Source organism: Pseudomonas sp. FG86 (assembly GCF_057808775.1).
In genome coordinates, this window is sequence record NZ_JBMDIS010000013.1 from 1 (window position 1) to 108,673 (window position 108,673).

Annotated in this window: 116 protein-coding genes and 1 pseudogene (1 of these 117 cut by a window edge); 29 read left to right on the plus strand and 88 right to left on the minus strand. The window is 64.8% G+C overall.

The genetic code is table 11. The features are described 5' to 3' along the window. Positions 1–266 precede the first annotated feature (266 nt). The gene (locus ACODSV_RS11230; RefSeq protein WP_197676677.1) at positions 267–2,201 is read left to right on the plus strand and encodes a tyrosine-type recombinase/integrase; all 1,935 of its coding nucleotides are present in this window, start codon (positions 267–269) and stop codon (positions 2,199–2,201) included. A gap of 62 nt (positions 2,202–2,263) precedes the next feature. Here the strand turns inward: ACODSV_RS11230 and ACODSV_RS11235 are convergent, their stop codons facing one another. After that, a complete protein-coding gene (locus ACODSV_RS11235; protein WP_034137588.1) occupies positions 2,264–2,857 on the minus strand; it encodes a cysteine hydrolase family protein in 594 nt (197 codons plus the stop codon). Between the two features lie 146 nt (positions 2,858–3,003). On the opposite strand from ACODSV_RS11235, the gene ACODSV_RS11240 reads away from it, so the two are divergent. Then, positions 3,004–3,993 (plus strand): GlxA family transcriptional regulator, encoded by a 990-nt coding sequence (locus ACODSV_RS11240; protein ID WP_034137589.1) that lies wholly within the window; start codon positions 3,004–3,006, stop codon positions 3,991–3,993. 24 nt (positions 3,994–4,017) lie between these two features. Here ACODSV_RS11240 and ACODSV_RS11245 read toward each other — a convergent pair whose 3' ends face one another. Next, positions 4,018–4,656 carry a substrate-binding domain-containing protein gene (locus ACODSV_RS11245; RefSeq protein WP_034137590.1) on the minus strand — a complete coding sequence of 213 codons (639 nt, stop codon included), beginning with the start codon at positions 4,654–4,656 and terminating at the stop codon, positions 4,018–4,020. Positions 4,657–4,760: 104 nt separating this feature from the next. Here ACODSV_RS11245 and ACODSV_RS11250 point away from each other — a divergent pair, with 104 nt between their 5' ends. Next, entirely contained in the window at positions 4,761–5,069 is a 309-nt protein-coding gene (locus tag ACODSV_RS11250) for a helix-turn-helix domain-containing protein (RefSeq protein WP_462687296.1), read from the plus strand. A gap of 25 nt (positions 5,070–5,094) precedes the next feature. Here the strand turns inward: ACODSV_RS11250 and ACODSV_RS11255 are convergent, their stop codons facing one another. The 8 genes from ACODSV_RS11255 to ACODSV_RS11290 form a co-directional block, all read right to left on the minus strand. After that, a complete protein-coding gene (locus tag ACODSV_RS11255) occupies positions 5,095–5,985 on the minus strand; it encodes a LysR family transcriptional regulator (RefSeq protein WP_034137592.1) in 891 nt (296 codons plus the stop codon). A gap of 90 nt (positions 5,986–6,075) precedes the next feature. Continuing rightward, on the minus strand, positions 6,076–6,987 hold the full coding sequence (copD, locus tag ACODSV_RS11260; protein ID WP_438826939.1) for a copper homeostasis membrane protein CopD: 912 nt from the start codon (positions 6,985–6,987) through the stop codon (positions 6,076–6,078). A gap of 19 nt (positions 6,988–7,006) precedes the next feature. Continuing rightward, positions 7,007–7,393, minus strand: a complete 387-nt coding sequence (gene copC / locus ACODSV_RS11265; RefSeq protein ID WP_008063308.1) for a copper homeostasis periplasmic binding protein CopC — start codon at positions 7,391–7,393, stop codon at positions 7,007–7,009. Positions 7,394–7,533: 140 nt separating this feature from the next. Then, positions 7,534–9,972 carry a heavy metal translocating P-type ATPase gene (locus ACODSV_RS11270; RefSeq protein WP_209166811.1) on the minus strand — a complete coding sequence of 813 codons (2,439 nt, stop codon included), beginning with the start codon at positions 9,970–9,972 and terminating at the stop codon, positions 7,534–7,536. Between the two features lie 155 nt (positions 9,973–10,127). Further along, a complete protein-coding gene (locus ACODSV_RS11275) occupies positions 10,128–10,400 on the minus strand; it encodes a DUF2933 domain-containing protein (RefSeq protein WP_006226242.1) in 273 nt (90 codons plus the stop codon). Between the two features lie 33 nt (positions 10,401–10,433). Next, positions 10,434–10,919 (minus strand): DUF411 domain-containing protein, encoded by a 486-nt coding sequence (locus ACODSV_RS11280; protein ID WP_034137595.1) that lies wholly within the window; start codon positions 10,917–10,919, stop codon positions 10,434–10,436. A 37-nt stretch (positions 10,920–10,956) separates the two neighbouring features. Beyond that, positions 10,957–11,940 (minus strand): copper resistance protein B, encoded by a 984-nt coding sequence (locus tag ACODSV_RS11285; protein ID WP_173668942.1) that lies wholly within the window; start codon positions 11,938–11,940, stop codon positions 10,957–10,959. A 25-nt stretch (positions 11,941–11,965) separates the two neighbouring features. Next, on the minus strand, positions 11,966–13,858 hold the full coding sequence (locus ACODSV_RS11290) for a copper resistance system multicopper oxidase (RefSeq protein ID WP_098089175.1): 1,893 nt from the start codon (positions 13,856–13,858) through the stop codon (positions 11,966–11,968). A 251-nt stretch (positions 13,859–14,109) separates the two neighbouring features. Between ACODSV_RS11290 and ACODSV_RS11295 the strand changes: the two genes are divergently transcribed. The 10 genes from ACODSV_RS11295 to ACODSV_RS11340 all read left to right on the plus strand — a co-directional run bounded on the left by ACODSV_RS11295 (position 14,110) and on the right by ACODSV_RS11340 (position 25,170). Beyond that, positions 14,110–14,802 (plus strand): heavy metal response regulator transcription factor, encoded by a 693-nt coding sequence (locus ACODSV_RS11295; protein ID WP_034137596.1) that lies wholly within the window; start codon positions 14,110–14,112, stop codon positions 14,800–14,802. Further along, positions 14,774–16,210 carry a heavy metal sensor histidine kinase gene (locus tag ACODSV_RS11300; protein ID WP_052198941.1) on the plus strand — a complete coding sequence of 479 codons (1,437 nt, stop codon included), beginning with the start codon at positions 14,774–14,776 and terminating at the stop codon, positions 16,208–16,210. Before ACODSV_RS11295 ends, ACODSV_RS11300 begins: the two co-directional genes overlap by 29 nt. Before the next feature lie 637 nt (positions 16,211–16,847). Then, positions 16,848–17,174 carry a DUF2933 domain-containing protein gene (locus ACODSV_RS11305; RefSeq protein ID WP_034137597.1) on the plus strand — a complete coding sequence of 109 codons (327 nt, stop codon included), beginning with the start codon at positions 16,848–16,850 and terminating at the stop codon, positions 17,172–17,174. An 18-nt stretch (positions 17,175–17,192) separates the two neighbouring features. Then, positions 17,193–17,492: a heavy-metal-associated domain-containing protein gene (locus ACODSV_RS11310; protein WP_034137598.1), complete on the plus strand. Its 300-nt coding sequence runs from the start codon at positions 17,193–17,195 to the stop codon at positions 17,490–17,492. An 8-nt stretch (positions 17,493–17,500) separates the two neighbouring features. Further along, positions 17,501–19,168, plus strand: coding sequence for a DUF3141 domain-containing protein (locus ACODSV_RS11315; RefSeq protein WP_034137599.1), 1,668 nt, complete (start codon positions 17,501–17,503; stop codon positions 19,166–19,168). Beyond that, positions 19,158–19,346: a hypothetical protein gene (locus tag ACODSV_RS11320; RefSeq protein WP_150053930.1), complete on the plus strand. Its 189-nt coding sequence runs from the start codon at positions 19,158–19,160 to the stop codon at positions 19,344–19,346. The genes ACODSV_RS11315 and ACODSV_RS11320 overlap by 11 nt, the downstream gene beginning before the upstream one ends. 1 nt (position 19,347) lies before the next feature. After that, positions 19,348–20,481, plus strand: a complete 1,134-nt coding sequence (locus ACODSV_RS11325; RefSeq protein WP_034137661.1) for an acetate/propionate family kinase — start codon at positions 19,348–19,350, stop codon at positions 20,479–20,481. Between the two features lie 217 nt (positions 20,482–20,698). Continuing rightward, positions 20,699–21,151, plus strand: coding sequence for a MerR family transcriptional regulator (locus ACODSV_RS11330; RefSeq protein ID WP_009516039.1), 453 nt, complete (start codon positions 20,699–20,701; stop codon positions 21,149–21,151). A 154-nt stretch (positions 21,152–21,305) separates the two neighbouring features. After that, positions 21,306–22,634 (plus strand): SAM-dependent methyltransferase, encoded by a 1,329-nt coding sequence (locus ACODSV_RS11335; RefSeq protein WP_034137600.1) that lies wholly within the window; start codon positions 21,306–21,308, stop codon positions 22,632–22,634. 106 nt (positions 22,635–22,740) lie between these two features. Then, positions 22,741–25,170 carry a phosphoketolase family protein gene (locus tag ACODSV_RS11340; RefSeq protein ID WP_034137601.1) on the plus strand — a complete coding sequence of 810 codons (2,430 nt, stop codon included), beginning with the start codon at positions 22,741–22,743 and terminating at the stop codon, positions 25,168–25,170. Positions 25,171–25,345: 175 nt separating this feature from the next. On the opposite strand, the gene ACODSV_RS11345 is transcribed toward ACODSV_RS11340, so the two are convergent. Further along, positions 25,346–25,948: a TetR/AcrR family transcriptional regulator gene (locus ACODSV_RS11345; protein WP_034137602.1), complete on the minus strand. Its 603-nt coding sequence runs from the start codon at positions 25,946–25,948 to the stop codon at positions 25,346–25,348. Between the two features lie 105 nt (positions 25,949–26,053). On the opposite strand from ACODSV_RS11345, the gene ACODSV_RS11350 reads away from it, so the two are divergent. Further along, the gene (locus ACODSV_RS11350) at positions 26,054–26,884 is read left to right on the plus strand and encodes an SDR family oxidoreductase (protein WP_003090276.1); all 831 of its coding nucleotides are present in this window, start codon (positions 26,054–26,056) and stop codon (positions 26,882–26,884) included. Between the two features lie 8 nt (positions 26,885–26,892). Here the strand turns inward: ACODSV_RS11350 and ACODSV_RS11355 are convergent, their stop codons facing one another. The 20 genes from ACODSV_RS11355 to ACODSV_RS11450 form a co-directional block, all read right to left on the minus strand. Next, positions 26,893–28,155 (minus strand): MgtC/SapB family protein, encoded by a 1,263-nt coding sequence (locus tag ACODSV_RS11355; RefSeq protein WP_023098523.1) that lies wholly within the window; start codon positions 28,153–28,155, stop codon positions 26,893–26,895. Further along, entirely contained in the window at positions 28,152–29,207 is a 1,056-nt protein-coding gene (locus ACODSV_RS11360; protein WP_023098524.1) for a type II glyceraldehyde-3-phosphate dehydrogenase, read from the minus strand. The genes ACODSV_RS11355 and ACODSV_RS11360 overlap by 4 nt, the downstream gene beginning before the upstream one ends. Positions 29,208–29,234: 27 nt before the next feature. After that, a complete protein-coding gene (locus ACODSV_RS11365; RefSeq protein ID WP_034137603.1) occupies positions 29,235–30,857 on the minus strand; it encodes an ABC1 kinase family protein in 1,623 nt (540 codons plus the stop codon). Beyond that, positions 30,854–31,885, minus strand: coding sequence for a hydroxyacid dehydrogenase (locus ACODSV_RS11370; RefSeq protein ID WP_034137604.1), 1,032 nt, complete (start codon positions 31,883–31,885; stop codon positions 30,854–30,856). The genes ACODSV_RS11365 and ACODSV_RS11370 overlap by 4 nt, the downstream gene beginning before the upstream one ends. Further along, positions 31,882–32,136: a hypothetical protein gene (locus ACODSV_RS11375; RefSeq protein ID WP_009516033.1), complete on the minus strand. Its 255-nt coding sequence runs from the start codon at positions 32,134–32,136 to the stop codon at positions 31,882–31,884. The genes ACODSV_RS11370 and ACODSV_RS11375 overlap by 4 nt, the downstream gene beginning before the upstream one ends. Next, positions 32,133–32,777 (minus strand): DUF6629 family protein, encoded by a 645-nt coding sequence (locus ACODSV_RS11380; protein WP_034137605.1) that lies wholly within the window; start codon positions 32,775–32,777, stop codon positions 32,133–32,135. The genes ACODSV_RS11375 and ACODSV_RS11380 overlap by 4 nt, the downstream gene beginning before the upstream one ends. A 53-nt stretch (positions 32,778–32,830) precedes the next feature. Continuing rightward, positions 32,831–33,730: a ribose-phosphate pyrophosphokinase gene (locus ACODSV_RS11385; protein ID WP_003090267.1), complete on the minus strand. Its 900-nt coding sequence runs from the start codon at positions 33,728–33,730 to the stop codon at positions 32,831–32,833. Then, positions 33,727–35,268: a thymidine phosphorylase family protein gene (locus ACODSV_RS11390; protein ID WP_034137607.1), complete on the minus strand. Its 1,542-nt coding sequence runs from the start codon at positions 35,266–35,268 to the stop codon at positions 33,727–33,729. Before ACODSV_RS11390 ends, ACODSV_RS11385 begins: the two co-directional genes overlap by 4 nt. After that, positions 35,265–36,626, minus strand: a complete 1,362-nt coding sequence (locus ACODSV_RS11395; protein ID WP_034137608.1) for an MBL fold metallo-hydrolase — start codon at positions 36,624–36,626, stop codon at positions 35,265–35,267. The genes ACODSV_RS11390 and ACODSV_RS11395 overlap by 4 nt, the downstream gene beginning before the upstream one ends. 25 nt (positions 36,627–36,651) lie before the next feature. Beyond that, on the minus strand, positions 36,652–37,149 hold the full coding sequence (locus ACODSV_RS11400; RefSeq protein ID WP_034137662.1) for a TPM domain-containing protein: 498 nt from the start codon (positions 37,147–37,149) through the stop codon (positions 36,652–36,654). A gap of 1 nt (position 37,150) precedes the next feature. Then, entirely contained in the window at positions 37,151–38,056 is a 906-nt protein-coding gene (locus ACODSV_RS11405) for a TPM domain-containing protein (protein ID WP_034137609.1), read from the minus strand. 1 nt (position 38,057) lies between these two features. Then, positions 38,058–38,669 (minus strand): LemA family protein, encoded by a 612-nt coding sequence (locus tag ACODSV_RS11410; protein ID WP_023087277.1) that lies wholly within the window; start codon positions 38,667–38,669, stop codon positions 38,058–38,060. Then, positions 38,666–39,973: an MFS transporter gene (locus tag ACODSV_RS11415; RefSeq protein ID WP_080761414.1), complete on the minus strand. Its 1,308-nt coding sequence runs from the start codon at positions 39,971–39,973 to the stop codon at positions 38,666–38,668. Before ACODSV_RS11415 ends, ACODSV_RS11410 begins: the two co-directional genes overlap by 4 nt. Before the next feature lie 31 nt (positions 39,974–40,004). Beyond that, positions 40,005–42,470 carry a heavy metal translocating P-type ATPase gene (locus ACODSV_RS11420; protein ID WP_023098532.1) on the minus strand — a complete coding sequence of 822 codons (2,466 nt, stop codon included), beginning with the start codon at positions 42,468–42,470 and terminating at the stop codon, positions 40,005–40,007. Positions 42,471–42,502: 32 nt separating this feature from the next. Continuing rightward, complete coding sequence (gene ppk2, locus ACODSV_RS11425; RefSeq protein WP_003090242.1) at positions 42,503–43,366, minus strand: polyphosphate kinase 2; 864 nt, start codon at positions 43,364–43,366, stop codon at positions 42,503–42,505. 10 nt (positions 43,367–43,376) lie between these two features. After that, positions 43,377–43,535, minus strand: a complete 159-nt coding sequence (locus ACODSV_RS11430) for a hypothetical protein (protein ID WP_170245403.1) — start codon at positions 43,533–43,535, stop codon at positions 43,377–43,379. Position 43,536: 1 nt separating this feature from the next. Next, positions 43,537–44,187 carry a methyltransferase family protein gene (locus tag ACODSV_RS11435; RefSeq protein WP_003090238.1) on the minus strand — a complete coding sequence of 217 codons (651 nt, stop codon included), beginning with the start codon at positions 44,185–44,187 and terminating at the stop codon, positions 43,537–43,539. Then, entirely contained in the window at positions 44,184–44,423 is a 240-nt protein-coding gene (locus ACODSV_RS11440; protein WP_034137611.1) for a DUF2933 domain-containing protein, read from the minus strand. Before ACODSV_RS11440 ends, ACODSV_RS11435 begins: the two co-directional genes overlap by 4 nt. 11 nt (positions 44,424–44,434) lie before the next feature. Then, entirely contained in the window at positions 44,435–44,836 is a 402-nt protein-coding gene (locus ACODSV_RS11445) for a hypothetical protein (RefSeq protein WP_034137612.1), read from the minus strand. Positions 44,837–44,991: 155 nt separating this feature from the next. Continuing rightward, entirely contained in the window at positions 44,992–45,426 is a 435-nt protein-coding gene (locus tag ACODSV_RS11450) for a hypothetical protein (RefSeq protein ID WP_182363203.1), read from the minus strand. A 143-nt stretch (positions 45,427–45,569) separates the two neighbouring features. Between ACODSV_RS11450 and ACODSV_RS11455 the strand changes: the two genes are divergently transcribed. Beyond that, a complete protein-coding gene (locus tag ACODSV_RS11455) occupies positions 45,570–45,992 on the plus strand; it encodes a MerR family transcriptional regulator (RefSeq protein ID WP_034137613.1) in 423 nt (140 codons plus the stop codon). Between the two features lie 55 nt (positions 45,993–46,047). On the opposite strand, the gene mobH is transcribed toward ACODSV_RS11455, so the two are convergent. After that, positions 46,048–47,910, minus strand: a complete 1,863-nt coding sequence (gene mobH / locus ACODSV_RS11460; protein ID WP_034137614.1) for a MobH family relaxase — start codon at positions 47,908–47,910, stop codon at positions 46,048–46,050. A gap of 315 nt (positions 47,911–48,225) precedes the next feature. Between mobH and ACODSV_RS11465 the strand changes: the two genes are divergently transcribed. From ACODSV_RS11465 to ACODSV_RS11475, 3 genes are all read left to right on the plus strand, one after another. After that, the gene (locus ACODSV_RS11465) at positions 48,226–48,852 is read left to right on the plus strand and encodes a hypothetical protein (protein WP_003109769.1); all 627 of its coding nucleotides are present in this window, start codon (positions 48,226–48,228) and stop codon (positions 48,850–48,852) included. Positions 48,853–48,864: 12 nt separating this feature from the next. Further along, complete coding sequence (locus ACODSV_RS11470) at positions 48,865–49,497, plus strand: RES family NAD+ phosphorylase (RefSeq protein WP_003090219.1); 633 nt, start codon at positions 48,865–48,867, stop codon at positions 49,495–49,497. Between the two features lie 84 nt (positions 49,498–49,581). Next, entirely contained in the window at positions 49,582–49,947 is a 366-nt protein-coding gene (locus ACODSV_RS11475) for a DUF3742 family protein (protein WP_003090216.1), read from the plus strand. Between the two features lie 11 nt (positions 49,948–49,958). Here the strand turns inward: ACODSV_RS11475 and ACODSV_RS11480 are convergent, their stop codons facing one another. The 16 genes from ACODSV_RS11480 to ACODSV_RS11555 all read right to left on the minus strand — a co-directional run bounded on the left by ACODSV_RS11480 (position 49,959) and on the right by ACODSV_RS11555 (position 63,998). Then, positions 49,959–51,479, minus strand: a complete 1,521-nt coding sequence (locus ACODSV_RS11480; protein ID WP_003090214.1) for a conjugal transfer protein TraG N-terminal domain-containing protein — start codon at positions 51,477–51,479, stop codon at positions 49,959–49,961. A gap of 13 nt (positions 51,480–51,492) precedes the next feature. After that, entirely contained in the window at positions 51,493–51,852 is a 360-nt protein-coding gene (locus ACODSV_RS11485) for a hypothetical protein (RefSeq protein WP_003090212.1), read from the minus strand. Beyond that, positions 51,849–53,243: an integrating conjugative element protein gene (locus tag ACODSV_RS11490; RefSeq protein WP_003109770.1), complete on the minus strand. Its 1,395-nt coding sequence runs from the start codon at positions 53,241–53,243 to the stop codon at positions 51,849–51,851. The genes ACODSV_RS11485 and ACODSV_RS11490 overlap by 4 nt, the downstream gene beginning before the upstream one ends. Before the next feature lie 9 nt (positions 53,244–53,252). After that, positions 53,253–54,203, minus strand: coding sequence for a TIGR03756 family integrating conjugative element protein (locus tag ACODSV_RS11495; RefSeq protein ID WP_034137615.1), 951 nt, complete (start codon positions 54,201–54,203; stop codon positions 53,253–53,255). Next, positions 54,200–54,646: a TIGR03757 family integrating conjugative element protein gene (locus ACODSV_RS11500; RefSeq protein ID WP_003109772.1), complete on the minus strand. Its 447-nt coding sequence runs from the start codon at positions 54,644–54,646 to the stop codon at positions 54,200–54,202. Before ACODSV_RS11500 ends, ACODSV_RS11495 begins: the two co-directional genes overlap by 4 nt. A 164-nt stretch (positions 54,647–54,810) precedes the next feature. After that, complete coding sequence (locus ACODSV_RS11505) at positions 54,811–55,305, minus strand: JAB domain-containing protein (protein ID WP_003090203.1); 495 nt, start codon at positions 55,303–55,305, stop codon at positions 54,811–54,813. A 175-nt stretch (positions 55,306–55,480) separates the two neighbouring features. After that, positions 55,481–56,248: a DsbA family protein gene (locus tag ACODSV_RS11510; protein ID WP_003090202.1), complete on the minus strand. Its 768-nt coding sequence runs from the start codon at positions 56,246–56,248 to the stop codon at positions 55,481–55,483. Positions 56,249–56,272: 24 nt separating this feature from the next. Next, positions 56,273–59,164 (minus strand): conjugative transfer ATPase, encoded by a 2,892-nt coding sequence (locus tag ACODSV_RS11515; protein WP_003105079.1) that lies wholly within the window; start codon positions 59,162–59,164, stop codon positions 56,273–56,275. After that, positions 59,164–59,613, minus strand: a complete 450-nt coding sequence (locus ACODSV_RS11520) for a TIGR03751 family conjugal transfer lipoprotein (RefSeq protein ID WP_003109775.1) — start codon at positions 59,611–59,613, stop codon at positions 59,164–59,166. Before ACODSV_RS11520 ends, ACODSV_RS11515 begins: the two co-directional genes overlap by 1 nt. Beyond that, positions 59,594–61,012 (minus strand): TIGR03752 family integrating conjugative element protein, encoded by a 1,419-nt coding sequence (locus ACODSV_RS11525; RefSeq protein ID WP_003109776.1) that lies wholly within the window; start codon positions 61,010–61,012, stop codon positions 59,594–59,596. The genes ACODSV_RS11520 and ACODSV_RS11525 overlap by 20 nt, the downstream gene beginning before the upstream one ends. Beyond that, entirely contained in the window at positions 61,002–61,913 is a 912-nt protein-coding gene (locus ACODSV_RS11530; RefSeq protein ID WP_003105643.1) for a TIGR03749 family integrating conjugative element protein, read from the minus strand. The genes ACODSV_RS11525 and ACODSV_RS11530 overlap by 11 nt, the downstream gene beginning before the upstream one ends. Beyond that, complete coding sequence (locus tag ACODSV_RS11535) at positions 61,910–62,602, minus strand: PFL_4703 family integrating conjugative element protein (protein ID WP_003105641.1); 693 nt, start codon at positions 62,600–62,602, stop codon at positions 61,910–61,912. The genes ACODSV_RS11530 and ACODSV_RS11535 overlap by 4 nt, the downstream gene beginning before the upstream one ends. Further along, positions 62,599–62,997 (minus strand): TIGR03750 family conjugal transfer protein, encoded by a 399-nt coding sequence (locus tag ACODSV_RS11540; RefSeq protein WP_003105639.1) that lies wholly within the window; start codon positions 62,995–62,997, stop codon positions 62,599–62,601. The genes ACODSV_RS11535 and ACODSV_RS11540 overlap by 4 nt, the downstream gene beginning before the upstream one ends. A gap of 11 nt (positions 62,998–63,008) precedes the next feature. Beyond that, entirely contained in the window at positions 63,009–63,368 is a 360-nt protein-coding gene (locus tag ACODSV_RS11545; protein WP_003090173.1) for a TIGR03745 family integrating conjugative element membrane protein, read from the minus strand. A 16-nt stretch (positions 63,369–63,384) separates the two neighbouring features. Next, positions 63,385–63,618 carry a TIGR03758 family integrating conjugative element protein gene (locus ACODSV_RS11550; protein ID WP_003050225.1) on the minus strand — a complete coding sequence of 78 codons (234 nt, stop codon included), beginning with the start codon at positions 63,616–63,618 and terminating at the stop codon, positions 63,385–63,387. After that, the gene (locus ACODSV_RS11555) at positions 63,615–63,998 is read right to left on the minus strand and encodes an integrative conjugative element protein, RAQPRD family (RefSeq protein WP_003120001.1); all 384 of its coding nucleotides are present in this window, start codon (positions 63,996–63,998) and stop codon (positions 63,615–63,617) included. The genes ACODSV_RS11550 and ACODSV_RS11555 overlap by 4 nt, the downstream gene beginning before the upstream one ends. A 203-nt stretch (positions 63,999–64,201) precedes the next feature. On the opposite strand from ACODSV_RS11555, the gene ACODSV_RS11560 reads away from it, so the two are divergent. The 8 genes from ACODSV_RS11560 to ACODSV_RS11595 are packed head-to-tail and all read left to right on the plus strand — an operon-like array spanning position 64,202 to position 71,440. Further along, the gene (locus tag ACODSV_RS11560; RefSeq protein WP_003050245.1) at positions 64,202–64,672 is read left to right on the plus strand and encodes a helix-turn-helix domain-containing protein; all 471 of its coding nucleotides are present in this window, start codon (positions 64,202–64,204) and stop codon (positions 64,670–64,672) included. Beyond that, positions 64,669–65,244 carry a PIN domain-containing protein gene (locus ACODSV_RS11565; RefSeq protein ID WP_003109777.1) on the plus strand — a complete coding sequence of 192 codons (576 nt, stop codon included), beginning with the start codon at positions 64,669–64,671 and terminating at the stop codon, positions 65,242–65,244. Before ACODSV_RS11560 ends, ACODSV_RS11565 begins: the two co-directional genes overlap by 4 nt. Positions 65,245–65,261: 17 nt before the next feature. Then, positions 65,262–66,176 carry a CBASS system CD-NTase-associated protein Cap6 gene (cap6, locus tag ACODSV_RS11570; RefSeq protein WP_003105629.1) on the plus strand — a complete coding sequence of 305 codons (915 nt, stop codon included), beginning with the start codon at positions 65,262–65,264 and terminating at the stop codon, positions 66,174–66,176. Continuing rightward, positions 66,173–66,643: a type III CBASS phage resistance system CD-NTase-associated protein Cap8 gene (cap8, locus tag ACODSV_RS11575; RefSeq protein WP_003105626.1), complete on the plus strand. Its 471-nt coding sequence runs from the start codon at positions 66,173–66,175 to the stop codon at positions 66,641–66,643. The genes cap6 and cap8 overlap by 4 nt, the downstream gene beginning before the upstream one ends. After that, positions 66,640–67,140, plus strand: coding sequence for a type III CBASS phage resistance system CD-NTase-associated protein Cap7 (gene cap7, locus ACODSV_RS11580; protein WP_003090159.1), 501 nt, complete (start codon positions 66,640–66,642; stop codon positions 67,138–67,140). Before cap8 ends, cap7 begins: the two co-directional genes overlap by 4 nt. Next, positions 67,140–68,042: a CBASS oligonucleotide cyclase gene (locus tag ACODSV_RS11585; RefSeq protein ID WP_003105624.1), complete on the plus strand. Its 903-nt coding sequence runs from the start codon at positions 67,140–67,142 to the stop codon at positions 68,040–68,042. The genes cap7 and ACODSV_RS11585 overlap by 1 nt, the downstream gene beginning before the upstream one ends. Positions 68,043–68,080: 38 nt before the next feature. Continuing rightward, a complete protein-coding gene (gene nucC / locus ACODSV_RS11590; protein WP_003050273.1) occupies positions 68,081–68,806 on the plus strand; it encodes a CBASS effector endonuclease NucC in 726 nt (241 codons plus the stop codon). Positions 68,807–68,815: 9 nt separating this feature from the next. Beyond that, positions 68,816–71,440: an AAA family ATPase gene (locus ACODSV_RS11595; RefSeq protein WP_003116812.1), complete on the plus strand. Its 2,625-nt coding sequence runs from the start codon at positions 68,816–68,818 to the stop codon at positions 71,438–71,440. Positions 71,441–71,480: 40 nt separating this feature from the next. Here ACODSV_RS11595 and ACODSV_RS11600 read toward each other — a convergent pair whose 3' ends face one another. The 26 genes and pseudogenes from ACODSV_RS11600 to ACODSV_RS11725 all read right to left on the minus strand — a co-directional run. Then, positions 71,481–72,230, minus strand: a complete 750-nt coding sequence (locus tag ACODSV_RS11600) for a TIGR03747 family integrating conjugative element membrane protein (protein ID WP_003109778.1) — start codon at positions 72,228–72,230, stop codon at positions 71,481–71,483. Next, positions 72,227–74,419 carry a type IV conjugative transfer system coupling protein TraD gene (gene traD / locus ACODSV_RS11605; protein ID WP_003116813.1) on the minus strand — a complete coding sequence of 731 codons (2,193 nt, stop codon included), beginning with the start codon at positions 74,417–74,419 and terminating at the stop codon, positions 72,227–72,229. Before traD ends, ACODSV_RS11600 begins: the two co-directional genes overlap by 4 nt. Positions 74,420–74,423: 4 nt before the next feature. After that, complete coding sequence (locus ACODSV_RS11610; RefSeq protein ID WP_003109779.1) at positions 74,424–74,972, minus strand: integrating conjugative element protein; 549 nt, start codon at positions 74,970–74,972, stop codon at positions 74,424–74,426. Continuing rightward, complete coding sequence (locus ACODSV_RS11615; RefSeq protein WP_003109780.1) at positions 74,969–75,559, minus strand: transglycosylase SLT domain-containing protein; 591 nt, start codon at positions 75,557–75,559, stop codon at positions 74,969–74,971. The genes ACODSV_RS11610 and ACODSV_RS11615 overlap by 4 nt, the downstream gene beginning before the upstream one ends. Continuing rightward, positions 75,541–76,278, minus strand: coding sequence for a TIGR03759 family integrating conjugative element protein (locus tag ACODSV_RS11620; protein WP_003098886.1), 738 nt, complete (start codon positions 76,276–76,278; stop codon positions 75,541–75,543). The genes ACODSV_RS11615 and ACODSV_RS11620 overlap by 19 nt, the downstream gene beginning before the upstream one ends. Before the next feature lie 12 nt (positions 76,279–76,290). Then, positions 76,291–76,935: a hypothetical protein gene (locus ACODSV_RS11625; RefSeq protein WP_003098888.1), complete on the minus strand. Its 645-nt coding sequence runs from the start codon at positions 76,933–76,935 to the stop codon at positions 76,291–76,293. Then, positions 76,932–77,531 carry a PFGI-1 class ICE element type IV pilus protein PilL2 gene (gene pilL2 / locus ACODSV_RS11630; protein ID WP_003098890.1) on the minus strand — a complete coding sequence of 200 codons (600 nt, stop codon included), beginning with the start codon at positions 77,529–77,531 and terminating at the stop codon, positions 76,932–76,934. Before pilL2 ends, ACODSV_RS11625 begins: the two co-directional genes overlap by 4 nt. A 138-nt stretch (positions 77,532–77,669) precedes the next feature. Continuing rightward, entirely contained in the window at positions 77,670–79,949 is a 2,280-nt protein-coding gene (locus tag ACODSV_RS11635; RefSeq protein ID WP_003098893.1) for a helicase-related protein, read from the minus strand. A gap of 136 nt (positions 79,950–80,085) precedes the next feature. Further along, positions 80,086–80,391, minus strand: coding sequence for a hypothetical protein (locus ACODSV_RS11640; protein WP_003098895.1), 306 nt, complete (start codon positions 80,389–80,391; stop codon positions 80,086–80,088). A gap of 89 nt (positions 80,392–80,480) precedes the next feature. Beyond that, positions 80,481–80,801, minus strand: a complete 321-nt coding sequence (locus ACODSV_RS11645; protein WP_003098896.1) for a hypothetical protein — start codon at positions 80,799–80,801, stop codon at positions 80,481–80,483. Between the two features lie 50 nt (positions 80,802–80,851). Beyond that, positions 80,852–81,961, minus strand: a complete 1,110-nt coding sequence (locus tag ACODSV_RS11650) for a DUF6094 domain-containing protein (RefSeq protein ID WP_003124464.1) — start codon at positions 81,959–81,961, stop codon at positions 80,852–80,854. A 64-nt stretch (positions 81,962–82,025) separates the two neighbouring features. Then, positions 82,026–82,676, minus strand: coding sequence for a hypothetical protein (locus ACODSV_RS11655; RefSeq protein WP_008266552.1), 651 nt, complete (start codon positions 82,674–82,676; stop codon positions 82,026–82,028). Positions 82,677–82,780: 104 nt separating this feature from the next. After that, on the minus strand, positions 82,781–83,122 hold the full coding sequence (locus ACODSV_RS11660; protein WP_006226014.1) for a hypothetical protein: 342 nt from the start codon (positions 83,120–83,122) through the stop codon (positions 82,781–82,783). A gap of 102 nt (positions 83,123–83,224) precedes the next feature. After that, a complete protein-coding gene (locus ACODSV_RS11665; protein ID WP_006226013.1) occupies positions 83,225–83,551 on the minus strand; it encodes a hypothetical protein in 327 nt (108 codons plus the stop codon). Positions 83,552–83,645: 94 nt separating this feature from the next. Beyond that, positions 83,646–84,335 (minus strand): DUF3275 family protein, encoded by a 690-nt coding sequence (locus tag ACODSV_RS11670; RefSeq protein ID WP_006226012.1) that lies wholly within the window; start codon positions 84,333–84,335, stop codon positions 83,646–83,648. A gap of 58 nt (positions 84,336–84,393) precedes the next feature. After that, positions 84,394–85,323, minus strand: a complete 930-nt coding sequence (locus ACODSV_RS11675; protein WP_006226011.1) for a DUF3577 domain-containing protein — start codon at positions 85,321–85,323, stop codon at positions 84,394–84,396. A gap of 366 nt (positions 85,324–85,689) precedes the next feature. Continuing rightward, positions 85,690–86,043 carry a DUF3085 domain-containing protein gene (locus ACODSV_RS11680; protein WP_006226010.1) on the minus strand — a complete coding sequence of 118 codons (354 nt, stop codon included), beginning with the start codon at positions 86,041–86,043 and terminating at the stop codon, positions 85,690–85,692. Between the two features lie 141 nt (positions 86,044–86,184). Then, positions 86,185–86,997, minus strand: coding sequence for a hypothetical protein (locus ACODSV_RS11685; RefSeq protein ID WP_006226009.1), 813 nt, complete (start codon positions 86,995–86,997; stop codon positions 86,185–86,187). Between the two features lie 287 nt (positions 86,998–87,284). Beyond that, a complete protein-coding gene (locus tag ACODSV_RS11690) occupies positions 87,285–87,563 on the minus strand; it encodes a hypothetical protein (RefSeq protein ID WP_003108989.1) in 279 nt (92 codons plus the stop codon). A 96-nt stretch (positions 87,564–87,659) separates the two neighbouring features. Continuing rightward, the gene (locus ACODSV_RS11695) at positions 87,660–88,397 is read right to left on the minus strand and encodes a DUF5983 family protein (RefSeq protein WP_003098947.1); all 738 of its coding nucleotides are present in this window, start codon (positions 88,395–88,397) and stop codon (positions 87,660–87,662) included. 213 nt (positions 88,398–88,610) lie between these two features. Next, complete coding sequence (locus ACODSV_RS11700; protein ID WP_003098949.1) at positions 88,611–89,003, minus strand: hypothetical protein; 393 nt, start codon at positions 89,001–89,003, stop codon at positions 88,611–88,613. 21 nt (positions 89,004–89,024) lie between these two features. Then, on the minus strand, positions 89,025–89,237 hold the full coding sequence (locus ACODSV_RS11705) for a hypothetical protein (protein ID WP_003116833.1): 213 nt from the start codon (positions 89,235–89,237) through the stop codon (positions 89,025–89,027). Between the two features lie 337 nt (positions 89,238–89,574). Next, positions 89,575–89,880 (minus strand): hypothetical protein, encoded by a 306-nt coding sequence (locus tag ACODSV_RS11710; RefSeq protein WP_223656317.1) that lies wholly within the window; start codon positions 89,878–89,880, stop codon positions 89,575–89,577. A gap of 342 nt (positions 89,881–90,222) precedes the next feature. Continuing rightward, on the minus strand, positions 90,223–90,723 hold the full coding sequence (gene lspA / locus ACODSV_RS11715; protein ID WP_034137618.1) for a signal peptidase II: 501 nt from the start codon (positions 90,721–90,723) through the stop codon (positions 90,223–90,225). A 3-nt stretch (positions 90,724–90,726) separates the two neighbouring features. Next, on the minus strand, positions 90,727–93,372 hold the full coding sequence (locus ACODSV_RS11720) for a heavy metal translocating P-type ATPase (RefSeq protein WP_425311436.1): 2,646 nt from the start codon (positions 93,370–93,372) through the stop codon (positions 90,727–90,729). 33 nt (positions 93,373–93,405) lie between these two features. Further along, positions 93,406–93,732 (minus strand): annotated as a pseudogene (locus tag ACODSV_RS11725) (heavy-metal-associated domain-containing protein); the annotation flags it as partial. Between ACODSV_RS11725 and cadR the strand changes: the two are divergent. Beyond that, complete coding sequence (gene cadR / locus ACODSV_RS11730) at positions 93,731–94,129, plus strand: Cd(II)/Pb(II)-responsive transcriptional regulator (protein ID WP_003098965.1); 399 nt, start codon at positions 93,731–93,733, stop codon at positions 94,127–94,129. The pseudogene ACODSV_RS11725 and the gene cadR sit on opposite strands and share 2 nt — an antisense overlap. A gap of 67 nt (positions 94,130–94,196) precedes the next feature. Here the strand turns inward: cadR and ACODSV_RS11735 are convergent, their stop codons facing one another. Both ACODSV_RS11735 and ACODSV_RS11740 read right to left on the minus strand, forming a co-directional pair. Then, entirely contained in the window at positions 94,197–94,571 is a 375-nt protein-coding gene (locus ACODSV_RS11735) for a DUF3703 domain-containing protein (RefSeq protein ID WP_055312603.1), read from the minus strand. Positions 94,572–94,583: 12 nt separating this feature from the next. Continuing rightward, positions 94,584–94,793: a sterol desaturase family protein gene (locus ACODSV_RS11740; RefSeq protein ID WP_014747696.1), complete on the minus strand. Its 210-nt coding sequence runs from the start codon at positions 94,791–94,793 to the stop codon at positions 94,584–94,586. A gap of 411 nt (positions 94,794–95,204) precedes the next feature. On the opposite strand from ACODSV_RS11740, the gene ACODSV_RS11745 reads away from it, so the two are divergent. Beyond that, positions 95,205–95,840 carry a cation efflux transmembrane domain-containing protein gene (locus tag ACODSV_RS11745; protein ID WP_003098972.1) on the plus strand — a complete coding sequence of 212 codons (636 nt, stop codon included), beginning with the start codon at positions 95,205–95,207 and terminating at the stop codon, positions 95,838–95,840. Between the two features lie 723 nt (positions 95,841–96,563). Here the strand turns inward: ACODSV_RS11745 and ACODSV_RS11750 are convergent. The 11 genes from ACODSV_RS11750 to ACODSV_RS11800 form a co-directional block, all read right to left on the minus strand. Beyond that, positions 96,564–98,594 carry a DNA topoisomerase III gene (locus ACODSV_RS11750; RefSeq protein WP_003116834.1) on the minus strand — a complete coding sequence of 677 codons (2,031 nt, stop codon included), beginning with the start codon at positions 98,592–98,594 and terminating at the stop codon, positions 96,564–96,566. A gap of 283 nt (positions 98,595–98,877) precedes the next feature. Then, positions 98,878–99,318 carry a single-stranded DNA-binding protein gene (locus ACODSV_RS11755; RefSeq protein WP_003098976.1) on the minus strand — a complete coding sequence of 147 codons (441 nt, stop codon included), beginning with the start codon at positions 99,316–99,318 and terminating at the stop codon, positions 98,878–98,880. 73 nt (positions 99,319–99,391) lie between these two features. Beyond that, entirely contained in the window at positions 99,392–99,919 is a 528-nt protein-coding gene (locus ACODSV_RS11760; RefSeq protein ID WP_003098978.1) for a DUF3158 family protein, read from the minus strand. Beyond that, positions 99,916–100,707: a PFL_4669 family integrating conjugative element protein gene (locus ACODSV_RS11765; RefSeq protein WP_003098981.1), complete on the minus strand. Its 792-nt coding sequence runs from the start codon at positions 100,705–100,707 to the stop codon at positions 99,916–99,918. Before ACODSV_RS11765 ends, ACODSV_RS11760 begins: the two co-directional genes overlap by 4 nt. A 429-nt stretch (positions 100,708–101,136) precedes the next feature. After that, entirely contained in the window at positions 101,137–102,375 is a 1,239-nt protein-coding gene (locus ACODSV_RS11770; protein ID WP_003116837.1) for an STY4528 family pathogenicity island replication protein, read from the minus strand. Positions 102,376–102,378: 3 nt separating this feature from the next. Further along, positions 102,379–102,939 (minus strand): DUF2857 domain-containing protein, encoded by a 561-nt coding sequence (locus ACODSV_RS11775; protein ID WP_003090097.1) that lies wholly within the window; start codon positions 102,937–102,939, stop codon positions 102,379–102,381. A 14-nt stretch (positions 102,940–102,953) separates the two neighbouring features. Further along, the gene (locus ACODSV_RS11780; protein ID WP_004350508.1) at positions 102,954–104,633 is read right to left on the minus strand and encodes a ParB family protein; all 1,680 of its coding nucleotides are present in this window, start codon (positions 104,631–104,633) and stop codon (positions 102,954–102,956) included. Continuing rightward, positions 104,626–104,895, minus strand: coding sequence for a hypothetical protein (locus ACODSV_RS11785; RefSeq protein ID WP_003050422.1), 270 nt, complete (start codon positions 104,893–104,895; stop codon positions 104,626–104,628). The genes ACODSV_RS11780 and ACODSV_RS11785 overlap by 8 nt, the downstream gene beginning before the upstream one ends. Continuing rightward, complete coding sequence (locus tag ACODSV_RS11790) at positions 104,879–105,754, minus strand: ParA family protein (protein ID WP_003098988.1); 876 nt, start codon at positions 105,752–105,754, stop codon at positions 104,879–104,881. Before ACODSV_RS11790 ends, ACODSV_RS11785 begins: the two co-directional genes overlap by 17 nt. A gap of 42 nt (positions 105,755–105,796) precedes the next feature. After that, on the minus strand, positions 105,797–106,009 hold the full coding sequence (locus tag ACODSV_RS11795; protein ID WP_003090093.1) for an AlpA family transcriptional regulator: 213 nt from the start codon (positions 106,007–106,009) through the stop codon (positions 105,797–105,799). Between the two features lie 118 nt (positions 106,010–106,127). Next, entirely contained in the window at positions 106,128–106,874 is a 747-nt protein-coding gene (locus tag ACODSV_RS11800; RefSeq protein WP_003098991.1) for a hypothetical protein, read from the minus strand. Between the two features lie 450 nt (positions 106,875–107,324). Between ACODSV_RS11800 and ACODSV_RS11805 the strand changes: the two genes are divergently transcribed. Further along, on the plus strand, positions 107,325–107,825 hold the full coding sequence (locus ACODSV_RS11805; protein WP_003098996.1) for a DUF305 domain-containing protein: 501 nt from the start codon (positions 107,325–107,327) through the stop codon (positions 107,823–107,825). Between the two features lie 486 nt (positions 107,826–108,311). Here ACODSV_RS11805 and ACODSV_RS11810 read toward each other — a convergent pair whose 3' ends face one another. Beyond that, positions 108,312–108,673, minus strand: the 3' end of a protein-coding gene (locus ACODSV_RS11810; protein ID WP_150053939.1) for a response regulator transcription factor. It continues 430 nt past the right edge of the window; only the last 362 of its 792 coding nucleotides appear in the window; its start codon lies beyond the right edge, outside the window; the stop codon is at positions 108,312–108,314.

Sequence of the window (108,673 nt, forward strand, 5' to 3'; positions counted from 1 at the left end):
GGTCGGGGTCGCGAGTTCGAGTCTCGTTTCCCGCTCCAATTTATGATCTACAGACTTCCACTGGCGTCTGTAAGTCGTTGAAAAGAGGAGCTTCGGCTCCTTTTTTCATTCCAGCAAAAGCCACGGAAATCCACCGACAGCCAGCGTTTTTGAGGCCAAAAACAAGGCCAAAGAATGCGGGTGGTGCCGGTTCCGGGTTGTTGCTGGGGTTGGATCGGGATGACCAGCAGCATTGAGCCTAAGTCTCACGACTTAGGAGTTTGATGATGGCACTCTCTGATCTGACCGTGCGGCAAGCCAAGGCCGCCAAGAAAACCTACAGCATCCCCGACACCGATGGCCTCGGCCTGGTGGTCGCCCCGACCGGCGGCAAGTCGTGGCACCTGCGCTACTACTGGCTCGGCAAGCAAAAACGCATCTCCTTGGGCAACTACCCCGAGATCGGCCTGCGCGAAGCCCGTACCCTGCGCGACGAAGCTCGGGCACTTCTGGCCCAAGGCATCAACCCTCACACCGATCGCAAGCAGAAGCGACACGCGGTCAAGCTGGCTTCGGACTACACGTTCAAGGCCGTCTTCGATGCCTGGGTCGAGCACCGCGCCAAGGAACTCAAGGAAGGCAGGAACAGCACGCTGTCGCAGATCAAGCGGATCTTCGGCAAAGACGTGCTGCCCAGCCTCAAGCAGATGTCGATCTACGACATTCGCAGGCCGCAGCTCCTCGGCGTCCTGGCGAGGATTGAAAAGCGCGAAGCCTTCACCACCGCCGAAAAGGTCCGTACCTGGCTGGGGCAGTTGTTCCGCTACGCGCTGGTTATCGTCGAGGGAATGGAGGCCAATCCGGCCACAGACCTGGACGTGGTGGCCGAGCCCAAGCCCGCGGTGACCCATAACCCCTACCTGCATCTGCCTGAGCTTCCCGAGTTCCTCCAAAAGCTCAGGCTCTACAACCCGCGCGGCTGGCAAACCCAGCTCGGTATCCGCCTGCTGTTCTTGACCGGCGTGCGCACCGGCGAACTGCGGCTGGCGACCCCGGATCAGTTCGACCTCGACCGCGGCCTGTGGATCATTCCTCCGCAGATCGTCAAGCAGCTTCAGGACGAAATGCGTAAGGCCGGCAAGCGCCCGCAGGACGTACCACCCTACATCGTGCCGCTGTCCCTTCAGGCCATCGAGATCGTGCGCTACCTGCTAGGGGTGATGCGGCCCGCCCAGTGCCACCTGCTGACGCACCGCAGCGAACTCAAGAAGCGCATCAGCGAGAACACCCTCAACGCCGCCTTGAAACGGATAGGCTACGAGGACCAACTGACCGGCCACGGTATTCGCGGAACCATCTCGACGGCGCTAAACGAGATCGGCTACCCGAAGATTTGGGTGGACGCCCAGCTTTCGCACTCCGATCCGAACAAGGTGAGTTCGGCCTACAACCACGCCAAGTACGTGGAGCCGCGCCGCCGAATGATGCAGGACTGGGCCGACCGTCTCGACCTGCTCGAACAGGGCCAAGTCGAAGCGGCCAGCGCACACCTCACTATCCACATCGGAGGCGTGCCGGCGATGGCGGAGGAGGACAAGTCTGACGCCATCGTTGCAGCTTCCTCTACGACACCCGTTCCGCCGGTGGTGGCTACCCCCATCGTCGTGACGCCGAACGACGGGGGCATCACCTTCCAACGGTTGTCGCAGGTGCCGCCACCTCCGACGCACGCGCCGGAGCCCGAAGTGTCCGCCATCCAGCGCGAGCGCGAGGAAATGCTGGCCATCTACGAGTCGCCGAGCAGCCTGCCGGTGCCCCTGTTCGGCAAGCTGGCCGGAAAGTCCAAGGACCAGATCAACCGCGAATTGAAGGCCGGCAAGCTGCTCTCCATCAGTCTGGGTAACCGGGGGCAGCGTGTCCCCGACTGGCAACTGGTGCCGCTCAAGCACAAGCTGGCCCAGGTGCTCATGAACCAACGTCCGCAGGCAGATTCGTGGGAGCTGTATCGCATGCTGACCCAGCCACACCCGGACCTGGGGGATCGCGCCGCCATCGACATCGTGACCCCGGGCAATCTGGGCATGGTCGTCCGCGTTATCGCAGGGGCCCGCCAGCAGACAGGTGTGCCGGAGGCTGGCCTGCCGCCGAGGCCCATCCCCGAGGAGGTGCAGCAGAGCGTTCGTCGGCTGGTGGACAGCGCTGCGGTGTTTGAGACGGTGTAATCCGAGGTTCGACGGTGCGGCGGCCAGCGGCATGCTCCCTGTCGCTGGCCGCTGCATTCGCCTTACTGCAACGACGCGCCCGAGCGCACCACGATCGCATAGAGGTCGGCAATTGTTGCCAGCGCGGCCTCGTGCAGCGTTTCGGCTGTCACATCCACTGCGTCCGTGCGGATCGGCCGCGTCGCGCAAGCATCGGCCACGACGGTCGGCTCATTGCCGCGCAGGAATGCACCCTCGGCGGTGAAGGTGACGCACATGTGGGTCATGAACCCGATGACGATGACCTGCTTGTTTCCGGCCGCATCCAGGCGTTCGCCCAAGTCGGTGTTGACGAAGGCATTGGGCGCCGTCTTAACGACAACGGGCTCATCCGCCAACGGTGCGACGGCGGGATGGATCTGCCCGATCTCGGTGGCGAGGTCGTAGGGTGAGCCCTTGCCGCCATCGTGGACGACGTGAATGATCTTGGCACCGGCTGCGCGCGCCCGGACGAGCAGGTCGGACGCTGTTGCCAGTGCTGCCAGCCAGCCGGCCAGTTCCATGACGCCGCGCGTGTAGGTGTTCTGGTAGTCCACCAGAATCAGGGTGGAATGAGCCAGCGTAGCGGGCTTGGCGTCCAGTCCGTTGAGCTGGCGCAGAGTGGTCGAGGGATTCATGACTGTGCTTCCTTGAAATGTGAATTGACCATTCCGGGCCATTGGAATGACCGTCTTCACATACTAGGAACGCCACGGAATGTCCGCAATGTCGTCTAACATGCAAATTCCGACATTGCCCTCCGCTATTTCCAAGGGAACCCCGCATGGCCACCATCAAGCGCCTCATCGTCATCGTGTTGTTCGAGCACGTCGATCTGCTGGACGTAACCGGCCCGGCGGAGGTGTTCTCGCTGCTTCAGCGCGAGATGGACGAGCCCACGGGCTACCAGGTGGTGCTGGCGGCCGAGACGCTCGCGCCGGTCACCACCTCGGCTGGCGTGCGCGTGTTGCCCGATGCGACGTTCGACGACTTAACCCGCCGCAGGATCGACACCCTCGTGGTCCCCGGCGCGGTCGAGGTCGATGCACAGCGCCGCGTGCGCGCCGTCGTGGCGCCATCGATCGCCGCGCGGGTGAAGGCCCTCGCGATCCACACCCTCCGCATTGCGTCCGTCTGCGTGGGTGCGCACGTGCTGGCCGCGGCCGGCCTGCTTGACGGCAGGCGAGCCACCACCCATTGGTCCACCGCGCAGCAGCTCGCCGAGGAGCACCCGGCGGTCAAGGTGGACGCCGACCCGATCTTCATCCGCGACCGCAACGTCTGGACCGGCGCCGGGCTGACAGCGTGCCTGGACCTGGCGCTCGCCTTGGTCGCCGACGACTTCGGCGAGCGGCTGGCGCTGCGCGTGGCGCGCCAGCTCGTCATGTTCCTCAAACGCCCCAGTGGACAAAGCCAGTTCAGCGCCTCGCTGGAGCCGACCTCGACAACTCGGCGCATGGATGCGCTACGCCACTACGTCATGCGCCACATCGGCGAGCCCGTCACCATCGCGCAACTAGCCGAGCAGGCGCACGTCAGCGACCGGCAACTGACCCGCATCTTCAAGACGGAACTGAACATGACACCGGCCGCTTACATCGAATCGGTGCGCGTGGAGATGGCACGCAACCGGCTGGAAACCACGGACGACCCGCTGGAGCGCATCGCCGCGGCCTGCGGCTTCAACACTACCGATACGCTCAATCGTGCGTTCCGCAGGAAGCTGGATACCACACCGGCCGAATACCGCAGCCGGTTCAGGACGGTGTGCTGATGGGATTTGCCTCGCCCGCCCTTGTCATGCGCCACTTCGGGCAACCTGCATCGCTCTGCGCTCGAACCGCTCGTAAACAGCATTGGATCGTCCGTTGGGCCGCTGCAGGTATGTCACGACCTCATAGGGCCCCTCGGCCAGCGGCCGCGCGGTGATCCCCCACGCATCAGCGCGCTCGATGCGCGATTGCGCAGTGAGCCCGACACCATAGCCAGCGCCGACCCATAGCGCCAACATCTCGAAAGAGGTCACGTGCTGGATGCTCTGCTGGCTCAACGGCGGGAGGGATGAAAGCCGCTGATCCAGCAGTGAGCAGCTTTCTGCTGGCCAGCGAAACACGGGGTAGTCCAGAAGCTCGGCGATCGTGAGCTTCGTCTGGGCAAGCAAGGGGGACCGCAATGGCATGGCAACAGCGATATTCTCGATCCACAGCGGTTGGCTTTTCAGGGATGAAGCACTCACGTTCCGAAGCGACATCCCGGCGTCGTAGCGGCCATCATCAAGGCCCGTCACCAGGTCGTCACTTGATGTCTCAAAAAACGCGATGGTGATGTTCGGCTCTTCCGCGCGCTGCAGGGCGAGCAACGTGGAGAAGCATGAGGACGGCACGCCAGGTGCTATGGCGAGCTTGAGATGAGAAGACTGGCTGGTGGCATCATGCATGAGAGCCCCCAAAAAGGGTTCTGGCCAAGAAGGCGAACCTGCGTCGTAGTCAAGAGTGAAGTTTAACGCCGTTATCTTTAACGTGGTTAATTTTGGCGGATTGTTTGACGCTTCTGCTAATGCAGAAATCAACCATTCAGCCAGGCCGTCCTTCTGGCACAACAACGTATGAATCCGCGGCGGCAACAGCTTTCGGACAGGCCGTGCGCGCTGCGCGCGTTGCACAAGGAATCGCGCAAGACGAGTTCGCATCTCGGGCAAGCATTTCGCGCTCGCACATGGGCAAGATCGAGCGTGGTGAGCACGTGCCCACGCTTCCCCTCATACTGAAAATTGCTACGGCGCTCGGGATAGGTGCGGCTGAGCTGATGGCGGCGACCGAACGCAATCTGCGTGCCGAAACCGATCCTTGAGAGGATATCCGCCAGCGAGGCTTTGTCAGCCGCCCGCGGAGTCACGTAGGCGAACGATAAACCGCTCCAGCGAAGCCGACATATTGCTGTTGTCCGGCCGAAGGAGGTAGGTGGTGATGACGGCGGAATCCATTGCCAAGGGACGGATGACTACATCCGGCCGCTGAGAAACCGGAATCTTGGTCGCCGTCATGAAGCCGACGCCGTAGCCGGCACCAACCAAGGTGAGCATCATGTCCAGCGAGGACACTTCTTCCACGACGTTCAGCTTGTGCTCCACCACCTGCAGAAGGCGCCCAAGTTCGCGGCAATAGCCCTCGCATGCGTGTGGGTCGCACAAGACAAGCGGATGCCCGCCGAGTTCGTGAAGTGGAACCTCTTTGTGGGCGAGCAGTGCATGTCGGGCCGGCACAGCAATCACCAGCGGGTCTTGCCAGAGCGGTTCGGCAACGATGCCCTCACCGACATCGGCCGTGTGCGCGAACCCGATTGTGAAGTCGCCCGATCGCAGGCCGCGCAACTGCTCGGCCAAAGGAAGTTCGCAGAGGCGGATTTCGATCTCCGGTTCCTCTGCACGGCAACGGGCGAGAAACGCCGCTAGTCGAGGATCGATCGCTCCGTCAGATACCGCGATGCGAATGCTTCCTCGCAAGCCCGCCCCGACGGCCTTGGCATTCTCCCGTGCCTGTTCCAGCACGGTGAACAGCCTGCGAACGTCTTGCAAGAATGTGGCACCTGCGGCCGTCAGTTCTGTTCCTCGGCGGTTCCGGTCGAAAAGGACCACCCCAAGCTCGTCTTCAAGCTCTTTGATGGCCCGAGATAGCGGGGGTTGCTCGATATGCAAGCGCTCGGCGGCCCGCGTGAAATGCAGTTCCTCAGCGAGGACTACGAAGCAACGAAGATGTCGCAGTTCCATAGGCCGCCTCCTGGCTCAAGTCGTCCAAAACCATTTCATCTCCTCTTATCGAGAAGCGTGGCTGCGACCCCATCTGACGCCCATGAAGGACTAGGTCCTAGTGGGAGACAAGATGCCGAGCCACGCAACGCTCGCCAGAACCAAGACGGCCAAGGTCGCCTCCGTGAACAGACTCTGCCGAAGCTTGATGACTGCCTGCGCGCGATTGCCTGCCTTCAAAGCTGCCTCCAGGCTCGGACTCAACCGATACCGATTGGCAGCAGCCAACGCCAGCATGCCTGCGAAAAGCAAGAGCTTTACCATCAGCAGCCGGCCATACAGCGTCGAGATGAGCGGATCAAACGATGGTCCGGCGATCAACAGGTAATTGAGAATTCCACTCACGACGAGTGCGGCCACGATCGCTGTACCTATGCGAGCAAAGCCATTCGACGTCCGACTGAGGACCGCTACCGGGTCTTGCGCGACATCCCGCTTGTGGGATGCCAGCATCAAGAACGCCACCAATGCGCCCACCCAAGCGCCCGCTGCCCAGAGGTGCGTGATATCCGACGCAAGATGGATGTAGCCGCGAACGCCGTCGTCCATCGCACCGTGGCCTGCCCACGCAAGGGTCGCCAGCGCCACGCCGGTGGAGAGCGCCATCACTGCAAATCGCAAGGTAGCGTTCAATTTCAACATTGCGACGAGCACACACACCAACAGCGCCAGGATGCGAATGCACCAGGCGATGCCCATATGCGTGCCCGTAATGAGCATGTCGAAAACGTGCGTTGACAACTCCGCGTAGCTTTGGGCGCCGGACATGGCCTTGGCCATGACCGTCATGCCCCACATCGACAGGGCAATGCCGATGGCAGCGGATGCGCCAATGAGTACGCGATAGCGGCGCGAGATCGTCGAGGATCGCTCGTCGTTGCCCAAAGCATAGAGACCGAACATGGCGACGCCAAACGCCGCCGCCAGATCAAGATAAAGCGCCAGGCGCAGGACGATGGTCAACCAATCCCCGGCCATGGGCTTACTTCACCTTGAAGGTGACGTTACCCGTGATCGGATGCGTGTCCGAGGAGACGGCACGCCATTCGACGCGATAGTCGCCCGGCTGGAGCGCTTGTGCCGGTGTGATGACCATGGTCTTGCCGTCGCCGGCACCCGCGACGCTGGCGTTGATCTTCATCGGGCCATGGCTCGCCATTCCCGGCATGCCCGTCATGACAAGGCTCGCGGCGGAGAACTGCGGCACCAGCGTTTCGGAGAACTTCAGCTCGATGGTGGCTGGCGCGGAAACCTGCGACTTGTCGGCCGGCGTTGAAGACACCAGCGAAGGATGCGCGAATGCGGCGGTGGCGAACAGGCCAGCAGCGATCGGCGCGACGAGCTTGGCGATGAAATGTGAACGGGTCATAGAGATTCCTACCTTGATGTGTGAGGGTGGTTTAAGAACGAAATGCCGAGATAAGGCTTGCACCTTCGTAACGGCGTGGAACGAAAAATGCGGTTCGCTGGGCGATAGCAGGCTCCTGTAGGTTCAGAAAGAAGATCCGGTCACAGTCGGCTCGCTCTCAGGCGCAAGGCGTTGCCAACGACCGACGCCGAACTCAGGCTCATCGCCAATGCTGCGATCAGCGGCGACAGCAGCCAGCCCGTGAGGGGATAGAGAACCCCGGCGGCGATGGGGATGCCCAGCGCGTTGTAGAGGAAGGCGAACATGAGGTTCTGCTTCATGTTGCCCACGGTACTCACCGAGAGCGTGCGAGCGACAGCGATGCCACGCAGGTCGCCCTTGACCAGCGTGACTTGGGCGCTGTTCATCGCCACGTCGGTTCCGGTTCCCATGGCAATACCCACGTCTGCCTTCGCCAAGGCCGGCGCGTCGTTGATGCCGTCTCCGGCCATGGCGACGATGCGGCCTTCTTTCTGCAGCCGCTCGATCAACATGAGCTTGTCCGCCGGCTTGACCTCACCATGCACCTCGTCGATGCCTAGGCGCGCACCGACGGATTTGGCGGTGGTCTGCCCGTCCCCGGTGGCCATGATGACCCGCAGGCCCGCAGCCTTCAACGCGGCCAGGGCCTCGGGGGTGCTGCCCTTGACCGGATCGGATACGGCGAGCAAGCCCGCGAGCTGCCCGTCCACAGCCAAGTACATGACGCTGGCCCCTTCGCCGCGCAGAGCTTCGGCCTGGGGTACGAGCGGTTCCACCGACACGCCAGACTGTTCCATCAGCACTGTGTTGCCCAACGCCAGTTGCCGGTGCTCAACCTTCCCGCGCACGCCGATGCCGGTTCCCGATTCAAAGGTCTGAGGCTTCACGAGTTGGAGGCCCTGGGCACGCGCGGCCTGCACGATGGCGTCGGCCAGGGGGTGTTCACTACCCTGGTCCAGGCTGGCCGCAAGACGCAGCACCTCATCGTTCGTAAAGCCGGGTGCTGCGACGACCTGATCGAAAGCAGGTCGGCCCTCGGTCAGGGTTCCTGTCTTGTCGATGACGAGGGTATCGACCTTGCGAAGATTCTCGATCGCCGCGGCATCGCGGAAAAGCACCCCCTGTGTGGCGCCACGGCCCGTTGCGACCATGATCGACATCGGCGTGGCCAGACCCAGCGCGCACGGGCAGGCGATGATCAGGACGGCCACCGCATTAATCAGTCCATAGACCCAGGTGGGCTGCGGCCCGAAGAATCCCCATACAACGAGCGTCGTGACCGCAATGGCGACGACGGCCATCACGAAGTAGCCGGCCACGACATCGGCCATGCGTTGCATCGGCGCCTTGGAACGCTGCGCCTGGGCGACCATCTGGACGATTTGCGACAGAACGGTGTCCGAGCCGATCCGCTCCGAACGCATGACCAGCGCGCCGCTGGTGTTGAGTGTGGCCCCGATGACCTTGTCGCCCGCGCGCTTGCTGACGGGCAGCGGTTCGCCGGTCAGCATGGATTCGTCAATCGAGCTGCTGCCCTCGTGCACGATGCCATCCACCGGCACCTTCTCGCCGGGTCGGATGCGCAGCAGGTCGCCGACGTGCACATGGCTGAGCGGCACGTCTTCCTCGCTGCCGTCCGCATTGATGCGCCGTGCGGTCTTGGGCGCCAGCCCCAGCAGCGACTTGATGGCCGCCGAAGTCTGGGAGCGGGCTTTGAGTTCCAGCACCTGGCCGAGCAGTGTCAGCGAGATGATGACGGCGGCGGCCTCGAAATACACGCCGACCCGTCCCATGGACATGAAGGAAGCTGGAAACACTTCCGGCGCAACGGTTGCCACAACGCTGTAGATGAATGCCGCACCCGTTCCCAGGCCGATCAGTGTCCACATGTTCGGGCTGCGGTTGACCACGGACAGCCAGCCGCGGGAGAAGAAGGGCCAGCCGGCCCACAGCACGATCGGCAACGACAGCACCAACTCGACCCAGCTCTGTGTAGCCATGTCCATCAGGTGCAGCCGCTCGCCCAGCATCGCCAGCGCCAGGACCACGAGCGTCAGCGGCAAGGTCCACCAGAAGCGACGCGAGAAGTCACGCAACTCCGGGTTGTCGTCATCGAGGTCGGGCAGCAGAGGCTCAAGCGTCATCCCGCACTTGGGGCAGGTTCCCGGATGATCCTGGCGGATCTCCGGGTGCATCGGGCAGGTGTAGATGGTTCCGGGCGCGGTTGGCGATGCCGCCGGGGCCGGTGAAACTGCGGTGCTGGCATGGTGATGCGGTGCATGGCCGCTGCCTGTGCCTATGCCCGCGTCACCGCTGGCATATCGCGCCGGATCGGCGTCGAATTTGGCCTTGCATCCGGTGCTGCAAAACAAGTACGTGTTCCCCAAGTGCGTGGAGCGGTGCTCCGACGCCGCCGTGACCGCCATGCCACACACCGGATCTCGCGTCGCGGCATCGGGCTGCGTGTGGCTTGAGGACCCGCCCGCGTCGTCACTTCCAGCATGGCTGGCGTGATGGTGGTGGGTATGCGGGCCGGACGTTGTGGCACCCGCCGCCATGCCTGCGTGCTCATGTCCTGAAGACTTGCTGGGTGAATTCATAGTGACAAGTGCCCTCCGCCGTTAACTGTTGGTGTCTGGTGATCGCAGCAGGCCGCAGGCGCGCAAGGAGACAAGCGCGGCGTCGCGTGCTCGCACGGTGCGAGTGCCTCGACTCATTGCTTCTGCTCCTTGGAGGCTGCGGCACCTTCCTCACCCTGACGCGCGGCATGATCGTGTCCTCCGTGGCCGTGACCACGGTGCATGAACAGGTGCATCAGCGGACAAGCCGCCAGCAGCAGGAAGGGGAGATAGCCGGCAACATGTGCCGTGTGCTCCTTGAGCAGGAAATACGCGGCGACAGCGGCGATGATGAGGAACGCCACGCCGTAGCGCGATCGCCAGAACCGGGGACGATCGCTGGGGGTCTGTGTGTGCTGATGCTGCATGGCATATCTCCACGGAAAAGAGTTGATGGATGGTCAGAGATGCGACTGATAGACCGTGCTACTACCGTTTTTCCCGATCAGCAGCACGTCGTAGGCGTCCTTGCGTCCAACATAGGCCGGACCATCCATGCCGGGCGAACCGACCGGCATGCCTGGCGCCGCGAGGCCGATGGCCTGCGGGGCTTCGCGCAGCAAGCGTTGAATGTCCGAGGCAGGCACATGACCCTCGATGGCATAGCCGCCGATCTGCGCCGTGTGGCACGAACCGTACTTCTGCGGGATGCCCAGCCGCGTGCGCGCTGCCGTGTTCCCGGTGTCAAGAACCTGCACATCGAAGCCTGCGCCTTGCAGGTGTGAGACCCAGTCCTTGCAGCAACCGCATCTCGGGTCCTTCCACACCTTGGCGATCGGTCGGCTCTGCGCCAGGCTCGGTCCTGCGAGTGCCATCACCAACAAGCCAGCGATCAATGCTTGGCGTCTCGGCACTTTGCCCTGGCTTCTGTCGTAGTGCATGTTCATAGATTGCCTCTCATCAGATGATCAAACCCACAAGGTTCTAGAACCAGAATCGCACGCCAGCCACCCAGCGCGTCTGCTGCGCGCGGCCACCTTCGGCACGCACATAGTCCGCTGTGCGTCCGAAGCTGCCCGCCCGTTCCACGCCGATGTAGGGAGCGAACTGGCGACTGAATTCATAGCGCAGGCGCAAGCCAGCAGACGCTTCGGCCAAGCCCTTGCCGATACCGCGTTCCGGGTCGTCCTTGCCATAGAACTGCAATTCGGCACGAGGCTCCAGAATCAGTCGCTGGGTCAGCAGCAGCTCGTAGCTGCCTTCGACACGCAGCGCCGTACGTCCGCCACTTCCCACGTAGCCCGTCGCCTCCAGCTCGAACCAGTAGGGGGCGAGGCCCTGGATGCCGAAAGCCAACCATTGACGGCTCGGGCCTTCTCCGTTATCCACCCGAACGCCGAGCTGGGTGTCCCAGTACGGTGCGACGGCGTGCCCCCAGAGAAGCTCGGTACGCGATTCTTCGAGCTTTCCTTTGGCGATATCGCCTTCGGCCTTCACGACGGCCTTGTTGTAGGTCGTCCCATACCAAGCCTGGAGGTCGTAGGCCGTGGAATCGTCCCCTTTGCGCGTGAAGCGGCGTTCCAGGGTTTCGCCGCGCAACGAGAAGAACCTGTGTTCGTCGGCCAGCATCAGCCGCGGCACACCGGGTACGGCGTAGTCGCCCGATCCCAATGTCAGGCCATTGGAGTAGCCATGCGGATCGCGGGCGTCAGGAGGCGCCGACCCGCCCTGCATCTGCATGTTGCCGTGATCCATGGCCGGGGCCGCAGCCGTGTCGCTCGCCGGCGCCGTGTGACCCGCGTGCGGGTCGGCGGCGGCAGGAGGTGCGGACCGAGTGGATGGCACGGCTGTCTGGGTGTCGGCCTGGCCGTGCGCTGCATGGTCGTTCTGTGCTTGTGCCTGGGCGGCGACGCTTACCAGCGCCAGGAGCGTCGTGGCCAGTGCGCGAGTGGGGAGTGCTTTGGACATTCTTGGTCTTCCTTGTGCGCTGGGTTCAAGACACCACGACTTCGCGGAACATGCCGGCATCCATGTGGAACATCAGGTGGCAGTGCCAAGCCCAGCGGCCGAGCGCGTCGGCTGTCACAAGGAAGCTGATGCGTTGTGCCGGTTGTACCGGCAGGGTGTGGCGGCGCGCAAGGAAGCGACCGTCGGGGCTTTCCAGCTCGCTCCACATGCCGTGCAGGTGCATGGGATGGGTCATCATCGTGTCGTTGTGCAAAATGACCCGCAGCCGCTCGCCGTGTTTGAAGTGCACCGGCGTGGACTTTCCGAACTCCAGCCCGTCCAGGGACCATGCGTAGCGTTCCATGTTGCCCGTAAGGTGCAATTCGACCTCCCGGCCAGGGCCTCTCTTGTCCAGCGGCCCCGACGGGGTATGCAGATCCGCGAGGGTCAACACGCGCCGACCGTTGTTGCGCAGTCCAATGCCGGGGTCATCGAGGTTGGTGCGCGCCATGTCAACGCGCATGTCCGTGCTGGCGCCATACTCGGTGCGAGCGTGGCGAGCAGTAGTGCTGGGCACGGCCAGTCCCCCCGCAGCCGCGGCGTGTTGGCTGTGATCCATCGCCATGCCACCGTGGTTCATGGCGCCGTGGTTCATGCCAGCCATCGCCCCATGATCCATCCCGGACATCGAACCCGAGCCCATCCCAGTCATCCCCGTCATGCCCGTCATCCCGGTCATCTCCATGGCCTGGCCGGACCCGCCATGGTCCATGCCCCCCATCATGCCGCCCATCATGTCGTTCATGGTCAGCCATTCGACCGGATCGAGGGCAGGCACGGGAGCTTGAAGACCTTCACGCACGGCCAGCGTGGCCCGCGCGTAGCCTGTCCGGTCCATCGCCTGAGCGAAGATCGTGTAAGCGTCATCCCGTGGCTGGACGATCACGTCGACGGTTTCGCCCGGACCGAATCGGAACTCATCGACGGTCACCGGCTCCACGTCAACACCATCGACGTGCACCACCGTGAGTTTCAGTCCGGGAATGCGTACGTCGTAGAAGGTGTTGCCCGCACCGTTGACCATGCGCAGCCGCACGCGCTCACCCGGTCGGAACAGCGCCGTCCAATTCCCGGCGGGGGTGACGCCGTTTGCCAGATAGGTCAGCGTGGCGGCAGACAGATCGGCGAGATCCGTCGGGTTCATCCGCATCTCGTTCCACATCTTGCGCTTGTCGATCGCAGCGGCCATGCCGTCGCGCGAGGCGTCCCGGAAGAAGTCGAAGACGGTAGGTTGGTTGTAGTTGTAGTAGTCGCTTTGGGACTTGAGCTTGGTGAACACCCGCATCGGGTCTTCGTCGGTCCAATCCGAGAACAGCAGCACGTGGTCACGGTCGGCGCGGATGGTCTCGGCGCCAGCGGGGTCGATGATGATCGCCCCGTACATGCCCGTGAGTTCCTGGAAGCCGGAGTGCGAGTGGTACCAGTAGGAGCCGCTTTGCTGAACCTTGAAGCGGTACGTGAAGGTCTCGCCGGGAGCGATGCCATTGAAGCTGATGCCCGGCACTCCATCCATCTGATACGGCAGGATGATCCCGTGCCAGTGGATGGATGTGGATTCACGCAGCTTGTTGGTCACGCGGATGGTGACGGTGTCGCCCTCGCGCCAACGCAATGTCGGTGCCGGCAGCGAGCCGTTGATGGTCGTAGCCACGCCTGGCTTGCCCGTGAAGTTCACGGGCGATTCGGCGATCACCAAGTCGAACTCGGTGCCCTTCAGCACCGGAGCGGCACCGCGCGTAGCGGAGCCCTGCTGGGCGAATGCCCTGAGCGCTGGCGTGGACAGGCCGGCCAGGACGCCGCCAGCGGCCAGCCCCTGAACAAAACGCCGGCGAGACAGGCCCAGGGGGTGGGCGATATGAAAGGGCGAACGAGGCGGCATGGCCTGAAATCCTCCAAAGATGACTTGAAAGTCGTTCTCAGTGCCCCCGTCCTGGGCGGCACAGTTCGACGCAATGCAGGTTATGCTATGGGTTGGGCACTTTCCAGCGAATGACCCTTGAATTACATTTATGTAATGGTCGCGTCATGTTCGTGGAAGGTGGCGGCCGGTAAATTGCTGACCAGAATCAAATGGATGAATCATCGTGAGCGGACAAATTCCTTACGCCGCAGCGATTCATGGGGCATGCGATGAAGTTGCTGGTCGTCGAAGACGAGAACAAGACTGCGGATTACGTCCGCCAAGGTCTCATGGAGGCAGGGTTCGTGGTGGACCTGGCGCGCAACGGATTGGACGGACACCACCTGGCCATGGGCGAGACATACGATCTGGTGGTCTTGGATGTCATGCTGCCGGATGTCGATGGCTGGCGCATCGTGCGTGCCCTTCGAGATGCCGGTAAACAGGTCCCTGTGCTCTTTCTGACGGCGCGTGGCGGTGTAGACGACCGTGTCAAGGGATTGGAACTGGGAGCGGACGACTACCTCGTCAAGCCATTCGCGTTCTCTGAGTTGCTGGCGCGGGTGCGGACGCTGCTGCGACGCGGAAGCGCTCCGAGCCAGCCTGATCGCATCCAGGTTGCCGATTTGGTACTGGACTTGGCGCGCCGGCGCGCAACGCGCGCTGGCCAACGCATCAATCTCACCAGCAAGGAGTTCGCGTTGCTTGAGCTCCTGGCCCGTCGCCAGGGGGAGGTCCTTCCACGTTCTCTGATCGCGTCGCAGGTATGGGACATGAATTTCGACAGCGACAGCAACGTCATCGATGTAGCCATCCGCCGTCTACGCGCGAAGATCGACGATGCGTTCAATCCGAAGCTCATCCACACCGTGCGTGGAATGGGATACACGCTCGATGCGCCCGATGATGCCCCTTCGCCATAAGCCGCGGCAAAGCCGTCCAGCGTCGCTTGCATTAAGGGTCACGGCCCTGGTTGGTATTGCCACGACCTTGGTGTTTCTTGTGTTCAACTGGGTCATTCTCCGGTCGTTGGAGCACCACTTTGCTCAACAGGATGCCCACGAACTGGAGGCAGTGACAACCGCTTTGGCTCAGCCCTTGCACCAGCTTGCAAGTGACATCGCAAGCGACGAACTGAAGCAACACTTGGCCAACGCAGTCGCAGGGCATCATGGGATGACGTACGGCGTCTACGATGGGTCTGGCAATAGCATCTATGCCACGCCCGGCCCTGACCTGTCGAAACTTGCCAGTAGCAAAAAGTTGGTCAACCGCATCACCGCTGACGATTTGATCGTGTGGCAGGAGGATCAGAGGTCCTATCGAGGTGTGGTGGTACAACTGCCTGCTGACGATTCAGCGGCGTCCGGCTACCGCATCGTCGCCGCCATGGACATCGGCTTTCATCTCGACTTCCTGGCGGAGTTCAAGCGCATGCTCTGGTGGGCAACCGGCTTGGTCATGTGTCTGGCGCTCGGTGTGGCTTGGCTGGCGGTGCAGTGGGGCCACCTGCCGATTCGCAAGGTCAATGAAGAGATTCGGGCGATTCGCTCTTCAAAGCTGGATGTGAGGCTGGATCCTCGGGATGTGCCGATCGAACTGGCGGAACTGGTATTCGCCTTCAACGATATGTTGGCGAGAATCGAGGAAGGCTTCACCCGGCTATCACACTTTTCCGCAGACATCGCGCACGAGTTGCGCACGCCCGTCACCAACCTGGTCACGCAGACTCACGTGGCGCTTGGCCAGCCGCGCAGCAACGAGGAATACAGAGAAATCCTCTATTCAAATTTGGAAGAGTTTGATCGGATGGGACGCATGATTGGGGACATGCTGTTTCTTGCCCAAACGGAAAATGATCCCCGCAACTTGCGTCTGTCTACCATTGATCTGTCCGAATTGGTGCGGAGTCTGTTCGACTATTTCGAGGCGCTGGCAGAAGATAGCGGCATTACGCTTGGTGTTAAAGGGGCGATCGGCAGCATAGCGGCGGATCGGGAAATGCTCACCCGGGCGCTGAACAATCTTCTCTCGAATGCAATTCGACACACGCCTCGCGGCAAGAGCATCACGGTCTTGCTTTCGCAGGATGAGCAGTGGACAACGATCAGTGTGGTCAATCCGGGTGAGAGAATTCCTGAGCCCGATCTACCAAAGCTCTTCAACCGCTTCTACCGAGTTGATCCGGCACGGCAACGAAATACGGCGGGCGCCGGTCTTGGCCTTGCCATCGTGAAATCGATTGCGGAGGCACATGGTGGCTCCGTTGCCGTGACCTCCAGTGAGCTTGTCACCAGGTTTGACTTGGTATTGCCCCATCTGCGGCAGTAGTCCGAGGGCGCTGCGGTCCGTCCAGCCAACTGGCGTATCTCTTTGCCTGATTCTGGGATCTACCCGGCCGGCCACGTTGCTACGCGAGCGGGACATTTTTTCTCCGTGACTGCCACGTGCCCAGTCCTAGCGGCAAGCGCCGACATCATGCGCTTGTGTATCCCATCGCTACGTCCACACCGCACGCGAGGGCCTTTGCTCGGCCGCGATCCGGTCACAGTTCCGGACACCGTTCGTAGATAGCCTCCGATCGGTGCCGAACGTCTGCCTGCTCGGCACATCTGTCGCGCGCTCACTTGGCGGTGTGCGCTGAGCCCCTGAGGTGAGCTGGTCTGCTAGTTCGCTGCGCGGGGTATGTACCCCGTAGCTGGGTACAGAGAGTCTTTTTGATCAAGATCAAGGTACTGCCTTTACCTCAGCTCTATGCTGAGCTTAACAAGCCACATTTGGCACGGGTCGATCATGCTCAGAAACTATCGAGGACTTTCTAGCCCGGGGCCATGGAAATCTCCGGTGTTCAGCCCCATTCTTCTGGCATACCATGTCTCATGGATGGGCCTGATCAGCGCCCTGCACGGCACTCGAATGCGGGAATCTCGCCAATCGACAAGGGTCAACTTCACGAAGGAGCATCGCCATGAATATTCCGCCCGATCGAAGTAAGAGCACAGGAAACAGCCCGAACTGGTCTCGTATCAACCAGTGGCTGCTGTGGCTCGGCCTCGCCGCCGCCGTTGCCTGGATGTTCTACCGCCACAACGCCCATCTTCTGCAACTGCTTCCCTTCCTCTTCATCCTCGCCTGTCCGTTGATGCACATCTTCGGCCATGGCAGTCACGGCGCACATGGTGGTCATGACCATCAAGATCAGCCGCCTCGGGGCGATGAAGAGGGTTCGCCTGCGCGCCAATCAGACGACCGGAGCCGCCCGAAATCCGTCGGCCAGTCCGGGCACCACCACTGAAACCACCGGAGCATCATCATGGAAACCATCGAACTCAAGGTTGCCGGCATGACCTGCGCCTCCTGCGCGAACTCGGTCAGCAAGGCGCTCAAGCGCGTAGCTGGTGTGCAAGACGTGCATGTCGATCTCGCTCGCGGCACAGCGAGTGTCACCGGCGACCAGACGGCCCAGAAGACGCCTGAGCTGATCGCGGCCTTAGCTGCCGCGGGCTACGAGGCATCCGCTGATTCCTCGCCGGGCATTGCGGCGGGTGCCGGTGCCTCCCATGCGCCGGCCGCTGCCCGTTCAAAGGGGCATGGCGGCTGCTGCTGCCGCTGATCGACGCCATGGACGCACGCACGAACTCCCAGGGTATCGCCGCCGCACCGCTTGGGCTCTTTGCTGCCTACTGGGGCGACATGCTGTGGCGGACCGTCGCGTCCGGCGAAGCGCTGAGACAGCGCGCCAACAACATGACCGAACACGAAGCGGCGGGTATGCCGCCGCTGCTCCACTTCGAGTCAGAGCAGGTGGCTGACGGCCACGACTTGCAACCGGCGAGCAACTACCGGCTCCTGCGCGTCACTCGCTGTGGCACTGACGCCTTGGAGAAGCATGTGCGCAAAGGCGCCGCGCCGGTGCTGGTCGTCGATCCACGCGCCGGCCATGGCCCTGGCATTGGCGGCTTCAAACGCGATTCTGAAGTTGGCATGGCACTGCTCGAAGGCCATCCGGTGTACTTCGTGGTGTTCGATCCAGAGCCCGTCGAGGGACAGACGATGGGCGCGGTGGTGCAGACACTGGCTGCGTTCATCGACATCGTGGCCAAGCGCCACCGAGGAAAGGCCCCGATCGTCTATGGCAACTGCCAAGGCGGTTGGGCGATCACACTGGCACTGTCACATTGCGAGCACCGCGCCGCGTTGGCGGTGTTGAACGGCTCGCCGTTGTCGTACTGGGCAGGCGAGAGAGGCATCAACCCCATGCGACTGCTCGGTGGGTTCACGGGCGGCATCTGGCCAGCGCACTGGGTCTCGGACCTCGGTGCCGGGCGCTTCGATGGCGCCTGGCTGGTCCAGAACTTCGAGGCGTTGCGGCCCGAGGGCGTGTTCAATAAATACGACACGCTGTTCGCGCAACCGGAGATCGAGCGCGATCGCTTCCTGGAGTTCGAGCGCTGGTGGAATGGCTTCTACCAACTTGCCCGCGAGGAAATGCTGTCGATTGCAGGCGATCTTTTCGTCGGCAATCATCTGGAGCAGGGCGAGGTCGTCGTCGATGGCCACTGCCGCGCGGATCTGAGACGCGTTGGCGCGCCCCTGATGATCTTCTGCTCCAACGGGGACAACATCACGCCCCCCCATCAGGCGCTTGGCTGGCTCAAGGCAGTCTATCCAACGACCGCGGACCTGGTCGCTGCAGGCCAGCGCGTCGTCTACCTGATGCACCAGCACGTGGGCCACCTCGGGATATTCGTCTCCGCCGCAGTGGCGCGACGGGAGCATCGTGCCATCTTGCATCATGCCGATTCGATCCAGGCGCTCGATCCCGGTTTCTACGAGATGGTTCTGGATGACAGCACCTCTGCGGAGTCGGCCGCCGGCGCGCGGTTCGAGCCCCGGCGGCTGGAAGACCTGCCCTTCGACGCCATCCCCGCTGGGTTCGACAAGGTCGAGGCGCTTTCGGAGGCTACCGAGCGCTTCTATGCGCAGTGGGTGTCACCGTGGGTCCGCTTCGTCGTCACCCCCGAATCGGCCCGTGCTCTTCGTGCGCTGCATCCGATGCGCGTCAGCCGCAAGGTCTGGTCTGAACAGATGACGCCAGCTCTCGCGCTGCTACCTTGGATGCAGCGATGGCTTGAGCAGTGGGGGGCGCAGGATCCCCATCGGACGGTCAATCCCTGGTATCAGTTGGAACGCGCGGGTGCAGACGTGGTTGAACAGGCGATGCAGTCGTGGCGCCGGGTCCGCGATCTGTGGGCGGAGCTTGTGTTCGAGCAGACCTATGCGAATTGAACGATCGCGTTGCGTCGTTCTGACGCCTGCCCCGCCAGCGGCGGTGCCCCATCGCCAGGCCGATGGACTGGGCTGGTGGACCATTGTCCCGTTCTCGCTGGGTGCTGTCCTGCCTTTCCAGCGCACGCACGCAGCCAATGGTGGTGGCGTTGGCGCCGACTGCGCTGACCGGGGCTGACATGCGCGTCCTCGCCATCAATGCCGGTAGCGCGACGCTCAAGTTCGGGGTCTTCGTATCGGACTCCACTGTCTCCGTGATCGAGCCGGCGATCGATCATCCCGCAGTTGATGCTGCCGCGTTCGAGAAGATCGAGCGCCAGCTGCGCAGGGCTGGCGTGACATCGCTCGATGGTATCGGCCACCGTGTCGCACACGGTGGCCCCCTGTTGAGCGACGCAGCTCTTGTGGATGAGCAGGTCGAGCACGAGATTGGCCAGGCTGCGGTTCTGGCTCCGCAGCACAATCCCGTCGCACTGGCTGGCATACGGCTCGCGCGCGAGCGTTGGCCCGGCGTGCGCCACGTCGCGGTCTTCGACACCGCTTTCCATGACGACATGCCCGAATACGCCCATTCCTATGCTGTTCCGCCATCGTGGCGCGCGGCAGGGGTACGGAGATACGGCTTCCATGGCCTGTCCCACCAGGGTGTACTGGCCGCCGTCAGCACCGAGCTGAAACGGCCGCCGTCAGAACTTCGTATCGTGAGCTGCCACATTGGAAGCGGCGCCAGCGTCTGCGCGATCGATCGAGGAAGGTCGATCGATACATCGATGGGAATGACCGCGCTTGAAGGTCTTGTGATGGGCACGCGCTGTGGAGACCTCGACCCTGGCGTACCCGGCTTCGTCGCACGCGCACTGGGTTTGACGTTGGCGCAGATCGAGGCGGCGCTTTACAGCGACAGTGGACTCAAAGGATTGTCGGGTGAGAGTTCGGACCTGCGGATTGTGGAGAAGCGCGCGGGAGAAGGAGTCGCAGCCGCCCAACTGGCATTGCAGGTACACGCGTACCGCGTGCGCAAGTACATCGGCGCCTACGCCGCCGCGATAGGCGGTTGCGATGCTGTGGCCTTCACTGGCGGAGCTGGAGAAAATTCGGCCGCGTTGCGTCGGCGCATCGTTGATGGCCTGGAGTTCATCGGCCTGGAACTAGACGAAGAGCGCAATCGCGCCTACTCGCCCAACACTGAAGTCGCCCAGTTGCAGTCATCCCGATCCGCCGTCGCCGTGCTGGTGGTTCAAGCACGCGAGCAGTTAGCGATCGCGCGTGAGACGTTCCGAACGCTGAATGACCAGGCAAGTGGTTTGGTATAGGCAATGAACTGGGACAAGACCACGATAAGTCTTCCTCCGGGCCGGGAGCCACGCCCGTTGATGCTCGCGCCGAAGATGGTCCAGTTGCCCATCCAACCGCACGTTGAAGGAAGAAACGGAGCGGTTCAGACACCGGGCCCTTGACCCATGTGCAGCACCTGGGTTCAAACTCGCTCGAAAGTGAAGGGATTCAAGACAACCTTGCTGGAGGATGGTGATGCAACTCATTGAATGCGCCAAGGCGGCAGGCGTCACACCGGACACGTTGCGTCACTACCTTCGGGTGGGGCTTGTGGTGCCCGATGGCCGGGGCACGAACGGCTACCGCGCATTCTCGGATCGAAGCGTCGCCCGGGTGCGTTTCATACGCAATGCATTGGCCCTCGGCTTCACGCTCAAGGACGCTGCAGAGTTTGTCGAGATGAGCCAGCGGGGTGCATCGCCTTGTCCGCGCGCGCGGGCGCTGCTGAGCGAACGGCTTGACGAGCAGGCCCGGCGGCTGAAGGAGGCGACGGATTTGCATCGCCGCATGCAGCAGGCAGAGCGCGACTGGAAGCGGCTGCCGGACGGCGTCCCGGATGGCCATTCCGTCTGCGGCTTGATCGAAGGAGCGGATGCGGACGTTCAGCGCAATTCGGTGCGCGCGAAGTCCCGTCGTGTACGCGCATGAATCGCTCTGATCATCGTCGACATTCCCCGGCATCACGACGCTCTACGTACATGCGGTGCAGCGGTTGTGGTCGTGCCGATCACGCCAGCGCCAAGTGTGAGTCGTCTATCCACTTCGCAGCATCCGCTGCACACGAGCGAGCGAGGCGCCCCCGATGAGCCACCTCACGACACGGGATCGAACCGTATCGCCCGACGGATATGCCGCCGCGCTACGGATCTTGCGCCGGCTGCTGGCCGGCATCGAGCGCCCGCCGGCGTTGCGTCTGGGCGATATGCTCTTGCACGAGCTCGAATCGCACCCGGAATACACCCTGATCATCCGTGACCCGGGCCTGCTGCGTCGCTTGGTCCTGCGCCCGGATCCGCTGCTGCTGGCGGAAGCCTATTTCCGCGGCACCATCGACATTGAGGGAGACCTGTACACCGCGCTCGGGCTCAAGGCGCATTTCGAGAAGTTTTCGCTCTCTTGGCGCGACAAACTGGCCCTGTTGCGCGACGCACTGCTGCTGCGCGTGTCCGACCAGGACGGGTTGAAGCCCTCGCGGAGTCTGGCCTCGCGCGTCGCACGTCGCTTCTCCCATCGCCATTCGCGTCAAACCGATCAGGCCGCGATCTCCTTTCACTACGATGTGTCCAACGCGTTCTATGGCCTCTGGCTCGATGCCGAGAGGGTCTACTCATGTGGCTATTTCAAGGCGACGGATGACACGCTGGACCAGGCTCAGTGCAACAAGCTGGAGCACATCTGCCGCAAGCTGCGTCTGCAGCGAGGCGAACGCCTGCTCGACATCGGCTGCGGCTGGGGCGCGCTCGTATGCTGGGCGGCAAGAGAACATGGCGTCCGTGCGCACGGCATCACGCTCAGCCAACAGCAACTCGAATACGCGCGCGAGCGCATCCGCTCGGAGGGCCTGCAGGATCTCGTCACTGTTGAACTGCGCGACTACCGTGACCTCGAAGGCACGGCCGTTTTCGACAAGGTGTCAAGCATTGGCATGTTCGAGCACGTGGGACTCGCGAACCTAGCGGCCTACTACGCCGTGGTCCAGCGGGTTTTGCGGCCAGGAGGACTCTTCCTCAACCATGGGATCACCCATGACGAGGAGGGCTGGAACCGAACCGTCGCGACCGAGTTCATCAACCGCTACGTCTTCCCCGACGGCGAATTGGACTGCGTCAGCAATATCCAGCTAGGGATGGAGCGCTCCGGCTTCGAGATCCATGACGTCGAAGGTCTTCGACCCCACTACGCGCTGACCTTGCGTCATTGGGTCCAGCGGCTCGAAGCGCGCCGGGAGGAGGCCTTGCGGGAGGTCGATGAGGTGACCTTCCGCATCTGGCGCTTGTACATGGCGGCGTGTGCACTGGAATTCGAGGCCGGGGGAACTGGGATCTACCAGATCGTCGCGTCCAAACGCGACGGCGGAAGCTGGCCCGTGCCCTTGACCCGCTCTGATCTTTATGGAGAACACCAGCCATGAACGCTAGATGGCCGTGCCGCTGGCGCGCGAAAGACGATCGCAGACGCCAGCCTTCCCAATCTCGCCGTCGCGCTTACCTGCGTGCCGGCTCTCAAGGACTTTCCACATGAACCACGAGCTTCCCTGGGTCGCCGAGCGCGTCCGCGTGTTCCGCGAGTCTGATCCCGAGTTCGCCCGCTGGGCGCGCGGCCACGGCCCCATCACCCACAACGATCTCACGCAACTGCGAGTCCACGATCTCGCACAGGTGCTGGTTGCCGAAGGCAAGGCGAGCGACACAACCGCGGTGTATCGCACGCTGTGGGCGGCGGACCGCCTGGCCGTGGCAGGCATGTGGTTGACGGTTCACATGACCTATGCCGACCGGGTCTATCCCGATGGCCGGGGGATGAGAGCCGAGGATTTCAAGGAGACGCCGGAGGGGCATACCGGTGGGTCGCTGAACATCGTGCCGGCCTATGTCGGCTACCTGGCCGCGAACGCGCTCAGTGGGTTGACGCGTGGCTGGTTGATGGGCCAGGGCCATTGCGTCGCGGGCATCGATGCCTGCAACCTTCTGGTGGGCAACATGACGCCGCGCCACGCCGAGAGATACGACCGCAGCGAAAGCGGCCTCACGCGCTTTGCCCGGGATTTCTATAGCTACGCGATCGACGCACAGGGGCGTCCCGCCTCGCCGCTGGGCAGCCACGTCGGCCCGAATACGGCAGGCGGTCTGTCCGAGGGCGGCTATCTCGGCTTTGCCGAACTGCAGTACGTGCACATGCCCTTGCCCGGCGAGCGGCTGGTGGTGTTCCTCAGCGACGGCGCTTTCGAGGAGCAGCGTGGCAGTGACTGGGCGCCGCGCTGGTGGCGGGCAGAAGACAGCGGCTTCGTGGCTCCGTTCATGATCCTCAACGGTCGCCGCATCGAACAGCGCAGCACCATGCAGCAGCAGGGGGGCCGAGAATGGTTCCACCAGCATCTGCGGCTGAACGGCTTCGACCCGATGGAGATCGACGGCACCGACCCCGCCGCGTTCGCCTGGGCCGTTCACGCGATGGAGGAGCGGTTGTCGGCCTGCGCGGCTGGAGTTTCGCAGGGCACCGTTCAGTACCCGGTACCCCTCCACTACACCATCGCCGAAGCGCCCAAGGGATTCGGCTTCCCCGGTGCTGGAACCAATGCCGCGCACAACCTCCCGCTGGAGGGGAACCCCCGGGTCGACCAGATAGCGCTTCAGCAATTCAACGAGGGTGCTCGCGCTCTCTTCGTGCCGTCGCACGAACTCGACGAAGCGGTGGCACTACTGTGCCAGCACGAAGTGCAGCATCGTCCCCTGGAGCGGGACCATGCCCTGGCGCACCGCCAGGTGGCGGCCCCCAGACTTCCGGTTCCGCAGTGGCATGTTGCGGGCCAGGGCGAGGTCTCGCCAATGGCGGCACTCGACGGAGCCTTCGCGGCCCTCGTCCAAGCCAACCCACAGCTGCGTCCGCGGGTGGGCAATCCGGACGAGCTGCGCAGCAACCGCATGGGCCAGACATTGGACCTGCTCAAACACCGCGTCTTCACGCCCGAACCGGGCCTGGCGGAGGCCGTCGATGGCGCCGTGATCACGGCGCTCAACGAAGAAGCGGTGGTCAGCGCGGCGCTGGGCAACAAGGGCGGCATCAACTTGGTCGTCTCTTACGAGGCATTTGCCGTCAAGATGCTGGGCGCGCTGCGCCAGGAAATCCTGTTCGCGCGACATCAGGCGCAGGCAGGCACACCACCCGGATGGCTGTCGGTGGTCACGGTTGCGACGTCCCACACCTGGGAGAACGGCAAGAACGAGCAGTCGCACCAGGATCCGACGCTGGCCGAAGCGCTGTTGGGCGAAATGTCCGACACCTCGCGCGTGTTGTTCCCGGTCGATGCCAACAGTGCCGTTGCGGCGCTGCGCGCGGCCTACGCCTCGCATGGCCAGTTCTGGACGCTGGTCGTTCCCAAGCGGGCCGTCGCCAGCCAGTTGAGTGCCGAGCAGGCCGAACGCTTGGTCGATCAGGGTGGTTGGGTGGTGAAGCCCTGCGACGCCCCCGAGGTGTTGCTGGTTGCCATCGGCGCATACCAGCTACAGCAGGCCCTGCTTGCGGGGCGGCGCCTCGAAGCCGCTGGACATCGGACCGCAGTGACCTGCGTCATCGAGCCGGGCCGCTTCAGAGCACCCCGCGACGAACGCGAGCAGGACTTTGTGGCCGGCGACCAGGCCTTGCGCGCCCTGTTCCCGGAGACTGCCGCCGTGCGCGTCATCGTCTCGCACATGCGACCCGAGCCGACGCTGGGCCTGATGCGCCGGATCGATACAGGGGCGCGGCAGACCCGTGCCTTGGGCTACCAGGCGCGCGGCGGAACACTCGATGTGGCCGGCATGCTGTTCGCGAACCGTTGCACGTGGGCGCACGTCGCGGCGGAGGCCGCTCAAGGGCTCGGTGTCGATCCGCAGAGCTTGCTGAGCGCCGAGGAGTGGGCGGCCGTGCAGGGGCGTGGCGACCCGCGCGTCATCACGGTCTCGGCTTAACCCCCTTCCAGCACGACCCACGACCATGCGCTGATTGCGCCGACGCACTCTGCTCCTGCATGTGCGTTGCCAGGTCGCACTGGGTTCGGATGTCTGACGAATGGCTGTGGGACCGATGGCCACGTCGCGCCTGAATGTCGTCCTCCCGTGCCAAGTAGCACTTCCTTGTCCGGGTTCAGCGCGAGGCGTCAACCATTTTCCCGCGCTGGAGGGGGGATTCGCCAGGCGACAGCATCCGCGCAATCGCCAACTGAATCGCCCGTCTGCGCGCCTCGTGCTCCTGCGAATCCCTCGCCGCCGGTGCCATGCACCACGTTTGCACGACCGTCGCTACCAGTCGCACGATCTCATCAGGCGTGAAATCCGCGGTGATGCGTCCTTCCGCCTGGGCAGCGGTGATGGCCGCATGTTTGGCTTCCAGTACGCTGTGACCGGCGGGAAGCAGGAGCACTTCTTGGCCTCGCTCCAGGTGGAACCAGGTCATGAGCCGCCATAGGTGCGGCCGCTCGGTGAGCAAATCGTAGGTGCGCCCTGCATAGCCGGGAAGATCGTCCGCATCGAAGCGCTCGTCCTGCGCCGCGGCGAGGATTTCCCGGCTGAGCACGGCGTCGAAGAGAGCCTCCTTGTCCCCGAAATGGACATAAAGCATCGGCTTGCTGATGCCTGCAGCCGCCGCGATCCGGTCAATTCGTGCCCCCGCCAGCCCGTTCTCGGCAAATTCCCCCAGCGCAGCGTCCAGCAGCATTTGCTGGGTCTCGGCGGGACGTCTCTTGGCCATGGGCCGTTACTCCTCAACAACATTTCATCCGAGCACCCATCATCGCTTGACACGGGCGCCATTAACTTACAAACTAGTTGGTAAGTAAACCACAGGAGTGCATTTATGTCCAGACATTGGTTCCTCACCGGCGCATCCAGCGGCATCGGTCGCCATCTTGCTGAAATCATCCTGGCTTCGGGGGATGACCTCACGGCCACCGTCAGGCGTCCCGAGACGCTCGACGACCTGGCAGCACGCTACGGTGACCAGCTCGTTGTCGAACGGCTCGACGTGACCGTAAAGGGGGACATCGCACCCGTGGTCCAGCGCGCCGAGGCCCGCCGCCCGGTCGATGTCCTGGTCAACAACGCCGGCGGTGGCATCATCGGCGCCACCGAAGAGTTTTCCGACGCGGACATCGAAGGGCAGATCAGCCTCAACCTGCTGGCGCCGGTGCACGTCACGCGGGCTTTCATTCCCGCCATGCGCACACGGCGAGCCGGTCGGATCATCCAAATCTCCAGCGCCAGTGGCCAAGGCTCCCTGCCGACCAGCAGTCTTTACCACGCCGCAAAATGGGGTCTGGAAGGCTTCAGCGAATGCCTTCGCCAGGAACTGGAGGGGTTTGGGGTCTTCGTCACACTCATTGAACCGGGCGGCGCACGCACGAGCTTCAGCCGCAATTTGCAGTACGCGCTGGCGAACCCCGCCTATCAGGACACGCCTGCTGGACAGATTCGCGCGATGTTCGAGAACGCGGGTGACGAGTTGTACACGCTCGATCCGCAGAAGATCGCGCACCGGATCTTCGACACGGCCACGAGCGAGAAGCCACCGCTTCGGGTGGCGCTGGGCGGTGACGCCTTCGGCGTCATCCAGGCGGCGCTCAAGGGCAGGCTGTCTGCTCTTGAAGCGCAGGAGAGTCTGGCGCGATCGGTGGCCTTCGATAGCTGATCGCTGTTTCAGGTCAAGCCCAGGGCGACGGCAAAGCCAGCAGCAGCCATGGCCGCGTACGACGGCAGCACTCTCCATGCGAGCGCCCTACCGGCCAGCGACATCAACAGGACAAGTTTGGTGACCTGATTGACGGATGCGGCGATGAACAAGGCCAGGGTGGCCGAAGCGGCGGTGACGGCGCCCTCGGTCACCAGGCGGCCAATCGAGAGCGTGATCGCATCGACGTCCACCAGACCCGAGGCAGCGGCGGTCAGCATGACGCCGGCATCCCCGAAGCGATCGGCAAGAAAGCGGCCTGCCAGCATCACCGCGGCCAGGAAGGCTGCGAACTGGAGCGCGGAGCGCAGCTGCAATGGGTTGCCAAGCTGAAGTTCGGGCAAGTCGTCGGCGGGCGACCGCGCCGCCAGGAACGTCCCCAGAACACCGCCAGCCACGGCCATGGCCACGAAGATGACCACCGGGTCCCAGCCGATGCCGGGGGCTGCGATGGCGACGAGAGCCGCCATGCGCGCAAACATGGCTGCGCAGGCGAGCGCCGCCCCCGCCGCTGCCAGTGGACGCCAGCCTGGCGTCTGCCCGGCCCAGCGCGCCAACGTGGCCGTGGTGGCGGTGCTCGACACGATCCCGCCGAGCAGCGCTGTGAATACCAGCCCTCGTTTCCTGCCGAGCGAGCGCATCAGGACGAACCCAGCGAACGACAGCACTGCCAGCAGGACAACGGCCCACCAAAGGCGATAGGGATTCAACGCCTCATAGGGGCCAAAGCCACGATCAGGGAGTACGGGCAGTACGACCACGCTGATCAACAGCAACTGCGTGCCGCTGCTGATCTCCGCCTCGGACAGCTTGCCGACGCCGGCGTGCAAGAGCTGCTTGAAACGCAGCAGCGCCAGCACGACCACGGCGGCGACCGCCGAAACGCGCCAAGCGCCACTGGTCGCCAGCGCCCCGATGGCGAAAGTCGCAAGGGCGGCGACGGACGTGGTCAGTCCCATCACGGCATGCATATGCGCCGTCACCAGGTAGCCCACCACCAGATACACCCCGACGAGTACGAGCAGCGCGATGAGCATGCCGGCTCCCCAGCGCTGGGCCAGCAGCCCGCCAAGGCCGCCGAGCAGGCCGATCAGCGCAAAGGTGCGAACGCCCGCGACGCGATGTCCCTCGGGCCGCTCGCGTTGCTGCCATCCCCGTTCCAGGCCGATCAGAAGTCCCGAAGCGAGTGCCAGCCCGAGCCCGACCAGCGCGGGATCATCGAATTCACTCATCGTCGAACCTGGACGCGGTCGCGGATGAAATCACGCTGCAGTCCCAGCGAAGCATCGGTGCGCGCCATCGACACCTGGGGATCGGTCTCGATGCCGCTCAAGGCGCGAATGGCATCGATGGTTTCGGGAATCACGATCGCCTGGTTGAAGACCTGGTAGGTGTAGTACGCCTGATCGCCTTCGACCGAAAGCACGTCCTCCCACAACGCGACCTCCCACAGGTCGCCGCGCGGGCGGCCGAGATCGGCCATCAGTTCCACCGTGCTGTTGAGGGCCACGAGACCATCCGAGGATCGCACGAACGCGATCCGTGGCGCAGCGCGAAAGGCCGCCAGCACCTCGTCGCGCGTGGCCGGCCTCGTCAGTTCGACCCACCAGGTGTGCAGGTGGCTGCTGTTGTGCGGCGCCTTGACCGCGATCGTGACGACGTCCAGGTCCGGGATCACAGTGCGCGCGTCCGGTCCCTGATGGCTGGGGATCGTCTTCTCCGGCACGAGCGTGTTGATGATGCCCTCCGCATGCGCCTCCCACGGGTCGGAAGCCCGGCGGATCAGCGTCCCGCGGGCTCGCTTGAGCAGGCCCGCTGTCCGAAGCGCCCCGAGGGTGCGCACGATCGACGTCGTGTTGCAGGACACCACCCGGGTGGAGGTGCGGCCGATCGCGGTTGCGTAGTTCTCCTGCGCGACGAACGAATGACCGGTCAACGCGTGGGACTCGCCGCCATGGAAGATGGACTTCACACCGGCAGCGTCGTACGCCCTCTTGTTGACCGCGGCGACTTTCTTGGGTGTGCAATCGACCACGACGTCCGCGTTGGCGAGCAGGTCGGCCAGATCGCCCGCGACAGGAAGCCCCGCAGCACGCATCGATTGTGCGGCTTCAGCGGTCGCCGCGTAAATCGGGAAAGCGCGCTGCGCGGCCACCTGCAGGCGATAGTCGTGCACCACATCCGCGACGCCGGCTAGCGCCATGTCCTCCTGGAGTGCGACCGCATCCGCCACCCGCTTGCCGATCACACCGTATCCGTTCACCGCCACTCTGACCTTGTTCATGCCTGACTCCTTGCTTGATGAGGCGCCTCAGCCGCGGCTGCGCGCGATGGAAAACGTGAACCGGATCGCCAGCGCATAGCCCAGCAGCGCGAGTACCGGCATGTCGCCCCAGCGCGGGCCCACGCCGTGCTGCATCAACAAGCTCGATGCGATGTACAGGCCGAGCGTCACGAGCGCCAGCGCGACGCGACGGCCGAGGCGGTCGATCCCGCTCAGCATCCTGGCATCCGGCTTGATCGACAGTTGCAGCAGGTCACCCTGCCGCAAGACGCTGTGCAGACGCCGCGCCAGCAGGGAGGGCAGGGCGTGGGCCGCGTTCCCCAGTTCATAGGGCAGACGCTGCGATGCCGCAGACTTGGGCTCGTCGAAGACGCCCGTGGTCGTGTGGCGAGAGATGGCTTCGATGATGGAAAACTCGGGTGCCAGCAGGCGCACCGTCCCTTCGAGCAACAACAGGGTACGCGTGAGCACGAGGAGGTCCCTGGGCAGCCGGACTTCCTGGGTCCGGCCCGCCGCCACGAGCTGCGCGAGAGCACCTGAGAGCGACCAGTCCTTCAGCGGCCTCTGTGCGCAGTCTGCGACCAGGGCACGCACGACAGGCACGAACACGGCCCGATCGGTGCCGTCGCCGAGCAGGCCCAGGTCGAGCCAGGCATCGACCACCCATTCGGCATCCTGCTCGACGAAGGCCAGGGCGAACGCCACCAGCGCCCGCCGCATGTTGCCGTCGACCCGGCCCACGATGCCGAAGTCGTGCAGGCATATGCGGCCATCGTCCATCACGAAGACGTTGCCGGGATGGGGGTCGCCGTGGAAGAAGCCATCGCGGAAGATCTGGGCGACGTAGCTGTCCACGAGTTTGCCCGCGGCCGCCACCGCGGTGGACGAAGGCAGACCGTGCAGGTGAGCTCCGTGGCTGAACTGCTGGACCATGACGGTCGGCGTGCACAGGCCGTCCACCACGTCGGGGATCACGATGTCGGCAGAGCCGCGCCAGGCGTCGGCGAAACGTCGCACGGAAGCTGCCTCGCGCGACAAATCCATCTCGTAGCGGAAGTTGGCCGCAACCTCGTCCACGATGGCTGCCAGCCCCCAGCGACGCAGCGAGGGCACGAGCCCCTGCATGACCAGGACGATGCGGCGCAGGATGCGCATGTCGGTCTCGGCCTGCTCGGCCGCGCCAGGGCGGCGGATCTTCACCACCACTTCCGTCCCGTCCGGCAGGGCTGCACGATGAATCTGGGCGATCGAGGCCGCGGCGAGCGCGTGCATGTCGAAGCGTGCGAAGACCTGCTGCCATGGGCGGCCGAGCGCCGCCTCGACCTCCTGGACCGCCTGCTCGGGAGGAAACGGCGCCACATTGGCCTGCAGGCTGGCCAGAGCCTCTTGCGCATCGGGCGCCAGAATGTCGGCCCGCAGGCTGAGATGCTGGCCCAGCTTCACGAAGGTCGTGCCCAATCGCTGCAGCACTTCGGCGAAGCGGTCGGCCGCCCGGTGGGTATCGCAGCGCATCAGGCCCCGGTGCCAGGCCACCCAGAGCAGGAACCCGCTCAGGGCCATAGCGATCTGCGTGGCCCGGCGCAGCGCCGAGCGTTGCGTTGGGCGGCCCGCAAGACGCACGGTGGAAACGGGGCGGTTCGGTCGCGTCATGGCTCATCCAACCTGTTGCGCAGGCGGCCCGCATGCCAGGCTGCGATGTTCGAGATGGTCTCGTCGAGGATGCGCGCGATCGCCTCCGACGTGTTGAACCCGACATGCGGTGTCACGAGCACACGCGGATGCGTCAGCAGTGGGCTGGATGCCGACCAGCCGGTATCGCAACCCAGTCCGCCGCAGCCCGTGGGCACTTCGGGAGACAGATCCCCTTCCTGTTCCAGCACGTCCAGTCCTGCTGCGGCGACGGTACCTGCCTCCAGTGCGTGCAGCAGGGCGGCCTCGTCGATGAGCGCACCCCGTGCCGTGTTGATCAGTACCATGCCCGGTTTCATGCGCGCGAAGGCCTGGCCATCGAGAAGGTGGTGCGTGGCCTGCGTGGCCGGAACATGAAGGCTCAGAACATCGCTGCTTTGCAGCATCTGCTCCCACGTCACCACGCGGACGCCGGCGATGGGTGCTGCCGTGATGTCGAGCGATGGGGCGAGGGCCGGGTCGTACGCGAGAACTTCCATGCCGAAGCCCAGGGCGATACGGGCCACGTGGCGCCCGATCCGGCCCAGCCCGACGATGCCCAGCGTCTTGCCTTCCAGCTCGAAGCCGGTGAGGCCGCGGTAAGCGAAAGAACCTTGGCGCGCCCGCTCGTGGGCTTGTGTCAGATGGCGAGCCACGCCCAGCAGCAGCGCGAAGGCATGTTCGGCGACGCTGGCAGACCCATAGTCCGGCACGTGGCACACGGCAATGCCGCGTCGGCGGCAAGCCTGCAGGTCGATGTGATCGAAGCCCGCGGAGCGCGTTGCCACGAGCCGCACGCGCGGCAGCAACCGGAGCACTGATTCGTCAACGCGCGTGCGCACGAAGACGCACAGCACCTCGGTGTCTTCATCGCCGACATCGGATACCACCAGGCGTTCGTTCTGGACGAAGTGCGCGTGCCAGTGGGTCGGAAGCCTTTGCTGCAGCGCGGCCTGGTCCGCCGGTGCGATGTCGGAGAACAGAACGGACAGACGGTTTTGTGCGGTCATGAGCCCTCCTCGATTACCCGGTGCAGGGACAGGATGCAGAACGCGGCGATGAAGTGCCCGGTCTTGGTGCCTTGCGCGAGTTCCGCTTGCGCGAATACCGTCGGCAGCCGGCCGGCGACCGCATCGCGCATGGTCTCGAATCCGTCGAGCAACTGAACCGTGAAGAACGCCGCGCGGCGCATCGGGCCCTGCGTGCGGCCGCAGTCCGCGTAGGCCAGTGCGGGCTTGAATCTGGCCGGAGGATTCGTCATGGCACGGCCAGCCTCGCTCGGGGCTCACGGAACTGCCACAGCACGATGAAGCTGAGCACAGCGGCAAAGAAGCACCACACCGAGATGAACCAGGTTGCATAGAACATGTAGGCGGCGATTGCGGAGACAAAGGCGGCCACCCCAAAAGCCGCCACGCGCCGGTGGCTAGAAACCATCAGGCTTGCGCAGGTGCCGATCAGATACAGGGCCATCGTGGTCATCACGTAGAAGTGCGGAGAGTCGTAGAGGATGTGCTGGCCGACCACGCGGGCCGTGATGGGCAGCTTCACCAGCATCGCCAGCAGGTACAGACCGACGAGCGCGCCCGCGACTGCAATGGCCACCAGAACCCGACGGCGCCAACGGACGCTCTCCAGCGCCAGCGCAGCCAGCGGGACGTAGATCGGCCACAGGACGTGCGAGAAGAACGAGTAGAGATGCGTTAGCGCCACGTTCAGCAAGGGCGCGCGGTCGGGGAACGTCAGCCACAGCATGCCTTCGAGCAGTTGCTGGACCCCGAACAGCAGCGGGATGGCGGCATACGGCAGTTCGCGCCGTGAGCGGGCCCGGCGCATGGTGACGGTCCCCAGGCCCAGCAGAACCGCTGCGGACGTGAAACTGGCGGGTGCGGAAAAGCACATGGGCAGTCATCTCCCCTCGATCGTGAGCGTCATGGCGAGCGCGGCGCAGCGGCTCATGGCGCGCCGGCTTCCATCAGTTCCTGCACCGCTGTCGCCAGCGGTGCCACCACGCTGATGCCGTTGGAGACATGCGGCACGGTGTCGCAGGTCACCACCCGCTGGGGTCCTGCCGCAAGAAGTGCGTGGTACGCGTCGGCGGCGAATAGGGCGTGCACCCCGATGCACACCGGTGGCGGCAATCCCACGCTGCGCACACTGGCGATTGCCTGGATCATCGTGCGCGCGCTGGACACGATGTCATCGATGAGCACGGGCTGGCGGTCTGCCAGGGCCGCGGTGTCGGGAAGGCTGACCTCCACGTCCTTGTCGCCCCGGCGGATCTTCTGCAACACCGTGAACGGCGCGCCAGCCAAGCGCGCGACTTCCTGGACCCATTGCTCGCTTTCCGCATCGGGTCCGATCAACACGGGACGGTCCACATGGGCTGCGACCCAGGCCGCGATGGCGGGCGCGGACTGGACCACACGGGTCGGCACCCGGTAGACCTCGCCGAGCGAGCGGTAGCGGTGCAGATGGGGATCGACGGTGACGATACCGTCGAACACCGTCGACACCAGCGCAGCGAACGTGCGGGACGTGATGGCTTCGCCCGTGTTGAAGCGCCGGTCCTGACGCAGGTACGCCAGGTACGGGGCAGCCAGCAACACGCGGGTGGCGCCGAGGTCGCGCGCTGCGTCCGCGGCGAACAACAAGGGCAGCGCCTTGGCGTCCGGCTGGGCCAGGCTGGCCACGATCACGACGGTGCGGCCGGTGACGTCGGCGTCCAGCCGCACCAGCGACTCGCCGTCCGGGAACCGGTGCAGTTGCAGGGCAGCCCGCTGCGCGCCCAACGCCCGGATCAGTCCATCGGCGAAGTCTTCGTCGCCCGGCAGGTGAAAAACGAGAGGTTTCATAGGTTCTCCGAAATCTGGAAGATCGGTGGGCGCGAGCGGACGAACTGCAGCGCATAGGCCAGTTCGCCCGGCGCCTGGGCGTGCAGCGTGAAGAGCGGCTGTCCCGCTTCGACCTGGTCGCCCAGGCGCGCATGCACGTCGATGCCGGCGGCAGCGGCGGTCGGTGCTCCGGCGAGCTTGGCCGCCCGCGCGAGCAGCCGGTTGTCGATTCGGGAGACCCGTCCCGTGGACGGCGATGCGACGGTGTGCCGATGCGTTGCCACCGGGATGCTGCGCAGGCCGCCCTGCTCAGCGCAGATCGCCTGGAACGTGGCCCAGGCGCGGCCGTCGGCCAGCACCTGCGCGGCGAGCGTCAGGCCGCCGCCGGCGGGCGCTGCACCGCCCATTTCGAGGATGTCCGCCGCCAGCCGCAACGCTCGCTCCCGCAGGTCGGCCGGGGCCTCGGGCGTCCCTTGTAGGACGGCCAGCACGTCGCGGGCCTCCAGTGCCGGGCCGATCCCGCGGCCGACCGGCTGCTCACCATCGGTGACGCGCAAGGCCACGTGCAGGCCGATGGCGCTGCCCACCTCCTGCAGGCGCCGACCGAGCGCCGCCGCGGCCTGCGCGCTGCGCACTTTGGCGGTGGCACCCACGGGCAGGTCGATCAGCACATGGGTCGAGCCCGCGGCGGCCTTCTTGGACAGGACCGAGGCGACGAGCTGGCCCTCGCTGTCGAGGTCCAGCGGCCGCTCGACGCGGATGAGGATGTCGTCGGCGGGGCTGAGCCGTACCGAGCCGCCCCAGACGATGCAGCCGCCCGTGCGTTCGACCACGCGCCGCATGCTCGGCACATCCAGGTTCACCGGCGCCAGCACCTCCATCGTGTCGGCCGTCCCGGCCGGCGAGGTGATGGCGCGCGAGGAGGTCTTGGGCATCGTGAGGCCGCAGGCGGCCACGATGGGCACCACGAGCAGGGTCGTGCGGTTGCCGGGCAGGCCGCCGACGCAATGCTTGTCCACCACCAGCGGGCGCCCCCAATCGATGCGGTCACCGACGCCAATCATGGCTTTCGTGAGCGAGACTGTCTCCGCGAGGTCCAGGCGATCGCCGGCGCAGGCGGTGATGAAGGTGGCCAGATGCAGGTCCGAGTAATGGCCCGCCGCGACGTCGGAGATGATGGCGCTGAACTCGGCATCGCCCAGGGCATTGCCGTAGACCTTGGCCCGGACATGGCTGAGCGAATCCAGCGGCGGTGCATGGGTCACCGTGACCAGCTGGCCCGGCTGCGCCCCCAGCGACGCCCATGCCGATTCGGACAGGCCAGCGACGTTCTCGGCCAGCCAATTCCCATCGACGACGCTGAGCGTCGCCACGATGCTGCGGCGGCCGGCCGTCAGCTGCACGCGCGCCTGGGTCGTGAAACCCTCCGACCGGCAGACAGGGCAGTCGCGCCGCATGTAGACCACCGGCTCCTGATGGGTGTCGATGCCGGTGCGCCACGCCTGCAGCGTGTTCACGCCATCCTCTCCGGTGCCGGTCTCGTGCAGGTGCGCCGTCATACCAGATCCACCGTCTGCAGGTACTCGGGCACGGCAACCGACCAGCCCAGTTCATGGTCGATCCGCGCGCGCAGCGCATCGGCCGCCTCCGGCTCGCCGTGGGTCACGAAGGTTCGGCGCGGTGTTTGCGTGAAGCCGCGCATCCACGCGAGGATCTCGTCGGCATCGGCGTGGGCGGAAAGGTTGTCGAGCGAGGCCACCTCGGCGCGGATCGGCACGTCCTGGCCATGGATGCGGACGGTGGACGCGCCGTGCACGATCGCGGCGCCACGGGTGCCGCCCGCCTGGTAGCCGGCGAACAGGATGGTGTTGCGATGGTCGGGCGCGAATGACTTGAGGTGGTGCACCACGCGTCCTCCCGTGGCCATGCCACTGGCGGAGATGATGACCATCGGTCCACGACCGGCGCTGAGCGCCTTGGAATCCTCGACCTTGTTGACGATCTTCGCGGCATGGCACATGCCCTCGCATTCCTCGGGCGAGAGCCGGTGCTCGTCGCGATGGGCGTGGTACAGCCGTGTGGCATCGATGGCCATCGGGCTGTCCAGGTACACGGGCAGGTGCTGGTGGATGCGCCCTTGCTTCTTGAGCTGGTAGATGCCGTACATCAGGCTCTGCGCTCGGCCGACAGCGAACGCGGGGATGACCACGACCCCTCCACGGGCGGCCGTCTTGTTGATGACAGTCTCCAGCTGCGCCAGTGCGTCGGACGCTTCATGCTTGCGGTTGCCGTAGGTGGATTCCACCAGCAGGTAGTCGGCGCCGGGGACCTGCACCGGCGAGCGCAGCACCGGGTCGTTAGGCCGGCCGATGTCGCCGGAGAAGAGCACGGATCGCCGGCCGTCGTTGAGGTGCACGAAGGCCGAGCCGAGCATGTGCCCGGAAGGCGTCAACCGCGCGGTGAGTCCGGGCAGCGCCTCGAAGTCCTGAGAGAACGGACGTGGCGCGAACAGCTTCAGGCAGCGCTCGGCGTCCTCACGGGTGTACAGCGGCAGCGCGGGCTGGTGTTTGGAGAAACCGTGCCGGTTGGCGAACTTCGCCTCTTCCTCCTGCAGATGGCCGCTGTCGGTGAGCAGGATCTTGCACAGCTCGTGCGTCGCGGACGTGCAGTAAACCCGGCCGCGAAAGCCTTGTCGCGCCAGCAGTGGCAGGTAGCCGCTGTGGTCGATGTGGGCGTGGGTGAGCACGACCGCGTCGACGGTCTTGGGCGCGACCGGCAGCGGCTCCCAGTTGCGCAGGCGCAGCTGCTTGAATCCCTGGAACAGACCGCAGTCCACCAGAATGGTCGCGTCGCCATGGCGCAGCAGGTATTTGGAACCGGTCACGGTGCCGGTGGCACCCAGAAACTGAAGTTGCATGGTAGGTCTCCAAGGATGTTGTCGTTCAAAGAAGGACCGGCCGATCCGGCAACTCGTTGCCGTGGTCCGCGCCCCGCGGAAAGTGCTGCACCAGCAGGTGGCTGACGGCCACGATGCCTTCCAGGGCTCCGGCCTCGAAGCGTCCCTGCGCAAACTGGGCTTCCATGCGCTGGCACACAGACGACCACCTTTCGGCACCGCAACAGGCATGGATGCCGCGATCGGCCACGATCTCCACGGCCCGGTCGGCCAGCAGCACGTAGATCAGGACGCCGCTGTTGTGCGCCGTATCCCACACACCCAGGCGTGCGAACAGGTCCAGCGCCCGCTCGCCCGGCGATTGGTTGCGCCACAGTGGCGATCCGTCCAGCGCACCCTCGACCACGAAGCGCAGTTGGCCCCCATGCTGGAACTCTCCCGTGCGGATGGCCTGCTCGATCGCATCCAGGGCACGCGGGGGGAAGGCGCGGCGGACTGCGCGATCCGTGGTCGCAAGGTGGCGAAGAAGTCGTTGCATGTTCATCTCACCACCGTCCTGACGCGCCGCCGCCACCGAAGCCGCCGCCGCCGCCGCGGAATCCACCGCCACCACCGCCCAATCCTCCGCCCGGCCAGCCGCCTCCCCGGTGGCGCCCGTGCAGGCCGCCGTGGCCACCCATGCCGATGCCCAGCAGCGTGACGAGGAATCCCGCCAGTCCAGCCACCGCGGCCACCGCGAAGGTGCCCACCAACAGCCACGCAGCGGCACCCAGCACGCCAGCCGTGACCAGGGAGCCTGGAAGGCGGCCGAGGGCGTTGCGCAGCACTCCGCCCAGCATCAGGGCCGCGACGAACAGGAAGGGCCAGGCCTGCCCGATGTCGTTGGTCTGCCCCTGGCGCCGTGGGTCCGCCGCAGGCAGGGCCTCGCCATCGATCACCCGCATGATCTGTTCGGCGCCTGCGGCGATGCCGCCGTCGAAATCGCCCTGGCGAAAGCGCGGCGTGATCACCTCGTCGATGATGCGCCGCGATACCACGTCGCTCAGCGCACCCTCGATGCCGTATCCGACTTCGATGCGCAGGGTGCGGTCGTCCTTGGCCACCAGGAGCAACGCGCCGTCGTCCACCTTGCGACGGCCGAGCTTCCATTGCTCTACCACCCGCAGGGCGTACTGCTCGACGGGTTCGGGCCGCGTCGAGCGGACCATCAGCACGGCGATCTGCACGCCCTTGCGTTGCTCGAAGGCCCGAAGCTGCGCATCCAGCGCGGCGACACGATCGGCGGCGAGCGTTCCCGTGAGATCGGTGACGCGCGCCTGCAGCGGGGGAACGGCGACCAACTCCTGCGCGGACGCGACCGAAAGGAACAGGCTCAGCAGCAGCCAGGCCAGAGCGTGGGCCAGCCGAAGAGGGGCCGCCGGAGAGAGCACCGCTGTTCTGGGCGTTCTCATGTCAGGGGCGCGCCGCCGGCGCCGAGGCGCCGAAATCGACCTGTGGCGGCGCCGCCATGGCCTTCTCGTCGGCGACCGAGAAATTGGGCTTGACGTCGTAGCTGAACAGCTTGGCCGTGATGTTGGTCGGGAAGCTGCGCGTGAGCACGTTGTAATCCTGCACCGCCTTCACGTAGCGCCCACGCGCCACGGTGATGCGGTTCTCCGTGCCCTCAAGTTGGGCACGCAGGTCTTGAAAAGCCTGGTTCGCCTTGAGTTGCGGGTAGTTCTCGCTCACCACCAGCAGCCGGCTCAGCGCGCCGGACAGTTCGCCCTGTGCCGCCTGGAACTTCTGGAACGCCTCGGGGTTGTTGACGAGTTCCGGCGTGGCCTGGATCGAGGTCGCCTTCGCGCGGGCCTCGACCACCCTGGTCAGCGTCTCCTGCTCGAAGTTGGTCTCGCCCTTGACGGTCGCGACGATGTTCGGGATCAGGTCGGCGCGCCGCTGGTACTGGTTCAGCACCTCGGACCAGGCGGACTTGGTCTGCTCGTCCAGCCGCTGGAAGTCGTTGTAGCCGCATCCGCTCAGCGACAGGGCAAGCGCTGCAAGCAGGGACATCAGGATCAGTCTCATGGTTCGGTTTCCGTGGAAGTGAGAAAAGTGCGGGACGGTGAAGCGCTCACCAGGACGGGGTTGGCTGGCCACCAATGCCGCGGAATGAGCAGCAGCGCGAGTGTGGCGGCCAGTGGAATCGACAGCCACGCAAAGGTGCTCTGCATCACAGCGCCGAAGAGCCATCCGGTGGCGGCCGATCCCAGTGTTTGTCCGAGGCCGGCTGCCGCGGCGAGCCCTCCCATCGCGATACCGAGCCGCCGCGCCGAGGTGCCGGCAGCGAGGTAGGCCAGGGTGGGGAGCACAAGACCCGTGCCCGCAGCCGTGAAACTCACGCCGACGTACAGCCACATCTCGCTGCCATGGCGGGCCAGCATCAGGAGCCCGGCGATGCCCAGGACCATGCCGCAGGCCAGTACGCGGCGTGGGTCGGCGCGCTCCAGCAGGCCGGTGAAGAACAGCACCGCGTTGACGCCCAGCATCACCAGACTGCACTCGGCGAACATCAACGACACCTCTCGGGAGGAGAGATCGGGGTGGCGCTGGCCCTGCAGCACGATGCCGAGTTCAAAGCCGGCAAGCACGAACATGACCACACCGTTGAGAATCCAGAGCGCCAGGGAGCGGCTCCGGGGTGCTCCGTCGTGATCGGCTGCGTCCGCCTCTCCAAGGGAGGAAGGTGCGGGAAGCGTTGCGGCCAGGCCCAGCATCATCAGCGCGCCGAGCGCGGCCGAGAGTGCGATCACGAGCGTGGTCGATGAGCCCTGTACCAGCACGCTCAAGAAGCCCAGGCCGACAAGCCGTTCTGCAGCGGCGTTCAGGCCGGGGCCGAACAGGAACCCGAGCAGCGACATCGCACCCAGCCATGCAAAGCGCCTGGCGCGAATCGATTCTGCGGTGTACTGCGCGACGAGCGCCGGCACCACCGGCACGACCGCGGCCACAAAAAAGCCCGTCGCGCCGCGCAGCGCATAGATGCCGATCACGCCCAGGGACTCGGGGCGCAGCAGCGGGAGCAGGCTGGCCACGTAGCCGATCAGGCCCACCAGCAACACGCGGGCACGCCCCAGCCTGTCCGCCAGCATGCCCCACAGGGGCGCACCCAGCAGTATGCCCGCCGTGTAGATGCCGCTGAGGTAGCCGACATGGCGCGCAAGCGTCGCAGGATCCGCGTCGCCCATCAAGGGCCGCAGCCAGTCGGGGATCAAGGGCATCAGTGCCCCATATCCGGCCGAGACGACGAATACGGCCGCAGCGAGCCAACCCAGCTGCGCGACGCCGAGGTCTTGCTGGCGGGTGGGCCCGGATTCGCGCGGTGATCGCATGGCGCGGCTCTCTACCATGGTGGCCCGCCGCTCAGGCTGACGCGGCCGCTGGGACACTGGCACGCGACGTCACGCGCTTGATCCCCGGCAGGCGCGTGCGCTTGAGCATCAGCGCATTGATCGCGACGATCGCGGAACTGCCCGACATGGACAATGCAGCGACCTCGGGCGACAAGGTGAACGGATACAGCACCCCGGCGGCCAGCGGGAAGGCGATCACGTTGTAGGCCACGGCCCACCAGAGGTTCTGGTGCATCTTGCGCAGCGTCGCCCGGGACAGTTCGATGGCCCCGACCACGTCGTAGGGGTCACTCTTCATCAACACCACCTGGGCGCTTTCCATCGCAACGTCCGTCCCCGCGCCAATCGCAAAGCCCACGTCGGCCTGCGTCAGCGCCGGAGCGTCGTTGATGCCGTCGCCGACCATGCCGACCTTGTGACCCTGCTGCTGCAGTTCCTTGATCTTGGAAGCCTTCTGCCCGGGCAACACATCCGCAAGCACGATGTCGATACCCAGTTCCTTGCCGATGCGCTCGGCGGTCGCCTGGTTGTCCCCGGTCAGCATCGCGACCTTCACGCCGCGTGCCTGCAGCTTGGCGATCGTCTCGCGCGAGGTCGGCCGCACGGCATCGGCGATCGCGATGAGGCCGATCAGCCGGCCACCGCGCGCGACGTGGACCACAGTGCGCCCCCCGCCTTGCAGCCGCGCCGCCTCGCTGGCAAGGGGGGCCAGATCCACCTGTTCCGACTGCATCAGCAGCCGGTTGCCCAGGAGCACCGTCTCGCCCCCGATAGTGGCCCGTGCGCCTTGCCCATCGATGTTGGTGAAGTTCTCGGTGACCTCCGTCGGCATGTCTCCCGCACGCTTGAGCACTGCGAGCGCGAGGGGGTGCTCGGAGAACTTCTCCACTGCGGCGGCCGTCGCCAGAAGCCGCGTCTCCTCGACACCGGGCGCGGCCACCATCTCGACGACATCGGGCTGCCCCAGTGTCAAGGTGCCGGTCTTGTCGAACACCACGACCGTCAACTTGGTGGCGTTCTCCAATGCGGCCGCATTCTTGAAGAGAATGCCGTTCATTGCGCCCAGCCCGGTCCCGACCATGATGGCCATCGGGGTGGCCAGCCCCAGCGCATCAGGGCATGCGATCACGAACACGGTGATGGTCAGGGTGAGTGCGAACAGTAATGTCTGTCCCATCACCCAGTACCAGACGCTGAAGGTCAGCAGGCCAATCACGATCGCCGCCAGCACCAGCCACTGGGATGCGTGGTCGGCCAGCAGCTGGCCGGGGGCCTTCGAGTTCTGGGCCTCCTGGACCAGCTTGACAATCTGCGCCAAGGCCGTGTCCGCGCCGACCTTCGTGGCCTTGTAGCGAAAGCTCCCGCTCTTGTTGATGCTGGCGCCTACGACGGTGCTGCCCACGCCCTTCTTGACCGGCATGGACTCGCCCGTCAGCATCGACTCGTCCACTTGCGACGCGCCCTCGACGATCTCGCCATCCACCGGGATCTTGTCGCCGGGCTTGATCACGACCAGTTCCCCGGCTGCAACCTCGGCGGTCGGTACCTTGGTCTCCACCCCGTTGCGCACGACCGTGGCCATGGGTGGGGCGAGATCCATCAACGCGCGAATCGCGTCGGATGCGCCCGCGCGGGCGCGCATCTCCAGCCAGTGCCCCAGCAGGATGAAGACCAGCAGCACCGATGCCGCTTCATAGAACACCTCACCCTCGTAGAAGAAGGTCGCGCCGATGCTGAACAGGTAGCCGGTGCCCACCGACAGCACGACCAACGTGGCCATGTTGGCGACGCCGTTGCGCAGCGCGCGCCACGCCGCCACGTAGAAAGGCCAACCTGGATAGATGATCGCGGCACTTGCGAGGAAGAAAAGAAAGAGCTTGTCGTCCAGCCCGAACGGCGTCTGGAAGTCGCCGAACATCTTCCCCATCGGGGAATAGAAGAACACGGGAATGGCGAAGACCAGGGCCACGAAGAAGCGATTGCGCATGTCCCGAGCCATGTCCTGCATCGAGCCCGACCCGTGGCCCATGTCGTGCATCATGTCGGCCATCGCAGGGTCGCCTGCGTGGGCCTGGTGCGCAGCATGGGCGGCGGGCGTCGTGGCCGCAGCCTTCGCGCGTGCGGCCGTGGCGGGGGCATGCGCGTGGTGCCCCTCATGCCCCATCTCTTGCGCCTGACGTGCGGGTGCGCCGTGATGGCCGTGCACCGCATGGCTGGGGTCGGCAGAGACGCCAGCGGCGGGCGCGCACACGTGCTTGGGCGTCTGCTCGCCACGGCAGTGATAGCCGCATTCGGCGATGCGCTGGCGCAGATCCTCGACACTGAGTTGTCCCTCATCGAGATGGACCGTTGCGCTTCCCGCAACATAGTTGACATCTGCATGATGGACGCCGGGAAGCTGCAGCAGCTTGCGGCGTACTCCCTCCGCGCTCAGGCTCGATACGAGCCCTCCGACTTCAACGTTGATCGACTTCATGGCTGTTCTTCCTGTTCGCTGTGTTCGTGGTCTCAACGAGCGAGTCGGCCCGAGTCCAGGCAGTCCTGCGAGAACTCGAAGACGATCTCCCGGTCGGGAGCGATGACCTTGTGCTTCTTGCCGGCGTAGTGCAGCCGGGAGAGGATGTCTCTGATCAGGTTGAGCCTCGCCAACCGTTTGTTGTCGGCGTGCACGACAGACCAGGGCGCCGCGGCCGTATGGGTGCGCATGAACATCTCGTCGCGCGCCCGTGTATAGCCGTCCCAGTGCTTCAGCGCGACGGCATCCACCGGGCTCGACTTCCACTGTTTGAGGGGATCACGGCGGCGTTCCCCGAGCCGGCGGCTCTGCTCCTTCTTGCCGATGTCGAGGTAATACTTCAGCAGCTTGATGCCGGAGTTGACCAGCATCTCCTCGAACTTGGGCACTGAGTTCATGAATTCCTCGTGCTCCTCGGCGGTACAGAAGCCCATCACCGGTTCCACGCCCGCACGGTTGTACCAACTGCGGTTGAACACCACGAGCTCTTCGCCAACTGGCAGGTGCGGGACGTAGCGCTGGAAGTACCAGCCCGTGCGATCCCGGTCGGAGGGCTTTCCTAGCGCGACGACCCGTGTTTCCCGAGGACTCAGGTGTTCGACCAGCCGCTTGATGCTGCCGTCCTTGCCTGCGCCGTCCCTTCCCTCCAAGAGGATCAGGATACGGTCGTTGCATTTGATGAAATGCCGCTGCAGTTTCACCAGTTCGATCTGCAGCATGTGCAACTGTGCTTCGTAGTCCTCGCGGCCGATCGAGCGTGTCGCTGTCTCGTCGCGCGCTGAGCCGTGGGCAGTGCCGGTGCCGTCCACATCGGCCTTGTGCTTGGCGCCTTTGGCACCCTTCTTGTTCTTTGCCATGGGTTCTCCGTTAGGTCTGGTCGCAGGCGATCAGCATTGCGTGTGTCGACGCCCGGCGGGGCGCGGCGCTCATGTCCGCATCCGAGCGGGAGCCGCAGCCATCGCCTAGTCCGTAGGCTGCAGCCAGGTACGGTCGATTGATGCGCTGACGCCAGCGGGTCTTCTTCATGTCAGCCTCGCTGGCGCGTGTCCGAGAGGGAGGGAAGGAAGCGCGGCGTGCGCGCGGCATAGGCGTCGAACTCGGCGCCGAACTGCTTGCGCATGTCCTTCTCCTCGTTGACTGCCAGCCTCGAATACATCACGACGAGGAAGGGGAACATCAGCAGCGTCAACAGCGTCGGCCACTGCAGCAGAAAGCCGAAAAGGATCGCCACGAAGGCCACATACTGCGGGTGCCGAATCCTGGCGTATGGGCCGCTCACGGCAAGTTGGGCGTGCCGTTGCGCGTGGTAGAGCACCGTCCAGGCGCTCGACAGAAGCCAGAAGCCGCCCCCGATGAAGATGTAGCTTGCGATATGAAGCGGGCTGAAGTGAGGGTCGCCGCTCTCGCCCAGCAGGGTCGACCAGAGATGGCCGCTGTTGTGCGACAGCAAGTCCAGACTGGGATACTTGGTCTGAAGCCAGCCGGACAGCACGTACAGCGTCAGCGGAAAGCCGTACATCTCGACGAACAAGGCAACAATGAACGCTGCGAATGTCCCGAAGGTTCTCCAGTCGCGCGAGGTCTGCGGTTTGAAGAAGCTGAAGGCGAACATGATGAAGACCGCCGAGTTCACGAGGACGAGCAGCCAAAGCCCATAAGCGGGCGCATCGTGGTTCATTTGCGCTCTCCCGGGTACGGTGAATTCGCCTTGCTACCGTCGCCTGGTACGGCATGGCGATGCATCAGCACATGAGCGATGACGCAAGTCGCCAAGAGGACCAGTGGCAGCGCGGCCAGGTAGTGCCCGCGGTGTTCCGTCAGCAGCATGTAGATGCTCACGGCCAGGAAGACCAGAAAGCCCAGGAACCATCGCGAGCGCGAAAACCTTGGACCGGTGCGGTGAGAAGTTGTCATGGTTGTCCTCCTCACATCGCCGGCTCAGGCATCCGGTCCATCATCATCTGCATCATAGATTGGCACATGTCCATGCGCATTTCGAGCATTTGCTGCCGCTCAGCTGTCGGCGCCGACTCGGCTCCATCCTTCATTGCGCCCATCATCGCCATGCCAGCCCGCATGGCCTGCATGTGTTCGGCCATGAGCGCCTTGCGCTGCGCAGGCGTCTTCGCAGCCACCATCCGTTCGTGCATGGCCTGCATCGACTTCAGTTGCGCATCCATGCCCTCGGTGGTCGGCGCCCTTGGCGTCTCGGCCGCAGTCGGACTCGCACCTGCGGGGTGATGGGCCTGATGGTTGTCCTGCGCGAACGCAGACAAGGTGACCAGTGCGGCGCCAACGATGGCCGCGATCGAATGCGTGAATTTCATTTCTCTCTCCTTTAGCCGCGGGTGCCTGCCATTGGGGCGAAACCGATGTCGCCGCAAGCGGACAAAGCCCTATGAAAACTCCGTAGTCGGGTACAGAGTCAAGGCTTATGAGTTGTGCGCCGGCTGTGACCGACACGGCAACTCAAAAGGAGGCGCTACAGCGCGAGACGCTCAAACAGCAGCCAGGAAGGCTGCTTTGGAGGAGGCCGCTCGTGACCCCTCGATGGGATGGCTCGCAGAGCCAACGTCGGAGCCAGCAGCTGGTCTCCATAGGCGGGAGGCGCCAAACCGACGAGGTCGAACGCGAAGGTTGGTGCTTTCTGAATGGCGGACTGGTTGACGTCGCCGCAGAGCTTCAGGCACGGGGCCTTCGACGGGTCGTGGGAACCTTCTTCGTGCTCACCATGGAGGCCTTCATGATTTCCATGCCCGGACGATGGGACATGCTCATATCCGACAGCATGCCGATGTTGCTGCGGAGACTCCAGAAGGCAGGCATTGGCCACCCCGGCCCCGAGCGCAAACAGCCATACCCCGAGCACCATCCACGCGATGGCGCGAATCCTGCGGTGGTTGAGAAGTGTGCGCATGTGCGGCCTATTGACCCATTGACACCTGTGATCATATTCCCAACTGAGCTGCGGGAAATTGATTTGGATCAAATGGAGGCAAGGGTCAACTACGCGGTACTGCGTTATCCTGTGTTGCTCGTGAATAGACAGTGGATCGCTCGATGAACGAAGGTTTGGGTGATTGGATGACGGTCGGCAGGCTGGCGAAGGTCGCTGGCGTCGGCGTGGAGACAATCCGCTACTACCAGGGACGTGGCCTTTTGCCGATTCCGAAAAACGCCGGCAGCTTCCGGCGCTACCCCGGTTCGATGATCCAGCGGATCGGCTTCATCAAGCGCGCTCAGAGCCTTGGGTTCTCGCTGGACGAGGTGAAATCGCTCTTGGACCTGGAGGATGGGCGGAATCGCCGTGCTATTCAGACGGTGACACGGCGGCGCCTTGACCAGATCGATGAGAAGGTCGGCGATCTTGAGCGCATGCGAGGCGCTCTGCGGGACATGCTGGTGAGGTGCGAAGAGACGGGAGAGGCGCTGCCTTGTCCCATCATCGCTGCGCTGATGGCGCCTTTGACTCCCTCCGAATGAAGGTATGGCGTGGGAGCCAGTCCCGGCGAAGTTGAGAAGTTCATGTTGACCCTCGTCACCTTCCTGAAGTCTCGTCGCCGTGTTTGGTGTCACCCAACAGGCATAGATAGGGATTGCTCGGAGGCGTTTCCGGGAAAAGCAGGCTCGAATCTTCCAGAAGGTATCCGTGCAGGCGGCGGGACTTTCTTGGCCCGGTGACTTCGCACGTCCAAATGTTCAGGCCATTGGGGTGCTTGACGTGTAGTTGGAGCTTTTCAAAGCGCTTCTGCACCCACTGCCAATCCTGTTGCTCTTCTTGCCTGGCCAGTGCGTCCACTTGCGGATGCTCCTGCGCATAGCGTTGGAAGACGCCTGGGCTGACGAGATAGGCGGTGCCGCTCACGGTATGCACGAGCGCCTTCGCGTCGTTGATGATGAGCCGGCGGGAAGCGATGCCCTGTTTCAGCCACGCTATGAAGTGCTCTCCGGATGGCTGCGTTGTCCTGGGCGTCGGCGCTGGGGACGAACGCTGAGGGGTGGTCAAGGGTGGCGCTTCGGTACGCGCGGCAGACACCAGCTCAGAAAGTGCTTCAGCATCCTGCCGGGTCGCGGGTGAATCCCCCATGCCCACCATCGAAAGCATGTCTTCCATCGCGTCGGGCAGCGGCTCACCTTCCGTTGAAGGAGAGGAGTTACCTTTCTCCCATGGCGGAACCTCTTGGCCCTCCGAAGCGGACTGCGCTTCTGCCGGCGGAATGGTGGCGGACACATCGGCCTCTTTGGCCGTGGCCGCCGCGTCGATCGACACCGTGCCGGTAAACGGCGCCGGCCTCTCGCGTGGCTCCCAGATCAGCGCGGGCGCGAGGCGCAACAAGGTGAACGAGTGGGACCAGCCGGTGGAACTGGTCACGGTCGCACGCCAGATCGCCTTGCCGTCGGGCGTGGGCCACAGCATGCCGTGATCCTGCAGGACGTTGAACACCGCGGTGTTGTTCGCGGGGATGCCATCGACACCTTGGGACAACAGATGCGCACGCAATTTGTCCGATACCGTCTTGCTCACCAGCCACAGCGTGTCCTCGGTGAGCCAGCCATCGGAGGCTTCGGGCTGGTTCAGCTTCAGCTCTTCCTTGAGCAGGTAGCGCAGTCCGTTGACCAGCTTGCGTTGCAGCGAGTGCTTAGGCGCGGCCATGGCGCGCGCGGGATCGCCGCCCAGTTCCTGGGCCACGGAAGCGCGGTCGGCCTGTACGACCAGTTCGCCCAGCACACCGGCGTGCTCGTACTGGCCGGCCAGGACGTAGAGCAGCGGTCCCCACAGGTCGGGATAGCCACTGAGCCAGTCCAGGGCATCACGGTCGAGCAGTTGACGGTAGAGTAAACCTGTCGCGGCGCTGTGGAGCCGATATTCCCGATCGTCGCGGTAGCGGAAGCGGTATGGCTGGTGCAGCGGGCCGTGCCAGGGGTGCCACAGCGAGCCGTCGGACAGTTCGACGTGCAGATCGACGGCGATCTTGCCGATGTCGTGCAGCAGCGCGGCATAAGCGACTGCGGCAGTCCAGGCTTCAGACTGCGCCGCCTGGTCTTCGGGACTGCCGCCAATGGGCAGCAGATGGGACTGCCGCAGCTTGAGCGCATAGGCGACGATCTCCAACCCGTGATCCAGCATGCCGCCGGGGTAAGCGTGGTGATGGCTTTCCGATGCGGGGAATTGTTGGACCAACTCGGCGTAGTGCTCCAGCGGCGTGCGGTATAGGGTGGCGAACTGCCGCCGCGACAGCGACGTGCGCTGCCAGATGTGTTCCAGCAGCTTCTGCCGGCGCGGTGTTGCCAGCAGCGATGCGGCCGATTCGGGCCGCAGCAACCCTTTCGGGAGGTCGGTGGCGGGCGCTGGCGACGGGGCAGCGACCGGGGGCCGTTTTCGCTGGAACAGGGAGAGCATGCGGGTGTCCTCTGGGGGGCCGGCCGGGAGGCCTTTTCGCCTTTTCGAGGTAGGGCCTTTCCCCTTGCACCCCATTCCCTTGCCGTTTCGGCCCTTTGGCCTTTAACCGTTTCGGTATAGCCGGGCCTGGGTTGCGTCTCCAGCGTCAATGTGGAACCCGCACGAATGGATTGGACGGAGACCTGGCGCTGGCCCCTGCCTATGCTGCGGGGACGCTACCCCCGGCAGGTAGGCTCTCGCTCAGGAGACTAAGTTGACAAATGCGACAAGGGCGACTAGAGTGAATCCTGTCTCAAACCTGCTTGGGAGATGACCATGCCCACCGCCATTGAATTCATTGCCGATCGTCTGCCGCGCGTCACCGTGGAGGACGTGCGCCGTTTCGCGGATACCGTTGAAATCCGGGATGCGCCGGCTTTCGCGGCCGAGTTGCAGGCGTTCATTCACGAGCGCGTGGAGGCGGTAAAACTGCCAGCCAACCTCGAAGGCGAAACGGTGGAGCAGGCCCTGGCGCGCAAGGCGGCCGCGCTGCGCACCGAAACGCGCTGGACCCCGACTGAAACCGACGTCCAGCGAGGCCGCGCCGTGTTGCTGGAATCCTTCAACCAGCCGCACAACCTGCCGATCCCCGAGTACGCCAAGCTGGCGGACAAGTCGCGCCAGCAGATCTACAAGGACATCCTCGCGCGCCGGCTGCTGGCGCTGAATGTGGGGCCGCGCGGCCAGAAGCTGCCCGACTGGCAGCTCGACCCGGTGAAGCAGCAGTTGACCCAAACCGTGCTTCAAGAGGTCGAGGGCATCGACCACTGGACGATCTACCGCGCACTATCCGAACCGCTCGAAGGCTTGGGCGGACGCTCGCCGGTGGATGCGGTGACGCATGGCACAATCGATGACGTGGCCGAAGCGGTGTTCAACGTGCTGGGCGTCCAGGTGCATTGAGGCAAGACCGCCATGAGCCGCGAACTGCCCTTGTTCTTGATCGATGCGGGTGAACTGCTCCAGCATGTGAGCCGCGTCGTCTATCGGGGCAGCCCGCTGTACTATGGCCGCAGCGGCACCAATCGCTACGACGACCCGGCGCGGACCTACGGCGTGCTCTACCTGGGCCGCGACCTGTCCACGGCGCTGATGGAGTCGGTGTTTCACAAGCACCAGTGGCTGGCGGACGAGAAGCGCTCGATTGCGCTGAAGGAAGTCGAGAGCCGGCTCGTGCGGGCCGTGGGGGTCCTGGACGACGTGCGCTTGGCCGATCTCACGGCCGAGGGTGTCATGGCGGGTTACTTCGGCCTGAACCTGGAACAGTTGGCCAGCCGCGACTACACGCACACGCAGCAGGTGTCCGCCCAGGTGCATGCGATGCTCGGCGATGATGGCCAGCCGCTGTTCGACGGGGTGCTCTATCCGTCGCGCAACAACTATCCCGCCAAGAGCATCGCCCTGTTCGAGCGTGCGGCAGCAAGAGTCGGCGTTGTCGATGACATCGACCTGGTGGACCATGTGGACTGGCCGCGCTTCGTTGCCACGTATCGCGTCGGCGTGGAGCCTGATCCCGGGCCGGTGGAACCGGATGACGAAGCGTCCTGAAGCGGCAAGAGAGCACATTGAAGCCCCAAACAGAATGAAATGGACCAAACTGGAATAGGCATCCCTCTGTAGCAGGAGACGACCATGAACACCACGACCCGCATCAGCACCGCAGAACGCCTCGGCCGCACCTTTGGCCGCGGATGGCGCGCCTACGCGCGCGGCGAACGTCGGGCGTCGAACTGGTTGGTGTCCAAGGGGGTGCCGGCGGCCGTTGCCACCGCGCTCGTGTGGGTGGTCAAGCTGTCTGTGGTGGGATTGCTGCTCTACGTTGCTTTTTGGTTCGCACTCGTGTTGTTGGGCGTCGTGGCGGCGGCGTGGGCTGCTGCTGCCAATACCTCTGACGAGGACGAGTGGCCTTTCACCGATCTCACAGAACTGCGCAAGACACCGGGCTACGATCCCAATCTGTACAACGATACGTCGCACGAGTTGTACACCGACGACTGACGGACTCCGGGCTACTTCAGCTTGCCTCCCGTGAGTGCCCCAGCCCCCTTGCCCCCGGCTTGGCCGGCGCTCTTGCTGCCGTCCGACAACCCCTGAATGGCATGTCCCGCCCGAATTCCAACCCAGGTCAGGCTTGCCAGCCAGAATCCTGGCAGCACCAGGAACATCGTGCCCGCGACGAACATCAAGAGCATGTCGCCGAACGCATTGTTCAGCCCCACCAGCGGGTCGAAGTTCGTGTGTGGCCGGTTCCAGCCAAAGCCCCAGCCATAGAGCGCATCGAGGATAGTGCTGTCGATCCAGCGAGCGAGCTGGAACCAGAAATCCACGAAGAACAGCGCGAATTGCACGACGCTGACCGTGACGACCGTCTTCAGGTCATAGGTGCCCACGACCAGCACGAGCGGGATGCAGATGACCAGCGCCATCTTGAGCAAGGCGAGGACCATGGGTAGAGACTGTCTCACGACGTCCATGGCGGGAAACGCGGCAATCGCGCCGACGGCCATCCCAACGTCTCCCGTGGCCCGTGTCACGATGTTCGGCAAGGTCTTGTCGATCTGGCCTCCGTAGTCCGTATAGACGCTGCCCTGGTTCAACTTCTGCTGCCGCGGTGACGCGATGGCTCGGATCACCGAGTCGTCCACCTCGGCCCGGCTCAGGAACCCGGCCCAGCCCGCCAGGCGACTCAACAGGCTCGGGTCCACCTGACCCAGCAGGCGTGCCCGCAGGCCGTTACTTCCATCGCTCCACCACTGGCGGCAGGTCGGGTAGCCGCCACCGCTGGCCACCTGCGCAAGCCCTGCGTCGCGGGTGCTGTCATAGGGCCAGTCCTCGCGTGGGGTGCTGGAACGGTATGTGTCGTAGTAGCCGTTCGTGTCGGTGAAGAACCGCGATCCGATCCAGGTCACGTCGTGCATCTGCTGCTCATCGAGCTGAGGGCGCTGCATGAACAATTTGGCCCGTGCAGGCCCATAGCAATCCCGCGAGAAATCCGCTACTTCCTGAGCCAGCACCGGGTCATCGATGCGCGTAGCGTCGATCTCCATGCGCATCTGCCGCAGGTCCGTGCCGCACGGGATCGCTGCCACCGAAGCGCCCGTGACGGCGCGCGAGAGCGCGTGCATGAACGCCCACCACACCGGCACCTTCGCCGACTGGTTGTTGATGGTGCTGAAGGACTGCGACCAGCCGGTATCCCCGGGCTGCGCCACGCTGACCTGGCACTGGGCCGAGCGCGAGCTGTCGTACTGGATGGTGTTCAGGTCCACGTCGATGAACGGAATGCCGGCGAACATCACCACCACGATGGCGACGAAGACCCGGTTCTCGATGCGGGCGGCGCTCAGCACGCCTTTGTTGCCCTCGTCGGCGCCTTCCGCACGGGCCTTCAACCACTCCTGCACGATGATGGCGACGAAAGGCAGCGCGAATACCCCGCTGGATACGAGGACCGCCCAGATGCCGTTGTTGACGATCCAGGACACGAGGGTTAGGTAGTACTCCAGGTAGTCGGTCGTGAAAAGCGTCATGGCCTCGATCCCCTCAAGCGGCCTGCATCAACAGGCTGGCTTCCAGCGCCACGATGGCAACAATGCCGGCGACCTCAGCGCGAATCAGCCGGCGTCGGGCCAGCGTGCTGTCCTCGCGCGCCAGCAGCCGCCGCCGCATCCAGACCCAGCCGCAGGCCGTCGCCCCGTACAGGAACAACCGCCACACGAAGAAGTAGCCCGATGCGGCCGCGAGCCACCGCTCCCAGCCGGCCACGCTGCCAACGAGATAGATGCCGGCGATGTTGGCGCCCACCGCAGCGGCGACGATCACGGCCGCCCACAGCAGTGCTTTCGCCGCACGCCGGCTGATGAGCCAGCGCAAGGGGCGCCAGGCCATGCGCTCCGCGCTCATGGCCGGCCTCCCGGATTGCCCTTCTGCAACTGGTCGAGGCGGTCGGGCACCGGATCGCCCTCATAGATGCCGCGCGAGCCTGCCGCGCGCGTGCCATGGCGCTGGATGATGGCCATCGGCGAGTTGTTCGCCAGCTCGCGCCGCAGTTCAAGTTCGGTCTTGAGGTTGCGGATCTCCCGGTCGAGCGTGTCGCTCTCGTGGTTCACGGCCTCGACTGCCAACTCGTTGGCTGCCACGTTGGGCTCTTTCTTGCCGGTGAGCAGCGTGCGCTGGAGCAGCAGTGCCTTCTCCAGCACCGACGAAAGCGCCACCTCGGACGCGAGGCGCCGCGCCAGCAGGTCCTGGTCCGGCTCGTCGCGCAGCGCCTCGATGACGCCGCGCGTGATCGGCAGCGACGTGCTGCCGGCCTCGCGCAAGTTCTCGAAGGTGGTGTTGCGCACGCCGGAAACCAGTTCCTGCAAGACTTCCAGCTTGGCTTCGTACTCCTCCTGGATCAGCGGCGTCAGCCCGACGCCGGGCACCGTCTCGGTCTTGGTGCAGGAATCGCACGTGCGCTGCACCTGTTCCCCGAGGACCCGGGTGGCCCATTCGGTCGCCTGCTGCGGCGACGTCCAGGTCTGGCAGGACAGGCTCGCGCAACTGGTGGACGCGATGGAGGATGTGTCCGTCACGCCGCGCCCGTTGACCAGGTTGTAGCCCGCGCGGGTGACGTCGCCGACCACGCGGATGGCGGACTGGCCTGCGCCACCGGCATTGCTGCCGCCCACCCAGGGAAGGCCGTCGTTGCCGCGGCGCGTCTCGGCCTGCTCGACGGCCGACACGGCATCGTTGCTGCCAACCGCGTCACGCAAGGCCATGCCTTCGGCCATCTGGCTCCAGCCAAGCTGGCCACCCGCAGTCTCGGCCATCTTCTCCGCCATGGCGCGGCACGTCAGCTTGGAGCGGTCGAAGTCCAGCCGCGCCTGCAGCACGCCGTTGGTCAGCAGGTTGTACAGGCCCGGATCGGCGCGCTGAATGATCAGCGCCGGCAGCGATGCAACCGCGCTGGTCGCGCTCTGGATCACGTTGCTCATGATCTGCTGAAAGCCGTTCGTGATGCCGTTGAGCTGATTGCGCAGCGTGGTCTGGATGCTCATGTCGCCGCAGATCAGGTTGCTGTTCCACCCCACGCCGACCCCGATGGAGCGCATGCCGGCCGCGCGGCCCATGGACACCGCACTGCCACCGCCGATCGAGTACATGACGTCATCGCCGAGGACGGGGCCGCTGTTCTGGTATCCGACCTGCGCCCACGCCAGGCCGCAGACCAGAGCGAGCGGGCCGGCCAGCGCCTTCGGGCGCAGCAGGCGGCACGCCTTGGCGGAAAGGTTCATCGATTCAGGACGCTTCATCGTGGCACCTCAGAGGAAATCGACGCTGCCCAGGAACACCTGCCCGCGGCGTTCGCAGCACGCATAGGGACGCCACAGCGCCCAGGCGTAGTCGCCTTGTTGGGCCTGGGTCAGCGTGCCGCTGTGCGGGAACACCACGCAGGTGTTGGACAGGCGCGGCGTCAGCTCCTGCCACTTGCCCGTAGAGGCATCACCCTCCATCAGCGCGCCGGCCGGCCAGTAGCCGTCGCGGGCGTTGACAAGCAGCGGCTGGTACACGTGGATCTGCCCGCGGCGCGTGACGACATCACCGGCGCGCTGGGCCACGACGGCCCCGGATTTGTAGTCATCGGTCTGATGCAGGAAGCCGCCGCGCGGATAGACATTGCCCCAGAGGTTCATCGTGGTGCGCGCACCGACCTCGCGCATGCCCGGAATCAACGCCTCCGGGTAGGCCATTTCAGGCACGTTGTAGCGCCAAGCCAGCGTGTCCAGGGTGCTGAGTAGATACGGCATGAAGGCCGTGCCCGCGCCTTGGCAGAAATAGCCCGACGACGATGCGAACTGGTTGAATACCTCGCCGCCAGGATGGCCGATGACATCGCTGTTCTTGAATTTGGCGAGGTTGTTTTCGTGGTCTTCGTTCGTGGTCCCATCCCCACCTGCCTGTGCGGATGGGTTGGGCGTGCTCATCGCCTGCACCTCGACCCAGGGGTTCTCTCCGGTGTTGCTGTAGCTGGAGACGACCGCATCGGGCACGTAGTGCCGGACCTTGGTGGATGTGCGCACCGTGCAGCCCGTCCAGGTGCAGTAGAGCCAGTAGCAGATGCCCACCACCCGGTACTCCAGGCAGTCCGGCGACATGACGGAGGACACGATGGTGGCGGTGTTCAAGGCGTAGCTGCCCGTGGCGCTGATCAGCAGCAGCGAGGCCACGGCGACGCGCAGGCGGCGCAGCAGGTCGAATGGGCGATGGGTCACGGCTGCGTCCTCCGGTGTTGCTCGATGCGCGCGACGGCCCGGGCCACGTCCGGCTCGCCATAGACCACAAAGCGTTGATCCACCACGACGGCCGGGATGGTCGTGACACCCAAACTCCATGCGTCGGTGACGCCCTGGTAGGCGGTGCCGATGCGGCGCTGAAGATCGGTGCCGCCTTGCTTCAGGCGTTGCCGGACGATGGCTGCTGCCCGCTCAGGGTCGGCTGGAAGATTCGCGGAAAGCTCGGCCTCGATCCGGGGCGTTTCGCCCAACTCGATCAGTCGCTCGCCGCCCATGGTCTTGACCGGGTGGCGGCTGTCGGTGACGACCACCACGTCGGCGGCGAAGGTGGCCGGGCTGAACACCGCCAGAGACGTCGGCAGCGCCACGGCCAGGCCAAGGGTTCGCCAGCCTGGTGCGAACCGGGTAAAAGCTGCTGGCATGTCATGTGCCCCGGAAGTTGATCAGGGCCATAGTCAAACGCCGAACCCCAGGCGGCCCCAACAAACAATGCGCATCGCGGCCACCCCGCATACCTGCTTGCGTCGCCGCAAAGAAAAAAGCGGAGGCCGAAGCCTCCGCGCTGATCAACGAAGCAGTGCAACCCTTACAGCAGGCCGGACTCCGCAAAGGAGAACGGGGCACCCTGGCCGACGATGATGTGGTCCAGTACCCGCACATCGATGAGCGCCAGCGCGGCCTGCAGTTGCTGGGTCAGCATGCGATCCGCGCTCGACGGCTCGGAAATGCCCGAGGGGTGCTGGTGCGCGAAGACCACCGCGGCGGCCTTCAACTCCAGCACACGCTGCACGACGACACGCGGATAGACCGAAGTCGAGTTGATCGTGCCCCTGAACAACGGCTCGTAGGCCAGCACCTGGTGCATGCTGTCCAGGAACACCGCGGCGAATATCTCATTGGGCTCGGCGACCAGCTTCACGCGCAGGTAGTCGCGCACGGCCGTGGGGTCGAGGAGTTTCGCACCCGCTTTGAAAACCCGCTTCTCCAGCAGTGCAATGGCTTGCTGGATGATCCAGTCCTCGTGTTGGGCAGCGATGGCGGAAAGCGACTCCAGGCAGGAGTCATTGACGACGAAAGACATGGCGAACCTCCAGACGGTGAGATCGGAGGGCGCGCGCCCTGGGAGGGCAAGCCCTCCTGGGGAACGAACAAGGTGCATCCATCACCGCGGCAGCGGTGATCGTTCGCGGCCAGGATGCGAGGCGAACGGGTTTCGGTCAGCGCAGTGGACTGCGCCGTAGCCTTGAAGACCGGGGCTACCTGGGCATGTCGCCGACGACGTCGGCAGGCATTTCCGATGTAGTAGGTGTGGCGGCGGGATCGCCGGCCGCGAGCATGTCCATGGCCGACAGCAAGGCATCGCCCTCGATCGGACCCTGCAGTAGGATCGCCTTGCCGGTTTCGCGATCGTGCAGCCGCAGCGACGGCGTGGCGGTCACGCCGCTGCTCGTGGCTTCCGCCGTCTGGGTGCGGATCGGCGCCTCGGGCCGTTCGCTCGCCAGACACTGCTCGATGGCTGGCGTAAGGTCGGGGTACCGCAGGTCCTCGGGCAAGCCCTGGCCGTCGCTGCGCGTGTGGGCATAGACCCACTCGACAGCCTGCCAGAAGGCGGCATGGCCGCCAGATTCGCCGGCGCACTCCGCCAGGCTCGCTTCGGCAGACGCGGCCGGCTCATGCGCGGCCAACGGGAGGTGGTGCCATTGCAAGGCCACGTCCGCGTTGCCGGCCACCCAACGCTTGAGCACTGGGAAATAGGATCGGCAGAACGGGCATTCGAGGTCCGCGTAGAGCGTCAGCGTGAAACGCCCTTCCGGATTTCCCATCTGCCACGGAGGCCCGGCCACCTGCGTCACGCTGACCGGCGTTGAAGTCTGGGGAGTGGACTTGCCAGAATAGCGGGACACGAGCCAGATCAGCAGCAGCGCTACCAGCACGGCGGCCAACACCCAGGGCCAGCTGAGCCTCCAGCGCCGACGGCGGAACGCCTGTACCTGCATCGGAATGGATGGGCGTTTCTGTTCCATGGCGTTCTCCGGTGTACGGCAGATTCAGGGCAGGTCCAGGGTCGGCGACTCGATGCCACGTGCCCGGTCGATCTTCTCAGCCACCTTGAAGGCGGCATCCAGCTCGCTGACGCCGTGCTGCTGCATGAGCTGGTAGCGTTCTGCCTTCTCCTCGGGCTCGGTTTGCGCGAGCGCGAGGTAGAGACTTGGCGGCACGGCGCGGAACAGCACTTCCATGCTCTTGGAGAGGATGACGCCCTCGGTGAACTTGCCCGCTTCCTTGCGTGCGGAGAGCATCAGCGCCTTCTGCGCCGGCGAGAGTTCGCGGAACCTGGCGATCTTCTCCACTTCGTCCGGCGGCATCGACAGGCACACCCACCACTCGATCATGTTGAGCATGGGCTCTGCGGCGCGCGGCAGATCGTCGATGTTTTGCGTCGCCAGCCAGAACCAGGCGCCCAACTTGCGCCACATTTTTGTAATTTTCACGACATAGGGCGCGAGCAGCGGGTTCTTGGTGATGATGTGACCTTCGTCGGTCACGTTGACGATCGGCCGGCCCAGGTACTGGTCGCGCTCGGCGATGTTGTTCACCGTGCTGATCAGGCTGATGTAGGCGATGGAGAGCTGCGCGTTGTAGCCCTCGCGGGCATAGGTCGCCAGATCGACCAGCGTGATGTCGGCCTCGGGCCACGGCGTGCCGTCACGGTCGAACATCTCGCCGTCCGTGCCTTGGCAGAACATGTCCATCGCGTCCGCCATCTCCAGCAGCCGCACGCGCCGCATCTCGGGCAGCGTCGGGTCCTGGCCACGGGCGCGCAGCGCGTTGCGCACGTCGCGCGTGAGCACGGTGCGCTTTTCGGCCACGCAATGTTCGGCGGCGTCGAGGATGCACTGGCGGATCAGCGAGCGGTCGGCCCGCGTCATCCGCGCTTCTTCCTTGTCTTCGCCGCCCGTGATCATCAGCCGCGCTGTGATCTCCAGTTCGCCCAGCACGTCGCGCTGCTCGTCCGCTTCCATGGCCGAGGCATCGGGGGGCAGGTCTTCGTCCAGCGCGTCGGCATCGAGCGTCTGTACGTCGCTGGGCGTTTCGATCAGCCGGCGTGCGTCGGCGAACGGCGCCAGGCTGATGCCCGATCCGGGGGCCAGCTTGACCCGGTTCACGGTCAGGCCCAGGCGCCTGGCGAAGTCGCTGAACAGGCCGAAGCTGTTGCCGGCTTCCACGATGAAAAGCCGCGGCCGGTAGATGGCCGTCACCTGGTTCAGCAGGTTGTTGAGCGTGGCGGACTTCCCCGAGCCGGTGGGGCCAAATAGAAACAGATGGGCATTCATCTGCCGATCCAACCTGTTCAAGGGGTCGAACGTAATCGGGCCGCCGCCGCGATTGAACATCGTGATGCCGGGATGCCCCGTGCCCTGGGCGCGGCCCCATACTGGCGACAGGTTCGCCGCGTGCTGGGCGAACATCAGTTGCGTGTACCACCGGCGCCGGTCCTTGCCGGGGTTGTAGCAGCACGGCAGCCAGCGCAGGTAGCTGTTGAGCGGCGCCACCTCGTCGTCCTCGCGCACCGGCTGCAGGCCGGCGTTGAGCATCACGTTCGCGAGGTCCAGGCCGCGCCGATCCAGTTCCGCCTCGTCGCGCCCGCGTAGGTAGAACGCCAGAGTGCCCCGGTAGAGCTTGTGCGCGCTGCCGATCAGGGAGCGGGCTTCATGCACGTCCTTGAGCGTCTGCTCCGACGCCAGCGTCTCGCCCACAGCTTTCTTCGCCAGATGGTTGAGGTCCGATTCGAGGACGTCCTGCGGCGTGGCCACCATGGTGAGACACATCAAGGTGTCCTCGGGCATCTGGTCGAACAGCGTGTTGATCGCGTCCCCCTTGCGGGTCTCGCCGGTCAGGTGCCCGGTGCCGGGCGGCATGCGCAGCCGGTCGGTGATCAGCACGCGGTGCGGCATGCCGTCGAAGTACCAGGCCCCTTGCGCCACGTCCGAGCGCGGCTGCCCAAAGAACAGCCGCTGGCTGAAATCCCGCCCGCTCGCCAGCTCGATCTCGCCGGCCTCGCTTTCCTCGGTACTGTCCGGATAGCGCGCCAACGCGTAGAAGCGCTCCCGGTCCTCCACCCCAGGCCCGAGCAGCGTGGGGCGCGGGTTGAACCACCGCAGCAGCCAGTCGTGGACGTCGGCCGCGACCATGCGCCGGGCCTGGATGCCGGCGTTCGCCAGGCCGCCGCACAGGCGGTCGCAGACGATGCCCAGCATCTGCTCGGGTGTCTGGCCGCGGCGGTTTGCCTGTCCCTGTCCGCTCGCGCGGCGGTACACCACCATGCGCACGCGCCGCGTCTGGCCGCGCCAGCGCAGCCGCGTGACCACCGTGTCCTCGAACAGGCCGCCGGGCTTGGCCACAGCGCGCAGGTGGTGGCCGAAGAAGCGCAGGTAGAACTCGGTGAACGCCGAGCCGCGCGCACGTGGCTGCACGTAATCGCGCAAGGTCTGCATGTACTGGTCGAAGCTCGGTTCGTCCTGGGCATAGAGCTGGAGCACCCACGGGTTCTCGTCCAGTTCATCGAAGCTGTCCTGAAGCGCGTTTTCCAGGGCGTCGCGGGCATGCGCGAGCCAGCCGGGTTCCCGGCCTTCGGTGCCCAGCGGCACCAGCTCGTAGAAGGCGGCCACCGATTGGCCGTCCTCCAGGAGCATCGATTTCGACTCGGGCAAGAACTCCACCCAGGGCAGCAGTTCCACGAAGGACGGTGCGACGTCGTACAGCGCCTGCTCGTCGGCCACGGTCGCCGGCTTGCGGCCCTGGACCGCGGCGCCGGGTTCGGGGATGCCGGCTTGCTGCAAGGCCTCGACGTGGCGCTGCCAGCCGTCCGGCTGCTCGTCGGCGGCGGTGTCTTCGGCGCTGACGGCAGCCAGCTTCGGCCATGGAAGTTTCCACCGCATCAGTAGTCCTCCGTCCTCTCGCCAGGCATCGCGTACTGCACGCGCTGGTACAAGGGGAAAACCGTCGTGTAGCCCGGCACGGGAACGGGGTCGGTGCCGGCCAGGTGCGGGTACACGTACATCACGAGATCGGGATTGGGCAGACGCTGGAACTGGCGGTGAACCTCATTGCGCGCGGTGCGCGTGTAGCGCATCTGCTCGACAGGTGCGGCCTGCACGTCGGCGTCGGTCAGGGGCCGACGCAGGCTCTGGCGCGCATCGAGCAACTGGCGGCCGGCGTTCCGTCCGGCTGCGCCACCGCCGTCGCCGGCCTCCTGCTGCCAGATGTCCATCATCGTGCGGTCACCGTGGGTCAACAGCTTTTCCTTGCTGGTGGCGCAGCCGGCGAGCACCGCGACGGCGAGGGCCAGTGCTAGGCCACGGGCCAGGTTAGTCAAGTTCAAGGGCATGGCTTTCTCCTGCGCGGTGATCGACCTTGCGGCCTTCGGGATCGAAGTCGATGGCGAGCGGCTTTTCGAGGTGGACGGCAACCTTGGCGCCGGGTTGGACATAGACGGCGGCGAAGGCTTGGCCGTAGAGCTTGTTGACCCAGGCCGACATGTCCCGGACACCGCCCGCGAGAATCTGGCCGACCGCTTCTTGGCCGGTGATGCCCACGGTGCCGATGGAGCCGTCCGAGCCGACATAGGACATGCGGCCGCTGCCACTCTCGATGAGCGAGGCCACACCGGCACCGGCCGCGGTGATCAGGGCCTGCGAGCCGAGGTATTGCTGGGCGTTGCTGCGCCGCTCGCCGCTGACGCAAGGAATGCCGTGGGGATCGCTGATCCAGCCCAAGCCGTCGCGCTGTTGGTTGTTCTGCTGGTTGCCCTCGCGGTCTTCGGGGATCGTGCGAATCGTGCCGTCGTTGAAGACGAACGTGATGCTGCGCACCTGACCTCGCACGCACGAGAGCGTCCAGTCGCCCGAGGCGGTGCCGCTGAACACGGCGCCGGCCACGTCGGGAATGTCGATGCCATTGGCGGTCAGGTTGTCCGGCCCGACCAGAACTTTGAACGGATAGGGATCGTTGACCGTGCCGTCGATCGGCACGCGGCCGATCAGGGCCGTCATCGCCACCGATCCCATTAGCGTCGAGTTGGTCGGCACGGTATAGACCGGCTTGGCATTCTTGACCCCGGCGGCGCGGGCGCCCGCGTTGGCCACGGTTTCAGCGGTGGTTTCGAGCGTGCTCTGCGCCGGGCCGAAGCTCGTGGGGAAGCTCATGCCGCCGCTCGCGCCACGCCCCCCGTTGCGCCCCTCGGCGGGCTTTGCGTCGTCCGGCTCGACCCACCGCACGCCGCCCTCCATGCCGGCCTCGTCGCCGCCCTGCAGCCCCAGGCCCACGGGCAGGTCCGCATGGCCGCCGCCGCGCCCGCCGATGCTGTCCAGGCGCCGCTGCAGGTCGGCGAGCAGCCCTTCGGTCTGCTGGCGCGCGCTGGCCGCCTGCTCTTGGTCGCGGCGCAGGTTGGACCGCTCGGATTCGAGCGCCGAGTTGATGCGCTGGTCGATGGAGTTCTCGCGCTGGCGCAGCCGCTGGTTCTCTTCACGCTGCGACTTGTTGTCCGAGAGCGCGGTCTGAAGCTCGGTGCGCAACTGCTTCACTTGGGCAACGAGCGTCGCCACGGTGTCGCGCGGGGTGTCGCCTTCGATGCCCAGCGCCTTCATTTCCTCGGGCGTGAGCTGGGCGCCGTTGTCCGCCGCGGGTGGCGCCGTGCCGCCTCCACCCGAGAACAGCCGGATACCGGCGAACAGCACCAGGATGGCGACAGGGATCATCAGCCACTTGAGCAGGCCGTTACTGCGCATGGCGGGCCTCCTTGGCGTTCTCGTCGCCGTCCGGCTGCGGCAGATGCACGGCAGGGTCGAAGCGGTGAATCGCCGGCAGCAGCGACTGCGCGAGGCCGCGGCCGCGCGTGACCAGGTACAGCACGGTCGTGTCCTCGGTCGTGCCGCGCGGGCCCAGCGCCTCGTGCTGGAAGGTGGCGGTGAGGAAATCGCCTTGCAGCACGCGCGGGTCGAGCGCGACCCAGTCGGCGCCGGTGTTGGTGAGGCGCACGGCAGTCACCCATTGGTCTTCCAGGCGCCACGACGCGAGCACGGCCGCGCGCACCGGCAGCGTTGGCATCAGTGTGTCCAGGTCGAGGTCGCGGGGAAGGTTGACCCGCATGACGCCCGGAAGCGGCTCGACGGTGCGCAGCGGTGCGTAGAGGTTCTGCGCGGCGAAGCGCGTCAGCACGACAGGGACCGGAGTTTCGCGCCGCGCGGTCCGCGCACCTGCCTGGCCCTGGGCGCGTGCCGGGGCCTCGGCACTGTCGGCCTGCTCGCCATAGCGTCCCGGTGCGCTGTCACCCTCGACGATGCGCACCGGCTCCAGCTCGGCTTCCCCGTCCTTGGGCGGTTCGGCTGCGATGTCCAGCAGGATCAGCGCGCCCGTGTCGGCGTCCTGCAGTTGCAACCGCGTGGGCTCGATCGGCTCGCTGGCACGCAGGTACACCGCGCCGCCCGCACTCTGCACGCGCAGGCGTTTGCCCACGCCTGCGGGCACGCCCACGCGCACGTTCCGGTCGATGAATACGATGCGTTCCTGACCGACCTTCAGCGGCACTGCCAGTGGCATGCGTTCCCAACGCAGGATCTCCACCGCCTGGGCGACGGGTGCCGCGGCCACGGCCAGTAGCCCCAGCAGCGCGAGTACAGGATGCTTCATGGGGTGTTTCCTCCTTGAGGCGCTTGCGGATTCAGGTCACTCGGCGCCGGGCGCGCCGGCTCCGGTGCACTGATGCGCTGGGGCGCGCCTTCGTAGCAGTCCAGCGCCAGGCCGAACGGGTTGCGGGCGGGATCGACGTCCACCCGCGTGACCTTGATCGGATAGCGCACCAGGGCGCGTTTGACCTGCTCGGCGCCGTAGTACTCGTCCGCCGTGATGTCCAGCGTCACCACCCAGTCGCGATCGGATACGGTGCGCACGCGCGCCGTGGGGTCGTCGCCATAGCCGCGGCCGGGAATCTCGTAGATGCCGCGCACGCGCTGACGCAGCTCGCCCGTGGAGCGGCGGTAGTCATAGTCCGCCCGCAGGAAGGCCTGGCAGGACGGGGTGAGGTACGGCGAGAGCGTATGGAGGTTGCGCGAGTAGTCTTCTTCGCCATTGGTCGGCCAGCGGTTCAGCGTCTGGAACACGTAGAACGTGAACGCATAGACCGATTCGGGCGGCACTTCCCACCACTTGCGGGTACTGCCAGAGCGCAGGTCGGGCGGGACGTGGATGGTCAGGTCGCGCGGCGCGCTCCACCAGCCGCCGCCCATGACCAGGGCGACAATGACCAGCGCGCCCGCGCCCAGGCGCAAGGTCTTGATGTGCGCCTGCAGGTGGGCGATCTCGTTCTTGAAGCGGCTCATCGCATGCTCCTGCGGGTGGACCAGAAGCCCGAGCGCGAGATCAGCACGTGGCCGCCCACCCAGCCGGCCATCAGCGGATGGCGCGTTGCGATGCGCCACTGCAACTGTCGATACAGCCAGGTGTCGGGGCGCCCACGCTTGAGGCGGCGCAGGATGCCGCCGCCGATGAACACGCCCAAGGCCACGCCCAGGACAACGAACGTCGGTGCGATGGCGATCGTGCGGAACACCCACGAAAGCGGCGCGCCGACCAGCAGGCCGGCCGCGCCGGACAGGCCGCAGCAGATCCACAGCTCGTCGGCGGTGAGGCCGCGCACGACCACGGGATGGCGGTTGAGCCGGTGCGGAAGGAACGTGACCGTCCCGTCCGCACGGACGTGCTGCTGCTCGGACATACCGGCCTCGCTTACAGGATGCCGGTGGCTTCGGTGAGCAGCCAGATGCCGATCACGAGCAGCACGGCGCCGATGGCGACCGTGAGGCCGAATTGGCCCCACGTCTTGCGGCCGGTGTGGATCTCCGCGTAGGTGCCGTAGGCGTGGTAGCAGACGCCGATGAACATCGACGCCACCACCAGCAGGGCCACGAGCATGATGATGTCGTAGCCGTAGTTGCGGATGGTCTCCATGATGCCGTTGCCGGTGCCGCGCGTCGGGTTCTCCAACTGCGGCAGACCTTGCGCGAACGACAGTGCGGGCAGCGCGGCGGCGCCCAGGGCCACGGCGGCGCGCTGGGCAAAACGGGAAGTGAGGTTGCGGTTGTGCATGGTCGGGCCTTTCATGTCAGGACAGGAGGAAGAAACTCAGGACGAGGTACATCGCGACGAAGCGGATGCAGACGCCGAGGAACTGGCGCTGGTTGAGGCGGCTCTCGGACCACCCCACATAGGCCGTTCGGATGGCCCAGACGCCCCACACGAGCAGGACCGCGAACACGACGCCGACCAGGACGGTCGCCATCGCGGAAGGCGCGATACCGCTGTTGGCTTGAAATGCCGAGACCTGGGCGCCGTTCATTGCTCGCCCTCCGCAGTCGTCTTCGGCGATGGCGAAGCGGCCCGCTCGGTGCGGTAGTCGCCGGCCAGTTCGGAGGGGTCGCGCGGCTGAGCGCGTGATGGCGTCAGGTGGAACTGGATGCCGGCGCGCACGCGCGCCAGGTCAGCCAGCAGCCGTGGGTAATCGAAGTGGTAGCGCTCGCCCGGCTGGATGGGGGCATGCGCGGCGCTGTCCGCGACGGTGCGTTCCAGCGCGTCGAGCTGGCGCAGCGCGGCGACCAACTCCTGGCGCTGCGCCGGGGACTCGGCCAATGCCATCGGGGACTGGCCCAGCACGAGGGCCGTCACGAAAAAAGTGGGCACGCCGCGATGCGCGGCGCGCAGCCAGATCGAAGCCACCATCGCGCCATTCCTGTGTGATCAGCAATGGGTTGATCGTGGAGATCAGGGCTGTTTCAGGCCGCAAACAATAGGAACTGGCGGACGACCGGATTGGGCATGCTGCGAGCGAACCTACAAAAGCACGGGTCGCGCTTCGATTATTGCGTTTTTCGAGTATTTCGAATATGATCGGCTCTGCAACCGTTTTCGCTTAGGAGCTACCCATGACCACCGCCACTGCCCAATCCAAGATGACCCTTCCCGCCGCGGGAGAGGTGAAGGCAGCCGTCCAGGGTCAACGTGCCTTGGCGGCTTACCTCGCAACCCAGTTCGAGACGCAGCACATCCAGATCTTTGATGACCACAAACAGGCTCATCAGGTGGAACTGCCTACCTCGGCTTTACGCCTGCTGGTCGACATCCTGGCCGAGTTGGCCGATGGCAATGCAGTAAAGGTGGTGCCCGTCCATGCAGAGCTGACGACCCAAGAGGCGGCGGACTTGCTCAACGTGTCCCGTCCCCATTTCGTCAAGCTGCTCGAAGATGGGGTGTTGGCATTTCATCGCACCGGCAAGCACCGCAGGGTGAGGTTCGCCGATCTGATGCAGTACAAGGAAGCGCGCGAGCGCGCCAGTGAGCAGGCGATGGCCGAACTCGCTCAGCAGTCGCAAGAGTTGGGAATGGGATACGAATGAGGCATTCCCCATTCACCGCCGTCTACGACGCGTGCGTTCTATATCCCGCGCCACTGCGGGATTTCCTGATGTGGCTCGGCCTGTCTGGCCGCTTCCGGGCGCGGTGGAGCCAAGCCATTCATGAGGAGTGGAAACGCAACCTGTTGATCAACCGCCCCGATCTCACCCGGGTTCAGGTCGACAGGACGTCGGATCTCATGGACCGGGCAATTCCGGACGGCTTGGTGGAGGGCTACGAAGCGCTCGTGGCAGGCCTGACATTGCCCGATCCGGACGACCGGCACGTCCTGGCTGCGGCGATTCGCTGCGGTGCGAGCGTGATTGTGACGTTCAACGAACGGGATTTCCCGAACGATCTGCTGGCTCCGTACGGCATCGAATCGCAGCACCCCGATGAGTTTGTGGACAACCTACTGGATCTGGACGCGGCCGCCGTGGTGTCGGCTGCGCAGCGCCAGCGTGCCCAACTCAAGCATCCGCCGATCGAGGTGGACCGCTATCTCGAAATCCTGCTGCGCCAGGGCCTTGTGCAAACGACCAAGGTGCTGGCGACCTATCGCACCATTCTCTGACCCGCCGAGAGCCACGGATGACCAAGAATCCTTCATCAGACGCCACTTTGCCGAAAGGCATCCATCGAAGCTGGAAGCTGCCGGACACGTCGCTGGGCGCCCTGTGGGATTCCATCGTCATGGACGAAGCTCTCAAGAAGCAGTTGCTGTCACAGGCGATCGTCAACTTCACGGTGCGCCCCAAGGTGGAGCGCACGGTACTCCCCCTGCACGGCGTGATCTTGTTGGTCGGCCCGCCGGGGACTGGGAAGACCTCCTTGGCACGGGGCTTGGCGCATCGTGTGGCCGAATCTTTTTCTTCTGCGAAGTTTCGATTGCTGGAAGTAGAGCCTCACACGCTGACGAGCTCTGCAATGGGAAAGACTCAACGCGCCGTGGCAGACCTGTTCTCGCAATCGATCGCAGAATCCGCAGCGGCGGGCCCGACGATCGTCCTTCTGGACGAGGTCGAAACGCTTGCGGCTGATCGAGCCAAGCTCAGCCTGGAAGCCAACCCGGTTGATGTGCACCGGGCCACCGACGCGGTGTTGGTGCAGTTGGACATGTTGGCCGAACGCAACCCGCATCTGCTGTTCGTGGCCACCAGCAACTTCCCACAGGCCGTCGACAGTGCCTTCCTATCTCGTTGCGACATGGTGATGGAGGTGCCACTGCCCGGCAAGGATGCCTGCAAGCAGATCCTGGTGGACTGCCTGAATGGCCTGGCAAAGACATTTCCGGGGATTGGCAAGCTTTCCTCGGCTCACCAGTTCGACGCGTGCGCTGGCGAGTGCGTCGGATTGGATGGTCGGGCCATTCGCAAGGTCGTAGCCAACGCCCTCGCGGCCGACCCGCAAGTGGCTATCGATCCGAACAAGCTTTCCGTAGAGCACCTGCGCAGTGCGATACGACAGGCAACGCAAATGCGCCTTCAAGGAGGGAAGCAAAAATGACCACCGTTGTCAGCCGGACGTTTCGCAGCTCGCCGCACCGCGATGCGTTGCAGACGTGGGATGCCATTGTCGAACTGCTCACTCAGGGCAAGGACGGCACGGCTCGCTCTGAACTCAGGGCCGTGGCGGGCGTGGCCGCCAGCTTGATCGCCGACCAGGCACCCAAGAGCGCGCCCATCGTTGCGACATGCGATGGACCACGGACCAGGATCTACTGCCTCTTCGACGAAGACGCGATCGATGGTGATGATGCCAACGAAGAAGTCTTGGGGTTCGAGCCGTTGAAGGGAGACTGGGGAGTCTCGCTGCCGTGTCCGAAGGAGCAGCTCGGCTGGGTGCAAACCGCGCTCAAAAAGCACAGTTCTCGCATCATTGCACGGGACTTGAGCCAAGGAATTGCCACGCAGGCGCAGGCCGATGCTGGACAAGCGCTGTCGCTCGACCTCGGAGGTTTCCTCAAGTCATGAGCACCGTCGCCACCTACTCGTACACGCACTCGGTTACCTATGTGACCGACAACATCCTCAAGAGCTTGAAAGACATCATCCTGCTCAGTGGGCTGGACCCCGAGCACTTCGCGGATCGCTGGGAGAGCAATACCCGAGCCATCAAGACGTGGCTCGGGACCGGTGATCTGCGCAAGGTGATTCTGGAGATCTACAACCCGGCAACCGACAAACTCGTGACCCGATGGGATATCGACATCGTGTATGGGTGGTCCGATGGCGACGGCAGCTTCTGGACAGATACCGAGCAGTTGAAGTACGCGATCAAGAAAGCTGGGCTGCTGCCATCGCAGGCCAAGTACAAGTTAATGCTCGATACAAAGCCAGGGCGGCCTGATGTGGAGGGGTGGAGCAAAGGAAGTTATCGCTCGACGGATGGAATGGTCAAGCAGAGCCTAGGCTCGACTGTCGAACACAGCGGCCTGGCGGGTCAGGCCGGATATTGGAGGCAACGCTGATGCTGTCGATCGATGAAGCTTTTCGCAAGTTCAAGTCGCGTCTGGAACTCAACGAACGCGAACAGAAGAATGCCTCGCAACGCCAGAACGAAGTGCGGGACTACCTGCAGACCAAGTTCGGCATTGCGCGCAGCTTCCTGACCGGGTCCTATGCTCGATACACGAAGACGAAGCCGCTCAAGGATATCGACATCTTCTTCGTGCTGAAGGACTCGGAGAAGCATTACCACGGCAAGGCCGCATCGGTAGTGCTGGATGATTTCCACTCTGCATTGGTGGAGAAATACGGTTCGGCGGCCGTGCGCAAACAGGCGCGCTCGATCAACGTGGATTTCGGTGTTCACATCGACGCGGAGGACAACACGGACTACCGGGTGGTCAGCGTGGATGCGGTGCCCGCATTCGACACCGGCGACCAGTATGAGATCCCCGATACGGCGTCCGGAAAGTGGATCAAGACGGACCCGGAGATCCATAAGGACAAGGCGACCGCAGCGCACCAAGCCTATGGCAATGAGTGGAAAGGTCTCGTGCGCATGGTGAAGTACTGGAACAACAATCCCAAGCACGGCGATCAGAAGCCGGTGAAGCCCTCGTTCCTGATCGAGGTAATGGCCCTTGAGTGTCTTTACGGCGGCTGGGGAGGATCGTTCGATCGCGAGATCCAGTCGTTCTTTGCCACGCTTGCCGATCGTGTTCATGACGAGTGGCCGGATCCCGCCGGACTTGGCCCGGCGATCAGCAACGATATGGATGCCGCGCGCAAGCAGCGCGCGCAGCAGCTGCTGTTCCAGGCGAGCCAGGACGCAAGCATCGCCATCGACCACGCGCGTCGTGGTCGCAATATCGAAGCGCTTCGCGCCTGGCGCGCACTGTTTGGCCCCAAGTTCCCACTGTCCTGATTCCATCGGCTTCCATACACGTCCCATCGAGGTACAGCATGTCCCAGTGGTCGCTTTCCCAGCTCCTGTCGTCCCTGCATGAAGACATCCAGCAGCGCTTGTCCGTAGTACGCAAGACCTTCGGTCACCCGGGTACGAAGGGGGATGCGAGCGAGAACGTCTGGATCGACATGCTGGATACCTATCTGCCCAAACGGTACCAGGCGGCGAAGGCGCATGTGGTGGACAGCCTGGGGAACTTCAGCCAGCAGATCGATGTGGTGGTGTTTGATCGGCAATATTCGCCTTTTATCTTCACCTACGAGAACGAGACGATCATTCCAGCCGAAAGCGTGTACGCCGTGTTCGAGGCCAAGCAGACGGCTGACGCGGGGCTTGTGGCCTATGCCCAGGAGAAGGTCGCCAGTGTGCGCAGGCTGCACCGCACGAGCCTGCCGATCCCGCACGCTGGCGGGACCTACCCAGCGAAGCCGTTGATTCCGATTCTGGGTGGCTTGCTCACCTTCGAGAGCGAATGGAGTCCTGCATTGGGCCCATCCATGGACAAGGCGCTGAACGCAAACCTCACCGAGGGGCGTCTGGACATCGGATGCGTTGCCGCCCACGGGCACTTTTTCTATGACCAAGCCAGCGGCGCGTACAGCTACACCAACGAAAACAAGCCGGCGACCGCGTTTCTTTTCAAGCTGATCGCGCAGCTTCAGTTCAGTGGAACGGTCCCCATGATCGATGTGGAGGCTTACGGTCAGTGGTTGACCAAGTGAGGGGTCGCTGTGGCAAGCATACGTTCGGAGTACCACCGGTTCCTGGCGCACTTGACGCAGCGGCACGTGCACGACGACGTGCGCCGGCTGGCGCACCTGGTGCTCGATCACCTGCAGCCACTGGCCGAGGTCGGTGCTGCACGCCGGGGGCGCTCCACGCGCTTGGCGCCGCTGGCCATCGCGCATCTGGCGCAGATGCCTGTCGCCTACGACGGGGACGCGCGCGGCCCCGAAAACGGGCCGGCGCTCGGGCGACTGCACCAGCTCGAAGTCGGGCCGTTTCGAGGATTCATGCGGCAGGAGACGTTCGACCTCAGCCATGACATCACCTTGGTCTACGGTGCCAACGGCACCGGCAAGAGCAGCTTCTGCGAAGCCTTGGAAGTGGCGATGCTCGGTTCGATCAGCGAAGCGCAGGCCAAGCGGGTCGACCAGCGGACGTACTGCAACAACGCTCGCCTGCGCCGCCACATCGCGCCAGTCCTGTCGTCTACGGCGGCGGGCGAGGCGCAGGCCGTCCAGCCCGACGAAGCTGAGTATCGCTTCTGCTTCATCGAGAAGAACCGCCTCGACGATTTCGCCCGAATCGCCGCGCGGACCCCGAGCGATCAGCGCCAGCTCATCGCCACCCTGTTCGGCGTGGACCAGTTCAGCGAGTTCGTGCGCGGCTTCAACCCCTCGCTCGATCAGGACCTGATGCTTGCCGGCGTGCAGGCGGCGCAGCTGGCGCAGCGTCGCCTGCAGTTGGCGAACTCCGAACAGACCATCGCCGCCTACCCGCAGAAGATCGCAGCGGTCGAGGGCCTGGAACAAGCTTTGGCGCAGCGCATGTCACCTGGCGCGACCTATCAAACCTGCGTGGACTGGCTGCTGGGTACGCCGCAGCAGCAAGGACGGCTACCGTATGTCCAGGCTCAGCTGGACGCCAACCCGCCTGCCATTCACGAGGTGACCCAGGCCCGCCTGCAAGCGTTGCTGGCAGAGGCCTACCGCGTCCAGGGACTGTGGCAAGCGTCTTCCGCGCAACTCGCGGCCCGCGCCGGCGAGGTGTCGTACGCGAAGCTCTACGAGGCCGTGCAAGCGTTGGCGGACGGGGCGACCGCGTGTCCGGCATGTGGAACCGAACTGGCCGCCGTGGCGCAGGACCCGTTCGCCAGGGCGCGAATGGGCCTGGAGCAGCTCGCGCAACTGGCCGTCCTGCAGCAGCAGGAGGCCGGGCATCGGACGCAGTTGAGCGAGGCGGTCCGAGCGCTGTGTGACGAAATGCGCCGCGTGGTGGCGGCGGCTGGGGTCGCTTGTCCTGCCGAATCGCAGGCCGCGGGCCTGCCACTGCTGCCTCCCACGTCGGCGGGCAATTGGCTCGGCGGCGGGGTGAATGGGGACCAGCGCGCCTGGCAAGCCCTCTTACGGATCGCACAGATCATCGAAGGCTTCGACGCGCAGGCGCGCGACGTGAATGCCCAGCGCGGCGCGATGGCCCAGGAGCGGGACCGCCTGCAACAGCATCAGCTGGAGATCGAACGGCTGCGGACCATGCGCACGACTGCGGATCAGGAGCTGGCGGCCGCCCGCCAAACCGTGGCCCAATTCGACGACGCGAACCGCGGCCTGATCCAGGCGGCCACGGACGAAATGCCGGTGGTGGTGCACCATCAGCGGGTCAAGGCCGCCTACGACGGCTTCCTGCCCGAGATTCAGGCATACCTGACCGCTCTGCCGGGGGTTCTGCTACAGGGGCTGGGAGACCAAGCCCGCCATCTCTACAACGCATTCAACCGGGCCGATCCGCCCGGCGATCTGCTGCACGCGCTGTGGTTGCCCGTGGCCGAGAACGGCAAGATCGAGGTGGAGTTCGCCGGCGAGCCGGGCGCGCGCTACGACGCGTTGATCGTCTTCAGCGAAGGGCACATCAAATGCCTGGGCCTGGCGATTCTGCTTGCCAAGAACCTCGCGCAGGGCTGCCCCGTGGTCATATTCGATGACGTCGTCAACGCGATCGACGACGACCATCGCGATGGCATCTGGCGTACCTTCTTCGAGGACGGTTTGCTCCACGGCAAGCAGGTTATCCTCACCTCGCACGCAGAGGAGTTCCTGCACCGCATCCAGCAGGAGTTGGGCGTGCGCCGCGCCGCGGCCATTAAGCGCTACAAGTTTCTCCCGCATCAGGGAGAGCACGAACTGCGGGTCGACAGCGACCCGCCAGCGAAGAACTATGTTCTTCTGGCCCAGCAGGCGTTGGCGGCTGACGAGAAACGCGAGGCACTGCGTCAGGCCCGGCCGGCGCTGGAGAGTCTGACGGACCGCCTGTGGACGTGGCTGGGTCGGCGGGCGGACGGCCGGATCGACATCAAGCTGAGCGGGCCCCGCGCGCCTTGGGAGCTGAACAATAAATGCACCAAGTTGCGGTCGGCCGTCGAGCGTATCGCGGCGCAACATGCGGGTGCGCCGGATGCCGTAGGGGCGTTGGTCCGGCTGCTCAATGTCAGCGGTACGAGTATTGAATGGGGTTACCTCAATAGCGGTGTGCACGACGCTCAGCGCGATCATGAGTTTGATCGGGCGACGGTAAGAACGGTCGTCGAGGCGGTTACGGCGTTGGATGCTGCTCTTGATACCCTGCAGAACCGATGAACGGCACACGGCTTTGCAGAGCCGTGCCGCCCGTGTCACCTCATAAGTACTTCTTGAAGCTGCCTGCGGTCAGGCTGACTGCCATCCCCAGCAACGCCGCGCTGGGCAGCAGGATGACCAGAGGATGCACCGATATGGGCAGAGCGAGATAGGTGACCCAAGGCAGCACGGCCAACGGCATCAGGCTGGCCTTCGCGCGGTGGTAGATGAAGCCGGATTCGCGGCCCGCGCCGAACCGGCGCACATCCCGTCGCACCAGGCCGTCAATCAGGCCGACGAATGCCGCCGTGAGGATCAGCGGCAGCGTGAGCACCAGGACCAGCAGGCGCACCAGGAAGGTGAGCGTCGTGAAGGCCGCAGCGATCAGGTAGCTTTCGGCCCAGACATAGACTTGGCTGATGTAGTAGCGGAAGTTGCGGCTCTGCCCGTGGCTGGGCGCGCGGACGCGCTCGGCGGTCTGGCTCATGCGCTCCAGCAACCCCGAGCGCACGAACACCCACTCGTACCCGGTATCCACCAACTCGTGCGCCGTGCGCCCGGGCTCCTGTACCACCACGCTGCGCGTGAAGTGGTTGGACAGGTGCCCGAGTTCGTACCGCAGCATCTGCTGGGAGTGGCGCCAGCCCTGGTCCTTCCAGAACAGGTGCATGCCGGCGCACTCCACCACGATCGAGAACAGCAGCGAGCCAATGAGCACCCCGAGCAGCCGGAACGGTAAGGTGATGGTGCCGACGATCAAGCCTTGGCGATGGTTCTGCTCCCGCTGCGCGGTCGAGGCGGCATCCTTCATGGCACGGCCTCGTTGCCCGCGCCATCGTCGGCGCCGGTGGCCACCGCGCCGGGCTCGGCCGCAGCGGCATCGTCCAGCAGGTCGTCGGGCAAGGCCGCATCCTGCAAGGCCGACGAGCTGGTGAACTCCCACCACTGCGTGGCCTCGCTGTAGCTCTGGCGCATGTACCCGGCCAGTTGCTGCAGGTCCGCCGGCATCACTTCATCCGGGTCCGGCGCCGGCAGCGGCATACGCACCTTCCAGAGCTGGCCGCCCTGCAGCAGCGCGAAGCACTGGCCCTTGGGCAGGCCGACGACGTGTGACGGCTCGATCATCGGCACGCTGGCCATGCTGATGCGGTCCTGGGTGTTCGACGTGAAATCCGTCGCGCCGCGGATGTCTGAGCTGTCCGTCGCGCCCGAGACGATGGTGGTTGTATAGACCTCGACCTTCGGCAACTGCCTCGTCAGCAGTTCCGCGGTGGCCGTCTCGCGCACGCGCAACATGAATAAATTGTTGAAATTCCCGATCACTTGGCCGGCCTTCGCGCGATTTCCGATGCGGGCCTCGATGTCCGAGAGCGTCTGCGTGTACGCCGTGACTTGCAGGCCGGCACCGCCGCCCTTGTTGATGAGCGGGATGAATTCATCGCCCATCAGTTCATTGAATTCGTCCGCGTGCACGTTGATCGGCACGCGAGCGCCAGCCACTGCGCCGGGCAGGCCATCGTCGATTCCGTGCTTGTAGATGTGTCCGGCCACCGAAACCAGGTCAGAGAACATCGAATTGCCGACCGCTGCGGCGACCTCGGCGTCAGACAACGCATCCAGACCCACATAGACGATGGCCCGCTTTCGGATGACCTGCATCCAGTCGAAGATCGGGCGCGGGTCGGCCAGGTCGGAGTAGTTCGGCGCCAGGAGCTGGGCGATCTTGCCGCTCGTGAGCTTTTCCAGCAGCGGCAGCAGCGATGCAACGATCTTGTCGAAGTAGGTCTTGTCGTAGCGCACCGCCGAGCGCAGGCCATCGAGCACAGGGTCGTAGTTGCGCGCCTGGGAGAGGTATTGCTCCAGCGCCACCACACGCTTCTCGCGCCCGATCATGTTCCTTGGGATGTTCTTCTCGTTGAGCTTGGCCTCGATCTGGACGATCACCTCCCAGGCCTTGGGCTCCGTCTTGGCAAAGTAGTGCTGGGCGTACTCAATGAACAGCGCGTCGATGTTGATGACGTGGCGCTGGATCAGCATGTAGTCCGGGCGCTGCCCCAGTTCCACCAGGGCGCGGGCGATGATGTTCACGAAGCGCCATGCGAACTCGCGGAACGCCGCGCTGTTGCCTTCGCCGGAGAGCTGCCCCGCGATGCGTGTCGCCACTTCCGAGATCCGACCGAAGCGGCCCACGGCGTTGTAGCGGGCGCTGATTTCCGGCCAGCCCAAGTGGAAGATGTAGAACTCGCCTTCGCGGCCAGCGCGCTGGGCTTCGACGTACATCCGTTTCAAGAGATCGGCATCCCCCTTGGGGTCGATGACGATGACGACCTCATGCTCGCCGGCAGCATTCCTGCGACGGATGTCCTGCGTGACGAACAACTCGGCCAGGCGCGTCTTGCCCACCCGCGTGGTGCCCAGCACCAGCGAGTGCCCGACGCGCTCGCCCAGCGGCAGGCTGACGTCCACTTCGTCGGGCTCGATGCCGTGCAGCCTTGGCAGGCCGCCGACAGGCGGCAACGGGCGCACGGGGTTGAAAGGCGCGTCCCAGCCGGTGAGCTTCGGCAGGCGCGAGAGCGGCAATGGCGCGAACTCCAGCCGTTCCTCCAGGCGCCTGGTCAGCCGGTAGGCCGGCGTCGGCTCGACGTAGCGGCGGAACTCGGGCCGGTACGTCTGCATCAGCCGATGCGTGTGCTTCTGCTCCCAGAGAAAGCCGCGCCCCACGAATAGGCGCTGCTGGCTGACCGGCACGTCCTTGCTGGTCATCACGTAACGCGGCAGACGGCGGATGTTGCGCCGGTAGCGCAGGATGATGCGGGCATCGCGGTAGCGGATCGCGCCGTAGGCGCCGAACGCCAAGGCGCTGCCGATGCCCATGGCCGGGCTCAGCGCGAGCGACCATGGGGCCACCAGGCACAGAAACGCGGCGCCTGCACACGCCGCGACGGTGTATAGCTCCACCGCTGGGCGTAGCAGAACCTCGACCGGCTGTTTGCCCGACATGGCTTCATTGCTCGATGCCGGTGGCCGTGATCAGCGCCGGGTAGTGCCGCAGGCCCAGGCGATCGGCCAGGTCGTCGCCGGCCACGGGCGCGAGCGGCACGCCCGGCACCAGGGCGCGCAGCCGCGCCAGGCCCTGCGCGGTCTCGACGTTGACGACCAGGCCGACCGCGCCACGTTCGCGCAAAGCGGCGGCGCGGCGCTGCAACCAGGCCCGGGAAGCCTCGTCGTCGCCGATGACCACGAACGGCCGCAGGCCGGGCGCTTCGATCACCCGTCGCGCGACGGTGCCGGGCGTGAGCTTGGCGCTGCGCACCGGCAGCATCGCGGCTTCGTCCGCCCGTGTGGCAGGAACCTGGGGCGTCGGGATGGACGGCCGCGCCGGTGCGTTGGCGCGCGGCTGGAGATTCAGGGCTTCGTAGTACGGCAATGCCGACGTGCCGCCACGGTCCTCGACAACGATCAGTGGCTCGCCGGCACGCGAGGCCAGCGGCAGGCCTGACAGCAGCATGAGTAGGCCCGTGAACGCGAGATGGGCGGGATGGGGTTTCGTCATGGGGAGGTCTCCTGGCGCGCCGCGAGGACCGCGGCGGCTGGTCGCGTGCCCTGCACGCGGGCAAGGTGGCGCGACACGCTGCGCCGATAGCGGGCGGCGGGCTCGCCGCCTGCGGGGCGGTGGTAGCGGCCGATCGCCAGCAGCCAGTCCTCGCCGGGGGTGTGCTGCTCCTTCAGGATCTCGGCGGCAACGGCCAGGTTGCGATACGGATCCAGCAGGTCGCACGCGCCGGTAAAGCGGTGCTTGTGGTAGCCGAGGTTGATCTGGCCCAGGCCCGCATCAATGCGCGTGTGCGGCGTGGCGCGCATCGCCTGCTGCAGGCCAGCGCAGGCGTCGGCGCGCGTGGCGAAGCGGCGCGACTGGCCGGCGACGTTGAGGGACCACGGCCACGGCACCAGGCGCCCGTTGCGCCGGATGCCGCTCTCCTGCAAGGCCACGGCGTAGAGCACGGTCGAGGGGATGCCTGCGCGCTGGGCGGCAAGCTGGTAAGCCGGTGGCGGAACCTCCTGGGCCAGGGCGGCAACGGCATACAGGCCGGCAGTGAGCACCAGTGCGCGCAGGGGCATGGCTACGGCTGGCGCTGCCATTGGCCGTTCACTTCGCGCACGGCGGCGGGCAGATCGCCGGGCAGGCCCAGTGACAGCCAGCGGCCGCCGTCGTGGTTGAGCGTGATGCTGCCGGCGCGCACGCGCGCCGGGTCGATCTGCGCGCGCTTGGCCCAGTCGCGGATGCGCGCGTCATCCTGGCGGCTGCCCACCATGTACAGGTCGAACTCCGCGCCCGAGGATTGCAGGCGCTGCACGAGCTGTCCGCAGGCTGCGCAGCCGTCCTTGACGAACACCGCCATGCGGCCGCTGCCGCGCAAGGGACTGCTGGATGGGCCGGCGCCCGGCTTGTCGTCGGGCAGGTTCACGCGCTGCATCCCCGGATTCAGGCGCTGCCAGGCCTCGTCGTAGGCGCGCTGGTAGGCGAGCAGCTTCTCGACGCGGCGCGCTTCCACCTGCACCTGCAGTTCCGCATAGCGGCGCCGTTCTTCGTCCGTGCGAGCTTCGATGCCCAGGGCGGACAGCGGGTCCAGGTTGGGCGAGTAGATACCCAGCGGCCCATCCATCAGCTCGCGGTAGCGTGCCCATTCTTGTGGCTGCAAGCCCCATTCGGTTGCCACCCGGTCGTCCAGCACGCGGGCGGCCAGCGGGCGCTCCTGGCTCTGTGCGTTGCGCGCCGAGGTCGTTGCGGGCTGCTGCGCCCAGGCGGGCCATTGCGACGACGCCACCAGGACCGCGAAAAGGAGGATCGACGGCTTCATGGGGTGCTCCGGTCAGGGAATCGCCACGCGGCGGGTCTGGTTGCCGGCCTGGAACACTGCGGTGTTGCCCTCGATCGCCTGCAGGCGCCACGGGCCGACCGCATCCCCGGGCAGCAGCACCTGAAGTTGGGCGGGCGTGAAGTCCCCGATGCTCGGCGCGACGGACACGCTGCGCTGGCCGGCGCGCAGTTCGGCGCCGACGACGCGGAATGGCAGCGGCGGCAGCTCGGTCTTGGAGGCGGCGGACGTGCGCGATGCGCGCCGCTGGGCGGGTGCGGTGGCACGCGCGGCGGCTTGGCGCGCCTTGATCTGCTCGACCTCCGCGCGCAGCGCCTGGAGGTCGTCGGCCGCTGCGTAGCCACTGAGAGATTTCTCGACCTGGGCCGCGCGTGCTTCCAGAATCTGGCGGGTGTCTTTGAGGTCAGCGTCCGTCGCGACGGCCGGGCGCTGCTGGATGGCCTCGATCGTCTCGGCCAAGCCAGTTGCCTGCGCTTCCAGGCGTTGCAGGCGGGAATCCAGCCGCTCCTGGTCGGCCTGGTCGCTGAGGGCCTGGTAGCCCAGGGCCGCCAAGACGCTGAGGAAGATCAACCAGAGCCACATCAGGCTCTGCACCACCACGGCGGCGGTCGATCGCTGGGCAGGTTGCGGGGCGTTCATGGCTGGCCTCCCGAAACCATGGGTGCCAGCGGGAACGTCTGCACCGCCTCGGTGGCGGGTGGCTCGGATGGGGACTCGGCGACCGCGCGATCGCCGGGCCGCTCGAAGCAGATTTGCCGTGCGCGGTCATCCGCGTGCAGTTCCCAGGCCGGGCCAGCCAGCGTGAGCAGCGCATCGCGCAAGGTCATGGGGCCGAGGTGCAGGTGTACCGCCGGCAACGGCAGCGCGTACAGCTCGATCACGGCATGCGCGGTCTGGCACAGGCCATAGCCGCTGCGTTTGAGCACGTGCCGAAGCCCATCCCCGACCGTGGCGCGGGCATCCTCGGGCATGGACACGTCGATGGTCTGCAACAACAGGTCGCGCTGCGCCGCCATGGGTGCCAGTTCGACCAGTGTGTAGCGGGCGTAGCGCACGACCGGGATGTACTCGGAAGCCTCGGGTTCAGGCGCGGCCAAGACTTCCGCGATGGTGTCGGGCGCGACCGGCGCAGTCGTCGTCGCGCAGCCACCGGCCAGCACCGACCACAGCAGGCCGAGAAATCCCGCCAGAAGGCGGCGTTCGGGATAGTGAAACCACGGTGGAGAGGGGCACATAGCTCGGCGTCCTGAAACATCCAGCCCTCACCATCGCCGCTCAGGCCGCGAGCGGCAGCAAACAATGCGAACCAGGCAGCGTCCGATTTACCGGGAGCGGCAAAAAAAACGGCCCCGAAGGGCCGTAAGTGGAACGTGTCATGCGGCGACAAGCTGCCGGGCCAGTGCGACCTCGACGGAATCACCGTCCTGGTTCAGGACATCGAGCCCGGATTCGGGCACGTCGCCCGAGGTGGACTGCGAGACCATGATCTTCTTGGCCATCAGCTCCAGGCAGGTCATCTGCGAGGAACCGGCGTAGCCGAGGTAGATCACACGCACGGGCTGCTTCTGCCCGATGCGCCAGGAGCGGCGTGCCGCCTGCTGGAGCGAGTACACGTTGTAGCCCGACTGCATGAACACGATCGTCGGGAACTCCAACAGGTCCAGCCCCGTCTTGACCAACTCGGGGTTGGTGATGAGCACGTCGATGCCACGGTCCAGTTGCTCGGCGATCCAGTCTTCGCGGCGGCTGGCATCCACGCTCGCGCGCAGCACCGCCACCTTGAAGCCTTCCTGCTCCAGCAACACCTTCAGGCGCGACGTGGTGTCGCGCGTGCCGGTATAGACCGTGTAGGCCAGGACCTTGCGGCCCTGCGCCTTCTCCTCTTTGCAGATGTCGATCAGCTCACGCTCCTTGGGGCTGATCTCGAACTCGTTGAACTGAGCCGGGACAAACGCCAAGGTGTTGCGCGTGCGCGGATGCACCACGGTCTCCGACCGGAAGCAGCAATCCGGCCAGGCCAGCAGCACGTTGAGGACCACACCCAGCAAGGTCGTATCGCGTCGCGCCAGAGCCTGTTTCAGCTCGGCGGTCAGCCGACCCGCCAGATCGCGGTAGGCCGCGGCTTGCGCCGTGTCCATCGCGACTTCACGGAACTCCTCGTCATACGGCGGCAGGACGTTGCCGCCGATGTCCTTGAGCTTGAGGAAGATCGTGAATGGCAGGATGCAGCGCAAGACGCCCTTGGGGCCGAAGCCCGGGGCCTTGACCGTGCGCACCGATACCTTGGTGCCCTTGGCCGTCTTGTGCGCCGTGCCGGTGCTCTCGGAGTAGATGTCCTTCAACACCCCGTGATCGCGCATGAACGCCATCGCAGCCGAGGTCATGCTGCCGCTCGTGGTCGGGCGGTAGCCGTCTTCGATCATCCGCCCCGGAAGGGCTCGGAACAGCAGGTGAAAAAGATCATCACCGTAGCCGCCCATCAGCGTGCCAGTCAGCAGCAAGGTCTTGCGAGCCTTCGCCGCCAGCACGCCCATGGCCTGGCCCTGGGCACTGCCCCCGTTCTTGTACTCATGCGCTTCATCAGCGATGAGCAGGTCGAACGTACCTTGCGGCAAGTACCTCTTGATGAACTCCGAGGGTTGATAACCGCCCTCGCCAAAGCCGAACTCCATGTTGGCCATCGCACGTTCCATGCGCGTGGCTTGACGGTCGGAAAACACCAGCTCGCCGTTGCCATCCATGAGGTTGATGAACTCGTGGATGTTGTCGCCCAGCATCGAGGCCAGGAAGCCGTCACCGAACTTCTGCATCAGCTTCTGCGCAGTGACTTCCCCGATGGTCGGGATGCGCTTCAGGGCTTTGAGGACGGCCGAGGACTGGTCGCTGCCGGACAGGCTGCGCGGGCGGATCAGCGTCCACAGGGGCGCAGCGCAATGGCTGCACTTCCTGCGGTACTCCTCGGCTTCGAGCGCGACCGGGTTGACCGGCTCGCCGTCGAGGTCGGTGATGACCGTGCCGCAGTCCGGGCAGGCCGCCACGTCGCCGTGGCGGGTGCGCCGCTGGGTGAAGACGGGCTTCCAGTGGAAACCCATCCGCATCCTGACGCGCCCCAGGACGAAGAACTCCTGGCCCGTGGGCTGCACGCCCAACTGCTCACGCAGCTTGAGGAGCTTGACGAGCGTATCCGGCCCATTGAGCACCCATACCTTGGCGCCGGCCACCGTCTCCTGGATCTCCCGCCGCCACTTGTAAACCAAGTGCGGTGGCGACAGGACCAGAGTGCGGCGGTAGCCTTCGGCGTTGAGCACGGCGGCCGCGGCGATGCCAACGGTCGTCTTACCACAGCCCATCTCGCCATTGACGATCGCGGCGCGTTCGCCACGGTCGATCAGCAGCTCGGCGGCGGCGTGGACGACTTCGGCCTGGGCCGGGAACAGCTTGCGTTTGAGGCTGGCGACGATGAGCTGCCGGTGCGCCTGCGGTTGGCCGGTATAGACAGGCGGGTTGGCGCTGTTGAGGGCGTCGAGCAGTTCGTCGCCGAACTCGCCGACGAAATCCTGAAGGCTCAGGGTCAGAGGGGATGATTCCGCGTCGAGCAGTTCGCCCTGTACGGGCGCGGCGTCAGCGGCAGTGGTTTCGAGATCGAAGGACATTGTGATGCTCCAATGAAAAATGGGGCATGCACCACCCCCAGCGGGGCAATGGCATGCCCCGTGGTGGGAAGGAAATCGGCGCGCGGCCGAAGGTGGTTGAAGATGCTGGCCTGAGTGGCCTGCGGGTGAACCGTGCTCAGTCTTCGGACGGCAGCACGATGGCAGTGACGCTGCGCCCCGCATCGGTGATGATGCGAATGGCGAGTCCCGGGTGGATCACATAGTGCGATTCCAGCGACGCGCCCGATTGAAGTGCAACGCCGTTGGCGTGCCATTGGCAGACGTTGACGTCACCCCAGTCGCCACGGGTGTGGCGCCTGAAGTACGGAATCGGGTCCAGGCGACCCGCGCGGACAAGGCGATCAATGCCTCGGCTGAAGATGAGCGCCCCGATGGGGAACGCCAGCCTCTGGCAGTAGGTTTCGATGCGATGCGATGCCATGGGCTCCTCCTTGAAAGGCTATTGAGCCACGACACCCCTGGCGGAGTGAAGTGGCTCCGTCAAGTGGATGGGATGACGAGGCGGCGCCTTCAGATCAGGTCGCGCTCTTCGGGAAGCTGGACCACCGTGGTCTGGTGGTCTTCGCTGGTCTTCACGAGCAACACCAGTTCCGGCGTGATCCGGTACTGGGAGATCATCAGGTTGTCCTGTTGGATTGCGACGTCGTTGGCTTGGCGGGTGGCCTCATCGATCTCGCCCCAGTCCCCGCGCACATGGCGCTGGACATAGGCCAAGGGGTCGATCAGGCCTCGCCGAGCCAGCCAATGCACCTTCTCGCTCAACTTCAACGTACTCGGTGCGAACAAGGGTTGCTTGCGCGGCGCAGGCCGCTTGAACGGATTGGGGAACATGGTGTTTCTCCTTCGATGTGGTACAGCAGGACGGCAGCGCGTCCGGTGGATCAGCGAATGGTCAGCACCTCGCCCCTTGTCGGGGAGCCAGGCGTCATGTCCCACGCGCGGATAACGGGCACAAACTTGTCGGTGAGGATGCGTGTCTCGGCGATGGAGCCGTCTTCGCGTTCGGTGAATTCCCGCTGGAGCGTCTTGTCCTTGTGGGTGTCACCTTTGACGACGAGCACGCGCCCCGTCTGGGAGCGCACGACGCCGGAGATCGCGCCCGCGGCCAGAGCCAGGGCGAGATGCCAGTGGGACAAGGCCCGCGCCGGTGGACGCAGCGACTGCTGCGCGGTCCCCAAGTGCGTGTCCAGCGACGGCCAAAGGCCTTGCAGCCGGCCAACCTCGTCGGCGAACTGTTCGGGCTCCATCGTCACGCGGAAGAAATGCTCCGGCTCGGCCGGACTGGCGGGGACGATGTACGGCAGGAACGGCCATTCGCTCGGCAGTTCCTCGGCTTCGACTTCGCCAAGCCCAACCTGCAGCAGCAGATTGCGCACGGCCTTGACGCCATCGGGTGCCAGCTCCCGCTGACGGACCCGGCGGCCGAAGATCACCACCTGCTTGAACTGCGTTTCCACCGCTCGGTAGATACGCAGATCGGTGTAGTGGCGCGTCAACCAGCCGACCAGCTCCGCGTCGAGCACGTAGCCGGGGACGATGAAGACCAGCACGCCGCTGTATTGCAACAGCGACAGCGAACGCTGATAGAACAGCTTTTCGAGGCGGGCACGGCCCTGGCCCTGATAGCCGATGTTGCCGTTGACGTCCTTGGACAGGTCGCCATACGGTGGATTCAGCCACAGTAGTCCGAAGGACTGCTTGGAGATCATCGTGTCCATCAGGTCCGCGTGCAGGCAGTGATCGACCAGGCCGCGGGCATGGCGCGCCCGCTCGGCGTCGAATTCGACGGCGAACGCCTTGGCCTGTTCGCGCCCGAGGGCATGAGAGGCTTCGGCGATTGCCACGCCTTCACCGGCGCAGGGATCGAGGATGCACATCGGCCCGTCGCTGGGCATCAGTGCGTTGAGGGCTCTTTCGAGCGTGGGTTCGTCGGTCGGGTAGTACCCATTTTTGGCGAAATTGCGGGCGAGCCGCGGGAACATGAGAGCCATGGAAGTCTCCTGGTTGGCGGGGATGAATGACGGAAGCACGCCAAGGCGTGCCTCCGAGGGTGGGTCAAGCCGCCACCGCTTCCGGCGTCCAAATCTTGGCCGGATAGGGATAGGCGGTGAGCGCGTCACTGCGGATCAGGGAGCCCAGCGCCAAGCTCAGCGCCGGCACGTCGATGGCGAGCCGATGGCCTTCCAGCGGCCCGAGGGCGGACGGAAGGCGGGCCAGCATCTCGCGGCTTTGCAGCAGTTCCAGCACGGTCTCGCGCCAGTGGTCGAGCAGCGGCAACGGGCAGGTGTCCCGCACCAGCATCCACAGGCGGTCAAGCCGGTGGGCGCTGTCACGTGGCAGCAGTGCCAATGCGCTGGCGTTGGCCTTGTCGGGCTTGACGCAGCGCCGGTCGAACAGCCACACGTTGGACAGCGAACCGAACAGCGTTCGCCGGTAGGCGCGCGTGATGCGCTTTTCCAGGCGATCGACGTTGCCGATGAATACCGGGACGCTGCCGCCCTGGTCGGTGATGACGTGGAACTGGTCCAGTCCCTGCTCGTCGCGCCCGAGGGTCAGGCGTGCAAGGAACTGCTGGACGGCGGTGTCGCGCGCCCAGATGGACAGGAAGATCAGGTTGCCCTGGTCATCGCCGACGCAAGCGTCGGCCATAACGTCCGGGCATTCGTCGATGTGGAACAGCGTGGTGGATGAAGTGTGTGCGTGCATGGTGGTGTCCTCGATGAAATGAGGGGCAGCACCGCCCGCAGGGGCAGCGAATGCCCCGTTAGGGATGAAGGAATGCGGATAAGGTGTTCGATCCGCTTGGGCGTTCAGAACGTCTGTTCGGTGAACGAGCCGTCGGCCTGATGCTTGACTACACGGTTGCCAACGTTGCCCTCGCAGTCCTGTTGGACTTCGGTGAACATGCTTTCGGGCACGTCGATGTGGAAATGGCGCAGGACCACTCGGTAGTAGTCCAGGTAGTGGTTGAACGGGTCGCTCTCGTGCAGGTTGCTGTACAAGAAGTCGTCGCTCTCGACCTTCGCGGTATCGTCGATCAGCTCGGCCGGCTTTTCGATGAATAGGAAGAAGTAATTTGCCGGCCGGTCCCAGCCCAGTACGACGGTGATGGGAAAGCCCTTGTGAACGGTGTCGAAGTAGTGCCGACTCATGGTGATGTCCTCGGTGAATCGGAAACAGCACCGCCCCTGAGGCAGGTGCTGCCCCAAGGGGTGGAGAAAAGCCGCGCAAGCGGCGATGACGTGTGCCGGACCTCAATAGTCCGAATCGCAACCGGACGGGCAATAACCCAGTTCGATTCCGTGCGAGCAGTAGCCGTTTTCGGCGTTCCAGTCCTGGGTTTCCTGCCTTTCGGCCGGTGTGGCGTAGCCCCATTCCTGTGCGATCTGCAGCGCCTGTGCGCGTTGCTCTTCCGGCAATCGACTGGCTTGCGCGTCGATCTCCGAACTGAAAAGCGTGACCCAGTGGTCCCAGGACAGGCCACAACCACGCTGGGCGTGCTCGGCGGCTGTCTTGCAAACAGCTCGCCACGCGGGTTCACCCAGCGAAGAACGGGGTGTATCGCAATCGATGGTGGACATGATGGAGACCTCCAGAAGAAAGCCGGGGGCCTCCCCGCATAGGGAAAGAGCCCCGGCGGGTGGATGAAGAACACCGCGCATGCGGTGTCTGCGATCACGCAGGTTGCAGTTCGGCCTGGCGGCTCCACTCCTGCGTTTTGAAGTCCAGCGCGTAGCCCAGATCGCCCAGGCGGGCGATCTGCGCGCGCAGGGCGCGGCGGTCGATGGTCGAATCCAATTTCACGGAATCGCCCAGCGGCCAGAGCAAGCCGAACAAAGCAACGTCGCCCTCTTCGGTGCTGCCAGGGGCAGCCGCCGCAGCGGGCGTCGGTGCATCCACACCGAAGGGCGTGGTATCGACCAGCGGGTCCGCCGAGGCCTGCACGGGTGCGGGCTTGGCGGGTCTGGAGGCCTTGGCGGGCTTGGCCGGCGTTTCCGCAGGCTGCGTCCCCAGCTCTTCATCGAGTGGATCGACTTCCTGGGTGGCGAAGCTGCGGGCCTCATCACGACTCAGTTTGTCGATGCCGTTGAGCGTCATGCCGTCGAGGTTTGCGCGCACTTCAAACCGCGCGCCGCCCGCGACCGGATAGGACTTCGCGAAGATGTAGCGAATGACGAAATCCCCGTCGTACTTTCCTTCGGGGTACTGCTCCAACTCCGCGTCTTTAACCGCGAACTCGCCGATGGGGGTAGAAAGGCGCCCAACCGTGAACGGGCCGTTCTTGCCCCGGATGGTCCGCAACGTGAGCTGGCCCGGGACGACGATGGGTAGGGCTGATCTCGTAGGTGCCGATGTGGCTGCCATGATGGTTCTCCTTGGACGAATAGGAAAAAGGCAAGGCCCCGTGAGGGGCCGTGCCGGATCAGAACGAAGCAGCCAATGCCGGCTCCTGCTCCTCGACTGCACATTCGGGCTCGCGCTCGGCGGGCTCGGCAGATTGGTAGGAAACGGCGTCGGCGGCAGTGTCGATGGCGTTGGCGGCTTCGGACGCGGGTGCGTCCTCCGCTGGCGCTGCCTCGGCATGCGCCTGGCTCGTCGGATAGACCTGGGTGCCGTCGATCTTGATCAGACCGATGTGGACCAGCGTCGATTCCAGGCTTGCGGCCGGTTCCCCAGCGTGCTCGCCCTTGGTGCGGATGTACGGATCGATCTTCATGTCGTTCAGACGAAAGGCGATCAGCACCTTGCGATCCCCTTCGATGGCCTGCACGCATCGGCGAACCAGATGCTCGGCTTCAGGGGTGGCGACGATCGTGTCGAAGTACCGATATTCCGGTTCATCGACAGGTCCGGCCAGCGCGGCGATGGAGCACGACAGGAACGGGTCACCATCCTTGGGGGTGACGTCCTTCGGACGGTTGAGGTAGCCGATGCCACGGGTGATCAACTCGTGCTGCTCGATCGAAGCCAGTTCGGCCCGCTCGATCAGCTCGGCCTTGAGCAGTCGCGCCTTGAGGGATGCGGCGGCCTGGCCTTTCTGTTCGCCCTTGTCGCGGATGTAGGCATCGCCCCAGAGGTCGCCGAGGCGAAAGCGCACCAGCGGTCGCTGCTTGGAATCGTCAACGCCGATGTAGCGCTGAACGAGCTTCTTGGCCTCGGCACCCGAGACCTTGACGTCGAAGTAGCGGTAGCTCGGGTCCCTGGCGGGGCCGACCAGCGCGGCGATGGTGCAGGCCAGGAAGGGCTGCGCACGGCGGCCGCCCCTGACGGGCACCTCACGGACACGCTGGAGGTAGCCGATGCCCGAGGTGTGGAGGTCGAAATACGATTTCTCGTTGGAAGTGGTGTTCATGGTGAATCTCCATAGGGAAAAGCGGAGACACACCGAGCCCACGCATGCGGGGAAAGGTGCGTAACCCCGCGGTGGGTTGATAAGGCGAAAGCATCCGCCACCAGGGACTGGTGGCCGCTCGCGGATGGATGCGGTGCGAGCTGGCTCGGTCACGCAGTGGAAACTGCGCCGCAACCTCGAAGACCGATGGTTGCCTGGCATGTCGCTGACAGCGTCAGCAGGCATGGGGTCAGCATGGCCGGGCCTCGCGCGCGCGACAGCAATCAATTGGCATCCGCGCGTTTCCCTTTGTCCACGCAGCCCGGCTCAGCGCAAAAGAAAGCCCCCGGTGTGGGGGGCTGCGAGAGTCGAGTGGCGGTTGCCGCGCTATGCGGGAGGCACCACCTCCAGCGACAGATGTGTGGCGGTGGCCGACAGCATCAGGTCGTCTTCGGTGTGCAGGATGCGCGTGAATACGCCGTCCTTCGGGTCGAAGTACTCCCCGAAGTCGTCGCCGCCCAGTTCGGCGCGCGCCAGTTCCCACCAGTCGTCGAACGGGTCGGTATCCGGGTTGCAGCCGACGGCATAGGCCAGCAGCTTCACACGCCCATCCGGGCGGCGCTCTCCCTGCTCGGCGAGGAAGTACACGCCCTGGTCCTTGACCAGGATGACGCGGCATTGGCTGGCGATGGCCTCGGTCAGCACGGGGCGCAGGTCGGAGCCTTTGAATCGCAGTGACATGGTTGAAATCTCCTATGTGGAATAGAGAAAAGGCCCTCCATCCGCATGGATGGAGGGCCTGTGGGCACATGGCCCATGGGCGAAACTTCGTGGCGGGACCCACGGGTCAGCCGTAGAACCGGCAGGATTCAGTTTCCGGCGTCATGCCGGCACCGCCTGGCGCTGCCGGGTAGCCTTGGCGTCGATCACGCTCACATCGATCAGGCGCCAACGTCCGTCGTCGATGAGTCGCTCCAGCACTTCGCCGAGCATGTCGAAATACACCTCGTCATGCCGATCGACCAATTCGCCGTCGCGATGCAGCTCCACCACGTAGGTGTCGCCGCCTCGGTCGTACAGCACCGTCACCCGGCCCTCGAACTTCGCGGTCGAGACCGTGAAGCTGATCGCCGGAGGCGTCTCGATGATCTTGGACGGCGTCGGATCGACCCAGGTGAAATCCCGGGCACCCGCATCGACCAGCATGTGGGTGATGCGCCGGAAGCCATCGGGCGCCGGCATTTCCTCCAACTGCTGGATGAGCTGACCCAGCTCCATGCACTGCGGCTCGGGAATGGGCAGCTTGGCCGGCGCGGAGCCGAGGATGTGCGTCTTGACGGTGTAGGGAATGCCGTCGGACGTCATCTCGGTGCGCTCTTCCGGCGTGTCCGCCCGCAGCCCATCGAAACGGCGCCGTGCGTAGGGTTGGACATGCACCTTGGCGCCTTCGTCGGGGACGGTGGTCACCAGCTTGGAATCGAGCACAGCGAACTCGCTCGGCTTGAGCTTGACGACGATGGCATCGTCGGTGATGGCGACTACCTTCCCGTCGAAGGGCTGGGGGTCGACGGCGAAGCCCAATGTCGAAGATTGCGGCTGATCGTCGAACACGCGGTACTTGAACGACCGCACGTTGCGGGGCACGTGGCCTGCGACTAGCGAAGGCATCATGGATTTGATGAGGGAACGGTCCATGGGAATCTCCTTGAGGAAGAAACAAGGGATTCCCCGCCCGCAAGGGAGAGGTCCCTTGTGGGTGGTGTGGATGGACGCGGTACGTCCGTGGAAAACATCGACCAGCACGGCTTCCCGTGCTTGCAGCCTTGAAGGTCTTGGCTGCCTGGGCATGTGTCGGCAACGCCGACGAACATGGGGCAAGAATGGCCCGGGAGTAAGCGGCCCGCTTGCAGGAAACGGCACCCCATCGCACCCGCTTTCCAGCGCTGCGGGCGAGAAAAAGCCCCTCGAAAGGGGCTTGGGGGTCAGGCTTCGTACACGAAGTAGTGTTCTCGCTGACGCGGGAAGAACACGTGCTTCCACGTGTCGCCGCTTGTGTTGCCACCGTCGAATACGACCATTTCGTAGTCGTCAATGTCGGTGTCCACCAGATCGGCGCTGTCGATATGGCGCATGTGCAGCGTACCGCTCATGCGCTCGAACACCAGGATCTGGCCGATGGCGTCGTCCTGGCTCATGGCGTTGACGCAGGCTCCAAGCTGATTCTCGAAGTCGGGCGTGGGCAAGATGAGATCGGGGAACATGAGATTGCTCCTATGGAATTGAACCAGCCCGGCTCCTGGTGGGAGGCGGGCTGGCATATGGGGGATAAAGGGGAAGGCTTGCGCGTCGCGTGTCTGCTAGGTCTCGGCCAGTGGCAAGCCCAGTAGCGCGGGTGCGTCGGCATCGAGGATGAGGATGCGCACATCTGCCTGGCCGGCCAGTTCAAGGATGTTCGCCAGGTCGTCAGGCATGCCCTTGTCGCGGTGCTCCTGTCGAAGCTGCTCAGCACTGATGCCCTCGGCATATTCCAGGTTCTTGTCTGTCCAGGGCGTGGAGATCAGCTTGACGCCAATCGCCGGGCTGTACGGAACCCGAAAGGCGATGAACAGAAAAGCCTCCGGCGTGGCGAGGTCTGCCAGGTTGGCGAGGTACTGGCCGGTTTCCTGGCAGATGTGCGCGCTGCTGACTTCCCAGCACCGGCTGTAATAGCCGGTCTCGAAACTCAACCGCTGCACCACGTCTCGCGCGGCTTCGGCCGAATAGGTATCACCGACATGGACCGGGCGGCCGTCGAGGTCGTCGCCATGGATGGCATAGACCACGGCGCCCACCACGCCTTCGCCGTTGATGCCTTCAACAGCATCACATTCAGCAATCAGCTCGTCGCTGATGGCGTCAGTGCCGCTTTTGATCAACGCGAAGTCGCTGGTGACGATGCAAGGCGATGAGATCAGGTCGTTGTCGGAAAGATGCGCTTGGCTCGTGTGGATGGATCGCCAGACATGCGGGCTTCCGTCCCCGTAGCAGATGCACAGCGTTCGGACGACTCTCAGATTCCAGTAGCCGCGTACAAAGGGATTGGGATTCTGGGTCATGGAATTTCTCCAGATTGAATAATGGAGCCAATTCCCGCCACCGGGAATTGAACCCCGGTGGGTTGAAAGTGGAAAAAGCGTCAGGCGGCACTGATCGAGGGCTTTGGGCCAATCGGCGCAGGCTGACGGAAGAAAAATCGAGGGACATGGCCGCGTGGACGCATGTCCCTCATGGGCAGTGAACAAAAAGACGGTGGTATGCCGCAGACCGGCTCACCAACCGCTGTAGTTCACCAACAGATCGGCGATGACCTTGCGGCGTTGCAGATCGAGACCATCGAAGTCCGACAGTCCTTGGAAGTGGCAGCGCTTGAGCATGGCACCGCCCTCGCGCGCGTTGTAGAAGCTGAACATGGCGGACAGGAACATGCGTTCCCCGCTGCTCAGGACGCCGAGTGCGTCGTTGGCACGCAGCATGTCGGGACGCAGATCCCACTTGCTCTTTGCCTGGTTCAGGCCTTCGCGCGTGCCGTCGCCAAACCATTGCGGGCCTGCGATCTCGACGCCGCGCTTCCAGACCTCGAAGAAGGCTTGGGGCGCGGCGGCGAAATGCTGCTCTTCCCGCATGATCTGATCGACGACTTCCTGGGGCAAAAGCTGGTTCATGACGTGGTTCCTCCAGTTGGATCAGGGTGTGGCGAGCTGGGACCAGCCGCCTCTTTCGAGGGCACGTTGAGCCGCGGCATAGCTGCGGAAGTACTGGCAGGATTCCCGCGAAACGGGACCTTCTGTATCGCGCGTGCCGATGTAGTGGCCGGCGGCGCTATGCAGGATTTCGAGCGGCAGGAACTTGCCGCAATGGATCAAGGCCAACTGGCCGAAAGAGGCTTGCTGGGACATGGACGGGCTCCTTGGAAAAAGCGGGGCCTCGTCCCTCACGGGATGGCAGCTCCCGCACGCGGTTGAGAAAAAAGCATCGGCGTCACGGGTGACGCGCGTCCGCAGACTCGATGCGATGGCGGACTGGCGGGTAGCGCGGAAAGAATCCGCGGCAGCCTGGAAACTCTGGCTGCTGGCATGGTGCTGACGAATCAGCGACACATGCGGGCAGCTTCATGCGCGAGGCGAGCCGCGTCAGCCGGAAATCGGCATTTGCAACAGCCCCGATTGGCGAACGCGGAAAAAAGAAAGCCCCGCAATAAGTGCGGGGCTGTCAGGAGGATGAGGCGAAACTGGGTCAGCGAGGCCTGTCGCCCAGTACATGCTGCTTCCACAGGGCGAATGCCTCGTCCGGTCCCAGCTCTGCGAGGATGACGATGGGCTGGCCCCGACGGGCACGCAGCGATGCGAAATACGCTGGCCGGTCGGCGATGGCGTTGAGCTTGATGCCCTTTAGGAACAGCAACTGGCGGGGGCGAACTTTGGTGGTAACGCAGGCATGATTGCGCTTGTTTGGGGCAAAAGGGCCAGCGAAGCGGGCGGACACGGCCAGAAAACCGCGACGAACTACTTGTACTTGCCAGGCGAGGCGAACGGGTGACATCAGCATATCGCTATGCGGTAAAGAAGACCGTCCTAAAGCTTGCAGGATCCCGGCATAGCTTCATCATCACCTCTCCGTGACGGCTCATTGGAACGAAAAAGGCCAGCATCGCCGTGATGGACTTTCATAATTGCCAGGTCAACTGGCTTGCGTGCTGTTTATTCACAGCAAGGCATTGCGACGTCGTTGCAGCAATCGCCGCCATCGCAACAGGGCGTTGCAGCAAAAGCGGCGGTGGGCGCTAGCATGAGGGCCAAGCCGCGGCCGCTCATGCTGGGGGCCGTTCTCTTCAGATTGGTGTCCTGCACCGTGTGCATTGCGAATTTCCGGATCGTCCCAATGTCACTGGGACTCCTTTGTGGCGGCCGGGTTCTCCACGCTCATGAACGACTGGGCCACCAGCGCGATCGCCCCGCCCACGATGGTCATGTCAGCGATGTTGAAGGCGGGCCAGTGCCAGCCGTGCAGGTGAAAGTCGATGTAGTCGATAACGTGCCCGCGCGTGGCGCGGTCGAACGCGTTGCCCAATGCGCCGCCCAGAATGAGGCTGTACGAAAGGCCTTCCGTTTTGCGCAGCGGCCGGGAGAGCAGCCATGCGAGCCATGCCGATATTGCGAACGCGATCGCCAGAAAAAACCACCGCTGCCAGCCGCCCGCGCCAGCAAGGAAGCTGAACGCCGCGCCGGGATTGAGAGCGTGAACTAGGTTGAAGAATGACGCCACCTCGTGCGACCAACCCAAGGGAGTTGTCGCGTCAATGTAGCTCTTAGCTGCCTGATCGCCGGCGAATATAACGATCGCGAGTGAGTACCACTGCGTCTTGCGAAGAGATGGTTCATCCATTGTTCATGCCGCCTTGAACTTCAGGAGGCGCAGCCCATTGACGACAACCAAAAGACTTGCCCCCATGTCAGCGAACACAGCCATCCACATGGTGGCATGCCCTGTGAACGTCAACGCAAGGAACACCGCCTTGATGCCAAGGGCCAGAACGATGTTCTGCGTGAGGATCGCCGCAGTGCTACGCGACAGCCGGATGAAGGCGGGGATCTTGCGCAGGTCGTCGTCCATCAGGGCGACGTCGGCTGTTTCGATCGCGGTGTCGGTGCCGGCCGCGCCCATGGCGAAGCCGATGTCGGCACGGGCGAGCGCGGGCGAATCGTTGATGCCGTCGCCCACCATGCCCACCTGGCCCTCGCCGCCGACCAGGCTTTCGATGGTCTTGAGCTTGTCTTCGGGCAGTTGGTCACCACGGGCTTCAGAGATTCCGACCTGGGCAGCGATGGCCGCGGCCGTGTGCTGGTTGTCCCCCGTCAGCATCAGCGTGCGCACACCCAGCGCCTGCAGGTCGGCCACCGCCTCACGGCTGGTTTCCTTCACGGTGTCGGCCACTGCAAAAATGCCGAGCACGGTCGCATCGTCCATCAGCAGGATCGCTGTCTTGCCTTGGCGCTCCAGGGTCTCCAGCCGAGCCTGGAGCGTCGCTTCGCTCAGGCCCAGCTCCTGGGCGAGCCTGTGGTTGCCCATGTGCAACATGCGCCCGGCGACGCGGCCGCGCACGCCGCGGCCAGGCAGCGCCGCGAAGTCGTCGACCTCGTGCAGCGCGATGCCGTCACGGTTCGCCTTGCGGGCGATGGCCTGAGACACAGGATGGTCCGAGCGTGCCGCGAGGCTTGCGGCCCAGGCGGCAACTTCCTGCGCCTCGCCGATCAGCGGCACGAAGTCGGTCTGCTCGGGCTTGCCATGTGTGAGTGTGCCGGTCTTGTCCAGGGCCAACGCCTTGAGCTTGCGCCCGCCCTCCAGGTAGACGCCACCCTTGATCAGGATGCCGCGTCGGGCGGCAGCGGCCAAGCCGCTGACGATGGTGACCGGCGTGGAGATGACCAGAGCGCAGGGGCAGGCGATCACCAGCAGTACCAGGGCCTTGTAGACCCAGTCAAACCATGCGCCGCCGAAGGCGAGCGGCGGCACGACGGCAACCAGCACGGACACCGCGAACACCGCCGGCGTGTAGACGCGGGCGAACTGGTCGACGAAGCGCTGCGTGGGCGCACGGCTGCCCTGCGCGGACTCCACGGCATGGATGATGCGCGCGAGCGTCGAGTCGCTGGCGCCTGCGGTCACCTTGTATTCGAAAGAGCCGGTCTCATTGATGGTTCCGGCGAAGACCTGGTCACCTTCGGCCTTCTCGACGGGCAGGCTCTCGCCGGTGATGGGCGCCTGGTTGATGGCCGATCGACCCGAGGTGATCAGGCCGTCCAGTGCGATGCGCTCGCCAGGACGCACGCGGACCACCGCGCCCTTTGCGACCTCCTTGGCCGGCAGCTCTGTCCATGAGCCATCGGCCTGCCGCACGGTCGCGGTCTCGGGCGCCAAGTCCATCAGCCCCCGAATGGCGTTGCGGGCGCGGTCCAGCGACTTCGCCTCGATCACTTCCGCCAACGCGAACAGGAACATGACCATGGCGGCCTCCGGCCAGTGGCCGATCGCCATGCCGCCGGTGACCGCGATGGCCATCAGGGCGTTCATGTTCAGGTTGAGGTTCTTCAGCGCGATCCAGCCCTTCTTGTAGGTGCTGAGGCCGCCGGTGAAGATCGAAACCAGTGCCAGCACGATCACGGCCCAATGATTGCCGTCGTTGACCCAGTACACGCCTTCGGCGGCCACCGCCGCAACGCCCGAAACCGCCATCGGCCACCAATTGGTCTTGTGCGCGGCCACCGGGGCATCGCGCGGCTCATCAGTCCTCTGGACCTCGGCTTCCATGCCCAGCGATTCGATGGCTTCGACTGCCGGCTTGATCGCGTCGGGTGTGTGCCGAACCGTGAGCGTGCGCTGCATCAGGTTGAAATCCATTCCCTGCACGCCCGGCATGCCTTGCAGCTTGCCGCGGATCAGACTTTCCTCGGTCGGACAGTCCATCTTCGCGATGCGAAGTACCGTGGTGGCTGTCTGCATGTCCTGCCGCGCAGCCTGCATTCCAATGGAAGCAAGCGCCTTCTCGATCGGCGCTGAGGTCGCCAGCGTGTGCTGGACTCCCAGCACACGCTGCATCAGATTGAAGTCGAGCGCGGTCACACCCGGCAGCTTGCCCAGCCGGTCGCGGATCAGCGCTTCTTCCGTCGGGCAATCCATGTTCTCGATCCGGTACGTCACCCGCTCGCCGATCGGCGGCGCGGAAACGGCAGCGGTTGGTTGCTGCTGCAGGGCCGAGGATGGGATCACAGCCGCGGCTTCGATCGGCCCCGTGTGGCCGAAGGTCTGCTCCTTGGCGCGCATGCCGATCGAGGCCAGGACCTGCTCCATCTGCGCGCGTGCCTGAGCGAGGTGTTTCACCGACAGGGTGCGCTCAGCGAGGTCGAAGTCGAGGTCCTGAATTCCCTCGACTGCCCCGAGGTGCGAGCGGATGAGTTTCTCCTCGCTCGGGCAGTCCATGTTCTCGATGCGGTAGGTGGTCGACACGGCGGCGTCTCGGACAGCCTGAGCCTTCATGCCCACCGAATTCAGCGCTTGCTCCAAGGCATCGGCCGAGACTTCGCGGTGCGAAATGGTCAACAAACGCTGCGGAAGATCGAACAGGAGCCGCTCGACACCGGGCATGCCCTCCAGCGTTCGCCGCACCAGTGCTTCCTCATTGCGGCAATCCATGTTGCTCACGTGGAAAACGGTGGTTTCAGTGCTGGCCTGCTCACTGGCGCACGCCGTCTGTTGGCCATTGCCGCCGGAGCAGGCGCATGGGCTGGAAGGTTCTTTGTTCATAGATCGCTCTTCATTGACAAGGTTTTCCCCGGATGCCATCATTAGAAAACCTCTAGTAGATATAGAGTCAAGTTTTTTATAGGAAGCAACCATGATGCGGATCGGTGAACTGGGCAAGAAGGCAGATTGCTTGGTGCAGACCGTGCGCTTTTACGAGTCAGAAGGCTTGCTGCCCGAGCCTGCACGTAGCGAGGGCAACTTCAGGCTCTATGACGAAGTCCATTTGCAGCGCTTGCTGTTCATCCGCCGCTGCCGGGCGAAGGACATGACGCTGGATGAGATCCGTCAACTGCTGAACTTACGGGATCGGCCAGAGTTGGGCTGCGGCGAGGTGAACGCGCTGGTCGACGCTCATATCGCGCAAGTGCGGACCAAGATGAAGGAATTGCGCGCCTTGGAGCGCGAGTTAATGGATCTGCGACGCTCCTGCGATAGCGCCCGAACCTCGCGCGAGTGCGGCATTCTCAACAGCTTGGCCGAGCCCGCCTGAAGCTCGAGCGTGTCATCGGTGCTGGAAGTGATCGGGTCCAGTTCTGAGAGCCACGTGCCGCGCTCCATCATGCGAAAGCGCGCGGTTCTGACGTTTTGAGACGGCGTGCGACCGAGGGCGTGGCCCACAGGAGCCAGCGCGAGCCGGACGACCTGCGCGCCGCAATCTCCGCCACCTTACGGGTTCTCCAGGCCAGACCGAGCATCGCGGCGTGGCTGCGCAGGTGCAGGTGCAGGCCAAGGTAGCAGTGCGCCACGACGCGGCCCGACTCATGGGCACGCCACGCAACTCGCGATCGCTTCGCAAGAAGCCGCAAGGCCCGACTCGCGCAAGAATGCGACGTGGGCAAGATCGTATAGCCAGCAGCGCAAGCGTTTGCCGCTGCTGGCCGGCTCCGGAAGGGATAGACAAGCTGCGGGCCGTAGTCCATTGGAAAGTCCATCTTTCTTGAGTGTCACTCTTTGGCGCCCAGCGTGTGCTTTTGCGACCGGAAAGCGCTGAACAAGTGGCCCCCGGGCATCCAGAAATCGCCGTAGTTGACTTGGGCGTCTTCGTGCTCACGCTTGTGATGCCAGCGATGGGCTTCAGCCACCCCGATCAACAATCCCAACGGCCCGACCCGGTATCCCAGATTGGAGTGCTGGAAGGCCAGATGCACGACCAAGAAGCCGAGCCATGCGCCGACGGCCAACCACAGCTTGGAACGCCGCTACTGGCTCAACGGGGAGTGGAAAGGCCGCCCGCCCTCTAGCAAGGCGGCACAAGCGAGCGCGACGATCACTGTGAGTAGCTCCGTCGGAAAAGACGGCCGGCCGGTCGCGAGCTCGCCGAAGAGCACAACCGCAGTGGCGCCACGGATCAGTGGATAGCAGCCATACCGGATGACAGTCGCAATGAAGGGGGCGCATTGGTGCTCATCTGTTCTGTCCTAAAGCTCTGACTGGATTGGAAAACCTTCTAGCTACGGTAGAGTCAAGGGCGTCCGGGAAGACCCTGTGGCAAGTTCGTTGCATCTGCGCCTTGACTCTCCAGCCGCTACAGGCTTCAGCATCCATCGATTTGGAAGGAACAATGCATGGCTGAAAACCACAGAAATCACGAAAACGACGAGTTGGGCCGCCTAGATGCGAGCGATGCGAAGGACCGAAAGATTCTTCTGACTGTGTTGCTGATCAACCTGACGCAGTCCGCCGCCGGCATTGCCCTTGGCATCTGGGCTGGCTCTACGGCGCTGATGGGCGCCGGGTTGGACAACCTCGCCGATGCGTCGGTCTATGCGGTTAGCCTGTATGCCGTCGGTCGTGCGGCAACGGTCAAGGTGGGCGCGGCCCGCTTGTCGGGTTTCTTGCTAATCGGCCTGGCCGCGCTGCTGCTGTTGGAAGTCCTACGCCGCTTCGCTGGAGGGGAAGAGCCTGTCGGCCCAGCCATGATGGCCATGGCCGCGCTGAACGCGGCTTTGAACCTAGTGTGCCTCAGACTACTGCGCCGCCATCGCGGGGAAGATGTGAACTTCAAGGCGTCAGCGATCTTTACCAGCAACGACTCCATCGTCAATGGTGCGATTGTGCTGTCCGGGGTGCTGGTGATGGGGTTCGGGTCGAACATCCCGGATCTGGTGCTGGGCGTCATCGTGGCCGCAATCGCAGCGAATGGGGGGCGGGAAATCCTGCGCGAAGCATCGGAAACAGCTCGCCGTAAGGCGGGCACATAAGGCATGTTTTCGCCCAGTTCATCCCGAGGTTTACCTCTGCAAAAGAGGTAGTCCAGCCTTTGGGCTACGGCCTCGGCTGCAGCCGAGCGTACCATTGGCGATGGCCGCGCGATAGGCGGGCATGCCGTTCTCGACCTCCGTCTGCCGTACAGCAGCGGTGCGCAAGGTTGAGGGTGCATGTCGTCTCTCCTGTTCGTGTGGCCCAGGCCAATGGCCGGGCCGGGACGTTGATGGGCAGGAGAATGGCGCCGAAGGCCCAACGGCCTTCGGCTCGGGAGAAAAGAGGAACCACCCGTGGGCTGATTGGCAGGCCCGGTCGTCGCTAGAACCGTCTGCTCATCAAGCAATCACACCCGGCCCATGTCGTGGCTGGGGCCGGCATCGTCTGGCGCACATCCGCGCACAAAGGGAGCCCGTTTTTGCACCGGCGGGCACCGGCACCGATTACCGCTGACCACGAAGGGTCTCCCGGTGGCTCGTGCAGCCTGGCAAGCCACCGGGAGACCCTTCGCAGAGGGCGGAAGAAACGCAGATCAACAGAACGCGCGTGGTGCGGCTCGCAGAGAAGCTACCTTCAGGTCCCGCGGCCGGGGACGGCTGGGCGGGACGCGCACACGGATCAAGAAGGCGTTGCGCGCTGGGCGTCCCGCAGGGCATGCGGCGGAGTGCGGGACAGGGGCCACGCCGCCGAAGGCGGGCACGGCTCACGGGGAACGGGGGCGGTCAGGAGCCTTTGCGGCCGCTACGGCGCGGGCGCGAGGCGCCGCGCTTGGAGCTGCCGGATTCGACTGGCAGCGTGCCTTTGCAGTCCGGGTAGCGGCTGCACGACCAGAACGGGCCGCTCTTGCCGCTGCGCTGGCGCGTGGGTGCGCCGCACTGCGGGCATGCCGGCCCTTGGGGAACCTTGATGGACAGGGAGGCGCTGCCGTACTGCGCAATCAACTGCGAAATCCACGCGGCCTGCTTGCCGATGAACACGTCCAGGGTGAGCTGTCCGGCCTCGATCATGTCGAGCGCCTGTTCCCAGACGGCGGTGGTGCCAGGGTCGGCAATCGCCGCAGGCACGGCATCGATCAAAGTGAAAGCCGCATCCGAGGCGCGGATGGCGCGCCCCTTCTTCACGAGGTAGCCGCGAGCGATCAGGCCGCCGATGATGTTGGCCCGCGTCGCTTCGGTGCCGATGCCAACCGTATCCTTGAGCTTCTGCTTCAGGCGGGGATCGGACACCAGCTTGGCGACGCCTTTCATGGACTTGACCAACTCGCCTTGCGTGTACGGTTTGGGCGGCAGCGTCTTGAGTGCCTTGAGATCGACGTCGGCCACCTGGCATGCCAGGCCCTCATACAGTTTCGGCAGCGCGGGCAGCACCTGGGCGCGGACCGCAGTATCGCCCTCGCCATCACCGTCTTCGGCCTGCGGCTCGGCGAGCACCTGGCGCCAACCCGGGATGACAACCTGCTTGCCCGTGGCCGCCAGGTTCTGCCCCCCGCACGAAAACTTGGCCACAGTGCGGTCGAACTCGTGGTGAGGGAGGAACTGCGCCAGGTAATGCGACCGGATGAGCCTGTACACGGCCAGTTCCTTCTCGCTCATGGCGGAGAGCTTCGCCGGTTCGAGCGTCGGGATGATGCCGTGGTGCGCCGTGACCTTGCCATCGTTCCAGGCGCGCGAGCGCTGCGAGCGGTCGAGCTGGCCCATGATCGAGCGCAGCGAGGGATCGGTCTTGAGCAGGCTGTCGAGAACGGTGGGCACTTCGGCAAACATGCTCTCGGGCAGGTAGCCGGAGTCCGAGCGGGGGTACGTCGTGGCCTTGTGCGTCTCGTACAGGGCTTGGGCAATCTCCAAGGTTTCCTGCACGTCCAGCCCAAGCTGCTTGGAACACACTTCCTGCAAGGTGCCCAGGTCGAACGGCAGCGGCGGGCCTTCGCGGACACGCTCAGTCTCCACCGACACGACGTGGGCACTGCCCGCAGCGCGGATCTGCTGCATGGTCTGCTGTGCGACCGGCTGCCGCAGGCAGCGGCCTGCGTCGTCGGTGCACGCATCGGGTGGAACCCATTGCGCGGCGAAAGTCGAACCGCCTGCGAACAGGGACACGGCGATGGCCCAGTATGGTACGGACACGAAGCGCGCGATCTCGCGGTCGCGGTCCACAACGAGCTTGAGCGTCGGGGTCTGTACGCGGCCGACCGACAGCACGCCGTCGTAACCCGCCTGTCGCCCCAGCACCGTGAACAGCCGGCTCAGGTTCATGCCCACGAGCCAATCCGCACGGGAGCGCGCCAGCGCCGAGTGGTACATCGAAAGCGTCTCGGCCGAAGGCCGCAGCTTGCCCAGTGCCGCCCGAATGGACGCATCGTTGAGCGCCGACAGCCACAGGCGTTCGATGGGGCCGCGGTAGCCGCAAAGCTCCACGATCTCGCGGGCGATCAATTCGCCCTCGCGGTCGGCATCGGTGGCGATAACCAGGTGAGTCGCCTTCGCCAAGAGCGCCTTGACGACCTTGAATTGCGTGGCGGTCTTCGGTTTGACCTCGACCCGCCAGTGCTGGGGAATGATGGGCAACTGCTCAACGGACCATCGTTTGAGCTGCTCGTCGTAGGCCTCGGGCGGCGCCGCCTCCACGAGATGGCCGATGCACCAGGTGACCGTGACGCCGGAACCGTTGAGGCAGCCTTCACCGCGCTGCGTGGCGCCGAGAATCCGGCCAATGTCTTTGCCCTGGGAGGGCTTCTCGCACAAGAACAGCCGCATATCCGTCCATCCCGATTCCTGTTGTTCATGGAGTTGCTGGGATCGAGGATGCCGAGCGCAGCCCCTGGCAGCAGCAAACAAGCCGCATGCGGCAGCGACCGCTTTCACGCCGATGAAATGGCGAGTGCGGGGAAGGTGCGTGGCCGGAAGTGTGCGGGCCGAGAGCCGCGATTTCCGGGAGCGCGCGTGGAACTCGGTGGACGTTGGTGGAGCTATCCCCTGGGGATAATTCGCAGCGCATGGAGGGCGGCGAAGCACTGCGGCAGCCGCCCTCCATGCCCGATCACTTCCTGCGCTTGGTCTCTTTCGGCGCCGTCGATTCCTGGGTGGCCTGGGGCTTCGGCTCTGCCTCCTGTGGCTTCGGGCTGAGGGCCACAGACTCGATGCGGTACGGCAGGATGCCGACACTGCGCGCGTTGACCTGCCAAGTCTCACGCGGCTGATCTTCGTTGTCCGTCCAGGGGTCGCGCTCCATGCGGCCGACGACCAGCACCCGCATGCCCTTCTGGTAGAGCTGCTGCCAGCGGTCGGCGTCGTGGTGCCAGAGTTCCACCGGCGCCCAGAAGCCGCCGCGGTCCTCGAACTCGCCGCCCTTGGTGGGGACGGGGTTGTCGAAGTACACGTTCAGCCGGAGCAACCGGCGAGGATCGTCGTTGCCATTGGGGAATTCGCGGTACTCGGGAGGCGATCCGATGTTGCCCTCGCCGATGAATTGTGTGCTCATGTTGGAATCTCCGTGGTGGTTGAAATACCCGTGCCTCGTTGGGCTCGGGCGCGTGCTCGGATGGCAGGCGCAATCACCGATCGCGCACTGCGGCAGGAACGGACGCGAGCCGGCGCAGGTAGGTGTTGTCCGCCTGCGCGGCCTTGCTGGCGCATTCCTGTGCTTGCCTGCCCAGGGTGTGCAGCAGGCTGATCTGCATGTTCAGCATGACGCGCTGCAGTTCGATCTCGTGCAGGTCGTGCAGCAGGTTGACCGGCGTGCTGGGGCTCGCCATCAGCTCCTGCCACAACGCCACGCCCATGGCCGATCGATCGTGCTTGCGCCAGCGAAGAAAGGTCGTGCCTGCGCCAGTGGTCTGCTGGGCCAGCTCGACGGGAAGCAGGTGGAAGGGATGCCCGCACGCCTGTGGCAGCACCTGTCGCTGCGCCAGGGCAATCAACTCGTCGCGCATGGCGAAGCACTGGCTGGCCCAGGCCTCGAAGTCCCCTTTACCTTTAAAAGGCTTTAAAAGGCCTTTTAGAGAGGCCGCGTGTTCCAGCCGCATGAAGGCTGGCTGTTCCAGACGACGGAAGTAGCGCGGTTCGCGGTTCGGGTCGCTCATGCCGGTTCGTCCTCGCCGGCGGCTGTGGACTTGGCCTCGGCCGAATCGGCGGCAGCGCCTTCGTCGGTGGGAGATGCGGCTGCGGCAGCGCTATCACCACGCTGTTGCAGACCACGGCGCACGACGGGCGGCGCAAACTTCGAGCGGCGCATGCCTTCGAGCACGTCCTGCGGCAGTTCGCCGAACTTCTCCAATGCTGCCCGAGCTGCGGCGTTCTTGGCCGCGAAGTCGTCGCGGGTGCAGCCCGAGTAGCGGTATTGCTGGGCCAGGCTGAACAGGCTGCGCAGCGCGTGGGCACCTTCGTTGAGCCAGCGCTCCAACGTCGAGCGATCGATCAGCGCGGTGTGGTGGGCGAGGATCAGCTTGCGCGCGATGTCGTCGTAGTCGGCCAGGAGATAGACGGCGGCAAAGCCCAACTGCGCATTGACGAACAGCGGAAGCTTGACGGGCTGCACGTTGAGGTTCTCGCCCAGGGTCAACGCGGCGGGCACGCCGGCCAGGGCCTGGTCCACCTGGTCGCGCAGCGTCTGCAGCGTGGTCCTGGTCTGGTCGAGCTTGTCTTCGATGCGAAGCATCCACCAGTCGCTGTATGGGTCGTCCTGCTCCGAGCCGCGCTTCATCTTGTTCATGACGGCGATGTAGCCGTTCAGGCCGACGATGCCCGGTCGCCCCTCGGCGGCGGCGCGGCCATGCCAGATGCGCGAGGCGTGGTGGGTGTGCAGCGTCAGCGACATCGCGCTGCGCAGGGAGCCGAGGTTGAGTTGCAATGGTTCGTTGCTGGTTGCCATGGTGATCGCTCGCTGGTGGACAGGGAGCCGCCAGCATCCGCATGCAGCGGAAGGCAGTCAGTCAACAAACCGAAATGAGCCGACCCCCGGTTCTGTGCGCGCTGGCGGCGCAGCGCGCAACGGTCCCCTGGGGACCGCTCCGCAGATGGGCACTCACATCGGCGTTCCCGTCCTCGGTTGTTGACGGTATGCGTGCTGCACCGCACGTCGCGCTGCCGTTCGACACGATCCTTCGCCGCGCAGCCGTCCCCAGGGGACCGTTCCGTTGAGCGCCATGGAGGTCTGCTTCATGGTCTTGCATGCGCTCTACTCAGGTTTTGCGCAGCATGTCGCGCCGTCGCCCGGCGCTTCACCGCACAGCCGTCCCCAGGGGACCGTTTCTGCCGACCGCCATGGAGATCTACTTCACGGCTTTGACAAGCCCTGTGCTCAGGATTTGCGCAGCAGATCGCGCAGGCGCTCGATGTGCTGCCGGGCCACCTCGGGCGGCACGACGTTGCGCGGCGGCTCGGTTGGTGGCGCTCGCGCCGCCGATGGTGTTGGCGGTGCCGGGCCGGTCTGCTTGGCCCAGGCATTGAACTCGCCGCGCATGGCGCGCTGGATGATGCCGAACAGATAACCGGCGGGGTTGCGGATGCCATGCTTGCCGCACCGTGCGGCCCATTCGTCCAGCACGGCCTGCCGCAGGGCAGCGTCCACCTGCTGCAACGCCATCTTGGCTCCGGCCTGCTGTTCCGCCTTCAGTTCCGCGAAGCGCTTGGGCCATTGCAGGTCGCCCAGCGCACGCGCCTGCGCGGTAGTACGTACTTCATCAATACGACTACTACGTACTGTACGGTCCTGCTTCGAATTCCGAAGAGCGCCGTCTGGCGCGGGTTTCGGCCCTGCTTCGGATTCCGAAGATGGGCGATCGCCATTCCGAAGAAGGCTCGCGGGCCCTTCTTCGGAATCGTGGACCGCATCCTCCTGTGGATAACTTTCGGAGGCGGTGATGCCCTGGTCGGCCAGGCGCTCGGCGAGCACTTGCAGCCGCGACGGCAAGGTGCGTCCGGACAGCATCGGGTCGTCCGCGATCTCCTGGAGGGTGTTGAGTCCCACCACCTGGACGGCCTTGGCCGAATGCCCCAGCGACTGGCTGACCAGGGCCAGGTAGTCGGCGTCGAGTTGCATCGCCTCGAACGGCGTCAGCGGTTCGTCGTGCAGGACGTAGAGGTTGCCGAGGATGCGACCGGTCTTGGGGTCGCGCCGTCGTCGCACGAGGCTCAGCCAGCGCGTCAGGCGCAGCAGCGTCAGCGCCCGCGCCACGGTCTCATGGGAGGCCTGGCCTGCGCAGGGCATCGACGCCAGCCAGGGGCGCAACTGCTCATAGGTGGGAAATGCCGTGACGCCATCGTCGTTGAGCATCAATCGGAACACCTGCCAGGCGTTGCGCTCCAGCGGTGTCAGGCGGCGGTCGAGGAACAGCCGCCGCGGCACGCTCTCGTGCCGATTGCCACTGAACAGGAAGGCGTCGCCGGACGTAGGAGGCGTGGGCGTTGGAGCAGGCAGGGACGCGGGAGCGCCAGAGCTGGACTTGGGCGCGAGGTCCTTCAGCGCAGCGTCGAACAGGTCGGCGAGTGCGATGGGGCCAGGGCGCTGGGCTCGTGGGGCGGTGTCGTCCACGGCCATGGCCTAGCCCAATCCCTGATCGACCCAGTTCCTGATCGCGGCCCAGACCACCGAGAGCGGCAGCGACATGCCCTCGGCCAGGTCCATGGCCGCATCGAGAATCGAGGTCTCGTCCTCCAGATCGACGTTCCTGCTGCTGGTCACGGCTTTCCATTGCCGCCACAGTTCGGTGTCCTGGGTCTCGTCCAGGACGGGGTGGCGCCCCTTGCGCTTGGGCAGGCCGAGGATCTCCCGCCGCAGGGCGACTTCCTGATGGGTCAGGCCATAGAAGCGGCTGACCATCTCCGTGCTGGCCCCCAGCCGCAGCATGCGATCGACCGTGGCGATTTCCTTCTCCACGTCCTGTGCCTGGTTGAGCAGGCGCTGCAGCACTTCGCGGTTGACCGTGACCGAGCACCACGAGACGCTGGCGTTGGCCAGCACGCTGATCAGCGCGGGGTGCTTGAGCGCATCCAGCTCGGCCTCGCCGAAGCCCATGGCCTTGCAGCGGCGCAGTTGGCCGTTGCGAAGGTCATACAGCGCCTGGGCAATCACGGCCTGGTTGAGCGGATGCGATGTGGACATGCGGCCTCCCTCGCTCACGTCCCGGGCGCCGTGGTGCCGGCTTCCAGGTCCAGCAGACGCCGGGCGAGGCGCAGCAGCCGAAAGAGCTTGACCAACGCCGTGTCGCTCAAGCGCCTTGCGCCGCTGCCATGGCCTTGGCTCTGGCCGTGCAACAGGGTCGGCAGGTCGGCGGCGAGCTGCGCGCCGTCCAGGCCCGCTTCGGCGACGGGCTGACCCGTCAGGGAAGTGAGCAGCGTCAGCACCGCGCGGCCGAGCGGCGACGGGGCTTGGCCGCGGGCGCGGCACGCAAACCCGATGCCATCGGCGCGATCCTCGATGCACTCGTCCAGGCCTGCCTCCCCGGCGATCTCGCGCGCGAACTGCGCGATGTGGATGCGCAGCCGATCGGGCGTGTCCAGGCCGGCGTCGATGTACCAGACGTCGGAGATCGGATAGAGTCCGCCGGCTTGCACCGGGATGGACTGCAGCACGCTCGCCGAGAAGTCGGGCGGCAGCGCATCGCCCAACTGGTCGGCGACCATGCGCTGGATCGATTGGAGCCGTTCTGTCGTCGGTGCTGGCGAGACGATGTGCTCGCGAAGCAGATCGCCCGGTGCGGCCGGCTGGCTTCCCGTGGCCGCTTCGCCAACCGCCGTGTCGTCGTGGCGCAAGGTGGGCTCGGACGCCGGAGGGCTGGCGGGTGGAGGACCGGCCGCCGCTGCAGGCGTGGCGATGGACGATGCTGCGCCCGGCGGAGTCGGCGTGCCGGCGGTGGGCGAAGGCAACGCCGGCTGCGCCGCAGGTGGCGTCGGGTCACTGACCAGCGCCCGGTGGCGGCTTTCCGATTCGGTCAGGTCCAGCGCCAGCACGTCGTAGCCGATGCCCAGCAGCTCGGACATCTGGCCGATCAGCTCGTCTTGCACGCGCTGCGGCGCGAACTCGTCGCCCTGCGTGTCGAACTGCGCCAGCACCTCCTGAAAGAAACTGTCGAAGTCCAGCGGCAGCGAACGGTCCTTGGCGTAGTGCTCCCAGGTGCGTTTGCAGGCCGTGCGCATGACCGACAGCCGCTCGACCTGGTGGCGCCCCAGGCCGCCATAGAGCACAGTGGGAATGGCGGGCAGCAGGTAGCGCACCGCGTCGGCCATGCGGGTGATGTGCGACCGCTGGACGGGGAAGCCATCGGCCGCCAGGCGGCGGGCCAGTTCCGACTGGCTCAGGGCGGCGCCGCTCTCCTGCTCGTAGAACTCCCGTGCTTTCTCGACGCCGAGCGCGCGCTCGATGAACGTGAGGCCGCCGCGCAGTTCGTTCTCGGCAAGATGCCCGGTCAGCGCGACGATTTCACCGCGCTCCGGCCATGGTCGGAACAGGCACGATATGCGGAAGAAGCGTTCTTCCTTGGTCTCCGACCAGAGTTCGCGCAGGATCGCCAGTCGCGTGTTGCCGCCGTTGCGGATGATGTAGTGGTCCTCGCCGGGCCTGCGCGTGATGGCCGGCGCCGCGTCCAGGCCGCGCTCGCGGATGGATGCCTTGATTTCCTCGTAAGCCGGGTTGCGCTTCATGCGCGGGTCATGGTCGTAGGGCCGCAACTGGTCCAGCGTCACGACCATGGGCGTGTCCGCGATCGGGTCGCTCAAGGCCGTAGCCGCTGGGCCGCTGCGCTCGAAGCCGGCCGCGAGCAGCTTGCCTGCCATGTCCTGCGAGGTCATGTCAGCCATGGCCGCACCCCTCGCAGTCCCCACGACCGCCGGCCGGCGCCATGCGGGCCTCTCGCTCGGCGCGGCGGATCTGCGCACGGGCGTTCAATTCGGCCCGGTGGTCACTCGCTGTCGAACTCGTGTAGATCGCCGCGCAGCCGGCCTTGGTGAACTTGAGGTGCCCGCCCGGCGTGCGCTTGACGTGCCAGCCCTCACCGACCGCGAACTCGATCAGGGCGCGCAGCCGCTTGTGGCCGCGGGCCAGCTCATGTGCGTTCGCCATGGGGCCTCCCAGGATCAAGAGGTCGCTGCGGGCGGCCGGATACTTGAGCCAGTCGGTCCTGCCATTGCGGGAACAACTCGCTGGCGAGCGCGCGCATCGTGTCGAGCGCGGCAGGGGCGACTCTGCCGGGCGGCTGGCGGTGCTCGACCCGATGCACCGGCAGGCCGCGCGTTGCGGCACGTGGATACGCTTCTATGGCCGGCACGTCGGTGGCGAGCACGCGGATGCCGGCGCTGTCCTGGAACAGGTCGCGCAAGGCCTGCTGGATCAGCCGTGCGTTGGCGGACACCGGGTGGACGCGGTTGATGAGCAAGTGCAGCGGCGGCGGTTCGATGCCCAGGTGCCGGTACGGCGCAATGTCTTCGAGCAACTGCATGGTGCCGCGCCGCAGCTCGCGTGCCGCGAGGATCTCCGGCGTGACGGGCGACAGCGCGAGATCGGAGGCGAGCACCGCCATCTCCAGCAGCACGGAACGCGCGCCCTGGGTGTCGATCAGCACCAGGTCGTAGAGGGGAGCAAGTGCTGGCAGCAGATGCCGCAACCGCAGGCGGCCATCCGGCGCATGCAGCAACAACGTGTTCAGCTCGCCCCGGTGGTCGTCGGACAGCACCAGGTCCAGGCCCGCGATGATCGTGCGGGACACGAGCTGGCCAAGGTCGCGCTCGTTGAAGGCCAACAGCTCATAGATGCCGCCCGGCGCGCGCTGGGTCAGTTCGTAGTAGGAGGACAAGGTGGGCTGCACGTCGAGATCGAGCAGCAGCACGCGCAGGCCCGCGTCCGCGGCGAGCCCGCCCAGGTTGGCGGCCGTCGTGGTCTTGCCGACGCCGCCCTTCGTTGAAATGATGGACACGACCTGCATGGCGCTCTCCGGCTGGGAATGGGAAGTCCGCGGGAGAGCGGGTCAGGTCCGGTGGTTGAGGCGCTCGGCGATCCACTGGTCGATTTCGATCGAATCCCAGCCGACAGCGCGCACGCCCAGGCGCAGCGCCTGAGGGAACTGGCGCTTCTTCATCAGGTTGTAGATGTGGGCGCGTTTGAAGCCGGACTTCGCTTCGACTTCATCGAGCCGCAGGATGCGGCGCTCGTTCGGCGGGAGTACAGGGGTCTGCGACATGGCGGTCACTCCTGAACGCTCGGTGGCGTTTGTTGGCGTGACCTCTATTCAATAGACCTGGCTGCGGAAAGACATTGCAAATGCAATCTCCGCGATTGCACATACAAGCTGGATAACCTCATGCGCTTGCGCTACGAACGTACCTCTTAGCGTTGGCGAACTTTCCGTTTAAGGTGCGCTCAGTGATGCCCATGGTGCCGCCGTAGTGGGCGACCAATGCAGAGACAAGGGCCTCCTGCGTTTTGAAGCTGGAATAGGGCACGCCTGAAGGCGACTGGCTCAGCATCAGCGTCAACATCCCTCCAATGATGTTGAGATAGGTCGTTTCCGCCCGTTCGCTGATCTCGCATTGCTTGGATGCCAACAGCACCGAGGATTGCTTGAGTAGCGTGTCGTGCTGCTCCTGCAGTTCTCGCATCTCACGTCGGGCTTGTTCAAGCGCGGCCTGAAGGGCCAGCCGCTCCACGAGGATCGCCTGTCCTGTTTCCATGGTGATGAAAGGATGCGCCATGCGTTCGCCACGGCTGAACAGAAATCCTGGCCGGTGCTCGGGATAGTGGGTGCGCATCCAGCGTTTTAGATCGACATGGCGAACAGTCAGATCCAGAGAATTGAGCAGGTTCGGATCATTGAGCGTGATCCCGTTCTTGCCGTAGGGCAGCTCTCCGTTGAGGATGCCGTCATAGATACGTTCCGAGTGCAGCCGGCACTCATTCCATCGAGGGCAGTTCAGCGACCGAGGCAGGACACGCGGTGACGCGATCGTGGCCAGGATCATCGGGAGATACCGCAGCAACCCAGCCCATCGGATGGCCGCCTCGATGGGACGATAGAACACCTTTGATGTTGAAATGTCCTTGTGCATGTCTTCGTCTCCTTTCGGGTGCGCTACATCACCGGCTCCTTTCTTGCCCAAGGGCTGTTGTGTCGTTATGGCCTGCGACGGACGCTTGAGGCGATGCCCTAAGCGAAGGCGGAGGAGGCCATTGGCGTCCGCCGCAGGTGGCCTTGTCTTGCTTGATATGCAAGAATCGATCAGTTGCCGGCCCATCGAGCGATGAGGACGCAAGCTCGATATTGGCGCTCACGGTACCAGCGTCATAGGTGGCGCAAAGCCCATCAAGACCGATTTGGTATGGTCTGATATCCAGACGGTTCAAGACCAGCGAGTTGAAGCGTTCGACGCCCCTACGTCCAGTTGGGGACTGGAAATCAGCGGTTAGTGATGCATCGCTCCACATGCTGATATATCGACAAAGTATCTGCCGCAGTACCAGTGACCCTGCCAGGTTGCCCCAGCACATAGGAGACGGAGATGGCTGAACATTCCCATGAACATCAACATCACACATCCGGTCAGATGGGTAAGCACGGCCGACCATACGCCAAGTTCTGGGTGAACATGGTGTTGGGCCTCGTCGTCATGTACTTCGTAATGTTCAGCATGATCGACGGCGCCAGGGACTTCAGAAACAATCTCAACATGCTCTACATGGCGGTCACTATGTGGGCGCCAATGGGCATCTTCATGCTAGCGACAATGCCCGGCATGTTTCCAAACCGGCGGCTCAATCTCGTGCTGTACGGCTTGTTTGCCGTTCTCACACTCGGTTCTTTTGCCGCTACCCGTGCTCAAACCGGAATCGGCGATCGACAGTTCATCGCGTCTATGGTCCCGCACCATTCGGGAGCGATCCTCATGTGCCGCGAGGCGCAGCTCTCAGATCCGGAACTCGTCAACCTATGCCAAGCGATTTCCGATGGCCAGCGCGCGGAGATCGAGCAGATGAACCGGATTGCTGCACGCCTTCGTTGAGGCTGGCTGCCACTACACTGGCGCCGCGTTGCGCTCCGGCGAAGTTAGCCGCAGCGATGTAAAGATGAGGACTTGCGGTGTTCCGATGCCGGCGGTTGTGTCCTACAGCCGTCCAGGTGCCAGGTAGTCCACGCGACACCACCCCGCGCTGCCTGCGGAGCGAGCGCAAGTCATGATCGTCGCAAGTTGGAGTTCGATAGCGAACCCGCTCAGCAGCTGGACGCATCAGGCGTAACGACGGGTGGATGGATCATCCTTGGACGCTGGTGGAAGTGGTTGGATGAACTTTGTTGCCGAGGGCGAAAAACAAGGCTATAATTGAGTTCTTCGCTGATCACCACAGTGGAGAAAGTGATTGGGAAACAGAGACTTAGCGCTCTAGTGCATGACTCGTTTCCCGCTCCATATTCAATGAAAACGCCGATCAGTGATGATCGGCGTTTTTGTGTGCGCGCGATTTATAGCGCAGCTGAAACCGGCGTCGCCTCAATGCTCCACCAGCGTTTCCTGCCTGGGCAGGAAGAAGCGAGTAAACAGCTCGGATTGAGATTTGATGTTCAGTTTGTTGTAGAGGTTGCGACGGTGAACTTTTATGGTCTCCGTCGACAGGTTCAGCTTGCCGGCGATTTCCTTATTGGAAAAACCACTCAACAGCAATTTGAGGACATCCTTTTCGCGTGCCGTTATTTGATTGCCCAGCTGGGTGATCGCCTCCGACCAGGGTGGCACTTCGACGAGGTTTTTTTCCAGGTCAGTCTCAAAGCACATGCGTTGATGCATCAATGCCAACACCCAGGGCTTGATGATATCCAGTGTCGTGATCTGCTCCGGGCCATACCGGGTGTTAC

What these genes read in the sequence shown, in the direction of transcription:
- ACODSV_RS11510 (WP_003090202.1), bottom strand. Translation starts at nt 56,248, where the DNA reads ATGGAACAGAAACGCCCATCCATTCCGATGCAGGTACAGGCGTTCCGC.
- ACODSV_RS11530 (WP_003105643.1), bottom strand. Translation starts at nt 61,913, where the DNA reads ATGAAGCATCCTGTACTCGCGCTGCTGGGGCTACTGGCCGTGGCCGCG.
- nucC (WP_003050273.1), top strand. Translation starts at nt 68,081, where the DNA reads ATGTCCCAGTGGTCGCTTTCCCAGCTCCTGTCGTCCCTGCATGAAGAC.
- ACODSV_RS11305 (WP_034137597.1), top strand. Translation starts at nt 16,848, where the DNA reads ATGAATATTCCGCCCGATCGAAGTAAGAGCACAGGAAACAGCCCGAAC.
- ACODSV_RS11540 (WP_003105639.1), bottom strand. Translation starts at nt 62,997, where the DNA reads ATGTCCGAGCAGCAGCACGTCCGTGCGGACGGGACGGTCACGTTCCTT.
- cadR (WP_003098965.1), top strand. Translation starts at nt 93,731, where the DNA reads ATGATGCGGATCGGTGAACTGGGCAAGAAGGCAGATTGCTTGGTGCAG.
- ACODSV_RS11800 (WP_003098991.1), bottom strand. Translation starts at nt 106,874, where the DNA reads ATGCACAAGGACATTTCAACATCAAAGGTGTTCTATCGTCCCATCGAG.
- ACODSV_RS11420 (WP_023098532.1), bottom strand. Translation starts at nt 42,470, where the DNA reads ATGAAGTCGATCAACGTTGAAGTCGGAGGGCTCGTATCGAGCCTGAGC.
- ACODSV_RS11310 (WP_034137598.1), top strand. Translation starts at nt 17,193, where the DNA reads ATGGAAACCATCGAACTCAAGGTTGCCGGCATGACCTGCGCCTCCTGC.
- ACODSV_RS11315 (WP_034137599.1), top strand. Translation starts at nt 17,501, where the DNA reads ATGGACGCACGCACGAACTCCCAGGGTATCGCCGCCGCACCGCTTGGG.
- ACODSV_RS11610 (WP_003109779.1), bottom strand. Translation starts at nt 74,972, where the DNA reads ATGACGAAACCCCATCCCGCCCATCTCGCGTTCACGGGCCTACTCATG.
- ACODSV_RS11545 (WP_003090173.1), bottom strand. Translation starts at nt 63,368, where the DNA reads ATGCACAACCGCAACCTCACTTCCCGTTTTGCCCAGCGCGCCGCCGTG.
- ACODSV_RS11565 (WP_003109777.1), top strand. Translation starts at nt 64,669, where the DNA reads ATGAGGCATTCCCCATTCACCGCCGTCTACGACGCGTGCGTTCTATAT.
- ACODSV_RS11465 (WP_003109769.1), top strand. Translation starts at nt 48,226, where the DNA reads ATGCCCACCGCCATTGAATTCATTGCCGATCGTCTGCCGCGCGTCACC.
- ACODSV_RS11750 (WP_003116834.1), bottom strand. Translation starts at nt 98,594, where the DNA reads ATGCGGCTGTTCTTGTGCGAGAAGCCCTCCCAGGGCAAAGACATTGGC.
- ACODSV_RS11790 (WP_003098988.1), bottom strand. Translation starts at nt 105,754, where the DNA reads ATGCAGGTCGTGTCCATCATTTCAACGAAGGGCGGCGTCGGCAAGACC.
- ACODSV_RS11325 (WP_034137661.1), top strand. Translation starts at nt 19,348, where the DNA reads ATGCGCGTCCTCGCCATCAATGCCGGTAGCGCGACGCTCAAGTTCGGG.
- ACODSV_RS11710 (WP_223656317.1), bottom strand. Translation starts at nt 89,880, where the DNA reads ATGTCACCCGTTCGCCTCGCCTGGCAAGTACAAGTAGTTCGTCGCGGT.
- traD (WP_003116813.1), bottom strand. Translation starts at nt 74,419, where the DNA reads ATGTCGGGCAAACAGCCGGTCGAGGTTCTGCTACGCCCAGCGGTGGAG.
- ACODSV_RS11765 (WP_003098981.1), bottom strand. Translation starts at nt 100,707, where the DNA reads ATGGCAACCAGCAACGAACCATTGCAACTCAACCTCGGCTCCCTGCGC.
- ACODSV_RS11375 (WP_009516033.1), bottom strand. Translation starts at nt 32,136, where the DNA reads ATGACGAATCCTCCGGCCAGATTCAAGCCCGCACTGGCCTACGCGGAC.
- ACODSV_RS11360 (WP_023098524.1), bottom strand. Translation starts at nt 29,207, where the DNA reads ATGAACAAGGTCAGAGTGGCGGTGAACGGATACGGTGTGATCGGCAAG.
- ACODSV_RS11795 (WP_003090093.1), bottom strand. Translation starts at nt 106,009, where the DNA reads ATGTCGCAGACCCCTGTACTCCCGCCGAACGAGCGCCGCATCCTGCGG.
- ACODSV_RS11560 (WP_003050245.1), top strand. Translation starts at nt 64,202, where the DNA reads ATGACCACCGCCACTGCCCAATCCAAGATGACCCTTCCCGCCGCGGGA.
- ACODSV_RS11285 (WP_173668942.1), bottom strand. Translation starts at nt 11,940, where the DNA reads ATGTCCAAAGCACTCCCCACTCGCGCACTGGCCACGACGCTCCTGGCG.
- ACODSV_RS11390 (WP_034137607.1), bottom strand. Translation starts at nt 35,268, where the DNA reads ATGACGGCGCACCTGCACGAGACCGGCACCGGAGAGGATGGCGTGAAC.
- ACODSV_RS11245 (WP_034137590.1), bottom strand. Translation starts at nt 4,656, where the DNA reads ATGCATGATGCCACCAGCCAGTCTTCTCATCTCAAGCTCGCCATAGCA.
- ACODSV_RS11350 (WP_003090276.1), top strand. Translation starts at nt 26,054, where the DNA reads ATGTCCAGACATTGGTTCCTCACCGGCGCATCCAGCGGCATCGGTCGC.
- ACODSV_RS11320 (WP_150053930.1), top strand. Translation starts at nt 19,158, where the DNA reads ATGCGAATTGAACGATCGCGTTGCGTCGTTCTGACGCCTGCCCCGCCA.
- ACODSV_RS11705 (WP_003116833.1), bottom strand. Translation starts at nt 89,237, where the DNA reads ATGTCCCAGCAAGCCTCTTTCGGCCAGTTGGCCTTGATCCATTGCGGC.
- ACODSV_RS11755 (WP_003098976.1), bottom strand. Translation starts at nt 99,318, where the DNA reads ATGAGCACACAATTCATCGGCGAGGGCAACATCGGATCGCCTCCCGAG.
- ACODSV_RS11665 (WP_006226013.1), bottom strand. Translation starts at nt 83,551, where the DNA reads ATGTCCACCATCGATTGCGATACACCCCGTTCTTCGCTGGGTGAACCC.
- ACODSV_RS11515 (WP_003105079.1), bottom strand. Translation starts at nt 59,164, where the DNA reads ATGCGGTGGAAACTTCCATGGCCGAAGCTGGCTGCCGTCAGCGCCGAA.
- ACODSV_RS11480 (WP_003090214.1), bottom strand. Translation starts at nt 51,479, where the DNA reads ATGACGCTTTTCACGACCGACTACCTGGAGTACTACCTAACCCTCGTG.
- ACODSV_RS11615 (WP_003109780.1), bottom strand. Translation starts at nt 75,559, where the DNA reads ATGGCAGCGCCAGCCGTAGCCATGCCCCTGCGCGCACTGGTGCTCACT.
- ACODSV_RS11330 (WP_009516039.1), top strand. Translation starts at nt 20,699, where the DNA reads ATGCAACTCATTGAATGCGCCAAGGCGGCAGGCGTCACACCGGACACG.
- ACODSV_RS11385 (WP_003090267.1), bottom strand. Translation starts at nt 33,730, where the DNA reads ATGAAACCTCTCGTTTTTCACCTGCCGGGCGACGAAGACTTCGCCGAT.
- ACODSV_RS11415 (WP_080761414.1), bottom strand. Translation starts at nt 39,973, where the DNA reads ATGCGATCACCGCGCGAATCCGGGCCCACCCGCCAGCAAGACCTCGGC.
- ACODSV_RS11785 (WP_003050422.1), bottom strand. Translation starts at nt 104,895, where the DNA reads ATGGCGAACGCACATGAGCTGGCCCGCGGCCACAAGCGGCTGCGCGCC.
- ACODSV_RS11455 (WP_034137613.1), top strand. Translation starts at nt 45,570, where the DNA reads ATGAACGAAGGTTTGGGTGATTGGATGACGGTCGGCAGGCTGGCGAAG.
- ACODSV_RS11695 (WP_003098947.1), bottom strand. Translation starts at nt 88,397, where the DNA reads ATGACCCAGAATCCCAATCCCTTTGTACGCGGCTACTGGAATCTGAGA.
- ACODSV_RS11690 (WP_003108989.1), bottom strand. Translation starts at nt 87,563, where the DNA reads ATGTTCCCCGATCTCATCTTGCCCACGCCCGACTTCGAGAATCAGCTT.
- cap8 (WP_003105626.1), top strand. Translation starts at nt 66,173, where the DNA reads ATGACCACCGTTGTCAGCCGGACGTTTCGCAGCTCGCCGCACCGCGAT.
- ACODSV_RS11395 (WP_034137608.1), bottom strand. Translation starts at nt 36,626, where the DNA reads ATGCAACTTCAGTTTCTGGGTGCCACCGGCACCGTGACCGGTTCCAAA.
- ACODSV_RS11600 (WP_003109778.1), bottom strand. Translation starts at nt 72,230, where the DNA reads ATGAAGGATGCCGCCTCGACCGCGCAGCGGGAGCAGAACCATCGCCAA.
- ACODSV_RS11270 (WP_209166811.1), bottom strand. Translation starts at nt 9,972, where the DNA reads ATGGCGGCGGGTGCCACAACGTCCGGCCCGCATACCCACCACCATCAC.
- ACODSV_RS11645 (WP_003098896.1), bottom strand. Translation starts at nt 80,801, where the DNA reads ATGTTCCCCAATCCGTTCAAGCGGCCTGCGCCGCGCAAGCAACCCTTG.
- ACODSV_RS11735 (WP_055312603.1), bottom strand. Translation starts at nt 94,571, where the DNA reads ATGGACTTTCCAATGGACTACGGCCCGCAGCTTGTCTATCCCTTCCGG.
- ACODSV_RS11555 (WP_003120001.1), bottom strand. Translation starts at nt 63,998, where the DNA reads ATGGTGGCTTCGATCTGGCTGCGCGCCGCGCATCGCGGCGTGCCCACT.
- ACODSV_RS11635 (WP_003098893.1), bottom strand. Translation starts at nt 79,949, where the DNA reads ATGTCCTTCGATCTCGAAACCACTGCCGCTGACGCCGCGCCCGTACAG.
- ACODSV_RS11435 (WP_003090238.1), bottom strand. Translation starts at nt 44,187, where the DNA reads ATGAACCACGATGCGCCCGCTTATGGGCTTTGGCTGCTCGTCCTCGTG.
- ACODSV_RS11780 (WP_004350508.1), bottom strand. Translation starts at nt 104,633, where the DNA reads ATGGCTGACATGACCTCGCAGGACATGGCAGGCAAGCTGCTCGCGGCC.
- cap6 (WP_003105629.1), top strand. Translation starts at nt 65,262, where the DNA reads ATGACCAAGAATCCTTCATCAGACGCCACTTTGCCGAAAGGCATCCAT.
- ACODSV_RS11535 (WP_003105641.1), bottom strand. Translation starts at nt 62,602, where the DNA reads ATGAGCCGCTTCAAGAACGAGATCGCCCACCTGCAGGCGCACATCAAG.
- ACODSV_RS11585 (WP_003105624.1), top strand. Translation starts at nt 67,140, where the DNA reads ATGCTGTCGATCGATGAAGCTTTTCGCAAGTTCAAGTCGCGTCTGGAA.
- ACODSV_RS11340 (WP_034137601.1), top strand. Translation starts at nt 22,741, where the DNA reads ATGAACCACGAGCTTCCCTGGGTCGCCGAGCGCGTCCGCGTGTTCCGC.
- ACODSV_RS11290 (WP_098089175.1), bottom strand. Translation starts at nt 13,858, where the DNA reads ATGCCGCCTCGTTCGCCCTTTCATATCGCCCACCCCCTGGGCCTGTCT.
- ACODSV_RS11760 (WP_003098978.1), bottom strand. Translation starts at nt 99,919, where the DNA reads ATGAGCGACCCGAACCGCGAACCGCGCTACTTCCGTCGTCTGGAACAG.
- ACODSV_RS11410 (WP_023087277.1), bottom strand. Translation starts at nt 38,669, where the DNA reads ATGAGACTGATCCTGATGTCCCTGCTTGCAGCGCTTGCCCTGTCGCTG.
- ACODSV_RS11520 (WP_003109775.1), bottom strand. Translation starts at nt 59,613, where the DNA reads ATGCCCTTGAACTTGACTAACCTGGCCCGTGGCCTAGCACTGGCCCTC.
- ACODSV_RS11720 (WP_425311436.1), bottom strand. Translation starts at nt 93,372, where the DNA reads ATGAAGGCTCAGGCTGTCCGAGACGCCGCCGTGTCGACCACCTACCGC.
- lspA (WP_034137618.1), bottom strand. Translation starts at nt 90,723, where the DNA reads ATGGATGAACCATCTCTTCGCAAGACGCAGTGGTACTCACTCGCGATC.
- ACODSV_RS11640 (WP_003098895.1), bottom strand. Translation starts at nt 80,391, where the DNA reads ATGGCATCGCATCGCATCGAAACCTACTGCCAGAGGCTGGCGTTCCCC.
- ACODSV_RS11230 (WP_197676677.1), top strand. Translation starts at nt 267, where the DNA reads ATGGCACTCTCTGATCTGACCGTGCGGCAAGCCAAGGCCGCCAAGAAA.
- ACODSV_RS11355 (WP_023098523.1), bottom strand. Translation starts at nt 28,155, where the DNA reads ATGAGTGAATTCGATGATCCCGCGCTGGTCGGGCTCGGGCTGGCACTC.
- ACODSV_RS11500 (WP_003109772.1), bottom strand. Translation starts at nt 54,646, where the DNA reads ATGCCAGCAGCTTTTACCCGGTTCGCACCAGGCTGGCGAACCCTTGGC.
- pilL2 (WP_003098890.1), bottom strand. Translation starts at nt 77,531, where the DNA reads ATGTGCCCCTCTCCACCGTGGTTTCACTATCCCGAACGCCGCCTTCTG.
- ACODSV_RS11380 (WP_034137605.1), bottom strand. Translation starts at nt 32,777, where the DNA reads ATGTGCTTTTCCGCACCCGCCAGTTTCACGTCCGCAGCGGTTCTGCTG.
- ACODSV_RS11525 (WP_003109776.1), bottom strand. Translation starts at nt 61,012, where the DNA reads ATGCGCAGTAACGGCCTGCTCAAGTGGCTGATGATCCCTGTCGCCATC.
- ppk2 (WP_003090242.1), bottom strand. Translation starts at nt 43,366, where the DNA reads ATGGCAAAGAACAAGAAGGGTGCCAAAGGCGCCAAGCACAAGGCCGAT.
- ACODSV_RS11485 (WP_003090212.1), bottom strand. Translation starts at nt 51,852, where the DNA reads ATGAGCGCGGAGCGCATGGCCTGGCGCCCCTTGCGCTGGCTCATCAGC.
- ACODSV_RS11490 (WP_003109770.1), bottom strand. Translation starts at nt 53,243, where the DNA reads ATGAAGCGTCCTGAATCGATGAACCTTTCCGCCAAGGCGTGCCGCCTG.
- ACODSV_RS11475 (WP_003090216.1), top strand. Translation starts at nt 49,582, where the DNA reads ATGAACACCACGACCCGCATCAGCACCGCAGAACGCCTCGGCCGCACC.
- ACODSV_RS11620 (WP_003098886.1), bottom strand. Translation starts at nt 76,278, where the DNA reads ATGAAGCCGTCGATCCTCCTTTTCGCGGTCCTGGTGGCGTCGTCGCAA.
- mobH (WP_034137614.1), bottom strand. Translation starts at nt 47,910, where the DNA reads ATGCTCTCCCTGTTCCAGCGAAAACGGCCCCCGGTCGCTGCCCCGTCG.
- ACODSV_RS11445 (WP_034137612.1), bottom strand. Translation starts at nt 44,836, where the DNA reads ATGAAATTCACGCATTCGATCGCGGCCATCGTTGGCGCCGCACTGGTC.
- ACODSV_RS11345 (WP_034137602.1), bottom strand. Translation starts at nt 25,948, where the DNA reads ATGGCCAAGAGACGTCCCGCCGAGACCCAGCAAATGCTGCTGGACGCT.
- ACODSV_RS11275 (WP_006226242.1), bottom strand. Translation starts at nt 10,400, where the DNA reads ATGCAGCATCAGCACACACAGACCCCCAGCGATCGTCCCCGGTTCTGG.
- ACODSV_RS11770 (WP_003116837.1), bottom strand. Translation starts at nt 102,375, where the DNA reads ATGGCCGTGGACGACACCGCCCCACGAGCCCAGCGCCCTGGCCCCATC.
- ACODSV_RS11775 (WP_003090097.1), bottom strand. Translation starts at nt 102,939, where the DNA reads ATGTCCACATCGCATCCGCTCAACCAGGCCGTGATTGCCCAGGCGCTG.
- ACODSV_RS11685 (WP_006226009.1), bottom strand. Translation starts at nt 86,997, where the DNA reads ATGGACCGTTCCCTCATCAAATCCATGATGCCTTCGCTAGTCGCAGGC.
- ACODSV_RS11625 (WP_003098888.1), bottom strand. Translation starts at nt 76,935, where the DNA reads ATGAACGCCCCGCAACCTGCCCAGCGATCGACCGCCGCCGTGGTGGTG.
- cap7 (WP_003090159.1), top strand. Translation starts at nt 66,640, where the DNA reads ATGAGCACCGTCGCCACCTACTCGTACACGCACTCGGTTACCTATGTG.
- ACODSV_RS11400 (WP_034137662.1), bottom strand. Translation starts at nt 37,149, where the DNA reads ATGAACATGCAACGACTTCTTCGCCACCTTGCGACCACGGATCGCGCA.
- ACODSV_RS11335 (WP_034137600.1), top strand. Translation starts at nt 21,306, where the DNA reads ATGAGCCACCTCACGACACGGGATCGAACCGTATCGCCCGACGGATAT.
- ACODSV_RS11370 (WP_034137604.1), bottom strand. Translation starts at nt 31,885, where the DNA reads ATGACCGCACAAAACCGTCTGTCCGTTCTGTTCTCCGACATCGCACCG.
- copC (WP_008063308.1), bottom strand. Translation starts at nt 7,393, where the DNA reads ATGACCCGTTCACATTTCATCGCCAAGCTCGTCGCGCCGATCGCTGCT.
- ACODSV_RS11405 (WP_034137609.1), bottom strand. Translation starts at nt 38,056, where the DNA reads ATGAGAACGCCCAGAACAGCGGTGCTCTCTCCGGCGGCCCCTCTTCGG.
- ACODSV_RS11280 (WP_034137595.1), bottom strand. Translation starts at nt 10,919, where the DNA reads ATGAACATGCACTACGACAGAAGCCAGGGCAAAGTGCCGAGACGCCAA.
- ACODSV_RS11550 (WP_003050225.1), bottom strand. Translation starts at nt 63,618, where the DNA reads ATGAACGGCGCCCAGGTCTCGGCATTTCAAGCCAACAGCGGTATCGCG.
- ACODSV_RS11240 (WP_034137589.1), top strand. Translation starts at nt 3,004, where the DNA reads ATGGCCACCATCAAGCGCCTCATCGTCATCGTGTTGTTCGAGCACGTC.
- ACODSV_RS11430 (WP_170245403.1), bottom strand. Translation starts at nt 43,535, where the DNA reads ATGAAGAAGACCCGCTGGCGTCAGCGCATCAATCGACCGTACCTGGCT.
- ACODSV_RS11470 (WP_003090219.1), top strand. Translation starts at nt 48,865, where the DNA reads ATGAGCCGCGAACTGCCCTTGTTCTTGATCGATGCGGGTGAACTGCTC.
- ACODSV_RS11650 (WP_003124464.1), bottom strand. Translation starts at nt 81,961, where the DNA reads ATGGCTCTCATGTTCCCGCGGCTCGCCCGCAATTTCGCCAAAAATGGG.
- ACODSV_RS11255 (WP_034137592.1), bottom strand. Translation starts at nt 5,985, where the DNA reads ATGGAACTGCGACATCTTCGTTGCTTCGTAGTCCTCGCTGAGGAACTG.
- ACODSV_RS11295 (WP_034137596.1), top strand. Translation starts at nt 14,110, where the DNA reads ATGAAGTTGCTGGTCGTCGAAGACGAGAACAAGACTGCGGATTACGTC.
- ACODSV_RS11300 (WP_052198941.1), top strand. Translation starts at nt 14,774, where the DNA reads ATGCGCCCGATGATGCCCCTTCGCCATAAGCCGCGGCAAAGCCGTCCA.
- ACODSV_RS11700 (WP_003098949.1), bottom strand. Translation starts at nt 89,003, where the DNA reads ATGAACCAGCTTTTGCCCCAGGAAGTCGTCGATCAGATCATGCGGGAA.
- ACODSV_RS11450 (WP_182363203.1), bottom strand. Translation starts at nt 45,426, where the DNA reads ATGCGCACACTTCTCAACCACCGCAGGATTCGCGCCATCGCGTGGATG.
- ACODSV_RS11675 (WP_006226011.1), bottom strand. Translation starts at nt 85,323, where the DNA reads ATGAACACCACTTCCAACGAGAAATCGTATTTCGACCTCCACACCTCG.
- ACODSV_RS11680 (WP_006226010.1), bottom strand. Translation starts at nt 86,043, where the DNA reads ATGTCACTGCGATTCAAAGGCTCCGACCTGCGCCCCGTGCTGACCGAG.
- ACODSV_RS11365 (WP_034137603.1), bottom strand. Translation starts at nt 30,857, where the DNA reads ATGACGCGACCGAACCGCCCCGTTTCCACCGTGCGTCTTGCGGGCCGC.
- ACODSV_RS11660 (WP_006226014.1), bottom strand. Translation starts at nt 83,122, where the DNA reads ATGAGTCGGCACTACTTCGACACCGTTCACAAGGGCTTTCCCATCACC.
- ACODSV_RS11745 (WP_003098972.1), top strand. Translation starts at nt 95,205, where the DNA reads ATGGCTGAAAACCACAGAAATCACGAAAACGACGAGTTGGGCCGCCTA.
- ACODSV_RS11655 (WP_008266552.1), bottom strand. Translation starts at nt 82,676, where the DNA reads ATGCACGCACACACTTCATCCACCACGCTGTTCCACATCGACGAATGC.
- ACODSV_RS11235 (WP_034137588.1), bottom strand. Translation starts at nt 2,857, where the DNA reads ATGAATCCCTCGACCACTCTGCGCCAGCTCAACGGACTGGACGCCAAG.
- ACODSV_RS11505 (WP_003090203.1), bottom strand. Translation starts at nt 55,305, where the DNA reads ATGTCTTTCGTCGTCAATGACTCCTGCCTGGAGTCGCTTTCCGCCATC.
- ACODSV_RS11670 (WP_006226012.1), bottom strand. Translation starts at nt 84,335, where the DNA reads ATGGCAGCCACATCGGCACCTACGAGATCAGCCCTACCCATCGTCGTC.
- ACODSV_RS11805 (WP_003098996.1), top strand. Translation starts at nt 107,325, where the DNA reads ATGGCTGAACATTCCCATGAACATCAACATCACACATCCGGTCAGATG.
- ACODSV_RS11440 (WP_034137611.1), bottom strand. Translation starts at nt 44,423, where the DNA reads ATGACAACTTCTCACCGCACCGGTCCAAGGTTTTCGCGCTCGCGATGG.